The organism is Knoellia sp. 3-2P3, from assembly GCF_029223115.1.
GTDB lineage: Bacteria > Actinomycetota > Actinomycetes > Actinomycetales > Dermatophilaceae > Pedococcus_A.
In genome coordinates, this window is the sequence record NZ_JARGZE010000003.1 from 167,612 (window position 1) to 279,946 (window position 112,335).

Sequence of the window (112,335 nt, forward strand, 5' to 3'; positions counted from 1 at the left end):
GACCAGGACTCCGAGGTGGTCCTGCTCGTCGACGCGATGCACGACATCGGCACCAGCCAGGGCCTGGGCGGGCGCAGCAGCAGCCTCGACAACTCCGTCCGCGCGGCCGGCGCCATCGCCGAGCACTACCTGCGCACCGGAGACCGGGTCGGCCTGCGCGTGCTCGGTGCCCGCGGGGTGCCCGCGCTCGACTCGGCTGCCGGCAGGAGCCACCTGCGCCGGGTGCTCGACACGCTGGCGCGGACCACGGCTGGGCAGGGCACCGTCGCCGACGAGAAGCGGCTTCGCGGCCAGCTGCGGGCCCGGGTGCCCGCGGGCGCCCTGGTCGTCGTGCTGACCCCGGCCATCTCAGCCGACGTGCTCGGCCACGCGCTGGCCCTCTCGCGCCGCGGCATCTCCGTGATCGCCATCGACACCCTGCCCCCCGAGCTGGCCTCCGCCGACCTCGACCCGCACCTGCTCGAGACCCTCATGCTCGAGGCCGACAAGACGCCGGACGCCTCCCGGCTCGCCTGGCGGATCCGGCTGCTCGAGCGCGAGCACGAGATGCGCCGGGCTCGCGAGGCCGGCGTGCCGATCGTGCCCTGGGCTGGGCCGGGCACCCTCGACATCGTGCTGCGCGACCTCGGCCGCCGCTCGCGCGCCCCGCGGGTGGTGAGCCGGTGATGTCGACCTCCCACCGCGTGCTGCGCGTCGTCATGGCCCTGTCGTCGCTGGGGCTGGTCGCCCTCGTCTACGCCGCGGGCGGCGGCATCCACCTGCTCGCCCTGGCGCTCGCGGTGGCCACGCCGTATGCCGTGGCCCGCCCCGAGTCGGTCGCGGTCATCCTGCTGCTCGCAACCCACGCCGTGCACTGGGTGGGCTCGGCGCCGGTCCCGCGGGGCTGGGGATCCTGGCTGTGGCTCCTGCTCGGCGCGTGGCTCGCGCTGCTCGTGCACGTGAGCGCCGCGGCGGCGGTCACCTGGCCGTCGGTGGCAGCGGTCCCCCGGGCCGCGCTGCGTCGCTGGGGGCTGCGCACGGCCACGGTCGCCCTGGCCACCGTGCCGGTGTGGGCGGCGGCGGCGGCCACACGCGACCAGAGCCTGCGCGGCGAGGCGTCGATGACCTACGTGGCCCTGGCCGGGCTGACGCTGCTCGGCGCGGCGCTCTACCTCATCGCGCGCCAGTCACCCCTCGCCCGCCGCTGACCCCTCTGGGGCGAAGGCGCCGCGACACAGCGGTGCCGCGCGGCTGGGAGCCAGCCGCGCGGCATACCGGTGGGTGGGTCAGGCCGAGCGCTTGCGCGGCCGCTTGGCCGGCGCCTCGACCTCGTCGCGTCGCACGATGGTCGGCAGGACGTTCTCGAGCACGACCTCACGGGTGACGACCACCTTGGCGATGCCGTCGTCGCTGGGCACGTCGAACATCACGGGGAGCAGGACCTCCTCCATGATGGCGCGCAGGCCGCGGGCGCCGGTGCCCCGCTTGAGCGCCTGCTCGGCGACGGCCTCGATGGCCTCGTCGGTGAACTCGAGCTCGACGCCGTCGATCTCGAACATCTTCTTGTACTGCTTCACCAGCGCGTTGCGCGGCTCGGTGAGGATCTTGACCAGGGCGTCGCTGTCGAGCGGCGAGACCGTGGTGATGACCGGGAGGCGGCCGATGAACTCGGGGATCAGCCCGAACTTCATGAGGTCCTCGGGCATGACGTCGCCGTAGGACTCGGCGAGGTCCTTGGGCGTGTGCAGCTCGGAGCCGAAGCCGAGGCCCTTCTTGCCGTTGCGCGACTCGATGAGCTTCTCGAGCCCGGCGAACGCGCCGCCGACGATGAAGAGCACGTTCGTGGTGTCGATCTGGATGAACTCCTGGTGCGGGTGCTTGCGCCCGCCCTGCGGGGGCACCGACGCGGTGGTGCCCTCGAGGATCTTCAGCAGCGCCTGCTGCACGCCCTCGCCGGAGACGTCGCGGGTGATCGACGGGTTCTCGCTCTTGCGGGCGATCTTGTCGACCTCGTCGATGTAGATGATGCCCGTCTCGGCCTTCTTGACGTCGTAGTCGGCGGCCTGGATCAGCTTGAGCAGGATGTTCTCGACGTCCTCGCCGACGTAGCCGGCCTCGGTGAGCGCAGTGGCGTCGGCGATCGCGAAGGGCACGTTGAGCATGCGGGCCAGCGTCTGGGCGAGGTAGGTCTTGCCGCAGCCGGTGGGGCCGATGAGCAGGATGTTGGACTTGGCGATGTCGACCGACTCGGCGTCCTTCTTGCTGGTGGCCTCGCCGGCCTGGATGCGCTTGTAGTGGTTGTAGACGGCCACCGCGAGCGCCTTCTTGGCGACGTCCTGGCCGATCACGTAGCTCTGGAGGAACTCGAAGATCTCGCGCGGCTTGGGCAGCTCGTCGAGGCCGAGCTCGGAGGACTCGGCGAGCTCCTCCTCGATGATCTCGTTGCAGAGGTCGATGCACTCGTCACAGATGTAGACGCCCGGGCCGGCGATCAGCTTCTTGACCTGCTTCTGGCTCTTGCCGCAGAACGAGCACTTCAGCAGGTCGCCACCGTCTCCCATGCGTGCCACGTGACGGTCCTCCTCTAGTGGGTGTGCAACTGCAACGACGTCGGGCAGACGCTACCCGTCCACCCGGCCCGCAGGCTCCATTGAACGCCCCGAGTCGGCCCTGAGTCGCGTTTGTCCGCTGACAGCGGACAAGACCCGCGGTTGCCTTCCGGGCGGATTTTCGTATCCTTTTCAACGAGGGGAGTACTTCCCACGAGCCGCACCGGTCAGTACGAGCGTCCAGACGTCGCTCCCGGTGCGGCGCCGCGTTCGGCACTCCCGCCGACAGCGGTGAAGGAGACCTCAGCTCGTCACGACGACCTGAGGACCACCATGTCACCATCCCTCCTTGCCGCTGCCGCCGACCCCGGGGCCGCCGGCAGCTCGATCGGCACCCCCGCTCTCTGGGGCGTCAGCATCGCCGCCGTCCTGGCCCTCGTGGTGCTCGACTTCCTGCTCACCCGCAAGCCGCACGAGGTCTCCATGCGCGAGGCGATCGGCTGGTCGGCCTTCTACATCGCCCTGCCCGTGGCCTTCGGCGCCTGGATCTGGAGCCGGCACGGCAGCCAGATCGGGCTCGAGTTCTACACCGGCTACCTGGTCGAGAAGTCGCTCTCGGTCGACAACCTGTTCGTCTTCATGCTGCTGCTGGCCGCGTTCGCGGTGCCGAAGGAGCTGCAGCAGCGGGTGCTGCTCATCGGCGTCGTCGGCGCGCTCGCCCTGCGCGGCGTGTTCATCGCCCTCGGCGCGCAGATGCTGGCCCACTTCGACTGGACCTTCCTGCTCTTCGGCCTGGTCCTCCTCGTCACGGGCGTGAAGCTGCTGCGTGACGCGGTGCAGGGCGCCGACCACGAGATCGACATCTCGCGGATGCGCAGTGTGCGACTGCTCCGGCGGGTCATGCCGGTCAAGGACGACTACCACGGCACCCGCATGACCGTGCGTGACGGTGGCCGCCGGGCCCTCACCCCGCTGGCGCTGGTCACCGTGGCCATCCTCGCCACCGACATCGTCTTCGCCGTCGACTCCGTGCCCGCCGTCTACGGCATCACCGGCGACCCGTACCTCGTCTTCGCGACCAACGCGTTCGCCCTCCTCGGGCTGCGCGCCCTCTACTTCGTGCTGGAGGGCGCCCTGTCCAAGCTGGTCCACCTCGGCTACGGCCTGGCTGCGATCCTGGGCTTCATCGGCGTCAAGCTCGTGCTCCACTGGGCGCACGGCATCTGGCCGGCCACCCCGGAGGTGCCGACGCTCCTCTCGCTGGGCGTCATCGTGGGCATCCTCGCCATCGTCACCGTGACCAGCCTGCGAGCCAGCCGGCGTGCCGAGCTCGCGGCCGTGGAGGCGCGCACGCAGGGCGCCTCCGAACAGGAGCGCGAGCCGGAGCCGGAGCCGGAGCCGGAGGCGGAGCCCGCCGGCCGCCACTGACCGGCCGTCCCCCGCACCCGGACGAACGAGGTGCCGCCCGCCTCGGTGAGCGGGCGGCGCCTCGGTGGGCGGTTGACGGACCCCAGCCGCCACGGTGCGCCCGCACGGTGACCAGTCCCCTGCCCCACCCGGGTGGGTGGAAATGACACCGGGGGTGCCTAGACCCGTATGGCTCGGCGCGCGACCGTGGAAGGGCAGGGATTGCCACCGAACCGCTGAGGAGAGAGCCATGAACACGGTGTTCCGTGTCCTCGCCGCGACGGGTGCAGCCAGCGTTGTCCCCCTCGCCCTGGCCGGGCCCGCCCAGGCCACCACGCAGAACCACGACTCCGGCTACGGCTGGGTCAGGGTCTGCCAGAAGATCCACAACTTCGACCACGACCGCGACTACTGGGGCGACTACGGCATCCGCGACTCGTCCCACCGCCACAAGACCGTGACGCTGGGGGGCAGGCCCTGGGACTGCGAGACCACGCGGGTCAGGACGGGCTGGACCAAGGTCTACGTCATCGACTTCCCGAGCCACGCCTCCTTCGACCGGCACCAGGACGACAGCTACTGGTTCAAGGTGAAGAAGGGCGACACCTACACCGTGTGGTTCAGCTACCACGCCCGTGGCAACAGCAAGGACCCGCACGAGTGGCGCGCAGCCTGACTCCGCCCGGGCAAAAGGTATGCCGCCCGCTCGAGGTGAGCGGGCGGCATACGTCTGCCTGTGGCGGGGTCAGACCTCGAGGGAGGCCTTGCGCGAGGCGAGCACCTCGTCGATGAGGCCGTATTCCTTGGCCTCGCTCGCGCCGAGGATCTTGTCGCGCTCGATGTCCTCGTTGACCTGCTCCGGCGTGCGGCCGGTGTGGTGCGCGAGGGTCTCCTCGAGCCAGGTGCGCATGCGCAGCACCTCGTTGGCCTGGATCTCGATGTCGGACGCCTGCCCGTAGTCGCCGCCGGCGAGGGCCGGCTGGTGGATGAGGATGCGGGCGTTCGGCAGGGCGAAGCGCTTGCCCTGAGCGCCGGCGCCGAGGAGCACCGCCGCGGCGGAGGCGGCCTGGCCGACCACGAAGGTCTGCACGTCCGGGCGGATGTACTGCATCGTGTCGTAGATGGCCGTCATCGCGGTGAACGAGCCGCCGGGGCTGTTGATGTACATGAGGATGTCGCGGTCAGGGTCCTGCGACTCGAGCACGATCAGCTGGGCGATCACGTCGTCGGCCGAAGCGTCGTCGACCTGCACACCGAGGAAGATGATGCGGTCCTCGAACAGCTTGGTGTAGGGGTCGAGGCGCTTCATCCCGTAGGAGGTGCGCTCCTCGAACTGCGGCAGGATGTAACGGCTGCTGGGGCCCGGGACGTGCACGCCGCCGCCCATCTGCGGGAGGTGGAGGCCGCCGTTCTGGTTGTGCGTCATGGGATCTGCGTTCCTTCTCTGGCGGTCGGTCACTTGGTCCCGCCGGCACCCGGCGTCAGGGTGGCGTCGCTGAAGACGTGGTCGACGAAGCCGTACTCCTTGGCCTCCTCGGCGGTGAACCAGCGGTCGCGGTCGGAGTCCTTGGTGATCTGCTCGAGGCTCTGGCCGGTGTGCTCGGCGATGAGCTCGGCCATCTGCTTCTTGATGTGCAGCATCTGCTCGGCCTGGATCTTGATGTCCGACGCGGTGCCGCCGATGCCGCCCGAGGGCTGGTGCATCATCACGCGGGCGTGGGGCGTGGCGTAGCGCTTGCCCTTGGTGCCGGCGCTGAGCAGGAACTGCCCCATCGAGGCGGCCAGGCCCATCGCCACGGTGGCGACGTCGTTGGGCACCCACTTCATGGTGTCGTAGATGGCCATGCCCGCGGTGACCGAGCCACCCGGGGAGTTGATGTAGAGCCAGATGTCCTTGTCGGGGTCCTCGGCGGCGAGCAGCAGGAGCTGCGCGCAGATGGCGTTCGCGTTCTCGTCGCGCACGTCCGAGCCCAGGAAGATGATCCGCTCCTTGAGCAGGCGGTTGTAGATGTGGTCGTCCAGACCACCCTGCGGCCCGTTCTGGGCCACGATCTCAGTGCTGCTCACCATGTCTCCGTTCAGGCTGGTTGCGCTTGCTGGCTGGTTGCTCACGCTGACCCTAACGCCCGCGTCCGCGGCGGAAGTCCCCAGATGTGTCGATGTTCGCCGTCAGCGCACAAGCGGGTATGCCGCGTGGTCGCCGCCGCGTGCCCACTCGGGCCCGCACCCAGCGCGCCGGGAGGTCGGCTACTCGGCTGCGGCAACCGCTGCCTCGTCCTGCGCGCGGACGTGCTCGGGCTCGCGGACGGCGGGCAGCACCAGCAGCGCCACGACGAGCAGGGCGCCCACGGCCAGCAGGGCCCTGAGGATGCCGAAGTGGTCACCGAGTAGGCCCAGCAGCGGCGGCCCGGCGATGAAGGCGGTGTAGCCGATCGTCGCGACCACCGAGATCCGGGCGGCGGCCCGCTCGGGCTCGTCGGCCGCGGCGCTCATGCCGACCGGGAAGCCCAGCGAGACACCCACACCCCAGATGGCGGCGCCGAGGTAGGCGAGCGGCACCGTGCCGAAGACGACGAGCAGGCTCCCGATGCCGGCGACGACGAGCATCACCCTCAGCACCGCCACCCGTCCGAAGCGGTCGAGCAGGCCGGTGCCGGCGACGCGGCCCAGGGTCATGAAGGACAGGAAGGTGGCGAAGGCCAGCACGCCGGCCCAGGTGGGAAGGCCGTAACCCTCGACGAACGCGACGGAGACCCAGTCGTTGGCGGTGCCCTCGGTGAAGGCGGCGACCAGCGTGAGCACGCCGATCATCAGCGTGCGGCGCTCGGTCCAGGCCGACAGCACACCCAGGCGGGCACGGCCGCCGGAGACGGCCGGGTCCTCCGCGCCGGACGCGGCATCCGCGTCGCCCCCGGACTCGAGGGCGCGCGGCAGGAACGAACGGGCGGCCCACAGGCAGACGGCGACGATGACGACCACGGCGGCCAGCAGGTGAACCGTCAGGGGAACCTGCTGCCAGGCCATGAGGGCGCCGATGAGCGCGCTGACGACGGTGCCCCCGGAGAAGGCGGCGTGGAAGCGCGGCATGATGTTGCGCCCGAGCAGGCGCTCGACGCTGGCGCCCTCGAGGTTCATGCCGACGTCCCAGACCCCGACGCCGAGGCCGAGCAGGAACAGGCCGAGCGCGACCAGCCACCGCTCCCCCACGACGTCGACGCCGACGCCGATCACGGTGGCGCCGACCGCCGTCGAGCCGAGGCCGAGGGCCACCGAGCCGGCGGCGCCGATGCGGTGCGAGATCCACCCGGAGGCGGGGAGGCCCACGATCGACCCGGCCGAGAGGGCGAGCAGTGTGGTGCCGAGCTGTCCGGCGCTGAGGCCGAGGGTCTGCTTGACGTCGGGGATGCGCGACGCCCAGGTGGCGAAGGCCATGCCGTTCATCGCGAAGATGATGAAGACGGCGTTGCGGGCCGCCAGGAGGCGCTCGGTGCTGAGGGTGGGCTGCTGGGTCACGGGCACGGCTCGCTCGGAAGATCTGGTCGGTGGAAGTCGCGGTCGAATCGATTCGACCGAATCGATTCGATAGTGTGTCGCCCATGGCCGCCACCCGTCAAGCCCGCGCCACCCTGCGCGAGGTCGCCGACCGGGCCGGCGTCTCCACCTCCACGGCCTCGCTGGTGTTCAGCGGCAAGGGCCCGGTGGCGGACGAGACCGCCGAGCGGGTGCGCAGGGCCGCGACCGACCTCGGCTACACCGGGCCCAACCCGCTGGCCTCCTCGCTGCGCCACGGCCGGGCCGGCGTGGTCGGCGTCATCGTCGAGGGACGCCTGCTGCACGCCTTCCGCGACCCGTTCGCCGTCAGCGTGCTCGACGGCCTCGCCCAGCAGCTCGACGCCATCCCCGCCGGGATGCTGCTCATCGCCCAGCCCCAGGACGACCCCGGGCGCATCGTCCCCCAGCTCGCCGGCTACGCCCTCGACGCGGTCGTGTTCTCGCTGTGCGGGCCCATGCTCAACCCGGTGGTCGACCACCTCGCGGCGCGCGGCATCCCCATGGTCGGCAACGGCTCACCGGACGACCCGCGCGTGGCCCAGATCCGGCTCGACGAGCGCGGCGCGAGCGCCTCTGCCGCGCGCCACCTGCACGACCTCGGCCACCGCCGCGTCGGCCACGTCGCCATGCAGCTTCGTGCCGACAGCGCCACCGCGCCCTTCCTCTCCTCCGACCTCGCCTCCGCGGAGTACGCCGACGCCCGCGACCGCGCGCTCGGTTTCCTCGACGTCTTCGGCGACGGGGCGCCCATGGTCGAGACCGCGATCCCCGACGTCGACGAGGGCCGCCGCGCCGGCCGGCTGCTGCTCGATGTGCCACCGGAGCAGCGCCCCACCGCGGTCGTCGCGCAGTCGGACCTGCTGGCGCTCGGCGTCGTCCGGGCCGCCGAGGACCTCGGGCTCCGCGTGCCCGAAGACGTCAGCGTCACGGGCTTCGACGGCATCGACCTGCCCTGGTACGCCGGCACGCTGACGACGGTGCTGCAGCACGGCGAGGAGAAGGGACAGCAGCTCGGCGCCATGGTCCAGGCACTGCTGGCCGGGGACACCGTGGCCGACCTCGTGATGCCCACCGAGCTCCGTGTGGGCACCACGACGGCTCCCCCGGCGCCGACCCCCGGCGCCACCGCCTGAACGGCGGTCAGTTCCCCAGCGCCTGCGCGCCACCCTCGGCACCCGCGCCCTCGGCGTGCCGGAGCGCCACGACGTGGACCGTCAGGAAGTGCCGTCCGTCGGGAGAGGTCATGGCCCCCTCGAAGTCGGCGAGCTCCTCGGTCACGATGCCCGCGTGGGCCTCCCACGCAGAGCCGGCGCGCAGCACGTCCCAGACGTGCTCGAGGCGGTACGAGGCCTCCCACGCCGGGACCTCGGGTGCACAGCGGCACAGCGCGATGACGAGCTGGTCGGGGTCCGCGGTCGAACCGACCTCGACCTGGTCGAAGTAGCCACTCTCCTCGAGCTCGCCTCGAAGCCCGGACTCGAGCTCGAGCACTTCGAGGGAGCCCGCGGGAACGGCGTTCTCCTGCACCGCGGTGCGGAGTTTGTGGAACGAGGTGACGTCCATGGCGCGATGGTCTGGCGGGCAGCGGTCCGCGTCCAGAGCCCAGACCAGATCCGTCCGTTCAGCGGACCGCAAGTCGGACAGGTCCGACTTGACGTCACGCACAACGGCGTAGGCCGCGGCTGGACGGTGTCCAGCCACGGCCTACGTCGAACGTGGGAGAGCTCAGGCCTTGTCGGCTGCGCCCTCGGAGGCCTCGTCGGCAGCCTCGGGCTGCTCGCCCTCGGCCGGCTCGGCGAGGTCCTCGGCCACGTGCTCGAGGCCGGGACGCTCGTTGAGCTCGTTCAGGTCGACGGTGTTGCCGTCGGAGTCGACGATGGTGACCTTCTCCAGGACCGCGGCAAGGGCCTTGCGGCGGGCCACCTCGGCGACCATCGCGGGCACCTGGCCCTGCTGGTCGATGGCCTGGGCGAACTGGTTCGGGTCCATGCCGTACTGCTGCGCCGACATCACGAGGTACTCGATGAGCTCGGGCTGCTCGACGGACACCTCCTCGGCCTCGGCGATGGCGTCGAGCAGGAACTGGGTCTTGAGGGCCTTGCGGGTGTTCTCCTCGACCTCGGCGCGGTGCTCGTCGTCCTCGAGGCGGTCCTCGTTCTCGAGGTGGGCGCGCACCTCGGCCTCGACGATGGAGTCGGGCACGGGGATCTCGACGGTCTCGAGGAGGTGCTCGAGCACCTTGTCGCGGGCCTGGACGCCCTGCTCGAACTTCTTCGCACGCTCGGCCTGCTTGGTGACGTCGGCCTTGAGCTCGTCGAGGGTGTCGAACTCCGAGGCCAGCTGCGCGAAGTCGTCGTCGAGCTCGGGCAGCTCGCGGACCTTGACCGACTGCACGGTCACGGTGACGTCGGCGTCCTCGCCCTCGCGGTCGCCGCCGGCGAGCGGGGCGCGGAAGGACTTGGTCTCGCCGGCGGACATGCCGACGAGGGCCTCGTCCATGCCGTCGAGCATGTTGCCGGAGCCGACCTCGTAGGAGATGCCGGTGACGGCGTCGATCTCCTCGTCGCCGATCTTGGCGTCGAGGTCGATGGAGACGAAGTCGCCGGTCTCGACGGCGCGGTCGACACCCTTGAGGGTGCCGAAGCGCTCACGCAGCGAGGTGAGGCGCTCCTCGATGTCCTCGTCGGCGACCTCGACCTTGTCGACCTCGTGCTTCATGCTCGCGTAGTCGGGCAGGGTGATCTCGGGGCGGACGTCCACCTCGACGGTGAACTTCAGCTCCTGGCCGTCCTCGGCCGGCACCTCGGTGACGTCGACCTCGGGCTGCCCGATCGGCCGCACGCTGTTCTCCTCGACGGCCTGGCCGTAGAACTGCGGGAGCGCCTCGTTGACGGCCTCCTGCAGCACGGCGCCGCGGCCGACACGCTGGTCGATGATGCGGGCGGGGATCTTGCCCTTGCGGAAGCCGGGGACCTGGATCTGGGAGCCGATGGTCTTGTACGCCGCGTCGAGGCTCGGCTTGAGCTCCTCGAACGGGACCTCCACGGTCAGCTTGACCCGGGTCGGGTTGAGGGTCTCGACGGCACTCTTCACTGCGGGGTACTCCAGGATCGTGGGTGACAGGGGATGCCGGGGCCGACGCCGGGTGCGGCGTCCTGACCGGGCCAAAAGCACATCGTAGCCGTCCCGAGCCACAGCACCGAATGCGCCCTAGGGTGCTGACATGGACAGCAACGCCACACCCGCCCCACCAGCACCGATCGCCGCGCTGCGCACCCTGGCCGGCGCCCTCATGAGCGCCGTCGTCATGATCGGCGTGGTCGCGTTCATGGTCCTCGGAACGGCGGGGTACCCGCCGGTCTGGGTCGCCGCTGGCCTGGGAGTCCTGGCCGTGGGCGCGCACGCGGTGGTGGAGGTCGTCGGCTACCGGTGGCCCGCGCTGCGACCCGCCACCCCGGCCGAGGAGGCGGCGGCGGCCGGCGTCGCGGCATACCGGTCCCTCATGATGGTGCGCTTCGCCCTGTGCGAGGCGGTCGCGATCATCGCCCTCGCCGCGGCCTTCGTCGTGGAGCCGCAGACCGCCAAGACCTACCTGGTCGGGGGCACGCTCTCGCTGCTGCTCCTGCTGTGGCACGTCTGGCCGAGTGAGCGCATCACCCGGCGGCTCGAGCAGGCGCTCGACCGCGACGGGGGCCGCTCGGGACTGGCCGACGCGCTGCAGGGCCGGCAGCCGGGCAGCGCCCTGCTCTGAGTGGCCCTTCCGGGGGGTTACCGCACCGCCCCTGCGGGTCTACCGTCGGCAGATGAGGCTGTTCAAGCGGACGGCCACGACGGGGGTCGTGCCCGACCAGGAGGACCCCGTCGTGCGGCAGTACCGGTACCTGCTGCGTTCGGCGCCCACCGACGCCCTCGAGCACGTGCACCTCGAGGCGCTCGCCGAGGTGTCGTCCGACGACCGGGCCACGGTGCTCCGCACGGTGCAGGAGCAGCTGGTTGCCGGGCTGCGCCTGGAGCCCGACGACATCCCGCACCTCTCCCGCCTCGTGGTGCTCGGCGAACGGCGCTCCCCCGGCGCGCTGCTGCGGCACTGCCCTGCCGAACCGCTGCGGCGGCTGGCCGACGCGGCCCTGCTGTCCGAGGCGGCCTTCGGCCTCCTCACCGGGTATGCCGCGTGGGACGGGCTCGACCCGGCACCGGCACCGGAGGAGGAGTGGCAGGCGCGCCAGCATCGCAACTGGAGCGACCCGGCGGACCACCCCTACGCCTTCGGCAACAACAACGGTTACCTGGGCACAGGCGGAGGCGGCGACGGCGGCGGCTGAGCGGCTCGGCGGGCCGAGCCGTGCACGTCGCCTTATGTTCGGGGCATGGCTGACAACACGGTCCACCACACCTGGGACGTCATCGTCATCGGCGCCGGACCCGTCGGGGAGAACGCGGCCGACCGGGTCCGCAAGGCAGGCCTGACGGTCGCCGTCGTCGAGAAGCACCTCGTCGGTGGCGAGTGCAGCTTCTACGCCTGCTCCCCCAGCAAGGCGCTGCTGCGGCCGGTGCTGGTGACGCAGGCCTCCCAGCGCGTGCAGGGCTCGAAGGGTGCCGAGATCGACCGCGAGGGCGTTCTCGACCGCCGCGACACCTGGATCGACGGCCTGAGCGACAGGGGCGCAGTGGGCTGGCTGGAGAAGGTGGGCATCGACCTGGTGCGCGGTTCGGGACGCCTGGTGGGTGAGCGACGCGTGGAGGTGGACGGCCGGGTCCACGCGGCGCGGAACGCCGTCATCGTGGCCACCGGCACCGCACCGCTGGTGCCCGACCTGCCCGGCCTGCGCGACGCGAACCCCTGGACGAACCGGGAGGCCACCACCTCCCGTCGCGTCCCCGAGCGCCTCATCGTGCTCGGCGGCGGCCCGGTGGCCTGCGAGCTCGCGGTGGTCTACGCCGCCCTCGGGTCGGCGGTCACGATCATCGAGCAGCAGGACCGCCTGCTCGGCCGCATGGAGCCGTTCGCGTCCGAGGCCGTGGCCAAGGGGCTGCGCGACCGTGGGGTCGACGTGCGCACGGGCACGGCCGCGAGCAAGGTCTCCCGGCTCGGGCCCACCGGCGAGGTCACGGTCGACCTCGAGCAGGGCGGCAGCATCTCGGCCGACGAGATCCTGGTGGCGGTCGGGCGCGTGCCCAACACCGGCGACCTCGGGCTCGACACCGTCGGTGCGCTCACCGACGACCAGGGCTTCCTGCGGGTGAACGACCGCATGGAGGTCGAGGGCGCCGCCGGCGCACGGCCGTGGCTGTATGCCGTCGGCGACGTCAACGGGATCGCCCTCCTGACCCACATGGGCAAGTACCAGGGGCGCGCCTGCGGAGACCTCGTCGCGGCGCGCGCGACGGACCGGCCCGTGGACGAAGCGTCGATGACTCCCTGGGCCGAGGACCTCGGGACCGTGCAGGTCGTCTGGACCGACCCCGAGGTGGCCGCCAGCGGCCTGACCGAGGAGCAGGCCCGCGAGCGCGGCCTCCGGGTGCGGGTCGTCGACGTCCCGATGGACAAGGCCGCCGGCTCAGGGCTGCAGGCCGAGGGCTACCAGGGGCAGGCGCGCATGGTCGTCGACGAGGACGCCGGCACCATCGTCGGCGTGACCCTGGTCGGACAGGACGTCGCCGAGCTGATCCACCCGGCCACCGTCGCCATCGTGGCCAGGGTGCCGTTGACGACGCTGTGGCACGCCGTGCCGGCCTTCCCGTCGATGAGCGAGATCTGGCTGCGCCTGCTCGAGAAGTACGGGATCTGACCTGCGGAACCTGCGTCCGCTAAGCACCTGAAAGTCCCTTTCGCCCGGTAGCGTCCCGCGGAGGCTCCCACCGGGGCTCCGTACAGCGAAAGGTATTGACGATGCGAAGAACCTCTTCCCTGCGCCTGGCCGTCGTGGGGGCCGCGGCAGCGGCCGTCCTGGCCACCGGCGCCGCGTCCGGCGCAGTGAGCGCCGCGCCGACCGGCGGACCCTCTGCCGGCGCAGCAGCCTGCGAACCCGGCAGCACGCTGGGCACTGCTGCCCGCGTCGCCGACGGCGCCACCGCGGAGGAGCCGAAGCTCTACCCGGACAACGAGGCCAAGGCATACGGGGTCCTGCCCGACTCGGCCTACCTCGGCGACGGGACGGTCAACGTGGAGACGGTCTTCCACTCCATCTCGGACCACCCCCTGACCGCGGCCGAGACGCAGCGGATGACGACCATGATCAACGACCAGATGGACGTCCTCAACGCCGCGTTCTCTGGTCAGACCGCAGCGGCCGCCGCGGACACCCCGTTCCGGTTCTCGCTGGCCAAGATCAACTGGGTCGTGGACCCCAGCTGGTACACCGTGGTGCCCGGCAAGAACGAGCGTGACATGAAGGCGGCCCTCCACGAAGGCGACTCCCGAACGCTCAACGTCTACTCCGCCGACATCGGCGGCGGGCTGCTCGGCTGGGCCTACTTCCCCAAGGGCTACAACAACGGCCGCGACTACATCGACGGCGTGGTGCTCCTCGACGAGTCGATGCCCGGTGGCACGGCGGGCAAGTACGCCCTCGGCGACACCCTGACCCACGAGGTCGGCCACTGGCTGATGCTGGAGCACACCTTCGCCCACGGCTGCTCGGCCTCGGGCGACTACGTCGCCGACACCCCGAAGGAGGCCCAGCCGCAGTTCAACTGCCCGGTGGGAGCCGACACCTGCGCCGCGCCGGGCAACGACCCGATCCACAACTTCATGGACTACACGCAGGACTCCTGCATGGACATGTTCACGCGCGGCCAGGCCGAGCGGATGAGCGACGCGTGGGTCGCCTTCCGCGCCAGTGGGGCCGGAAGCAAGGGCTGAGAGCCTTCCCCGGTCGAGGTGGAGACGCCGAGGAAACCCGGCGTCTCCACCTCGAACCACGATGTGGTGGTCGGGGTAGCCGGATTTGAACCGGCGGCCTTCCGCTCCCAAAGCGGACGCGCTACCAACCTGCGCCATACCCCGTTCCCGGCGAGCCGATTTCAGCACTCGCGAGAGCGGGCATTAGGCTAGCGCCTCGGATCCTCGGCCCCCGGCCGGGGTCCACGCGGGTGTAGCTCAATGGTAGAGCCCCAGTCTTCCAAACTGGCTACGCGAGTTCGATTCTCGTCACCCGCTCCACCCACGAAGCCGCAGGTCAAGGCCCTCCCCCGACCTGCGGCTTCGTCGTGTTCCGCTAGGGACCTGCGGCCCTGCCGAGCGGCGGGTCGGGGGGCATCGTGAACGGGTGGACCAGCGACCGCCTGCTTCACGCGTGCCTCCCGAACTGTCGGACGGGTGCAGTGGCCGGGTGGTCGTGCTCTCGCACTGCCTGCTCAACCAGAACACCCGGTACCCCGGCGGTGCCGCGTGCCCGGGCGCGGTTACGGCGGCCCTGCGGCCGTACATGGACGCTGGGGTGGGGCTGGTGCAGATGCCGTGCCCGGAGCAGCGCTCATGGGGCGGGGTGCGCCGGCCGCCGATGTTGTGGGCGCTCGCCCACCGGAGGGTGACGGCTGTGGCTCCGCTGGTGCTGCCGGTGATCGAGCGGTACCTGCGGTGGCGGTACTCCCGCCCGGCCCGCACCGTGGTGCGCGATGTCGCCGACGCTGCCGGAGCGGGCGTGGACGTGGTGGCCGTGGTGGGGGTCGCAGGCTCGCCGAGCTGCGGTGTGAGGACCACGATGGATCTCGGTGTGGCCGCGCGTCGGGTCGGCCGGTCGAGCCACGACCTCACACGTGGCTGGTTGACCGACGAGGTGGTCGCAGCTGCGGAGCGACCCGGGTCAGGGACTGTTCACCACCGCGCTGCAGCGGCAGCTCGCCCGACGCCACCTGGACGTGCCGTTCACCGAGCACAGGCTCCCCGACCCAGGCGACCCGGGAACCCCGTAACTGCAGACGGAGGGCTCAGTCGCGGCGCAGCGCCCGGGCAATGGCGCCGGTGGCGTACAGCCCTTCCATGGCGGCGCCCGGGGAGACCAGCCCGGATACCGGCGACAGCACGACGTGCTCGAGCCCGGCCTCCTGGTACTCGCGCAGCCGGCGCACCGCCTGCTCGACGGTGCCCCACAGGAGCGGCCCCCGGGTGAGGAGCTCGGTCGGGACGGCTGCGATGGCGCGCTCGAGGTCGGCCCTGCCCTGCTGCTCGGGCAGGTACTGCCCGAGGCCGGTGAAGTCGTCCCCGAACGGGTGGGTGGCCCCGACGGCCCGCCACTGGGCAGCGGGCACGACGAGCGCGAGAGCCCGGATGGGGCCGGTGTCGAGCATGGCGCGGGCCCGGGCCTCGGTGCGGCCGATGACGGTGAACCGGTGCAGTGCCGCGGTGACGGAGGCGGGGTTGCGGCCGACCGCGCCGGCGGCGTCCCGAACCGTGGCCAGCTGGGTCGCGTACTGCTCGGGGCTGGTGACCATGGTCGGGTACCAGCCGTCGCCGTACCGGCCGACCAGCCTCAGGGTGCGGGGCCCGTGCGCGGCGACCCACACCCTCGGGTTCCGGCCCTTGGGGGCGCGCAGGTCCACGCGGGCGTCGTCGAGGCGGAAGTGCCGTCCGGTGAAGTTCAGCGGACCGGGCGCACCGGCGTCCAGACAGAGTCGGATGATCTGCAGCGCCTCCTCGAGCCGACTGGTGCGCCCGGCGTACTCGAGCCCGTAGGGCGTGATGTTGAGCAGCTCCCCGGACCCGATGCCGAGCACCGGGGCCCGGTCGGTCATGTGCGCGACGGTCATCAGGGACTGGGCGATAACGACGGGGTGACGTCGGATGGGGTCGGTGACGCCGACGCCGAGCTGCAGACGGCCGGCCCGGGAGGCGACCCAGCCCATGAGCGCCTGGTAGTCGAGGTGGTCGTGCGGGGTGGGCTTGCGCTTGGCCAGCCAGGTGAAGTCCTGGTCCCAGAGCACGCTGGGAAAGAGGTTCTGGAAGTGGTCGATGACCATGACCGAGTCCAGCCGCATCGCCCGAGCCGCCAGCAGGTAGGCCCGCGCTGCGCTCAGGGGCGGTTGGGTGCCCAGCTGCAACCCGACCCGCACCCGTCCGCTCAACGGGACCGCCCCCCGCTGAGGACGGCACCGAGCCGGGCGAACTCGGTGCGCACGTGGTCATCGAGGTCGGCGGCGAAGCGACTGGACAGGTAGAGCCCGAAGAGCGGATCGGCGACCCGGCCGGGCCCTGCCCACCCCGCCCGGACCGTGTGGCGCACCCGCACGGAGGGGACCTCGTCGCTGCAGGCAGGGGCGTCCTCGAGGTCGAGGCGCAGGCGCACCGGCAGCGGCACGCCCTGGTGCAGCTGCCACACGACCCGACGGTCCGCGACGACCTCGACGACCTTTCCGGCGAACCTCAGCCGCCGCCGTCCGACCCGCTCGTCCATCAGGACCCGGTCGCCCACGTGGTCGGGCCGGCGGCTGCGGAACGTGACGTGGAACCGGTCGTGCACCCCTGGCCACCACGACCGGTACGCCGAGTCTGTCGGCTCCAGCATGAACCGCAGCACCTCACCCGCGCGGGCCCCGGGCACCACGGCTGTCGAGACGAGCTCGAGCACGATGCCACCTCCCGTCACAGGGACGAGCCTCGAGCCGCACCCGCGTGCAGGCTCCGGCCCCCAACGTCGCCCGGCACAGCCGTCGTCGCCAGTGGCCAAGGTCCCGGGGCGGGACCCGGGGGGACTCAGCCCGTGCGCCGCCCGCCCGAGAGCCGCACGACGGCCCGCAGGTCGGTGACGGACCGTCCCGCGGCGAGGCCCTTGGCCTCGAACCCGTCGTGGGGCCGCCACGCCGGACGCGCGGCCGCGCCGACCGCGAACCCGCGGTGGGCCTCGAGCTCGTCGAGGGCGTGCGCGGCATAGCTCTGATGGTCGGTCGCGACGAGCAGCGCGCCGCCCGGCTCGAGCCGGTCGGCGATGAGGTCGAGGGTGTGCTCGCGGATGAAGCGCCGCTTGAGGTGCCGCGCCTTGGGCCACGGGTCGGGGAAGAACAGGTGCACCGCGTGCAGCGAGCGCGGGGCGATGCGCGTCTCGAGCAGCGCGACCGCGTCACCGATGTGGGCCCACAGGTTCCGCACTCCCCGCGCGTCGGCCGCCGCGAGCATGCGCGCAACCCCTGGTGGGTGGACGTCCACGGCGAGGACGTCGTGCCCGGGGTGCTCCACGGCATACGCGATGGCGGCCGCTCCGTGGCCGCAGCCGATGTCGAGCACGAGCGGGGCTCGGCGACCGAACGCCGCCTCGGGCTCGAGCGGTCCCTCCGGTATGCCGTGCCGCGGCCCGAGCTCCGCGAGCCGGCTCTGGGTGAGCGGGGACATCCGGCCGCGACGGGCGTTGTAGGTGCGCACGCGAGGCTGACTGGTCACGGGCGTCAAGGGTAGGTCACCGCAGGACCTGCCCTGAGCGGACCGGGGCCCGGCCGCACGTGCGGCCGGGCCCCGGCAGGGGGAAGCTCGTGGGCGTCAGGGAGTGACGGCCTCGAGGGCGTCGACCATGCCTGCCCCGTAGAACCCGGTGCCCTTCGCGCCGCCCTCGCAGGTGGCGTCGGCGACCCCGTCGTCGGTGTAGTCGTAGACCTCGGGGCAGGCCAGGGTGTCGGCCTCCTGCTGCAGCGTCTTCACCGCCTGCTGGTTGTTCAGGCTGGTGTCGGCGCCGCGCACCAGCGCCACGACGCCGGCGGCGTGTGGGCCGGCCATCGACGTGCCCTGCTTGTAGCCCCAGGTGCCGCCCTTGGTGCTCGAGAGGATCGCGTCGGCGGGGTTGGACTTCGGCGCGTTCCAGTTCAGCCAGGCGTCGCCGCCGGGGGCGGTGACGTCGATGACGTTGTAGCCGTAGTTGGAGTAGTAGGCCTTCTCGGCGGTCGGGCCCACGGAGGAGACGGTCACGACGTTGTCGAGCTCGGCCGGCATGTCGTAGCACTTGTGGTTCGTGTAGCGGACCTCGGGCTCCTCACCGACGGGGTGGTTGTTGGGGCTGCCCGAGTCCGCGATCGGCTTGGAGAGGTCCCAGCGCGAGTTGCCGGAGGAGGCGACGTTGACGACGTCCTTCTTCTCCGAGTACTTCAGCGCCCGCTCGACGGCGGTGATGACCGCCTTCTCGTCCTCGTTGGCCTTGCACCACAGGTAGTACGGGTCGATGAAGTAGGAGTTGTTGGTGACCTCCATGCCCTTCTCGGCGGCCCAGATGAAGCCGCAGATGGCGTACTCCGGGTAGATGTAGCCGTCGTCGTCGACCACCTTGACGGCGGCCAGCTTGACGTTGGGAGCGACACCGACGATGCCGACGCCGTTGCGCGCTGCGGCGATCGTGCCCGCCACGTGCGTCCCGTGGTCGGAGCCGCTGCGGCCCCACGCGCTCGGTGCGGTGTTGGGCACGCCCTTGTCGACGCAGCTCACCGACTGCGACGGGTCGACGTTGGCGGCGAGGTCGGGGTGGTCGGCCTCGATGCCGGAGTCGAGGACGCCGACGGTGATGTCGCGGTTGCCGTCGGTCTTCAGGTGCGCCTTGTCGGCCTTGATCATCCGCATGTCCCACTGCTTGTCGTTCAGCGGTTCCGCGGTGTCGTCACCACCGGACGTGCCGGGACCGAGCCCGCTCACGGTGCCGGTGGCGGGCGCGGTCGGCGGCTGGAAGGCGTGCAGGGCGCGAGTGGGGCCGGCCGCGACGATGCCCGACTCGCCACGGGCGATGTCGTCGAACTCGTCGTCGGAGGCCTCGGCGATCACGACGCCGATCTGCGGCCACTCCATGGTGACGGTGCCGCCCGCGGCCTTGGTGGCGGCGACAGCCTTGTCGGTGCCGGTGCCGCCCTGGACGACGACGAACGAGGTCGGCGCGCCGAGCGGCTCGGCGACGGCCGGCGAGGCGGCGATGACGCCGGCGGTGCCGCAGGCCGCGGTCAGGGACAGTGCGATGAGCTTGTGGCCCAGGCGTGATGTCGAAGGGGTCAAGACGGTGTCCTCCTGGTCGTGGGGTCGCGCGGGTGCGCACCCCCTGTGGACCCTGACAAGTCGGACAAACCGGGGTCAATGGTCCGCGGTTCAAGAAAGCGTCAAGATCCACGGGGGGTGCGGACCGGCTCGCCACCGTCCGCATCGCGAGAACCTGGACCGCGCATTCGATAACCAGTGGTTATGTCGGTGATAATGCGGCGTGCGCATCTCTCGTTTCCCCAGCATCGTCGACGACGTCAACGTCCGCCTCATCGCCGGTGGCGTCCTCGTCGTGTCCGCCCTGGCGCTGGCGATCGGCCAGTGGTGGCTGTATGCCGTCCTCGCTGCCGAGTTCGTCCTCCGCGCCGGATGGGGTCCGTCGGCCAGCCCGCTGGCCCGGGGCATCCAGCGCTTCGTCCGTCCGCGAGTGGCGGCCGCGCCGCGCTACACGGCGGGGCCGCCGAAGCGGTTCGCCGCGAGCATCGGGGCGGTCATGACCGGCGCCGCAGCCATCCTCGGGCTCGTGGCCACCCTGACCGGGTCCTCGGCGGCCGGCACCGCGGTGCTCGTGATCGGCGTGGTCATGGTGCTCTTCCCCGCCCTCGAGGCCTTCTTCGGCTTCTGCGTCGGGTGCGTGCTGTTCGGCCTGCTCATGCGCACCGGGCTCGTGCCCGAGGAGATCTGCCTCGACTGCGCCGACCTGACCCGGCGCTCCTCCAGCACTGGGGCTCAGGCAGGCGCGTCCGCCTGAGCAGCCTGCGCCGGACCGGTCGCTGCGCGTCCGGTCAGCGGCGCCACACGATGACCGCCGCGCGGTCGTCGGTCTCGCCCGCCCGGGCTGAGACGCACATCCGCTCGGCCATGCCCTCGAACCCGCGGGTGATCATCCGTTCGGCGGTGCCGAGCATGCGGTCGATGCCGTCGCGCAGGTCGCGGGTGCGGGTCTCGATCACGCCGTCGGTGTAGAGCAGCAGCGCGTCACCGCGCTGAAGCATGCCGGTGGTGCGCGGGAAGCCGACCCCCTCGCTGACTCCGAGGACCGGTCCCTCCACGGCCTCGAGCATCTCCCAGCGGCCCGACCCGGCCGAGAAGCGGGCGACCGGCGGGTGACCCGCGGAGCCGATGCTGAAGGCACCGGTCTCGAGGTCGATGAAGGCGTGCGCCGCGGTCGCGAAGCCCTCGTCCCAGTGCTGGCGCATCAGGTAGGCGTTGGCTGCGGGTAGGAACCGGTCGACCGGCATGGAGCCCAGCAGGCCGCCGAAGGCGCCCGACAGCAGCAGCGACCGCGTCCCGGCGGCGACACCCTTGCCGGAGACGTCTACCAGGGCGATCTCCAGGCATCCGTCGGTCTTGCTCGTGACGACGAAGTCGCCCGAGAAGGAGTCGCCGTAGGCCGACAGCACGCACAGCTCGGCGCCCCAGTCCCGCGGGAGGTCGGGCAGCTCGCCCTGGGTGAGCAGCCGGTCCCGCAGGTCGACGAGCATGGTCTCGCCGAGGCTCCCCTGCACGCCGAGCCGGGCCCGGGAGGTGGCCACCGAGAACATGATGACCATCACCAGAAGCAGCACCACGAAGGCGTTGAGGTAGACGAGCGGGTCGCCCTCGCTGCGCTCGATGGCCGCCCACGCGGCGCAGACCACCAGGACCCCGTCGACGACCGCCAGGTGGCGCGGCCGCAGCAACAGGCCCGCCAGCACCGCGAAGGGGATGAACCCGGAGAAGGGCACGACGGTGGGCCACTGGTGCATCGCGATGGCGGTGAGCAGCGCGCCGACGCTGAGCACGGTCGCCGTGGCGGGCTGCACCGCCCGCGTCCAGATGGCGCTCGGGTGCGCGCGCAGGTAGCGCTGAAGGCGGATGGCCCGCCGGCGGCGGGCCATCACCTCGCTATGGACTTCCACGTCGTACGGCACCTCGCAACGGCCGGACCGCATCCGGGCAGGGGGTCGATGCGGGCCGGCGCTCAGCCCGCCGGCACAGCCTAGTGACTGGGCCCTGCTCCGCCACCGTCAATCCACAGAACCCGGCAGGGGCGGCAGGGCACCGGACTGCTCGTAGGCAGTCAGCATGTCGATCCGCCGCTGGTGGCGGGCATCTCCGGAGTACTCGGTGCCCAGGAAGGTCCGCACCATGGCCTTGGCCTCGTCACTGCTGTTCATCCGGGCGCCGATCGACAGCACGAGCGCGTTGTTGTGCTCACGGGCCAGCCGCGCCAGCTCCTCGTTGTAGCAGAGGGCAGCCCGGATGCCGGCGACCTTGTTGGCGGCCATCTGCTCGCCGTTGCCCGAGCCGCCGAGCACGATGCCGAGCGAGCCGGGGTCGGCGGCCACGCCCTCGGCCGCCCGCAGGCAGAAGACCGGGTAGTCGTCCAGCGCGTCGTAGTCGTGCGGGCCGTGGTTGGTCACCTCGTGCCCCTCCTCCTCGAGGAAGGCGACGAGCTCGTTGAGCAGCTCGTATGCGGCGTGGTCGCCGCCGATGTGGACGCGCATGGACGTTCTCCTCGTCAGTTCGGGCCTAGTCGAAGATCGGGCCTACCGTGCGGCTCCGCTTGAGCTCGAAGAACCCTTGCGTACCGGCCACCAGGACACAACCGTCCCAGAGCCTTCCGGCGTCCTCGCCCTTGGGGGCCGGGCTGACCACCGGCCCGAAGAAGGCGACCCCGTTGACGGCCACGACCGGGGTGCCCACCTCGTCGCCGACCAGGTCGATGGCGCGCTGGTGGCTGGCCCGCAGGAGGTCGTCGACCTCGTCGCTGCCGGCGAACCGCGCGAGGCCGGGGTCGATGCCCACCTCGTCGAGCGCCTCGGCGATCACCGCGTCGAAGTCCTTGTTGTCCTGCACGTGGATCCGGGTGCCCATCGCGTCATACAGCGGCTTGACGACCTTGTCGCCGTACTCGCGCGCGGCGGCGGTGATCACGCGGACCGGACCCCAGCCGCGCTCCATCAGCGAGCGGTACTCCTCGGGCAGGTCGCGCCCCTCGTTGAGGACGGACAGGCTCATGACCGACCAGGTGACGTCCACCGGGCGCACCTGCTCGACCTCGGTCATCCACCGCGAGGTCATCCAGGCCCAGGGGCACAGCGGGTCGAACCAGAACTCTGCAGCCGAGCGGGTGTGGAGGTTCGTGGAGTCACTCATAGCGCAACATTCTGCCATTCGCGGCGAATCGGGCCTCAACGGGCAGAGGGCCTCATGCCCTGCCGGGGCCGCTGACCGGCGTGCCATCATGGCCGCCATCCACGCCCAGACCACCAGGAGACTTCCCGTGCCCGGCAAGAACCTGACTCGCGACGAGGCCATCGCCCGCGCCGCGATCGTGAGTGTCGACCACTATGACGTCGCGCTCGACCTGACCACCTCCGAGAAGACGTTCCGGACCACCACCACGGTGACGTTCTCCAGCCCCGAGCCGGGCGCCTCCACCTTCATCGACCTCATCGCCGAGTCGGTCGAGTCCATCACCCTCAACGGAACCTCCCTCGACCCGTCCGAGCACTTCGACGGCGTGCGTGTGCAGGTGCCCGGCCTGGCCGAGCGCAACGAGCTCACCATCGACGCAACCGGCGTCTACATGAACACCGGCGAGGGCCTGCACCGCTTCGTCGACCCGGTCGACAACGAGGTCTACCTCTACTCGCAGTTCGAGGTCGCCGACTGCCGCCGCATGTTCGCCGTGTTCGAGCAGCCCGACCTCAAGGCGACCTACGCCTTCACGGTCACGGCGCCGAGCCACTGGGAGGTCGTCTCCAACTCCCCCACCCCCGAGCCGACGCCGGTGCGCGACGGCGTGGCCACCTGGGCGTTCGAGGCGACCCCGCCGATGTCCTGCTACATCACGGCGCTGGTCGCCGGCCCGTATGCCGTCGTGCGCGACGAGGTGGAGACCCGCAAGGGCACCGTGCCGCTGGGCATCTTCTGCCGCAAGTCGATGCTGCAGCACCTCGACGCCGACAACATCTTCGACTGCACCAAGCGGGGCTTCGCGTTCTTCGAGAACGAGTTCGACAGCGAGTACCCGTTCGCCAAGTACGACCAGCTGTTCACGCCGGAGTACAACATGGGCGCGATGGAGAACGCCGGCGCGGTCACCATCAACGAGATCTACGTCTTCCGCGCCAAGGTCACCGAGGCCATCATCGAGCGCCGTGCGCTGACGATCCTCCACGAGCTGGCCCACATGTGGTTCGGCAACCTCGTGACGATGAAGTGGTGGAACGACCTGTGGCTCAACGAGTCGTTCGCCGAGTGGGCGTCGACCACCTGCCAGGCCGAGGCCACCCAGTGGGAGACCGCCTGGACCACCTTCGGCACCTCCGAGAAGGCGTGGGCCTACCGGCAGGACCAGCTCTCCTCGACCCACCCGATCGTCGCCCCGATCCGCGACCTCGAGGACGTCGAGGTCAACTTCGACGGCATCACCTACGCCAAGGGCGCCTCCGTGCTCAAGCAGCTCGTCGCCTACGTCGGCCGTGAGCCGTTCGTCGCCGGCCTGCGCGCCTACTTCGCCAAGCACTCCTGGGGCAACACCACCCTGGCCGACCTGCTCGACGAGCTGGCCGCCACCTCGGGCCGCGACCTTGACACGTGGAGCAAGCTCTGGCTCGAGACCGCCGGCGTCAACACGCTGCGCCCCGAGGTGGAGGTCGACGACCAGGGCGTGATCACCTCGGCCCGGATCGTGCAGACGTATGCCGAGGGCTTCGAGACGCTGCGCCCGCACCGCCTCGCGGTGGGCCTGTATGCCGTCGAGGGTGATGCCCTGGTGCGCACCGACCGCCTCGAGCTGGACGTCGAAGGCGAGAGCACCGACGTGCCCGAGCTCGTCGGCAAGACGCAGCCCGACCTGCTGCTCGTCAACGACGACGACCTGGCCTACGCCAAGATCCGTCTCGACGAGCGTTCGCTCGCCACCGCGCTCGCCCACCCCCGCGGGTTCCAGGACAGCCTGCCGCGCGCCCTCGTCCTCGGCGCCGCCTGGGACATGACCCGCGACGCGGAGATGCCGGGCCGTGCGTTCGTCGACCTCGTGCTCGCGTCGCTCCCGGGCGAGACCGACTCGACCCTGCTGCGCACCCTGCTGGGCCAGCTGCAGACCACCGTGCTCCTGTACCTGGCGCCGGAGCACCGGGCCGAGACCCTGGCCGCCACGGTCGCCGCCCTCAAGGAGCTGGCGCTGCGGGCCGAGCCCGGCAGCGACGCCCAGCTCCAGCTGGTCACCGCGTATGCCGGCATGCTCACCTCCGCCGAGGACGCCGGCTACGTCCGTGGCCTGCTCGAGGGCACCGAGGTGCTCGACGGCCTGGCCATCGACACCGAGATGCGGTGGACGCTGCTGACCTCGATGGCGGCCGCCGGCGCAGCCGACGAGGCGCAGGTGCGCGCCGAGCGCGAGCGCGACAACACCTCGACCGGTCGCGAGCGCGAGGCCCGCGCGCTGGCGGCCCGCCCCACACCCGAGGCCAAGGCAGCGGCCTGGGCGGCCGGCGTGGAGTCCGACCAGCTGCCCAACAGCGTGCTCGACGCGACGAGCCTCGGCTTCGGCCGTGCGGTCGACCCGACGCTGCTGCTTCCGTACGTCGAGAACTACCACGCGATGCTGCTCGAGGTCTGGGACAGGCGCACGCACGCGATCGCCGAGTCGATCGTCCAGCAGTTCTACCCGGCCGCCCTGGCGAACCAGGAGCTGCTCGACGCAACCCAGGCCTGGCTCGACGCCCACCGCGACGCCCCCGCCGCGCTCGTGCGCCTGGTCTCGGAGAACCGCGACAGCATCGCCCGCGCGCTGCGGGCGCAGGAGCGCGACGCCCGGGGCTGACGCCGCACCGACCTTGTATGCCGGGGGCTCGCCTCCCACGGTCACGGGCCGCCTCAGGCGCGCCCCCGGCATACGAGGTCGTTGGCTCGCTGCCTCGAGCGGGCCATCGCGCGCCCCAGAGCGTGAGTCGGTTCACAGTGCCGTGCGCAGCGGGCGTGCCCGTTTCGAATCGGGCTGCCCGTCATGGGAACAATGGCCCGCATGACGTTGAGCTTGGTGCTGGACCAGTTCGTGGAGACCATCTCCGCGGTGACACCCGAGAGCGCGTGGGAGTGGTTCTCCGGCTGGCCCCTGATGGTGCTGGTGACCCTGCTCGCGGCCGTGGTGCTGCGGTGGCTGTTGAACCGCTCGATCGACCGGGTCGTCAACGTCACGCTGGCCAAGGCCGATGCCCGGCGGGAGAAGCAGGGCGGCCGTGCCAGCCGGGTGCTCAGCAACGCCACGGGCATCGCGCACGAGCGTCACCGCCAGCGCACCCTGACCATGGGGTCGCTGCTGCGCAACATCGTCACCATCGCCATCGCGATCCTCACGACCCTGACGATCCTGTCGACGGTCGGTGTCGACCTCGCCCCACTGCTCGCCACCGCCGGTGTCGGTGGTGTGGCCCTCGGCTTCGGCGCGCAGAGCCTCGTGAAGGACTTCCTCTCCGGGATCTTCATGATCCTCGAGGACCAGTACGGCGTCGGTGACATCGTCGACACCGGCGAGGCCATCGGCACCGTGGAGGAGGTCTCGCTGCGGGTGACGCGGCTGCGCGACCCCAGCGGCGTCGTCTGGTACGTCCGCAACGGCGAGATCATCCGGATCGGCAACAAGAGCCAGGGCTGGTCGACCGCGCTCGTCGACATCCCGGTCTCCTACGCAGAGAACCTCGAGAAGGTCATCCCGCTCATCCGCGAGGTCGTGCACCGCCTGGACGAGGAGCCGGCCTGGAAGGACATGCTCCTCGAGGAGCCGCAGGTGCTCGGTGTCGAGTCCGTCAGCGGTACGGCCGTCACGATCCGCGTGCTGGCCAAGACCGCCCCCGAGCAGCAGTACGGCGTCTCCCGCGAGATCCGCGAGCGCGTCAAGGCCGCCTTCGACGCGGCCGGGGTGCAGGGGCCGCCACTGACGCCGTTCGGACCTGCTGGGCGGTGAGTGAGAGACTGTCCCGGTGATTCCAGCGGGGCAGCAGCAGAGCTTCTACGACCAGGTCGGCGGGCACGAGACCTTCCGCAAGCTCGTCCACGAGTTCTACCGCGGGGTGGCCGGCGACCCCGACCTGCGGGCGCTCTACCCCGAGGAGGACCTCGGGCCCGCCGAGGACCGCCTGCGGATGTTCCTCGAGCAGTACTGGGGTGGCCCGACGACCTACTCCGAGCAACGGGGCCACCCGCGGCTGCGGATGCGGCACGTGCCCTTCAAGGTCACGCCGGCCCAGCGCGACCGGTGGCTGCTGCACATGATGGCCGCCGTCGACACCCTCGACCTCGCCCCGGCCGACGACCTGCTGCTGCGCGACTACCTCGAGCGGGCCGCCCACTCGCTCGTCAACGCCTTCGAGGACTGAACGCAACGACGGTCACGACAGTGTGAAATTTCTTGCTCGATTCGCAAGACTTTGCGAAATGAAGTTCACTCCGCGCGGCAACTCGTGGATCATGGTGGCCCGTGACCGACGTTCTCGACTCCCCCGCCCGCACCGCTGAGCTGCTGCACGCGCCGGACTCCCCCGACGCCGCGTGGTGGCGCAGCGCCGTCATCTACCAGATCTACCCGCGGTCCTGGGCCGACGGTAACGGCGACGGCATCGGCGACCTGCCCGGCGTGACCGCGCGACTGCCGTACCTCAAGGCGCTCGGCGTCGACGCGGTGTGGTTCTCGCCGTTCTACCGCTCCCCGCAGGCCGACGCCGGCTACGACGTGGCCGACTACCGCGACATCGACCCGCTCTTCGGCACCCTCGAGGACGCCGACGCCATGCTGGCCGCCGCCCGCGAGCTGGGCCTGAAGGTGATCGTCGACCTCGTGCCCAACCACTCCTCCGACGAGCACGAGTGGTTCCAGGCCGCGCTGGCCGCCGGCCCGGGCAGCCCCGAGCGCGAGCGCTACATGTTCCGCGACGGCCAGGGCGACGACGGCAGCGAGCCGCCGAACGACTGGCACTCGGTCTTCGGCGGGTCGGCGTGGACCCGCGTCGAGGACGGCCAGTGGTACCTCCACCTGTTCGACTCCAAGCAGCCCGACTTCAACTGGGAGCACCCCGAGGTGCGCGCCGAGTTCGAGTCGATCCTGCGCTTCTGGCTCGACCGCGGCGTCGACGGCTTCCGCGTCGACGTGGCGCACGGCCTCATCAAGGAGCAGGGCCTGCCGCACTGGAGCGCCGACCTGCACCTGCTCGACGAGGGCCGCCACGGCGCCGACTCCCCCAAGCCCCCGATGTGGGACCAGGACGGCGTCCACGAGATCTACCGCCGGTGGCGCGAGATCCTCAACTCCTACGGCCATCCCGATCGCATCCTGTGCGCCGAGGCGTGGGTGGAGCCGCAGGAGCGCGCGGTGATGTACGTCCGCAGCGACGAGATGCACCAGGCGTTCAACTTCGACTTCCTCGGCACCGCCTGGCGTGCCGACGACCTGCGCGCAGTCATCGCGTCGTCGCTCCAGGCCGCGGACTCCGTGGGCGCGCCGAGCACCTGGGTGCTGTCGAACCACGACGTGGTGCGCCACGCCTCGCGCCTCGGCCTGCCGGTCGGCAGCAAGCGCCCCAACGGCATCAGTGCCGCCGACCCGCAGCCCGAGCGCGAGCTCGGCCTGAAGCGCGCCCGCGCTGCGACCACCCTGATGCTCGGCCTGCCCGGCGGCGCCTACCTCTACCAGGGCGAGGAGCTCGGCCTGCCGGACTCCACCGACATGCCGCACGAGTACCGGCAGGACCCGGCCTTCCACCGCACCGGCGGCGAGGAGATCGGCCGGGACGGGTGCCGGGTGCCGATGCCGTGGCAGGGCGACGCCCCGTCCTTCGGCTTCGGCCCCTCGGAGAGCACCTGGCTGCCCCAGCCCGCGGTCTACGGCGAGTACGCGGTCGACCAGCAGGAGGGCGTTGCCGGGTCCACGCTCGAGCTCTACCGCCAGCTGCTCGCCACCCGTCGGCAGCGCTCGCTCGGCACCGGTGGGCTGCGCTTCGTCGAGGGCCTCGGTGACGCCGTGGTGGCCCTCGAGAACACCGGCGCCGGTGACGGCTCCACCCTGGTGCTGGCCAACCTCGGCGACGCGGCGGTGGCGCTGCCCGGGGGTGCCCGCGTGCTGGTCGCCTCCGGCCCGCTGGACGCCGACGGCCGCGTGCCCGCCGACACGGCGGTGTGGGCGGAGCTCTGACCCGCCCGCGCCACGCGGCGCACCGGGACCGGTGAGAGAAGTCGGCGGCTCCACGGCAGACTGAAGCCGTGAGAGCCGCCGACTTCCCGTATCTGGACGCGAGCACCCCGATCGGCCTCGCCCACCGCGGCGGCGCCCTGCACGCCGACAACCTCGACCTCGAGAACACCCTGGCCGCGTTCCGCACCGCGGTCCGGCTCGGCTACCGCTACCTCGAGACCGACGTGCACGCCACCGCCGACGGCCACCTGCTGGCCTTCCACGACACCCACCTCGACCGGGTCACCGACGCCTCCGGCGCCGTCGCCGACCTGCCGTATGCCGCGGTGCGCGAGGCCCGCATCAACGGCACCGAGGAGATCCCCCTCCTCGCCCACCTGCTCGAGGAGTTCCCCGACGCCCGGGTCAACATCGACGTCAAGGCCCCCGGTGCGGTCGAGCCGCTCGTGCGCACCATCCGCGAGCACGACGCGTTCGACCGGGTGTGCGTCGGGTCGTTCTCCGAGCGCCGGCTGCGCGCCGTCCGCCGCGCCCTCGGGCCCCGGCTGGCCACGGCCGCCGGGCAGGTCGGGGTGGCGGCACTCCGCTTCGGTCCTGCCGTGCTCACGCGGTGGCTGCGCACGCCGTCCCCGGTGCTGCAGATCCCGCCGCAGCACACGGTGGCGGGCCGTCGGGTCACCCTCGTGACCCGGAGCCTGGTGGATCGGGTGCACCGCCACGGCAAGCACCTGCACGTGTGGACCATCGACGACCCCGACGAGATGCACCGCCTCCTCGACCTCGGCGTCGACGGCATCGTCTCCGACCGCATCGACGTCCTGGCCGGGGTGCTCACCGAGCGCGGCGGCACGCTGGCCGGGTGAAACCACGGTCACGTCGGGCAGCCACAGGCCAGCGGGACCAAAGACCGGACGTCAGGGGAATCTGCGAAAATCCCTGCGCGCCTCCGTGACATCACCGTAACCTCCATGTCATCGACGGCCCCTGACCCCGGCCGCATCCTTACTCGTGGCGCTGCTCTGGACCGCACGGTGGCCCTGCCTCTACCCGGTGATTCCCACGTGGAGCAGCGCATGATCAACACGACCACGACCCCTCTCACCGCCGACCTGACGGACCTGGCGAGCGCGTCGGTACGCGAGCTCCTCGGCATGCTGACGCACATCGAGGACCGCCTGCGCTCGACGCCGTTCCTCGTCTCGGACGGCGAGGCCATGGTGGTCAACCCCGAGGTGGCGCCGCTGCTGTCGCGGCAGCGGTCGGTCGTGGCCCAGCTGCGCACCCGGCGGGCGACGTGGCGCGGGGGTCCCGGCCCAGCCGCTCGGGCGGGCGGGGCGACCCTCGCCGCGTCCAGGTCGGCCTCGGCGTCGTGGCCGCGCCCGCCCTGGACGTAGGAGCACAGCCCGGGTTTCGGGCGCCTACGGACGCAGCCCCTCGGAGACCACCTGCTGGGCCACCGTGCGGAGGACGAGGTTGCGGTCGCGCGCGTAGCGCCGGATCCGGGCGAACGCCTCGTCGACGGTGATGCCCTCGGCGGCGGCCACCATGCCCTTGGCCTGCTCGATGACCACCCGGCTGTCCAACGCGGTCTGCAGCTGCTCGGCGAGCTGCTCCTGCTGGCGCAGCTTCGAGGCGTTGACGAGGTAGCCGGTCGCCATGTCGGCGAGGGCGGCGGCGGCGGCCACGTCCTCCTCGGGCCACTCCCGGGGCTCGCCGGCATACAGGCTCAGGGCGCCGACGCTCCACTCCCCCAGCCGCATGGGCACCGCGGCCACCGCGCGCAGGCCGAGCCGCTCCGCCGCCTCGGGTACGCCTTCCCAGCCGGGCACCTGCTCACGCAGGTCCGTCACCGTGACCGCCGTGCCGGTGCGGTGGGCGTCCCAGGTCGGACCGGCCTCCAGCTGCTCCTGCAGCCGCTCGAGGTCGGCCACCGCGTTGGGCAGCGCGCTCGCCAGGGTGAGGTGGCCGTCGACCGCGAGCGCCACCCCGCTGCCGGTGAGGCTGAGCACCGCGGTCACCCGGTCGGTGAGCTCCTCGAGCATCGTCTGCGTGTCGTAGGGCGTCAGCAGGGTGTGCGTGAAGGCGGAGAGCGTCTGGACGAACAGGGGGTGGTCGTACACCGCCTCGCCACCTCCTCACCCAGGTGCGGGGCCTCGCCCCGAGAGGAGCAGTATCGCGCAGGCGGCGAGCCCGTGCCGCCGGTTCGGGGCAACCCCGGGCGAGGTGGGGCTCAGCGCACGAGGACGTGCCCGCGCGGCGTGGACAGCCGCGTCCAGCGACCGTGCGCGAACACCGTGACCTCGGCGCCGGGCGGGGTGAACCCCAGCACGTATGCCGCGAAGGCACCGCCCGCAGGGAAGGGCGGCACGGTGGTGGTGCTGCGCTGCCAGACCCGCTGACGCAGCGCAGCCACCGCGTGGCCGCCAGCCTGCTGCGGGGTGCCCTGCGCCACCTCCTCGATCCCCTCGCGCGCGGCCTCGTTGACCACGTCGGCGGCGAGGCTGCCGACCCGCTCCCAGCCGCCGCGCGGTGGGGCCACCGCGGCCCACGGGGCTCGCACGCCCACCGGTGGCACGGCGAGCGCGGGCTGCCCGGGGTCGGTGTCGCGACGGGCCAGCCGGTCGGAGACCGCTGCCAGGGGCACGGTCACGTCGACGTCGGAGTCCTCGGCCAGCGGCATGGTGCGCAGGCCGATGACGGCGCCCTCCGCCAGCAGCCCGGTCCCGGGCAGCACCCCGACGTAGGCGGCGAGGGTGCGTCCGTGCGCCTGCAACCTGATGGCACCCTCGGGGTCCACGGACTTCGCCCGAGCCACCAGCGTGCCGAGGTCGGCGAGGGCCTCGGCGTCGGGGAACCGCAGGTCGGTCATCGACGACGCCAGCGGAACGGCACCGGCTCGCCCTCGTGCCGCTGCAGGGTGGCCTTCTCCGCCTCCGCCAGCCGCCGAGGCTTGCCGTCGGCGAAGCTGTACAGCACCAGGGTCGTCTCGGCCCGGGCGTAGAGCGCCTCGCCGACCCCCGCCGGGTCGCGGACCTCGTACGCGAGGTCGAAGGAGGCGCCGCCGATGCGGGTGGCCCACATGTCCACGGCGATCGGGGCGTGCCGGAACTTCAGGGGGGCGAGGTACTCGATCTCGTGGCGCGCGACGACGACGCCCTGGTCGAGCACCGAACGCTCGTCGCCGAACCACTCCTGGAACCCGATGACCCGCGCGTCCTCGAGCAGGCGCAGGAACTGCACGTTGTTGACGTGTCCGTAGGCGTCCATGTCGCTCCAGCGCAGCGGGACGTCGGCGCTGTATCGCTCTGCTCTCACGTTGGCCATGCGGGCCATCCTCCCATCCCGGCCTCGCCGCCCCGGGTCGAGGCTGTCCACAGGTCCGGGGGTGCGGGGCCCGCGCTGTCGGCCACGCGGCATACGGTGGTGCGCATGTCTGCCACCACCGCAAGCACTGACCTCACCGAGGAGGCGACCACCGTCCTGCGGCGCCTCGTCGGCCGCGAGGACGCCGCCTTCCGCGACGGCCAGCTCGAGGCCGTCGAGGCGCTCGTGGGGTCGCGCCAGCGGGTGCTGGTGGTGCAGCGCACCGGGTGGGGCAAGTCGGCGGTGTACTTCGTGTCCACCGCCCTGCGCCGGGCCCAGGGCGCCGGACCCACCGTGATCGTCTCGCCCCTGCTGGCGCTCATGCGCGACCAGATCGGGGCGGCGCAGCGCGCCGGCATCCGCGCGGTGTCGATGAACTCGGCCAACGCCGAGGATTGGGGCCGGGTCAGCGCGGCACTGGCCGCCGACGAGGTCGACGTGCTGCTGGTCAGCCCCGAGCGGCTCAACAACCCGCGCTTCCGCGACGAGCAGCTGCCCGACCTCGCGCGCCGGTGCGGCCTGCTGGTGGTCGACGAGGCCCACTGCGTCAGCGACTGGGGCCACGACTTCCGGCCCGACTACCGCCGCATCCGCGACCTGCTCACCACGCTGCCGGACCACACCCCGGTGCTGGCCACGACCGCCACCGCGAACGCCCGAGTCGTCACCGACGTCGTGGAGCAGCTGGGCACCGGCGGCCACGAGGTGCTCACGCTGCGCGGTGGGCTGGCGCGTGAGTCGCTCCGTCTCGGGGTGCTGCGCCAGACCTCGCCCGAGCAGCGGCTGGCCTGGCTGCTCGCCCACCTCGACGACCTGCCGGGCAGCGGCATCGTCTACTGCCTGACCGTCTCCGCGGCCGAGGACGTCGCGGCCGCCCTGCGGGAGGCGGGGCACGCCGTGCAGGCCTACACCGGCCGCACCGACCCGGCCGACCGCGAGCGCCTCGAGGCCGCGCTGCGCGACAACGAGGTGAAGGCCCTGGTCGCGACCAGCGCGCTGGGCATGGGCTTCGACAAGCCCGACCTCGGGTTCGTGCTGCACCTCGGCGCCCCCTCCTCCCCCGTCGCCTACTACCAGCAGGTGGGTCGCGCCGGTCGCGCCACCGAGCGGGCCGACGTGCTGCTGCTGCCGGGGCCGGAGGACAAGGAGATCTGGGCGTACTTCGCGTCGGCCTCCATGCCGCGGCAGGACCAGGCCGACGCGGTGCTCAAGGCGCTGGCGGAGTCGTCACGGCCGCTGTCGACCGTGGCGCTCGAGACCATCGTCGACGTGCGCCGCACCCGGCTCGAGCTGCTGCTGAAGGTGCTCGACGTCGACGGCGCCGTGCAGCGCGTCTCCGGCGGCTGGACGGCGACCGGGCAGTCCTGGGCCTACGACGCGGAGCGCTACGCGCGGGTCAGCGAGGCGCGCCGTCGCGAGCAGGGCCTCATGCTCGACTACGAACGCACCGCCCAGTGCCGCATGGCCTTCCTGCAGGAGTCGCTCGACGACGCCACCGCCGAGCCGTGCGGCCGCTGCGACGCCTGTGCCGGCCCGTGGTTCCCGACCGACATCCCCGAGACCGCGGTCGTCTCGGCGCGTGGACGGCTGGAGCGCGCCGAGGTCGAGCTCGAGCCGCGGTCACAGTGGCCGAGCGGCATGGACCGCCTCGGCGTGCCGCTGAAGGGGCGGATCCCCGCGACGGAGGCCATGGAGACCGGGCGAGCCCTGGCGCGACTGACCGACCTCGGATGGGGGCAGCGGCTGCGCGGCCTGCTGCGGGAGGACGCCCCGGTCGACGCCGAGCTGCTGCGGGCGTGCGTGCCGGTGCTGCGCGACTGGGGCTGGACGCAGCGGCCGGCAGCCGTCGTCGCGGTCCCCTCGCGCAGGCGGCCCCAGCTCGTGGTGTCCGCAGCCCGAGGCCTGGCCGAGATCGGCCGGCTGCCCTTCCTCGGCTCGCTCGACCTCGTGGCGGAGGGGCCGGTGGGCGAGGCCGGTGGCAACAGCGCCTTCCGGCTCGCCGGGGTGTGGGGCCGGCTCGCCGTGGGACCGGCGCTTGCCGAGGCGCTCTCGCAGGTTCCCGGGCCGGTGCTGCTCGTCGACGACGTCGCCTCCTCGCGCTGGACCCTCACGGTGGCGTCGCAGGCGCTGCGGCAGGCGGGCGCCGAGGGCGTGCTGCCCTTCGTGCTCGCCGTCGAGGGGTAGCGCCGAGGTCTGGCCCGCCGGCGGGTGCCGCGGGCGGGCGAGCACGAGCGGGCGCCCCGGGCGGGCGAGCACGGGCACCGGCTATCGTCGCCGGGTGACCACGAGCGACGAGAAGCCCCGCCTCGACCCCCTCGCCGACCTTCTCGACGTCCTCGACCTCGACGAGCTCGGCACCGCGCAGATCGCGGTACGGGGCCTGCCCGACGACGACGAGACCGACCTCGGCGAGTCGCAGGCCCAGGTGTTCGTGGGCCGCAGCCAGCCCCAGCCCCACGGCCGGGTGTTCGGCGGGCAGGTGCTGGCCCAGTCCGTCGTCGCGGCGGGTCGCACGATGGCCGACGTCGACGGGGGCCGGCGCTCCATCCACTCCCTGCACGCCTACTTCGTGCGCCCGGGTGACGACAGCCACCCGATCCGCTTCGCCGTGGAGCGGATGCGCGACGGCAACTCGTTCTCCACCCGGCGGGTGCACGCCATCCAGTACGGCAAGACGATCCTGTCGATGATCGCCTCGTTCCAGGCGCCGGCCGAGGGTCTGGACCACCAGGCCGAGATGCCGGCGGCGCCGGACCCCGAGATGCTGCCGTCGGTCGAGGAGACGCTCGGCACCATCGACCACCCCGCCGCGCAGTTCTTCGCCTACCAGCGACCGATCGACCTGCGGCACGTCGAGGGCCACCTCTACCTCAAGCCGGGAGCCCAGCGGGCGGCGCACCAGTCGGTCTGGCTCAAGGCGATCGGCTCGCTGCCCGACGACCCGTTGCTGCACGCGGCCGTCCTCGCCTACGCCTCGGACTACTCGCTGCTCGAGTCGGTGCTGCGCAAGCACGGACTCGCGTGGTCGGACCGTCGGCTCCGCCCGGCGAGCCTCGACCACGCCATGTGGTTCCACCGCCGGGGCCGCGCCGACGACTGGATCCTCTACACCCAGCACTCGCCGTCGGCCTCCAGCGGCCGAGGGCTGGGGGCCGGCCAGATGTTCGCCCCGGACGGCACGCTCCTGGCCACGGTGGCGCAGGAGGGCATGATCCGCGTGAAGGACTCGTGATGCCCGGGCGCGACCCCGGGCGCTGGGTCGTCGACGACCTGCGGCCGCAGGACCGTGAAGCCTGGTCACGCCTGCACCGGGGGTACCTCGAGTTCTACGAGTCGGCCCGTCCCGTCGAGGTCTCCACGATCGTGTGGTCCTGGCTGATGGACCCGGACCACGAGCTCGAGGCCGTCGTGGTGCGGCCGGCAGCCGACGCCGAGCCCGTGGGACTGGCGCACTACCGGCCGTTCCCCCGGCCGCTCCACGGCAGCACCGCCTGCTTCCTCGACGACCTGTTCGTCGCCCCCGAGCAGCGGGGCACCGGCGCGGTGGACGCGCTGCTGGCGGCCCTGCAGGAGCGCTGCAGCCAGCGCGGCTGGAGCCACGTCCGATGGGTCACCAGGGCGTCCAACACCACGGCGCAGTCGACCTACGACCGGCTGGCGGTGCGCACCGACCTCCTGACCTATGACCTCGACGCCGCTCCACGGCGGGTCGACACCGCGGGCTAGCCCGTCGACTCCGCTCCCTGACGGAGCCGCACCACCGCGACGCCGTGGCCGGGCAGGCGCAGCCCCTCGCCGTCGACCGCGGTGGCTGCGGGGTCCCAGGCGAGCAGCACCGAGCGGATGCCGGCCGGCACCGGAACCGTCTGCTCGGCATCGTTGAGGTTGGCAACCGTGCCGACACCGCCCCGACGCATGACCAGCCACTGGTTGTCGTCGTGGCAGGCGACCTCGACCCTGTCGAGCCGGCCGTCACCGAGGTCGGCCTCGCTGCGCCGCAGGGCGATCAGGTCGCGGTACCAGCCCAGCATCCGGGCGTGACCGTGCTCGCGCGCCTCGGCCCAGTCGAGCTGGCTGCCCCGGTAGGTCGCCTCGTCCTGCGGGTCCGGCACGTCGTCGAAAGCCCAGCCGTGCGACTCGAACTCGCTCCGGCGACCCTCGGAGACGGCCTCGCGGAGCTCGGCGTCGCCGAAGTCGGTGAAGAACTGGAACGGCGTGCTCGCCGCCCACTCCTCACCCATGAACAGCATCGGCGTGTAGGGCGCGGTGAGGTAGAGGGCCGCGCCGACGGCCTGCTGTCCCGGCGAGGTGATCGCGCTGATGCGGTCGCCCACGGCGCGGTTGCCCACCTGGTCATGGGTCTGCAGGTAGGCAAGGAAGCGGCGGCCGTCGACGGCCGCGCGGTCGACCGGGGCGCCCCACTCGCTCTCGCGGAAGCTCGAGTACCGGCCGTCGTGCAGGAACACCTGGGTGAGGGTCTTGGCAAGCACGGTGAGGGGACCACCGTCCGGCAGCGGCGGGCTGAAGCCCCCGAAGTCGGCGTAGTAGCCCTGGCGCTCCCCCGTCAGCGAGACGTGGAGGGCGTGGTGCACGTCGTCGTCCCACTGCGCGTCCATGCCCCGGCCGCCCTCGGAGGTCGGCGTGACCATGGCCGGGTCGTTGAGGTCGCTCTCGGCGATCAGCGTGAGCGGGCGCCCGAGCCTGTGCTCGAGGGCCTTGACCTCGTCGGCGAGCTGCGCCAGGACGTGCCGGTCGGAGTCGTCGCGCAGCTCGTGCACGGCGTCGAGCCGCAGCGCGTCGACGCGGAACTCCCCGAACCAGCGCAGCGCGTTGTCGATGATCCAGCGGCGGACCTCGTGGCTGCCCTCCTGGTCGAGGTTCAGCGCAGCACCCCACGGGGTGGCGTGCGCCTCGGTGAAGTACGGCCCGAAGGTGCCGAGGTAGTTCCCCGCGGGGCCGAGGTGGTTGTAGACCACGTCCAGGCACACCCCGAGCCCGCGCTGGTGGCAGGCGTCGACGAAGCGCTGCAGGGCCGCAGGCCCCCCGTAGTCCTCGTGCACGGCATACGGGGCGACGCCGTCGTAGCCCCAGTTCCACCGGCCGTCGAAGGCCGCCACCGGCATGAGCTCCACGACGTCGACCCCGAGGTCGACGAGGTGGTCGAGCCTGCCGACGGCGGAGTCCAGGGTGCCCTCGGGGGTGAACGTGCCCACGTGGAGCTCGTAGACGACGCCACCGAGTGTCCCGAGGCCCTGCTGCGGGCCCGCCCAGGTGCTGTCGGCCCACTCGTGGGCACCGGTGTCGAAGGTGCGGCTCGGGCCGTGCACGCCGTGGGGCTGCCAGGCGCTGCGCGGGTCCGGGCGGGGCTCACCGCCGTCGACGCTGAAGGCGTAGTCGAGCGGCCCGCTCGCGGCCGTGGTCCGCCAGGCCCACCAGCCACCCCCTGCTGCCGTCATGGACTGGACCGCCGGGTCCTCGTCCGGGGACCCGACGTGCACGGCCACGCGCTGGGCGTCGGGCACCCAGACCCTGAGCTCGTGGCTCCTCGATGCCTGGCCCGTGGGCCGGCCCCGGCCCGCCGTCGTCGTTCTGCTGCCGCGCTGTTCAGTACTCATCGCGGACAAGCAAAGCGACCGGCAGCCCGGCGAGCAACTCCGCCACCGGGATGCCCTCGCTGTCGTGGGTCGAGGTGGTGCGTCCCGTGAGCAGGTCGCGCCAGGGGCCCGGGGGCAGGGAGACCCGGTGGGCACCCCAGCCACCGGCCGCCTCGAGGCCCGCGGCCAGCCTGGTCACCACGGCGACCGCGTGCAGGCCGGACGCGTCGCCCCGACCGACGCCGAGGGCGTGCGGGGTGGTCGCCGCGAGGGGCTCGTAGACGGCGGCCGGGCCGGTGAACCACTCCGGGTGCTCGCGCCGCAGCCGCAGCGCCCGCGAGGTGACGAGCAGCTTGTCGTCGTCGAGGTCGGCGGGCGCCGCTCCCCCGTCGAGCGCCTCGAGCCGGCGTCGGCGCTCGGTGAAGTCGACCGGCCGCCTGTTGTCGGGGTCGACGAGCGAGAGGTCGACCAGCTCGGTGCCCTGGTAGACGTCGGGCACGCCCGGCATGACGAGCTGGAGCAGCTTCTGCCCCAGGATGGCCGCGCGGGTGTACTCCCCCGTCTCCTCGTGCCAGGCCTCGATGTGCCTGGCGAGGGCCGGATCGGAGACGAGCCCGTCGACGAAGCGGGCCACGGCCTCCTCGTAGCCCTCGTCGGGGTCGGTCCACGCCGTGTGTGCCTTGGCCTCGCGGACCGCCTTCGTGGCGTAGCCCTGGAGCCGCTCGCGGTCGATCGGCCAGGCACCCAAGGCCGTCTGCCACAGGAGGTACTCGGTCGCGGCGTCGAGCCGCTCATGCCGGTGGGGCTTCGCCAGCCGGCGCGCCTCGTCGAGCCACTGCCCCCACTCGTGGGGACGCTCGGAGATGACGCCGATGCGGGCCCGGACGTCCTCGGAACGCTTGGTGTCGTGGGTGGACAGCGTGGTCATGGCGGTCGGCCACGAGGCCAGCTGCCGCTCGGCGAAGTCGTGCAGTTCCCCCACTCCGGTGCCGAGGTGCGCCGGGTTGCCGCCGACCTCGTTGAGCGAGACCAGCCGGACGTAGCGGTAGAAGGCGGTGTCCTCGATGGCCTTGGCCATCACCGGCCCGCAGGTCTGCTGGAACCGCACCACGAGCTCGTCGGCCGCCGCCCGGTCGGCCGGCTCCGCGCCGGTGCCCAGGACCAGCTGGCGGATCCGGGAGAGCGTCCGGTCGTCCGAGTCGGCCAGCGTGGTCTCGGCCCGGTCGCACGCCTCCTCGACCACCGCGACCTGCTCGGAGCGCGCCCGCTCCCCCGGCCTGATGTAGGCGCGGTAGCGGTCCATGGCGACGAGCAACGCCTCGAGCGCGCGCCGCGACGCCGCAGGATCGAGGTCCGGGTCGGCCCGCGCCACCAGACGCAGCAAGCGGTTGACCTCGGCCGTCTGGATCCGTTCGACGACAAGGCGTTTCGCCTCGTCGATGATCTCATCGAGGGGGCGGTGGTCGCCGGTCAGCTCGCGTGCCAGCGCGGTCAGGTCGCCCTCGGACGACGAGTCGAGGAACACACCGCCGACCCGCAGGAGGGTGTCGTAGCCGGTCGTCCCGGCACAGCGCCAGTCGTCCGGCAGCTCCTCGTGGCCCTCCAGGATCTTCTCGGCCACGACCCACGAGTCCCCGGTGGCCTCAGCGAGCCGGTCGAGGTAGCCGCGCGGGTCGGCCAGGCCGTCGGGGTGGTCGATGCGCAGGCCGTCGAGCTCGCCCTTGCGCACCAGCTCGAGCAGCAGGGCGTGGGTGGCGTCGAAGACGTCCGGGTCCTCGACCCGCACCGCGGCGAGCGTCGTCACGTCGAAGAAGCGCCGGTAGTTCAGCTCGTCGCCGCCCTCACGCCAGTAGGCGAGCCGGTATGCCTGTGCCGCAAGGAGATCGGGGAGGTCAAGGCTCTCCGTGCCAGGACGGACGGGGAACTGGTGGTCGTAGTAGCGCACCACCGTCTCGTCGGCGTTCCGCCCGCCCGAGCCGTCCACGGCCAGCTCGCCGCCCGCCAGCACCTCCTCGAGCGTGGCGCCCAGCACCGGCATGAGCACCCGTCCGTCACCGGCCTCCCAGTCGACGTCGAACCAGTGCGCGAACTCGGAGTCCCTGCCCTCGCGCAGCAGCGACCACCACTGGCGGTTGAGGTATGCCGGCGACGGCACCGTCATGTGGTTCGGCACCACGTCCGCGACGGCGCGGACGCCGTGCTCGCGCAGCCGCGCAACCATCCGGTCGTAGGCGGCGCGACCGCCCGCCTCCTCGTTGAGCCGGCTGTGGTCGACGACGTCGTAGCCGTGCGTCGACCCCGGGGCGGGTTGCAGCACCGGAGACAGGTAGGCGTGCGAAACCCCCAGTGCCGCAAGGTAGTCCGCCTGAGCAGCGGCATCGTCGAAGGTGAAGGCGGGCTGGATCTGGAGCCGGTAGGTCGCCGACGGCACGGGCCGCCCGGGTCCCGGGCGGTGCGCAACGCGGCCGGACGGCATACCGCTCATCGGCGCCGCTCGGCGGCGCCTGCCGCAGACGTGGCCTGCCGCTCCAGAGGGCAGCGCAGCACCACGACGCTGCGTGCCTGCGCGGTCACCTGCGACCCGGGCGTGAAGACGAGCTCCGGGTCGATGTCCTGCGCGCCGGTGTCGATGTCGACCAGCCAGCCACCGCCGTAGTCCTCGTCGGGCAGGGTGAACCGCAGGGGCTCGTGGTGGCCGTTGAAGAGGACGAGGAAGTTGTCGTCGACGATGCGCTGGCCGCGGGTGTCGGGCTCGGGGATCGTCGAGCCGTTGAGGAAGACCGCCATCGACCTGGCGTAGCCGTTGGCCCAGCTCTCCTCGTCCATGTGCCCGCCACCGGGCTCGAACCACTCGATGTCGCCGACCTCCGACTCGCCGCCGTGGTCAGGACTGCCGGCGAAGAATCTGCGCCGGTGGAAGACAGGGTGCTCCCGGCGCAGCTCGATCAGGCGACGCGTGAAGTGGAGCAGGTCCAGCTGGTCCTCGTCGAGGTCCCAGTCGACCCACGAGATCTCGTTGTCCTGGCAGTAGCCGTTGTTGTTGCCGCCCTGGGTGCGACCGATCTCGTCGCCGTGCAGGAGCATCGGCACGCCCTGCGAGACCAGGAGCGTCGTGAGGAAGTTGCGTTGCTGGCGCAGGCGCAGGTCGGCCACCTCGGGGTCGTCGGTCGGCCCCTCGACACCGCAGTTCCACGAGCGGTTGTGGCTCTCGCCGTCGTTGCCTTCCTCACCGTTGGCGTCGTTGTGCTTCTCGTTGTAGGACACCAGGTCTCGCAAGGTGAACCCGTCGTGGGCCGTGACGAAGTTGATCGACGCGATGGGGTGCCGGCCGTCGCCCTGGTAGAGGTCGGAGGAGCCGGTGATGCGCGAGGCGAACTCCCCGAGCGTCGCGGCCTCGCCGCGCCAGAAGTCGCGCACCGTGTCGCGGTACTTGCCGTTCCACTCGGTCCACAGAGGCGGGAAGTTGCCCACCTGGTAACCGCCCTCGCCGACGTCCCAGGGCTCCGCGATGAGCTTGACCTGGCTGACGACCGGGTCCTGCTGGACGAGGTCGAAGAAGGCCGACAGCTTGTCGACCTCGTGGAACTGGCGGGCCAGGGTGGCTGCGAGGTCGAAGCGGAAGCCGTCGACGTGCATCTCGGTGACCCAGTAGCGCAGCGAGTCCATGATCAGCTGGAGCACGTGCGGGCTGCGCATGAGCAGGCTGTTGCCGGTGCCCGTCGTGTCGTAGTAGTGCGCCTTGTCCTCGTCGACGAGCCGGTAGTAGTTGGCGTTGTCGATGCCGCGGAAGGAGAGCGTCGGGCCCATGTGGTTGCCCTCGGCGGTGTGGTTGTAGACGACGTCGAGGATGACCTCGATGCCGGCCTCGTGGAGCGACTTGACCATGCCCTTGAACTCGGCGACCTGCTCGCCGCGCGTGCCGAAGGCGGCGTACTCGTTGTGGGGCGCGAGGAAGCCGATGGTGTTGTAGCCCCAGTAGTTCCGCAGACCCTTGTCGAGCAGGGTGAAGTCCTGCACGAACTGGTGCACCGGCATCAGCTCGATCGCGGTGATGCCGAGCTCCTGCAGGTGGGCGATGGTCACCGGGTGACCGATGCCGGCGTAGGTGCCGCGGATCTCCTCCGGGATGTCGGGGTGGTTCTGCGTGAGGCCCTTGACGTGGGCCTCGTAGATGACGCTCTCGTGGTACTGGTGCCTCGGCGAGCGGTCCTGGCCCCAGTCGAAGAAGGGGTTGACGACAACCGACAGCATCGTGTGGCCGAGGCTGTCGTGAGTGTTGAGCTCGTCCGCGTTGTCGGCCTCGCCGTCCTCGAAGTGGTAGGAGAACAGGGACTCGTCGCCGTCGGACATGCCGTCGAAGGCCTTGGCGTAGGGGTCGAGCAGCAGCTTCGAGGGGTTGCACCGGTGCCCGTGGGCCGGGTCGTAGGGACCGTGCACCCGGTAGCCGTAGCGCTGGCCGGGCTGGACGCCCGGGATGTAGCCGTGCCAGACGAAGCCGTCGACCTCCGGGAGGTCGATGCGGGTCTCCTCGCCGTCGTCCCCGATCAGGCACAGCTCGACGCGCTCGGCCGCCTCGGAGAAGAGGGCGAAGTTGACGCCGGTGCCGTCGTAGGTCGCGCCGAGGGGGTAGGCGTTGCCGGGCCAGATCTCCATGGGTCCCTTTCATAAGGGGTGTGGGGTGCGGCGAAGGCCGCAGGACGTCCGAGGACGTCAGCGGCCTCAATCCGCCATTGTGCTGTATGCCGGGCGGCAGCACGATTCCTCCGCGGCCCCTGGACCACCTGCGGTAAGCGGCCGCTCAGTAAACTCGGGCCACCTGCCGCAACCCGCACCTGGAGGACCCATGAGCACCCCGCGCGTCGCCATCGTCACCGGAGCCGCCCGCGGCATCGGAGCCGCCACCGCCCAGCGCCTGGCGAAGGACGGCCACGCCGTCGCGGTGCTCGACCTCGACGAGGCGGCCTGCGCCTCGACCGTCGAGGCCGTCACGGCTGCGGGCGGCCGCGCCATCGCCGTCGGGGTGGACGTGTCGAAGGCCGACCAGGTCGAGGCCGCGGTCGCGCGCGTGGCCGACGAGCTCGGTGCGCCGACGATCCTGGTGAACAACGCCGGCATCATCCGCGACAACCTGATCTTCAAGATGACCGAGGACGACTGGGACGCCGTCATGGCGGTGCACCTGCGCGGCGCCTTCCTCATGACCAGGGCCGTCCAGGCCCACATGACGCACGAGAGGTGGGGCCGGATCGTCAACCTGTCCTCCAGCTCGGCCCAGGGCAACCGCGGACAGGCCAACTACTCGGCAGCCAAGGCCGGCTTGCAGGGCTTCAGCAAGACGCTCGCCATCGAGCTCGGCAAGTTCGGGATCACCGCCAACGCCGTCGCCCCCGGCTTCATCCAGACCGAGATGACCAGGTCGACCGCCGAGCGCATGGGCGTCTCGTTCGAGGACTTCATCGCCCACTCGGCGTCCCAGATCCCCGTGCAGCGGGTCGGCCAGCCCGAGGACATCGCCGCGACGATCTCGTTCCTCTGCAGCGAGGACGCCGGCTTCGTCTCCGGCCAGGTCATCTACGTCGCGGGCGGCCCGCTCGACTGACCAGCCGACCCCGCCCGAAGCGGCCCGAGCCGCCTCCCACCTAGACTCCTCCCGCGCCGGCAGTCGGCGCGCGGGTGAGCAGCAGGGGGAACATGGAACAGCCACCGCAGGTGGCCTGGCCCACGCGGGCGCCGATCGAGGTCCGGTGCGACAAAGCCGTGACGTCAGCCCTGACGCGCGCTGCCGTGGGACGGACGCTGCTCGGCTGGACAGGCTTCGGACTCGCGATGGGCTCTGCCCTGAGCGGGGCGACGGTCGGCCTGCTGTTCCGCTCCCTCGTCATGGCGGCCGTCGTGGCGGCCGTGGTGATGGCGTTCCAGGTGGGGCTCGTCTTCCGGTACGCCCGCCGCAACATCCGCCTCATGGCTGCTCCGGGCCAGGTGCTCACCACCGCGTACGACGGCGAGGGGCGGCTCGTGCTGACCACCGCCCTCGGCACAGCCGTTCTCGACGCCGGGTCCGTGGACCGTGTCCGTCGCGGCCGCGCGACCGTGGCCTTCAGGTACCGGCCGAGCCGCGTCTGGGGGCTGCTCGCAGCCCAGCTGCTCACCGCCGACGACGCCGCGTTCCTGCTCGGCGACCCGGCCCACTCCCGGCACCGCCCCCTGACGGCACAGCACCTGCCCCTCATGCACGTCGTCACCCCGCAGAGCCAGCGGGGCATCCAGGCTGCGGTGACGACCCTGGCCTTGCGCAGCGCCGACGGTGTGATGAGCACCATCGGGCTCCTGCTCTTCCTCGCGTGGGCGGCCGTCGCTCCGGGGCTGGTGTCCCTGGCGCTGGCCGGTGCCGTGGTGCTGGCGTTCCTCGCCTTCCTCGCCGCGCCGGCCCTCGCCGTCCGACGCGCCCTGCCCGTGGGAGAGCTGGTCATGGCCGACGTCACGGAGCGCGGCATCGCCGTGCACCAGCACCTCGAGCGCGCGTTCCTGCCGTGGTCCACGTTCCGGTCCGTCAAGGTGACCCGTCACGCAGTCGTCCTGCGCGCCGGCACGGGTCACGTCGCCCTCCCCCGGGGCCTCTTCCCGGTGGGAGACCTCGGTCGCCTCCAGCACGGCGTCAGGAACGGCCAGACCAGCGCGGGTTGAGGGTCACACCCCAGCCGGGCACCACGGCATACCCGGCTTGTTGAACGGACGACGGGGGCGTTGACCGGGGGTTGACGCGACCCGCGGAGGCGCGCATAGTTTCCTTATTGGTTAATAAACCGAATGGTTAAGGAACATGTCGCCCGACCCGCTGAGCACCACCTTCGCCGCCCTGGCCGACCCGACCCGGCGCGCCATCCTCGAGCGCCTCGCCGAGGGGGACGCCACGGTCGGAGAGCTTGCCGAGCCGTTCGACATGACCCTTCCCGCCATCTCGAAGCACCTGGCCGTCCTCGAGCGGGCCGGCCTGATCGCCAAGAGCCGACACGGGCAGCAGCGCCTGTGCCGGATCACGGCCAACCCGCTGAAGAACGCGGACACCTGGCTGAACGAGTACCGCCGCCACTGGGAGGCCAACCTCGACAGCCTCGACGCCTACCTCACGAGGCTCCAGTCACAGGAGGAGAAGCCATGAGCAGCACCACCCACGAGCGCGCCACCGTCACCACCGAAGGCGCCGACATCGTCATCACCCGCCGCTTCCACGCCCCCGCCCAGCTCGTCTACGACGTCATGACCACGCCCGAGCACGTCCGCCAGTGGTGGGGCGCGGGGTACGGCACCATGACCGACTGCGAGATCGACCTGCGCGTCGGCGGTCGGTGGCACTTCGCCCAGCTCTCCCAGGGTCAGGAGGTCTCGTTCTCCGGCGAGTACCTCGAGCTCGACCCTCCCCACCGCATGGTGCACACGGAGAAGTTCGACAACCTGCCCGACAGCGAGCCGTCGACCATCGTCACGACGTTCACCGAGGAGGACGGCGTCACGACACTGCACGCGGTGTGCACGTACGACTCCCCGGAGACCGTCGAGCAGGTCGTGGCGACGGGCATGGAGGGCGGCCTCCAGTCGTCCTACGACGCGGTCGACGACCTGCTCGCCCGCCTCGGCTGACGCCGGGAGCCCGCACGGAGGAATGACGTATGCCGTGCCCACACGGCACACGACAGCGGGCGGTGGTGGCCGTCGCCACCACCGCCCGTTCGCGCAGGTCGACTCAGAGGCCGAGGTCGCGGCCGATGAGCTCCTTCATGATCTCGTTGGAGCCGGCCCAGATCTTCGACACGCGGGCGTCGCGCCAGGCGCGGGCCACGCGGTACTCGTTCATGAAGCCGTAGCCGCCGTAGAGCTGCACGCACTCGTCGAGCACGTCGTTCTGCACCTGGGCCGACCACCACTTGGCCTTCGCCGCGTCGACCGGGGTCAGCTTCTTCTCGGCGTGGGCGGCGATGCAGTCGTCGACGTACGCCTGGGTGACCTCGAGCTTGGTCTGCAGCTCGGCGATCTTGAACTTGTTGTGCTGGAACGAGCCCACCGGCTGGCCGAATGCCTTGCGCTCCTTCACGTACTCCAGCGTCTCGCGCAGGATCTGGAACGCATGCGCGGTGTTGGCCACCGCCGCACCGACCCGCTCCTGCGGAAGGCGCTGCATCATGGCGATGAAGCCCATGCCCTCGTCGCCGAGCCGGTTGGCGTCGGGCACCCGGACGTTCTCGAAGAACAGCTCGGAGGTGTCCGCCTCCTCCTGCCCCACCTTGTCGAGCTTGCGGCCACGGCTGAAGCCCTCCATGCCCGCCTCGACCATGAAAAGCGTGATGCCCTTGGCCCCCTTGGCGGGGTCGGTCCGAGCGGCGACGATGACGAGGTCGGCCTGGAAGCCGTTGGTGATGAAGGTCTTGGAGCCGTTCAGCACCCAGTCGCCCGAGCCGTCACCCGCGCGCACCGCCGTGGTCTTGAGCGCCGCGAGGTCGGAGCCGCCCGAGGGCTCGGTCATCGCGATGGCGCAGATCAGGTCGCCGTTGGCCATGCCCGGCAGCCAGCGCTCCTTCTGCTCCCGGGTGCCGAGGTCGACGATGTAGGGAGGGCAGACGTCGGAGTGGATGCCGAAGCATGACGAGACCGCGAAGTTGAACGCGGCGATCTCCTCGGCCACGACGGCGTTGAAGCGGTAGTCCTCGGCGCCCGCGCCCCCGAACTCCTCGGGGATGTCGAGCCCGAAGAGGCCCTGCTTCCCGGCCTCCTTCCAGATGTCGCGGTCGATCGACTTCACCTCGAGCATCTGCTCGGCACGCGGCTTGAGCGTGCGCTCGACGAACTCCCGGACGGAACTGCGGAAGGCCTCGTGGTCGGGGCCGTAGACGTTGCGGGGCATGGTGCCTACCTCCAAGTAACTAAGCGCTTGCTTAGTCTGTGACGGCTGCGGCATGCTGTCAACCATGTCGACCCCCGGGCGCTCCGTGGACGCTGCGACCGACGCCGCCCAGCGGCTCATGGAGGCGGCCGCCGACGCCTTCGCCGCCAAGGGCTTCCACGCCACGACCACCCGCGACATCGCCTCCCGCGCCGGCCTCTCCCCCGCCGGCGTCTACGTGCACTTCGCGTCCAAGGAGGACCTGCTCTTCCAGCTCAGCCGCGAGGGCCACGAGGCGGCCCGCGACCTGCTCGTCACCGCCGCCGGCACGGCTGCCACACCCACCGAGGCGCTGCGCGCGATCATGCGGGTCTTCTCGCAGTGGCACGCAGAGCACTTCCGGGTGGCGCGCATCGTCCAGTACGAGTTCCAGAACCTCACCCCCGAGCACCGGGAGTCCGTCCTCGGCCTGCGCAAGGAGATCGACGGCGTGGTCCGCGACGTGCTCACGAAGGGTGTGGCCAGCGGCGAGTTCAGCATGACCGACGTGGCCGACACGGCCCTCGCCCTGCTGTCCATGGCCGTCGACGTGGCCCGCTGGTACGACCCGGAGATCAAGCGCACCCCGGAGGCGATCGGGCGCACCTACGGCGAGCTCGGCCTGCGGCTCGTGACCTGAGGCCATACGCGCGGCGTCGACCGGCTGGCCGGTGGATGATGGGCCATGGGCTCCACCGGACCGACCGAGGTCACCGCCGAGGTCGAGCGCAAGTACGACGTCGAACCGGCGACGACCCTGCCCACCCTGGCCGGCGTCGACGGCATCGCCCGGGTCGGGCAACCGGTGGAGCACCTCCTGGAGGCCGTCTACTACGACACCGCGGGCCTCGACCTCGCCCGCAGCCGGATCACGCTGCGCCGCAGGACCGGCGGCGCAGACGCAGGCTGGCACCTCAAGCTGCCGGGGGGTGACGACCTCCGCACCGAGGTGCGGCTCCCCCTCGACGCCGCCGACGACCCCGCCGCAGTGCCCGATGCGCTTCTCGAACCGGTGCGCACCGTGGTGCGCGACCGGCCCCTCGCCCCCGTGGCCGTGCTCCGGTCGCGACGTCGCGAGCAGGACCTCCTCGACGACCGCGGCAGCGTGGTGGCGCACCTGTGCGACGACGAGGTGGAGGCCGAGTCCCCGGCCGGACGCGGCGGGATCGAGCGCTGGCGTGAGTGGGAGGTCGAGCTCACCGGCGACGACACCGGGCTGCTCGACACCGTCGAGGAGCGGCTCGTGGAGGCCGGGGCCGCCCCGGCCGGTCACAGCTCGAAGCTGCGCCGGGCCCTCGGCGACCGGTTGCCCCGGACGACGCCACCACCTGGGCCCGACAGTCGGGAGTGGTCGAGGGCGAGCACGGCTGACGTCCTTCGTGCCTACCTCGGGGAGCACCGTGCGGCCCTGCACCACCACGACCCCGGAGTCCGTCAGGGTGACCCGGAGTCCGTGCACAAGATGCGCGTCGCGGCCCGACGGCTCCGCTCGGCCCTGACCACCTACCGCCCGGTGCTCGGCAGGGACGTCGCCGACCCGCTGCGGGCCGAGCTGCGGTGGCTCGGCCTGGCCCTGAGCGGAGCGCGCGACACCCACGTGCTGCGCTCACGCCTGAGCGGTGTGCTGGATGCCGAGCCGCCCGAGCTCGTGGTCGGGCCGGTCGTGGCGCGCCTCGACAAGGAGCTCGCCTCCACCGAGCACGATGGCCAGCAGTCCGCTGTGCAGGCCTTGGGGAGCACCCGGTACTACCGGCTCCTGGACGCCCTCGACGCCGTCGTCGACGCGGACCCGGGCCACCCGGAGTCAGGCGGTCGCGCTGCCACCGAGGTGCCGGCACTGGTGCGGCGGGACTGGAGACGGCTGCGCCGAGCCGTCGAGGAGGTGGGGCTCGCGGAAGACGGCGACGCCCACGACCGCGCTCTCCACGAGGCGCGCAAGAAGGCCAAGCGGCTGCGCTACGCGGCAGAGTCCGCCGCGACGGTCCGTCCCCGGGAAGCCACCGCTCTGGCCACCGCGGCGGAGGCCGTGCAGGAGGCCCTCGGCGAGCACCACGACACGGTCGTGGCCCGCGCACACCTGCGCTCGGTCGCCATGACGGCCCACCTGAGCGGTGAGAACGCCTTCACCTTCGGGCGGCTGCACGCGTTGGAGCAGTGGCGGGCGGAGCGCGCCGAGCAGGCCTTCGACGCGGCGTGGCAGTCGCTCTCGAGGCGCCGCCTGCGGCGCTGGCTGCGCCCCTCGCACCACTGAGCGGGGTGGGCGCGCCACCCTCGGGACCATGGCCCCTGCCGGTGCCACCGCGCCCGGGCGACCGTGGACGGTGGAGGTGGTTGACGTGTCAGCACCGGAGGTGCCTTCCAGACACCACCCGAGCAGGTCTGCTGCCGGGCCCGAGGCCTCGGGCAGCGTTCGCCGGGCGGTGGGCTGCTTCTTCATCTTCACCGCGGGTGTGCACCTCGGCATGGTGGCCACCGACAGCGAGATCTACCGTCACTTCGCCGACGGTTCACCCCTGCCGCTGGTCCGGGACGCCTGGAGCGACGTCTTCATGGCCCGGGCCGCGATGTGGGGGCTGCTGGTGATGACCGGCGAGCTCGTGATGGCCCTGCTGCTCCTGCGCGGCGGCCTCGGCGCCAAGGTGGGGTGGGTCGGCGTCATCGCCTTCCACGCGGCCCTGCTGCTGTTCGGCTGGGGCTTCTGGCTCTGGAGCGTGCCCGCCCTCGTGTTCCTGGTCTGGGCCGCGCGCCGCGACTGGCCCGCGCTCTCCGGCGAGGGAGCCCTCAGGCCAGCACCCGCCGCATGACCGGTCGCGCCGGTGAGGTGCGTCCGACCTCCTCGAAGCCCGCGGCGACGAACGTCGACCGCGTCCCGTGGTACAGCTCGCTGGACGCCCGCCGCTCGCCGGGCGCGACCGCGACGGGGTAACCCTCGACGGCGCTGGCGCCCTGCGCTGCCGCGAACTCCACCGCTGCCTCCAAGAGGGCGGTCGCGACACCGCGGCGCCTGAAGCCGACCCGCACCACGAAGCAGGTGACGGACCAGACGGACGGGTCGGTCAGGGTGTCGGCGCCCACCACCGTCGCCAGGGCTCGGTGACGCCCCAGCCGGGAGTACCCGGCTCGTGGCGCCACGGCCACCCACCCCGCCGGCTCGCCGCCCGAGTAGGCGAGCAGCCCGGGCGCGGCGGCCCCCGCGTCGAGGACCTGTGCCTGCAGCGCGTCTCGGTTGGACGCGCGGGTCGACTCCCGCCAGTGCTGTCCGGCGAGGCGGAAGAACTGGCACCAGCACGACGCCGGGTCGCCCCGGGTGCCGAAGACGGCGACGGCGTCGTCCCATCGAGCCGGTGTCAGCGGCTCGACGCGGACGACGCCGTCGGTGCTCATGGCGCTCGTCGCGGCTGCGCTAGTCGCGCGTCAGCTTCCGGTACGTGACCCGGTGCGGGCGGGCCGCGTCGGCGCCGAGCCGCTCGACCTTGTTGGCCTCGTAGGACTCGAAGTTGCCCTCGAACCAGTACCACTTGCTCGGGTCCTGCTCGTCGCCCTCGTACGCGAGGATGTGCGTCGCCACGCGGTCCAGGAACCACCGGTCGTGGGAGATGACCACGGCGCAGCCGGGAAACTCGAGCAGCGCGTTCTCGAGGGAACCCAGCGTCTCCACGTCGAGGTCGTTGGTGGGCTCGTCGAGCAGCAGCAGGTTGCCGCCCTGCTTCAGGGTGAGCGCGAGGTTGAGGCGGTTGCGCTCACCACCGGAGAGCACCCCTGCCTTCTTCTGCTGGTCCGGGCCCTTGAAGCCGAACTGGGAGACGTAGGCACGGGACGGGATCTCGACGTTGCCGACCTTGATGTGGTCGAGCCCGTCGGAGACGACCTCCCAGATGTTCTTCTCGGGGTCGATGCCGCCGCGGTTCTGGTCGACGTAGGAGATCGAGACCGTCTCACCGACCTTGACGCTGCCGTCGTCGGGCTCCTCGAAGCCCACGATCGTCTTGAAGAGCGTGGTCTTGCCGACGCCGTTGGGGCCGATGACGCCGACGATGCCGTTGCGCGGCAGCGTGAACGACAGGTTGTCGATGAGGACGCGGTCGCCGAAGCCCTTCTTCAGGTCCTTGACCTCGATGACCGTGGATCCCAGGCGCGGGCCCGGCGGGATCTGGATCTCCTCGAAGTCGAGCTTGCGCGTGCGCTCGGCCTCCGCGGCCATCTCCTCGTAGCGCTGCAGGCGGGCCTTGGACTTCGCCTGGCGACCCTTGGCGTTCGAGCGCACCCACTCCAGCTCGTCCTTGAGGCGCTTCTGGAGCTTGGCGTCCTTCTTGCCCTGGACCTGCAGGCGCTCGGCCTTCTTCTCCAGGTAGGTCGAGTAGTTGCCCTCGTAGGGGTAGAGCCGGCCGCGGTCGACCTCGGCGATCCACTGCGCCACGTTGTCGAGGAAGTAGCGGTCGTGGGTGACGGCGATGACGGCGCCCGGGTAGGAGGCCAGGTGCTGCTCGAGCCACAGCACCGACTCGGCGTCGAGGTGGTTGGTGGGCTCGTCGAGGAGCAGCAGGTCGGGCTTGCTCAGCAGTAGCTTGCACAGCGCGACCCGGCGACGCTCACCACCGGAGAGCACCGTGACGTCGGCGTCCGGCGGCGGGCAGCGCAGGGCGTCCATCGCCTGCTCGAGCTGGGAGTCGAGGTCCCACGCGTCGGCATGGTCGATCTCCTCCTGGAGCTTGCCCATCTCGGCCATCAGCGCGTCGAAGTCGGCGTCCGGCTCGGCCATCTCCGCGGAGATCTCGTTGAACCGGTCGACCTTGCGCTTGATCTCGCCGAGGCCCTCCTCGACGTTGCCGAGGACGGTCTTCTCCTCGTTGAGCGGCGGCTCCTGCAGCAGGATGCCCACGGTCGCACCGGCGGCCAGGCGGGCCTCACCGTTCGACGGCTGGTCCAGCCCGGCCATGATCTTCAGGATCGTCGACTTGCCCGCGCCGTTGGGACCGACCATGCCGATCTTCGCGCCGGGGTAGAACGACATCGTGACGTCGTCGAGGATGACCTTCTCGTTGTGCGCCTTGCGGGCGCGGGTCATGACGTAGATGAACTCGGGCATGGGGGCAAGGCTATCTGTCCCGGCCCCCATGGCCCGAATCGCGTCAGGCGCTGGCCAGGGCCCCCGCGGCCGGCTCGAAGGTGCCGTCGTCCTCCACGACGTAGTCGTCGGTCTCGGCGTCGAAGCCGGGCTCGCCACTGGCCCGGGCGTGCGCGGCCTGGACCGCCTCGTCGGACATCCGGTCGCTGCGGTCGACCTGCGGCCGGGTGACCTTGGTGAAGCCCGTCGTGCCGTAGGAGAGGTCGTGCCCGACGCTGTAGGCGTCGATCTCCACCGTGGTGGCCGGGGTGTCGTCCTGGCGCATCCACTGGTTGACCCGCATCCGGCCGTGCACGACGACGGGGTCGCCCTTGTGGAGCGAGTTCGCGACGTTGGCCCCGAGGGACCGGAAGGCCGTCACGTTGACGAAGCTGGTCCCGGCGTCCTCGAACTCGCCCGTCTGTCGGTTGGCCCGCCGGGCGGTCGACGCGATGCGGAACGCCGCGAAGGGCACGCCGCCGGTCTTGGTGGTCCTGGCCTCCGGGTCGGCCACCAGCCGGCCGCACACGGTCACATAGATCTCGTTCACTGCTCTCACCTCATCTGGTCGGTGCTCCCCCGCGGGAGCGCGACCAGAGTCGCGGCACCTCTGCCCACCGCGACACCGCCCGACCGCGTCCTGTGGACGGTGGGGCCGACGGCCTGCGGCTGTGGACGCCGGCTCCCCGTGCGCGGACGCCGGACCTCAGGCGCGGACGCCGGACGGCAGGCGCGGACGCCAGATGTCAGGCGCGGGCGCGGTCCAGGTGCTCCCGAGTGGAGGCGTGCCGGCGCAGCACCTCCTGCACGGGGGCGATGATCCTCGCCCTCGCGACGCCGTCGACGGCCTCGCGCAGCCTGCCGCTGATCAGCTCGGCACGGCGCCGGGCACCCACCTTGGCGAAGGCACGGGCCGCCAGCGCCAGCAGCCACCCGAGCAGCAGGCCCCCGGCGAGGAGCAGGAAGGGCCACGGCAGGGGGCCCAGGCGCGGTGTGCCGATCTCCGGCAGCTGGAGCCAGCCGACGACGCCCAGCACCACGAGCCACACGAGTCCGACCACCGACGCCAGCGCCAGCACCGTCTGGACGTAGCCGAGGACGCTCCACCACAAGGGGTCGCGAGCCCGCAGCGGCGTGCGCATGACGGCCTGGTCGAGGGAGTCCGCGAGCTCCGGCCCGGGCGGCGTCGCCGCGTCGGCGACGGCGTCCGCCCAGGGCGCCGGCAGCCCCTCCGCGGCCCGGTCCCCCACCCGGCGGGTGGCCAGGTCCACGGAGGCGCGTGCCGCGGGCGTGGCAGGGGGCAGCGACGAGCGCCCGAGGGCGCTTCGCACGTCGGCGGCGGTGATGCCGGGCAGTGCCTTGGTGCCGTCCTTGGCGTCTCCCTTGTCGAGGCGCAGCCGCTTGAGCGGGTCCGGGCGCAGGGCCCGCACCCAGCGCGTGAAGGGCCAGCCGGTGCGCGACAGGGCCTCCTCGCGGTAGTCGCGCTCGACGGCGGACACGACAGTGGGTATGCCGGCGGCACGGGACAGCGCGTCGACCAGCTCGTTGTCGTCGGAGTCGCCGACGGTCTTCTCGGAGTCGGCGACCCCCTGGCGCAGGCGTCCCGAGACCGCGCGGATGTCGGCGGCGAGGCGGTGCCGAGCAGCGTTCTGCCCCGCCACCGCAGCGGCCAGGCGCAGCCGGAGGTCCTCGACCCCGTCGCCCGTCCGGGCGGAGGTGGCCAGCACCTGCAGGCCCCTCATCCCGTCGAGCTCGGCGAGGCGCACCAGATCGGCCCGCACCGCCGAGACCGCGTCCCGCTCGAGCCGGTCGGTCTGGTTGAGCACGACGACCGTCACGGTGTTGTGGGTCGTCAGCGCCCTCAGGTAGTCGTCGTGCAGCCGCGCGTCGGCGTACTTCTGCGGGTCGGTGACCCACACGAAGACGTCGACGAGGGCGAGGATGCGCTCGGCCTCCCGGCGGTGCTCCAGCACCCGCGAGTCGAAGTCGGGCAGGTCGAGGAGCACCAGTCCGTCGAGGCTGCCGGGCTGCACCGCGCCGGCCCCTGCGCTCCCGACGTGGTGGCGCTGCCCCACCGAGAGCCAGTCGAGCAGCTCGGTCGCGCTCTCCTCGCCCCACACCGCCGCAGTGGGGCGTGAGGTCGTGGGCCGGCGGGCCCCCACCGGTGCCACGTCGGCCCCCACGAGGACATTGAACAGGCTCGACTTCCCCGAGCCGGTCGCACCGGCCAGCGCGACCACGGTGTGCCCACCCCGCAGCGACGTGCGGGCCCGCACCTTCTCGATGACCTCGTGGCCGGCTGCGCGCTGCCCGGCGTCGAGCTGGCCGTTGCCGTCCTCGAGGGCCCGCGTCAGGGCCCGCGAGCGGCCGGCCAGCTCCTCGGCAGCGATCCCCTTGACCTGCTTGCTGCCCATCATCACCGGGCTCATCGAACCGCCTTCACCGCTGCTGCCGCGTCTGCCAGGCGTGCGGCCTGGTCACTGTCAACCTCCACGCCCGCGAGGACCTTCTCGAAGCGAGCCTGCTCACCGGCATACAGGTCGGTCACCCGCTCGAGGAGGCGCTGCCGGGCCTTGGCCGCCATCTCGCGCACCGCCTGGTCGCCGAAGATCGCCTCGAGCACCTTCTGGGCCAGGACGGCGGTGCCGCCGGCGATGCCGACCTCGGCGCCGACGAGGCCACCGGTGTGGGCGAACGCCACCAGCATGAGGATGACGCCGATGCCGTTGACCCCGTAGGCCGCGATGCGGGCGGTGGTCCGGCGGTCACGGCCCTCGGCTCGCACGAGGTCGAGCACCTCGCCCTGCCAGTCGCGCACCATCCGCTCGATGTCGTCGGCCAGGCGCGGCGACGCCTTGGCCAGGTCGGGGTGCTCGGCGAGCAGCACGGCGCCCCCCGGCAGCGAGCGCCAGGCCCGCGCCGACGCCGTGGCCGCGGACTGCGCCTGGGCCGACACGAGAGCGGCGACGCCGGTCTGCAGCGCTTCGCCCAGGTCGCCACTGGGCGGCGGAGCGCCCTTGAGGGCGGCGGTGATCCGGTCGCGCATCCGCGAGACCGCCGACTCCACCTGCCTGAAGAACTCGCCGGTGCCGACGAACTCCTGCCAGCGCGCGAGCACCTCGCCACGCAGGAGGGTGCCGTCGGTCATGCCGTGCTCGACCCCCTCGCGGGCGTCGGCATAGGCCTGCTCGTATGCCGCGCGCAGCGCCTTGGCCGCCTCACGCTGCCGGGTGCTGGCGTTGGCCAGCTCGACCGTGCGGCTGTCGAGCGAGTCGAGCGCGCCTCCCAGGGTCTGCTTGACGACGCTGGCCCGGGCACGCGCGTCGCTCGCCAGAGCGGACAGCCACGACTTCAGGCGGGTCACCGACCCCTCCGGCAGACGGCCCTCGGCGGTCAGCGCGCTCTCGGGGATGCCGAAGATCGGTGCGGTCGCCAGGCCCTGCTCGCGGAGCATGGAGGCCAGGTGCGCGCGGATCTCGGTCATGGCCTCGGGCGGCACGCGGTCGAGGACGATCGCCACCGCGGTGCCCCGGTCGGAGGCCTCGCGCAGCAGGGCCCACGGGACGGCGTCGGCATACCGCGCCGCCGTGGTGACGAAGAGCCAGAGGTCGGCGGCCGCGAGCAGCTGGGCCGCCAGGGCGCGGTTGGCCGAGACGACGGAGTCGATGTCCGGTGCGTCGAGCAGCGCCATGCCCGGCGGGAGGGACCGGGAGGGCACGAGGCGCACCGAGCCCGCCCCGTCGTCGCCGGACCCACCACCGGTCACCCGGCTCAGCCCCGGGAGGATGCGGTCGTCGATGAACCAGGTTTGGTCGTCGGGGTGGTGCACCAGGACGGGGGTGGTCGTCGTCGGCCGCAGGATGCCGGAGCGGCTCACCTCGGCGTCGACGATGGAGTTGACCAGGGTCGACTTGCCCGCGCCGGTGGAGCCGCCGATGACCGCCAGTAGCGGGGCGTCGAGCGAGGAGAGGCGGGGCAGCACGTAGTCGTCGAGCTGGTGCAGCAGCGCGTCGCGGTGCGCCTTCGCCGTCTGCGACTCCGGGATCTCGAGCGGGAGCGTGGAGCCAGCCACTTCGCCGCGGAGAGCCGTGACGGCATGCAGCAGAACGTTCTCCTCGGCCCCTGACGCACTCACACGCACAAGCCTAGCCAACCCGGGGCAAACCACCGGCACGGCAGGCCGGTGCAGCGAGCCCGGGACTAGCGCCGACGGAAGTAGTCGTCGTAGCCGTTGGTCGTGGCGCCGTCGGGCGCGATCCACTCGACGTGCTCGGTAGGTTCGGCGGGGGCGAGGGTCTCGACGGCCTCCGGGTCCGAGGCGGCCTCGCGGACGGGCGCGGCGTCGGTGGCGACCACGGGGGCCCCGTCCCCCAGGCGCAGCCACCACAGGACGAAGAGGGCCTGGAGCACCAGCGCCACGAGGGGCCACGCCAGGGCGGACGAGCGCTGGAGCGGCGTGTCGAAGTCCGAGACCCCCTCGGGCGCCATCGTCCACGCCCAGGCCGCGCCCGCGACGAGGTGGCAGAGGGTGAGGAGGACGGCCACGGCGCCCACAGCCGCGACCTCCCACCGCAGCACTGCGGCGCTGACCACCGGTCGCCGGTCAGCGAGCACGGCGGTCGCGCCCACGAGCAGGCCGCCGGCCACCATGAGCGACAGGGGCGCCCGGAACACCGAGTAGCCGACGGCCATGGCCAGCCGGCCCCAGCTGAAGGCGTCCGGCCGAGTCTGCATGGTGGTCGGGTCCGGCTCCTGCCCCGCCATGAGGTACGACTCGCGGACCTCGAACACGGCCAGCACGAGCAGCAGCACCGCCGCCACCTCGAGCAGCCGCACCGCCACCATCCGGAACTGCGCCTCGCTCATGGCGCCTGGTCGTCCCATGCACGTCCCCCCTCGTCGCCACCGCCTCGCGGCGCCGGCGCGCTCACAATAGGGCGCATGCGGATGTTCGTGGCGGTGGTTCCCCCGGACGAGGCCCTCGACGACCTCGCCGACTACCTCGAGCCGCGTCAGGAGGCCGGCGCCGAGCTGCGCTGGACCGACCCGAACCAGTGGCACGTCACGTTGTCCTTCATGGGCGAGGTGCCCGACCGCGTCGTCGAGCCGCTGGTCGAGCGCCTGGGGCGGCGAGCGAGCCGCTTCGCGCCCGAGACGGTGCGCATCGAGGGCGCGGGGGCGTTCCCCAACCCCTACCGGGCCAGGGTGCTGTGGGCGGGTGTGGCCGAGGACGTGGACGGCGGCCTGCGGTCGCTCGCCACCGGCATACGGCACGCGTGCAGCGCGGCCGGGGCCGCGCCGGAGGGCGGCCGGTTCCACCCCCACGTCACCCTGGCCCGGCTGCGCCGGCCGATGGAGGCCACGCGGTGGCTGCGGGTGCTGGAGGGGTATGCCGGGCCGGCCTGGACCGCGGGCGAGGTCAGCCTGATCGCGTCGCACCTCGGCGAGGGACGCGGCAACCGCCCGCGCTACGAGGAGGTCGCCACGTTCCCCCTCGGGCCCGGGCAGGGCGAGGCGGACTGAGCGCCCCCGGCAGGACTCGAACCTGCGACCTCGGGATTAGAAGGCCCTTGCTCTATCCAGCTGAGCTACGGGGGCAGACCGGGGCCGGGCCCCGCCGCGCGCACAGTGTATGCGGAAGCCGGTGACGCACCTGCCATGATCTCCCCGTGGCGGACATTGAGGTCGTGTGGCGCAAGGTCAGCGACGACCCCGCGCTGGCAGACCTGCTCGACGACCGCGAGCGCGAGCGCGCCGCCCGCCGGGGCAACCCTGCCCGCTACACGACGGCCCATGCCCTCCTGCGCACTGCGGTGGCCGAACGGGTCGGCGGCACTGCGCGCGCCGTCGCCTTCGACCGCACCTGCGCCACGTGCGGCAGCCACCGCCACGGCAAGCCCACCGTCGCCGGCCACCCCGACCTGTCGGTGAGCCTGTCGTATGCCGGCGAGCTGGCCGTCGTGGCGCTCTCGCGTGCCGGCGAGGTGGGGGTCGACGTGGAGGTCGTCGACGACAGCGACTTCGAGGGTTTCGACGTGGTGACCCTCGACCCGTCGGAGGCTCCCGCCCTCGAGGACCTGACGGGCGGCGAGTTGGCCCGGGCCCGGGCCCAGGTCTGGTCCCGCAAGGAGGCGGTGCTCAAGGCCTCCGGTCACGGGCTCGCCGTCGACCCCCGGCAGGTCGTGGTCTCCGGGCCCCGGGAACCCGCGGCCCTGGTGGCGTGGAGGGGCGAGCACCCCCTCGGCAGCCCGGCGCAGCTCGCCGACGTGGCGCTCGGCGACGCCGGCCACGTCGCGGCGGTGGCCCTGCTGGCCTCCGAGCCGGCGACCGTGCGGGTCGTCAGCGCCTGAGCCGGCGCAGGGCCAGCTCGGCGAGCAGGGCTGCCGCGTCGGGCAGCAACGCGTCGTCGAAGGCCGCCCTCGGGGAGTGGTTGTCCGGGGCGTGCTCCCAGTCGTCCGACGGGCAGACGCTGAGGTTGACGTAGGCGCTCGGGACCTCCTGGGCCACGAACGAGAAGTCCTCCGAGCCCATCTCGGGCTCGAGCATCGTCGCGTACCGCTCGTGGCCGAAGAGGTCGACGATCGTCTCGTGGGCGAACGCGTACTCGTCGGGGTCGTTGACCGTGACGGGGTAGCCGATGGTGAAGTCGACCTCGGCCTCGAGCCCGTGGGCAGCCGCGATGCCCCGGGCGAGCCGCTCGATGCGCTCCCGCACGGCCACCCGCGTGTCCTCGGACAGGGTGCGCAGCGTCGCCTCGAACACCGCGTCGTCGGGGATGATGTTGTCCTTCGTGCCACCGGCGATCCGCCCGACGGTGACGACCACGGGGTCGAAGACGTCGAAGCTCCGGGTGACCATCGACTGGAGCGCCACGACCATCTCGCAGGCCACGGGGATGGGGTCCTTGGTGCGGAACGGCGCCGACCCGTGTCCGCCCCGGCCGACCACCCGCACCCTCACCTCGTCCGCGGCCGCCATCAGCGGTCCCGGGCGGCCGAACCAGACGCCACGGGGGAACTCCGCCGAGTACACGTGGAGGGCGTAGGCGGCGTCCACCCGTCGGCCGGCTGCCTCGAGGACGCCCTCGCGGATCATCGGCTCGGCCCCGCCCGGCCCCTCCTCCCCCGGCTGGAACATGAGCACGACGTCACCGGCGAGGTCGTCGCGCAGGGCGTGCAGGACCCTGGCGGCGCCGACGAGGCCTGCCACGTGGAGGTCGTGGCCGCAGGCGTGCATCAACCCCTCGTGCGTGGAGGCGTGGTCGATGTCGAGGTCCTCGGTGACCGGCAGGCCGTCCATGTCGCCGCGCAGCAGCACCACCTGCCGCTCCCCGCCGTCGGCCGGCTCCGCCCCGCCGCGCAGCACCGCGACCACAGACGACAGCTCCTTGCCCACGCTGACCTCGAGGCCCAGCCCGTCGAGTGCGTCGAGCACGAGGGTCTGGGTGATCGGCAGCTCGTTCCCGAGCTCCGGGACCCGGTGGAGCCGGCGCCGGAGCGCCACGAGGTCGTCGGCGATGGACTGGGCGACGTGGAGGGTGCGCACCCGCGCAACGCTAGTACGCAGCCCCGGTGAACTCCCGGCGCCTCACGACGAGGGTGTTGAGCAGGCGCCGCTCAGACTCGAGGGCGTTCGCGTCGGCGGCGCTGTGGTACATGCGCTGCCGAAGCAGGGCCAGCTCGCTGGCGGCGTCCTGGTAGGCCCGCATCGAGGCTAGCGCGCCACGTCCTCCGGTCTGGCGCGCCCAGACCCGCGCCCCGCGCCGCAGCGACATGCGCGAGAGCATGTGGACCTCGCCGGGCGTCAGCCAGCCGGCATCGGCGTAGGGCATGAGGAACCGGCCGATGAGTCGGCCCTCGCGGGCCCGGGCCCAGACCACCAGGCCGATGAAGGACAGGAAGATCGGGATCTCGACGAGGAGGAAGACGGCCACCAGGCCCTGGCCGCCGCTGATGGCCGCCAGGTTCCAGATGCCGTGCAGCAGCACCGCGAGCGCGAAGCCCGCCAGCGGTGCTCCCAGCCGGACCCCCGAGCCCCGACTGGTGGCCGCCATGCCGACGCCGATGCCGAACACCACCGTGAAGATCGGGTGGGCGAACGGCGTGACGAGGCAGCGGGCGATGAAGACGCCGGTCAGCACCTGCTCGCCACCCTCGACGTAGGCCAACCCGAGGTACTGGATGTTCTCCGTGAAGGCGAAGCCGGCGGCGGCCACGCCGGCGTAGACCATCCCGTCGATCACGCCGTCGAACTCGCGGCGCCGCAGCCGCCACACGAGGAGGACGAACAGGCCCTTGGCCGCCTCCTCCACGACGGGGGCGACGAACACCGCGGTGGTCAGCCTCGCCTGCTCCGGGTCGGTCGCCGCCGAGAACACCACGTGAGCGCTCGTGTTCAGCAGGCCGGCCAGCACGGCGGCGATGAGCGCACCCCAGAGGAAGGCGGCGACGAGGTACTTGGTGGGCTCGGCCTCGAAGCGGTCGAGCCACAGGAAGGTCGGGATGACGATGGCCAGCGGGATGGCGGCCAGCAGGATCGCCAGGAAGGAGGTGAGGACGCCCAGGGTCATGCCGTAGTAGGCGGCGAGGACGAGGCCGGCGAGCGCGAACCCGACCACGGCGACCCCGGTGATGATCCAGCCGCGCAACATCCCCCGCGAGGTTCGCCTTCCCGACACCGGCGCGGGCTGGTGCCCGGAGGCGCTGGACGGTCCCCCGGCATACCCCTGCTGTTGGTGCGTCGGTCCCCACGTCATGGCGGCAGGCTAGTGCAGCCCTCTGGGCGCGGCCGGTGTCCGCCGGGGCCATAAGGTGTGCGCGTGGCACAGAACCCAACCGAGCGCTCCGTGAACGACCGGATCGTCTGGATCGACTGCGAGATGACCGGCCTGTCCCTCGAGCGCGACGCACTGATCGAGGTGGCGGCCCTGGTCACCGACTTCGAGCTCAACCAGCTCGGTGACGGCGTCGACCTCGTGATCGCCCCGCCGGCGGAGGCGCTCGCGCAGATGGACGACTTCGTGCGCGGGATGCACACCACCTCGGGTCTGCTCGACGACCTCGAGAAGGGCGTGACCCTCGAGGACGCGCAGGCGCAGGTGCTCGCCTACGTCCGCGAGTGGGTGCCCGAGCCGCGCAAGGCGCCGCTGGGAGGCAACACCGTCGGCACCGACCGCAACTTCCTCGCCCGCGACATGCCCGAGCTCGAGAGCCACCTGCACTACCGGATCATCGACGTCTCCTCGATCAAGGAGCTCGCCCGGCGCTGGTACCCCAGGGCCTACTTCAACGCGCCGGCGAAGTCCGGGGGCCACCGGGCCCTCGCCGACATCCGCGAGTCCATCGCCGAGCTGCGCTACTACCGCGAGGCGGTGTTCGTGCCGCAGCCGGGACCCGACAGCGACAGCGCCAAGGAGATGGCGGCCCGGCACGTCATCGACCCGTGAGGGCCCCTGGCAGCGGGCCCGGATGCCTCGTGGCCGAAGGGGTGGTCATGAGCACCCCTTCGGAGCAGGTAGCATAGGCGCCGCTGAATCCACGACCGGCGAAAATCCGGTCGTGTGGCTTGGTGGGTGTAGCTCAGCTGGTAGAGCGCTGCGTTGTGGTCGCAGATGTCGCGGGTTCAAGTCCCGTCACTCACCCCAAGAAGCTGTGGGCCCGGACCTTCCCTTGGGAGGGCACGGGCCCACAGCTGTTTCAGCTCGTGCCCCTTCGCGCCGTGGGCCGGGCGCGGTGTGTCGCAGGCCGTGGGCGAGGATGGGTCACGTGTTCATGGAGTCCGAGGGCAAGAAGCGACTGATCCGGATCTCGGTGTGGGTGGCGATCGCCTCGCTCCTGCTGGCCGTGCTGTCCTCCCTGGCCACGGCGCTCGCTGCCTCTGCCCACGCCGCGCTGCGCTCCATGACCCCGGCGGCCGGGTCGACGGTGACGACGCCGCCCACCGAGGTGGTGCTGACCTTCAACGAGGCCATCAGCACCAGCTTCGCCACCGTCACCGTGACCGACGACGACGGCCGCCCGGTCTCCCGAGGCAGGCCGGCGGTGTCAGGGAAGACCGTGACCCAGCCGCTGGCGGAGGTCGGGTCCGGCCGCTACACGGTGGCGTTCCGGGTCGTCAGCGAGGACGGACACCCGGTCTCGCAGAAGGCGAGCTTCACCGTCGCCCTGCCCTCCGTCACGAGCACGACGCCGGCCACCACCTCAGCGACCCAGTCGACCTCCGCCACCCCAGCATCGACGACCTCCAGCCCTGCGCCCGCCACAGCTCAGGGGGCTGGCGGCAACGACGAGGAGTCGGGATCGAACGCCCTCCTCTGGGGCCTCGGAGCTGGCGCCCTCGCGGTCGCCGGAGCCGGCGCTGCGCTCTGGGGATGGCGGCGCCAGAAGGGCGAATGACGTGCTGGGACCGCCGATTTCGTCCTGCGGTCCGGGTGGTGCTAACGTTCTCTCCCGTTGCGCCATTAGCTCAATTGGCAGAGCAGCTGACTCTTAATCAGCGGGTTCGGGGTTCGAGTCCCTGATGGCGCACCACCTCCGCAGGCCACAGGTCTGAGGAACGGGAACCCCCGGGCTCATCGAGTCCGGGGGTTTCCTTGTGCCGAGCCGTGCCGGCCTCCTCACGTACCCCCACCGACCGATGGCGCTGGTGGGGCCGAGGCGGTCGTGCCTCCGGCATCTCGCACGCGCTTCCAGATGACGTCGAAGACGATGGCGAGGAGCAGCAGCCCCAGAAGCGTGACCATCGTCTTCGGCTCCTCGACCAGGGTGTCCAGGGTGAAGGAGATGAGGGTGGTGACGGTCAGCAGCAGGGCCGCCAACAGGACCCACAGCTGCGCCCCGGTCTGACCGCGCACCCGCAGGTGGGAGATGGTCACCAGGGTGAAGAGCAGCAGGGCGACGACGCTGCCGATCGACGCGATGGCGGAGAGGTTGAGGAAGAGTGCCATGACCATGGTCGCGCCCACCATGACCACCAGGCCGACCGGCGCCCGACCCCAGCGCCGTCCCAGCACGGGCGGGAACTGCCCCTTCTCCGCCAGGTCCTTGGACAGCCCGGCCGCCGGGTAGAGCCCGGAGTTCGTCGCGCCGGCTGTCGCGAAGAGGGCGGTCACTGCCATCAGGGTGTATCCCAGGTCGCCCAGCGCCGGCTTCGCCGCCTCTGCGACAGCCGTGTCCCCGGCCGCGATCGCCTCGTCGACGGTCAAGGTGCCGTAGACACCGAGGGAGATGGCCACGTAGATGGCCATCGCGATCCCCAGGGCGATGTACATCGCCCGAGGGAGCTGCAGGGTGGGGTCAGGGAGGTCCCGGGCCGTGAAGGTGATCACGCCGAAGCCCAGGTAGGCGAAGAAGGTGAGGGCGACGCTGGAGAGGATCACCCGCAGGCTCGGGTAGCCCGAGATGGCCAGCAGCGACCAGTCCGCCGTCGCGAGCGTGACCACCGAGAACATCACCAGGATGCCGATCACCACCCGCACGATGAGACCCTGGGCCCTGGCGACGGCCTTGGAGCCGACCGTGTTGAGGACGCCCATCACCACCAGGAGCACGAGCGTGAACCCCTTCGCCCAGCCTGCGTCGCCGTCGGTGAACAGCGAGCTGGCGTAGCCACCGAAGGAGACAGCCACCATCGCGGTGATGATGAACTGGGACATGAACGCCAGCCATGCCGTGACCCCGGTGAAGTGGCCGTCGCCGAAACCGCGGGCCACGTACTCGAGCAGCCCGGAGCCGGAGGGGAACTTGGCCCCCATCTTCCCGAACGAGTAGCCCTGGAGGGTCGCGACGAGCCCGGCCAGCAGGAAGGAGATCCAGACGGCCGCCCCGGCAACGGCACCGGCGGGCCCCAGAAGGGCGAAGATCCCCGCTCCCACCATCGCACCCACGCCGATGAAGGCGGCCTGCCGGACCGTCATCGTCTTGGCCGCAGCCGTGCCCTGAGGCGTGCCTGGAGCCGTGTCAGCAGCCTTGTCTGCGCCGCTCATGTCCTCACCTCTGTTCGACAGGTGCGCCAACCTGCGGGGCCATGTGCGATCTACGCCTCCCGGCCGGCGAGCTTCTGCAGCAGGAGCGCCTGGGTGACCACCATGCGCTCGATCTCGTCGGGATCCACGCTCTCGTCCGACGAGTGGATCCTCGACTGCGCGACGTCCTCGGGCCCCCACAGGATGAACTCCGCCTCGGGCGCCGCCTGCTGGAGTGTGCGTAGCAGCGGGATGGAGCCGCCGCACCCGGCTTCGCCCGCCGGTTTGCCGAAGGCCTCCTCCAGGGCCCAGCGCGCGGCGTCATACCCGGGACCGGTCGTGTCGCAGTGGAACGGTGGCGCCTGCTTGGTGCGCTGCACCTCGACCTGCGCACCCCAAGGCGCATGCGTCTCGAGGTGGGTTACGAGGGCGTCGAGCTCCTTCTTGGGATCGGAGCCGGGGACGATCCGCATGGAGATCTTGGCCCGCGCCTCAGGGACCAGCACGTTGGACGAACCGGCGATGTCGGTCATGTCGATTCCGATTGCGTTGATCGAAGGACGCGCCCACAGCCGGTCACCGATCGGGCCGGTGCCGGTCAGCTCGACTCCCTCGAGCACGTCCGCGCTGGCGCGGAGGTCCTCGGGGCTGAGGTCCGCTCCCGCCCAGACGCCGGTGGAGACCCCGGCGACGGCCACGTTCCCGTGGTCGTCCTGAAGGGTCGCCAACAGGCGGGCCAGTGCCATCATGGCGTCCGGGGCGGGGCCGCCGAAGACGCCGGAGTGCAGGGGGTGCTCCAGGGTGCGCACCGTCACGATGCACGCGACGTCACCGCGCAGGGCCGTGGTCAGGACCGGTTCTCCGACGCGGAGGTTGCCCATGTCGCAGACGACGAACAGGTCGCAGGCGAACAGCTCCGGGTGCGCCTCGACGAAGGCCTCGAGGTTGCTCTCGGTCTCTTCCATCCCCTCGAGGATCAGCTTGACGGTGCACGGCGGCCTGCCGTCGAAGATCCGCAGGGTGCCCAGGTGGGCGACCAGGCCACTGATGTCGTCGGCAGAGCCGCGGCCGTACAGTCGCCCGTCCTTGCGGGTCAGAGTCCACGGGTCGCTCGTCCACCCCTGCTCGGGAGGGGCTGGCTGCACGTCGTAGTGGGCGTACAGCACGACCGTCGGGGACCCCTCCGGACCGGGGATCTCGCCGTAGATCGGCGGATAGCCGCTGGGCACCTCCATCAGCCTCGCGTTGGTGAAGCCGACATCACGGAACTTCTGGAGCGTCAGGTTCGCCATCTCCTCCACGGGTTCCGCGGGATAGCCGGGAAAGGCGATCGAGGGGATGGCTACGAGCTGCTCCAGGTCTGCGATGAGAGCGGGCATGAGGGCGGTGGCCTTCCCCGCGACGTCGGTGGTGTTCATGGATGCTCCGATTCGGCTCGGTGGAGGATCGACTGCTGTTGGCTCAGAAGAAGAGGCCGCCGATCACCGCACCCACGGCGATGGTGGTGACGGACAGCACGAGCATGGGGACGAAGAAGCTGTGGTCGATCAGCTTCGTGCCCAGCTTCGTGGTGCCTGAACGGTCGAAGTTGGCGGCGGCGATCTGGGTGCCGTTGGCAGGCAGGGTGTAGACGCCGCCCAGTGCGCCGGCCCACATACCGGTCACCACACCGGGAGCGAGTCCGGCAGCGAGGCCGATCGGCACGATGGTGCGCGTCGCGGTGGACTGGCTGGTCGTCAGCGCCGCCACGAGGAACACGGCGAGGGCGAAGATGAACTTCCAGTCGGTGACCCAGCCGCCGACGGTCTCCACGATGACCTCTTCGTGGGCGGTGATGAAGGTCGCCGTCAGCCACGCGATGCCGAAGAGGGCGATGGCCGAGATCATGCCGGCCTTGAAGACCGACTGGTCGGGAACGGTCTTCACGTCAGGGCGCCCGATGAAGAGGATCAGCACGCCGACGACAAACATCAGCATGACGATGGTGGTGGTCATGTCGATCGGAACCGCCTCACCGTCCTCGACCGGGAAGGACGGCCGCAGGTCGGGGAAGAGGCCGAAGAAGACGATGGCGAGCACACCGAACAAGAAGGCCAGCGCCGAGTTGCGGCCCTGCTTCGTGTAGCTGAGGGGTGCCGGGGCGCTCGCGCTGTCGACACCACCCGCGCCAGTGCCGCCGCCCGAGCCGGCACTGACCGTGGCGGGTGCCTCAGCGGTCCGGCTGGCGAGGACGCCCTCCGCGATCTTGGCCTGGACCTCGGGGTCGTCGTCGAGCTCCTTGCCCATCCGGTTGACCACCAGCGCAGTCACGACGATGCCGATGATGCAGGACGGGAGGGTGATGGCCAGGATCTGGGTGAGCCCGAGGTTGTAGGGCGCGACGTCGGTGAGGGTCAGCATGGCGGCCATGGCTGCCGACACCGGGGAGGCTGCGAGGGCTATACCCGACTGGACGACGGTGACCGTCAGCGGCCTCGAAGGACGGATGCCGTTCTTGTAGGAGACGTCGTAGATGACGGGGAGCAGGGGGTAGATGATGTTGCTCGTCCCGGCGCCGACCGAGAACGCGAACGCGGTGAGTGGCGCGATGATGGTGATCTGTTTGGGATGCCGCTGGATGACTCGGGCCGCCACGGCCACCATCCAGTCGATGCCGCCCGCCGCCTGCATCAGTGCCGCAGTGGTGACCACTGCCAGGATGATGGCCATGGCCGCTGCTGGTGGCTCACCTGGGGCCTCACCGAACAGGAAGACCAGCACGAAGGTACCGAGCCCGCCCCACAGGCCGACTGCGACGCCGCCGGCCCTGGTGCCCATGACGATGGCCCCGAGGACTACCAGGGCTTCGAGGAGAAATACCCAGTCCATCTCGCTACCTTCCTGTCCTTCTCAGCCCCCGTCGGGGCACTGCCTCGCGGCGCGTTCCTGCACCACGGCCCAGGCCTCGTTGAGGTTCTTCATGGCGTCCTCGATCAGGGGACGCGCAGTGTCGACGGCCTCGGTTCCCGCGGCCACCACGGCCTGGCGCACGGCGTCGACGTCGGCACGCAGCCGTGAGATGGCCTCGTCGAGGCGCCCCTCGGTGACCGCCTGGAACTGGTCGAGCTCGGCGCTCACCTTCGCTGCCGCTGCACGGAGCTCCTCGACGTTGCCGGCCACGGGGTCCTGCTCGCGCAGCTCCTGGGCGGCCGTCACGAGCTGGTCGTACTGCGTGCAGAAGTCCTGTTCGGCCGTGTCGGCGCACGCGACGAGCACCGGAAGGCACAGGGCGGCGGCGCCCACGGTGCGCGCCACCCGCGACCTCATGGACGTGCTCCGTCGACAGACGCCCCCGTGGCGATCGCCACGAGCACCTTGCAGGCAAGGATCATGTCGTCGATGGCGATGTGCTCACTGGTCGCGTGTTCATCGACCATCCCGGTGGGCAGGGCGACACAGGGAATCCCTTTGGCGTTGAAGTAGTTGCCGTCCGTGCCACCGCCCGACTTCCGCGGAGTCACCTTCAGCCCCAGCGACTCGATGGCTGCCGCCGCCTCCCTGTAGGGCCGTGCGTCCTCGGGGATCCTGTAGGTCTGGTAGATCTCCTCGGCCTGGAAGTCCACCGACGCACCGTGCCTTTCGGCGCTGGTCCGGCACGCTCGACGCATGGAGTCGAGCTGCCGGTCCAGCTTGTCCTGGTCATGGCTGCGCGCCATCCCCTCGAGCACCACAGTGGCGGGGATGACGTTGCGCGCTTCCCCGCCGGTGATGGTGCCGATGTTGGCAACCGTTTCGTCGTCGATCCGACCCAAGGTCATGTCCGCGATCGCCTCGGACGCCACCTGGATTGCGCTGATGCCCTTCTCGGGTTCGACGCCGGCATGGGCCTTCCGGCCATGGAAGGTGATGGTCAGGTACACCGACGTCGGGGACCAATAGGTGATGGCTCCCATCACCCCTGCGGTGTCCAGCACGAACCCATGAGTCGCGTTCAGCCGGCTCACGTCGAGGTGCCGGGACCCGAGCAGGCCGCTCTCCTCCCCCACGGTCATGACGAACTCGATGGTGGGATGGGGCCATTCGGGGTTGTCCCGCAGGAGGGTGAGGAGCTCGAGGCAGCCGGCGATGCCTGACTTGTCGTCCGCGCCGAGGATGGTCGACCCGTCGGTCCGGATCACGCCATCGGCGCCGATGATCGGCACGATTCCGCGGTCGGTGCCCGCGGTGTCCATATGGGTCGAGACCAGGATCGTGCCGTCCCGGTTTCCCGCCAGCACGGCCACGAGGTTGCCCATGTCGTCCCTGCGCACCTCGCAGCCCAGGTCGGTGAACCGTCCCTCGAGAACCTTGCCGACCTCGTCCTCGTGGCCGGTCGGGCTGTCGACGGCGACCAGCTCGAGGAACGTCTGCAGCAACCTGTCGCGGTCGACGGCATCTGCGTATCCCATCGTTCGCACCCCCGGATCAACCCCGAGGCCCGGTGAGCTCGGGTCTCATTCGCACCATGCGTCGAGTGACGCCCCCGCTGCCTCACCCGCAGCGGGTGAACCTCGAGTGTCAGGACCTCCGGTCAACCCATGACCCGACTGGGCTACACCAACGGGAGTGCCTGAAGATCACCCCTTTGGGGAAGGTTGCTTCAGGCTGCCATCCCTACCGTGGAGTCGGAATCAGTAGAAGCCGAGGTGGGCACAGAAGCGACAAGGCCCCCGAGGATGGCGGTCCGCGGTTCGGGACTGCCACCGTCGGCAGCCGTGTTCCACCTCGCCTGGAGGGGAGCGCACGATGACTGCATCGCCTGACGCCACCCGGCCAGGGCCCATCGCCCCGGCCGCCGCGCGGCTCCCGCACTCCGCTCCCCTCGCCGCCGGCCGAGTGTTCCCCGGCCCTGTCAGCGGCTCCTCCAGTGCTCCGGCCTCCCTGTGGGTGCTCGGTAGCGCCGGGACTGCTCGTGTTCTCACCGAAGGGAATTCGCCATGCGCCGGTTGATCGAGGTCGTGCTGAAGTTCCGGCTCCTCGTCGTAGCCCTTGCCGTCGGCCTCGTCGCCGTCGGTGCGACCCAGCTGAGAGACCTTTCGGTCGACGTGCATCCGGAGTTCTCCCCCACCCAGGTCGAGGTGCAGACCGAGGCGCTCGGGCTCTCGGCCGAGGAGGTGGAGCAGCTCATCACGGTGCCGCTCGAGCAGGACCTGCTCGTCGGTGTGCCCTTCCTCGACGAGATTGAGTCCGCCTCGCTCCCCGGCCTGTCCTCGGTGGTCATGACGTTCGAGCCCGGCACTCCCCTGCTCGACGCGCGGCAGGTGGTGCAGGAGCGCCTCACCCAGGCGGTGGGGATCGCCGGCCTGCCCGCGGTCGCCAAGCTGCCCCAGATGATCCAGCCGGTCTCCGCCAACCGGCGGGTGTCCATGATCGAGCTGTCCTCCGAGTCGCTCAGCCAGATGGACGTGTCGGTGCTCGCCCGCTGGGTGATCGGCCCGCGGCTCATGAGCGTTCCCGGCGTGGCCAACGTGTCGGTCTGGGGCTTCCGCGACCGGCAGCTGCAGGTGCTGGTGGACCCGGCCGAGCTGCAGCGGAACAAGACCACGCTCTCGCAGGTGATCTCGACGGCCGGCAACGCCCTCGAGGTCTCCCCGCTGTCCTTCCTCGAGGCCTCCTCACCTGGCACCGGCGGCTTCATCGACACGGTGAACCAGCGCCTCAACATCTTCCACGAGCAGACCATCACGACGGCTGAGGAGCTCGCCCAGGTGCCGCTGGAGTCGGCAGGCGAGGGTGCAGCCCCTGCCCCGGCCGGGCGCACCCTCGGCGACGTGGCCAAGGTGGTCGAGAGCTCGCAGCCCCTCATCGGCGACGCTGTGTGCCCCGGCGGCGAGAAGTGCCTGTTCCTGGTGGTCGAGAAGTTCCCGAACGCCAACACCCTCGAGGTCACGAACGGCGTCGAATCGGCCCTCGCGGCGATGAGGCCCGGCTTGGCCGACGTCGCCTTCGACACCTCGCTCTACCGCCCCGCCACCTTCATCGAGTCCTCCCTCGAGAACCTGGGCTGGGCCCTTCTGCTCGGCGGCGGGTTGCTCCTCCTGGTGCTCGGCCTGCTGCTGTGGGACTGGCGACGGCTCGTCATCAGCGTCGTGGCCATCGCAACCTCGCTGGGCGCTGCCGTCACGGTCCTGTACCTCACCGACACCACGGTCAACTTCATGGTGACCGCAGGTCTGGTGCTCGGCCTGACGGCCGTCGTCTACGACTCCGTGGTCGACCCCGACCGCCTGGCCAGGAGGCTGCGCGCCGGCCGACGCTCCGTCGACGGCACCGGCCCGGCACCCGACCAGCGCGCGACCGTCACCACCACCACAGCGGACACCCGCCGTACGCTCCTCTTCGCCACGCTCGTGGCGGCGAGCGCGACGATCCCGCTGTTCTTCGTGCAGCGCGAGGGCGAGGCGTTCTTCCCGCCGCTCATGCTCTCGTACCTGCTGGCCATCGCGGTCTCGATGGTGGTGGCCCTGACCATCACGCCGGTGCTGGGCTTCATGCTGCTCGGCCGAGGCGCCACCACCAGCCCGACGGCCCCGTGGCTGCGCCGGCTCTCCGGCGGGTACGAGCGCAGGGCCCCACGCCTGGTGGGCCGTACCGGTCTCGCCCTCATCACCGCCGGCGTGCTGGCCGTGGCCGGCCTCGCGGCACTGCCCTTCCTGGACGTGTCGCTGCGTCCGATGCTGAAGGAGCGCGACGTGCTCGTACAGCTCGAGGCCCCTCCCGGCACGTCGCTGCCGAAGATGAGTGAGCTCGCGCGGCAGGCCGTCGACGACCTGGGTGAGATCCCAGGGGTCACCAACGTGGGCGCGCAGGTCGGGCGCGCAGTGACGTCCGACCAGATCGTCAACGTCAACTCGGGTCAGGTGTGGGTCAAGGTCGGCCCGGACGCGGACTACGACGGCACGGTCGCCGCGATCGAGAGGACCGTCGGTTCGCTGCAGGGGGTCTCGACCGACGTCCTGACGTACTCGGAGGAGCGGGTCACCGACATCCTCGGGCAGTCGGACGATGACGTCACCGTCCGGGTCTACGGGGAGAACGAGCAGGTGCTCTCCGAGAAGGCCGACGAGATCCAGCGCGCGGTGGCCGGCGTCGACGGCGTCACCAAGGCAACCGTGGAGCGCGCCCTCGACGAGCCCACGGTCACGGTCAAGGTCGACCTGACGCGCGCCCAGGCCGCCGGTGTGAAGCCCGGCGACGTGCGGCGGGCAGCTGCCACCCTGCTCGGCGGGATGACCGTCGGCAACCTCTTCGAGCAGCAGAAGGTGTTCGACGTGGTGGTCTGGGGGGCACCCGAGATCCGACAGAGTGAGCAGCAGATCGAGGACCTCCTGGTGGACACGCCCGACGGCGGCCAGGTGCGCATCGGTGACGTGGCGACCGTCGCGGTGGAGCCGAACCCCACCGTCATCCGGCACGAGTCGGTGTCCACCTACCTCGACGTGTCGGCGAGCGTCTCCGGGCGCAGCATCGAAGCCGTGCTCGACGAGGTGGACGACCGCGTGAACAAGGTCACCTTCCCGCTCGAGCACCACGCGGAGCTGCTCGGCGACCACAACACGTTCACCTCTGAGCAGACCAGTCTCATCTGGGTCTCCATCGCCGTCCTCATCGGCATCTTCCTGCTCCTGCAGGCCGCGCTGCGCAGCTGGAGCCTGGCCTCGGTGGCGCTCGGCACGCTGCCGCTGGCCCTCGCGGGTGGCGCGGTCGCGGCCTGGGTGACCGGTGGCACCCTGACCATCGGGTCCATCGCCGGGCTGGTCGCCATCGTGGGGATCGCCAGCCGAGCAGTCCTGGTGCTGCTCCACGGCTACGAGGAGCTGCAGCGGTCCGAGGGCGTTCCCTTCGGTTCCGACCTCGTGGTGCGGGGCACCCGTGAGCACCTCTCCTCCACCCTGGTCGCCCTCCTGGGCACGGCGGCGCTGTACGCCCCGCTGGCTGTCGCCGGCGACGCCGCCGGCCTCGAGATCGTCCAGCCCATGGCAGTCGTCGTCCTGGGCGGCGTCGTGGCCACGGCTCTGGTCAACCTCCTCGTCGTGCCGGCCCTCTACCTCGCGCTGGGCCGCACCCCGGACGGGTCCCGGTGGACCGACGACCTGTCGGAGCCCGTCGTCCCCGCCCGGCGTGACGAGCCGGTGACCGAAGGGGTCATGCGCCGGATCCGGCCGGCCTTCCTCGCGGCGCCGCTCGCCCTCGGCCTGGCCGGGTGCGGCGGTGCCATCACCGACTCCTACGAGATCGAGCACGAGCCGGCCAGCGTGGAGACCGTCGCCGGGAGCGACCACCTCCGCGTGGTGCTGGAGGAAGAAGCCGCCAAACGCCTCTCCGTCGCCACCAGCACCGTCGTCAGGGACGGCGACCACCTGGTGGTGCCGTCAGCGGCAACCTTCATCGATCCCGAGGGCCACTGGTGGGTCTACACCAGCCCCGAACCCCTGGTGTACGAGCGCCACAGCATCACCGTGGCCACTGAGGCCGACGGCATGGCCTACCTCTCCGAGGGGCCGCCGGCCGGGACGAAGGTCGTGACGACCGGGGTCCCAGAGATCTACGGCGTCGAGGACGCGGTCGGCCACTGACGGCCGACCGAGGCAGAGAGGGCTCCAACCATGCGCTGGATCGTCGCGTCAAGCCTGAAGTTCCGCTACATCGTCGTCGCGCTCACCGCGTTCCTGATGTTCTTCGGGGTCCAGCAGGTGGGGAACACCGCCGTGGACGTCTTCCCCGAGTTCGCGCCGCCCAAGGTCGAGATCCACACCGTCGCGGTCGGGCTGGCACCGACCGAGGTGGAAGAGCTGATCACCATTCCCCTCGAGCAGTCCTTCAACGCGATCCCCGGCGTGGACACGATCCGGTCGCGCTCGGTCGAGCAGCTCTCACAGGTCGTGCTGTTCTTCGACAAGGGCACCGACCTGCTCGAGGCGAGACAGCTCGTCGCCGAGCGCATCGCCCAGGTCACCCCGACCCTGCCCACGTGGGCTGCACCACCGGTGATGCTGCAGCCGCTGTCCGCCACGAGCCGGGTGCTCAAGATCGGTCTGTCGTCGTCCGACCCCGAGATCGACATGATGGACCTGTCCATGACGGCCTACTGGAAGATCCGGTCTCGTCTCCTGCGGGTGCCCGGTGTCGCCAACGTGCCGATCTGGGGCGAGCGGCTCGACATGCTCCAGGTACGTGCCGACCCGAAACGTCTGGCCGAGCAGGACGTGACCCTCGAGCAGGTCATGACCACGACGTCGGACGCCCTCGACGCCGGGCTGCTGCGCTACTCCCCCGGACACTTCATCGGTCGGGGCGGGTTCGTCGACGGAGCCGAGCAGCGCCTCCAGGTGCGGCACATCCAGCCCATCGTGACCCACGAGCAGCTGGCCGGGCTGCCGATCGTCAACGGCGAGGGGCGCACGATCCGTCTCGACCAGGTGGCCGACCTCGTGCGCGACCACCAGCCACTCATCGGCGACGCGGTGATCAACGAGGGCGACGGGCTGATGCTCATCGTCGAGAAGCTGCCGTGGGCCAACACCCTCGACGTCACCAAGGGCGTCGAGGAGGCCCTCGACGAGCTCGAGCCGGCGCTCACCGGCATCGCCGTCGACTCGGCGATCTTCCGGCCTGCGACGTTCATCGAGGACGCCATCAACAACCTGACCCGCGCCCTGTGGCTGGGCGCGCTGCTGATGATCGGGATGCTGATCCTGTTCCTCTACTCCTGGCGCACAGCGCTGGTCAGCGTCGTGGCGATTCCGCTGTCGCTCATCAGCGCCATGCTGGTGCTGAACTGGAGCGGCGCGACGATCAACACGATGATCCTCGCCGGCTTCGTCATAGCCCTGGGCGACATCGTCGACGACGCCATCATCGACATCGAGAACGTCGTCAGACGCCTGAGGGAGCACCGCGCCACAGGCGGCACCAGGTCGACCGCCCGCGTCATCCTCGACGCCTCGCTGGAGGTCCGTGGCGCCATCGTCTACGCCACGGTGATCGAGGTGGTCGCGATCCTGCCGATCTTCATGCTGGCCGGGCTGTCCGGGTCGTTCTTCCAGCCCCTGGCGCTGGCCTACGCGCTCGCCCTGCTGGCCTCCATGGTCGTGGCGCTGACCGTCACCCCCGCCCTGAGCCTGATCCTCTTCCGCAGCGAGAAGTCGCTGGCCCACCGCGAGTCACCGCTCGTCCCCCCCATGAAGCGCGCCTACGAGAGGATGCTCGTGAAGGTGGTCCGGCGGCCTCGCGCGGCGTACGCCGCCGTCGCGGTGGTCACCGCCGCCGGGCTCGCGGTGCTGCCGGTGCTGGGGCAGTCGCTGCTGCCCAGCTTCAAGGAGCGCGACTTCCTCATGCACTGGCTGGCCAAGCCCGACACCTCGCTCACCGAGGAGGTGCGCACCACCAAGGCGGTCAACGCCGAGCTGCTGACCATTCCCGGTGTCCGCAACGCGGGCTCGCACATCGGCAACGCCCTGCTCGGTGACGAGCCCTACGGGGTCTACTTCGGGGAGAACTGGATCAGCGTCGACCGGTCGGTCGACTACGACAAGACCGTCGACAGCATCAAGGGCGTCGTCGACGGCTACCCGGGCATCTACCGCGACGTGCTCACCTACCTCAAGGAGCGCATCCGCGAGGTCCTCACCGGCAGCAGCGAGCCCATCACGATCCGGGTGTACGGCCAGGACCTCGACGAGCTCCGCAAGAAGGCCGAGGAGGTGGACGCCATCCTCGGCGAGGTGCCCGGCGTGGGCGACCACACGGTCGACTTCCAGGACAACATCCCCCAACTCAAGGTCGAGGTCGACCTCGCGAAGGCGAAGCAGTACGGCGTCAAACCCGGTGACGTCCGTCGCGCCGCTGCCTGGATGATGGCGGGCGAGGAGGTCGGAGACCTGTACATGGGCGGCAAGGCCTACGACGTGCAGGTCTGGACCGCCCCCGAGGTGCGCAGCAGCGTCACGGACCTGAAGAACCTGCCGATCGACACCCCGAGCGGCGAGCGGGTCAAGCTCTCGCAGGTCGCCGACATCAGCATCGAGCCGGTGCCGAACGTCGTGCGCCACGAGAACCTGTTCCGCGCCCTCGACGTCGAGGCCGGTCTCGACGGGACGCGTGACCTGGGGTCGGTGGTCAAGGACATCGAGAAGCGGATGGACCAGGTCGACTGGCCGCTGGAGTACCGGGCGGAGATGCTCGGTGAGTACACCGAGCGGCAGCAGGCCCAGCGGAGCCTGCTCATCGCCAGCGCCGTTGCAGCCTTGGTGATCTTCCTGCTCCTCCAGGTCTCCTACAACAACTGGCGTCTGGCGACGCTGTCCTTCCTCACCCTGCCGGTCGCACTCGTCGGCGGCCTGCTGGCTGCCTATCTCTTCGGCGGCAAGGTGATCTCGCTCGGGTCGTTGGTCGGCTTCCTCACGGTCTTCGGCATCGTGGCCCGCAACGGCATCATGCTCATCAGCCACTGCCAGCACCTCGAACGCGAGGAGGGCGAGCCCTTTGGCCCCAACCTGGTCATCCGGGCGGCCAAGGAGCGGCTCGTGCCGATCATGATGACCGTGCTGACGACCGGGCTGGCCCTGATCCCGCTGCTGGTCACCGGGTCGATCCCCGGCCAGGAGATCGAGCACCCCATGGCGGTCGTCATCATCGGCGGCCTCATCATGGCCACCCTGATCAACCTGTTCGTCGTGCCGTCGCTGTACCTGCGCTTCGCCAAGCGTCGGCCCCGTCCGTCCAAGGGCGCGCAGGAGGCCGCCCAGCCGGCCTGACCCCACCACCCCCCAGGTATGCCGCGGACTCACCCCCGCGGCATACCCGTGCCCCGTCCACGGGGCACCACCAGGCGCTGGCCACCCGCCTCGTCCGCCTGTCCTACGCCGGCATCGGACGAACGGGCAGGATGCTCGCGCGCCTGCGAGGGCAGGGCTGAGGTCTCGGTCACACTGGATACCGGCGACCGGAGATGCTCCGGCGCCGGCAGGCGGCAACGGCGCCGGCTGTGGAGGACGAGCAGGGAGTGCAGTCATGCCCAAACCCGCTGGGTGGTACCCCGATCCGCAGGTCGAGCGGCAGCGTCGGTACTGGGACGGCCAGAAGTGGACGGAGCGCCGGGCACCCGTGGTGATCCCCCGCTCGAGCCCCTACCTCGAGCAGGTGCAGGCCCGCAGCACCCAGCACTAGGGCACCGGCTCAGAGGTAGAGACCGGTCTGCCCGTCCTGGACGCGCTGGGCGGCCACTGCGTGGATGTCCCGCTCCCGCAGCAGCACGTAGTCGCGTGACTGCAGCTCGACCTCGGCGCGCTCCTCGGGGTCGAAGAGGACCCGGTCGTCCACCTTCACCTGGCGCACGCTCGCGCCCACGGCGACGACCCGCGCCCACGCCAGGCGCCTGCCGATGCTGGCCGTCGCCGGGATGACGATGCCGCCGCCGGAGCGCCGCTCCCCCTCGGTCTCCATGGACACGAGCACGCGGTCGTGCAGCATCCTGATGGGGAGCCGCTCGGCAGGGTCCTTCCTGTCGGCCACCGTTTCAGCCGCGGCGGCGGCGCCACACGCCCAGGCCGATCAGGGCCACGGCGGCGGCGGCGAGCGCGGCCACCCGCTCGGTGCGGAGCTGGCCGTCAGGCGTCTGGGTGGCGTCGACGAGCTTGGCCTTCAGGCCCTCCACCTGGCGCCGCGCGATCTCCTTGGGCGCCGTGCGGTGCTGCAGCTCGTCGACGGTGTCGGCGAGACGCACACGTGCCGCCACGATCTCTGCCTCGATCTGGTCCACCGACCTGTTCTGGGTGCTCTCACTCATGCCTGGCTCCTTTGCGACCTAGTTCAGTCGAGCCCGAGGTCACGGCGCAGCTTGGCGACGTGGCCGGTGGCCTTGACGTTGTACCACGCGTGCGTGACGGTGCCCTGCTCGTCGAGGACGACCGTGCTGCGGATGACGCCCTCGACCGTCTTGCCGTAGAGCTTCTTCTCGCCGAAGGCCCCCCACTTGCGCATGACCGCCCTGTCCGGGTCCGAGAGCAGCGTCAGGGTCAGCGCGTCGCGCTCCCGGAACTTCGCCAGCTTCTCCGGCTTGTCGGGCGAGACACCGATCACCTCGTAGCCGTCCTTGCGCAGCGACTCGAGGTTGTCGGTGAAGTCGCAGGCCTGCTTGGTGCAGCCGGGAGTCATCGCCGCCGGGTAGAAGTACACGATCACCTTGCGGCCGCGCAGGTCCGACAACGTCACCTCACCGCCCTGGTCGTCGGCCAGGGTGAAGTCGGGGGCGGCGTCCCCGGGGGTCAGGCGGTCGCTCACGGTGGCTCCTCGCGCACATTCGTTATTGCAAATGATTTGCAATAGACTCGTCTCCAGTTGGTTCCAACGTATCCCAGCCGCCCCAGAAGCACCTCAGGAGTCGCTCGTGCACGTGCCAGACGGATTCCTCGACGTCCCCACGTCGCTGGCGACGGCGGGACTGGCGGTCGTCGGCGTCGGGGTGGCACTCCGTGGCGCCCGGCGCGAGCTCGACGACCGCACGGCTCCCCTGGCCGGACTCGTGGCGGCATTCGTCTTCGCCGCCCAGATGCTCAAGTTCCCCGTCGGGGCAGGCACCTCGGGCCACCTGCTCGGCGGCGCCCTCGCTGCCGTGCTGGTCGGGCCGTGGACCGCCACGTTGAGCATGTCCGTGGTGCTCCTCGTGCAGAGCCTGTTCTTCGCCGACGGGGGGCTCACCGCGCTCGGCACCAACATCACCCTCCTGGGCATCGTCGGCGTGTGGACCGGCTGGCTGGTCTTCCGCGGCGCCCAGCGAGTGCTTCCCCAGCGTGCCTCCATGGTGGTGCCCGCGGCGGCGGTCGCCGCGCTCGTCTCGGTGCCGGCAGCGGCGCTCGCCTTCACGGGCCTGTATGCCGTGGGCGGCCAGGTGCCCATTCCCTTGGTCCCGCTCGCGATGACGATGGTGGGCTGGCACACGCTGATCGGCCTCGGCGAGGCAGCCATCACGGGCCTGGCGGTCTCCACCGTGGTGCTCGTGCGGCCCGACCTCGTGCACGGCGCCCGGCGGGTGCTCGCCCGACGGCAGCTGGTCGTGGTCAAGCCCGAGCAGGACTCGGTGGCCGCATGAGGCGCGTCAGCACCCGAGTCCTCGTGGTGACCGGCCTGCTCCTGGCGCTGTTCCTGGCCGGAGTCGCCTCGTTCTACGCCTCCAGACACCCCGACGGCCTGGAGTACGTCGCCGAGCAGGCCGGGTTCGCCGACACCGCGCGGGAGCACGCCACCGCCGGCTCGCCGCTGGCCGACTACGCCACGAGGGGCGTCTCCGACCGGCGGGTCTCCGGCGGTCTCGCCGGTGTCGCGGGCGTCGTCATCGTCGGCGCCCTCGGCGGCGGCCTGGCGAGGGTGCTCCGCCGTCGGCACAGCGACGACCGGTCCGCGACGGCCGAGCCGGGCGCGTCCGAGCGCGACCACCCGACCTCGGTGGGCAGGTAGCCGTGGGCGCCGGTCACGGACACCACCTGCACTTCCACGGGCACTCCCGGCTGCACCGGATGCCCGCCCACCTCAAGCTGGTCGCGATGCTGTCGTTCGTGGTGCTCGTGGTCGCGACACCACGTGAGGAGTACTGGGCCTTCGGTGTCTACGCCGTCCTGCTCCTGGGCGTCATCGCCGTCTCCGGCGTTCCCTTCGGCTACCTCGCCAGACGCATGGTCGTCGAGGTGCCGTTCGTGGTCTTCGCCGCGCTCATGCCCTTCGTGGCAACCGGGCCACGGGTCGAGGTCGGGCCGCTGACGCTCTCCGAGCAGGGCCTGCTCGCCGCCTGGGGCCTGCTCGCCAAGGGCACCCTCGGCGTGCTGGCGTCCCTCACCCTCGGGGCCACCACCGAGCCGCGCGACCTGCTCGCCGGGCTCGAGCGGTTGCGCCTGCCGCACCAGCTGGTGCAGATCATGGGCTTCATGATGCGCTACCTCGAGGTGGTCACCAGCGAGCTGAAGCGCATGCGCATCGCCCGCGAGTCGCGCGGTTTCGCGGCCACCTCCGTGCGCGCCTGGCCTGCCCTGGCCTCCACAGCGGGCGCCCTGTTCATCCGCTCCTACGAGCGGGGTGAGCGCATCCACCTCGCGATGCTCTCCCGCGGCTACAACGGCCGGCTCCCGCTGACCCACCAAGCCACGGCGACGCCCGCGCAGTGGGCCCAGGCCGGCATACTGCCCGGTCTCGCCCTGGCCACGGCGGTAGTGGCGGTGGCGCTGTGAGCACGCCCGTCCTGGACGTCCGCGGACTGGCCTACGCCTACCCGGACGGCCACCAGGCGCTGTACGGCGTGAACCTCCACGTGCACCGCGGCGAGCGGGTCGCGCTGCTGGGCCCGAACGGCGCCGGCAAGACGACGCTCGTGCTGCACCTCAACGGCATCCTGACCGCCGGCGCCGGTTCGGTGGAGGTCTCCGGGCTGCCGGTGGCCAAGGACAACCTGCTCGAGATCCGCCGGCGCGTCGGGGTGGTGTTCCAGGACCCCGACGACCAGCTGTTCATGCCGTCGGTGCGCGACGACGTGGCGTTCGGCCCGGCCAACCTCGGGCTGCGCGGGGCTGCGCTTGAGAAGCGGGTCGTCGACGCCCTCGACCGGGTCGGCATGGTCGACTTCATCGACCGCCCGCCGCACCACCTGTCGTTCGGGCAGCGGCGCCGCGTGGCGGTGGCCACCGTACTGGCGATGGAGCCGGAGGTCCTGGTGCTCGACGAGCCGTCGAGCAACCTCGACCCGGCGTCGCGGCGCGAGCTCGCCGACATCCTCAGGTCGCTCGACGTGACCGTGCTGATGGTGACCCACGACCTGCCCTACGCCTACGAGCTGTGCCCCCGGTCGGTGGTGCTCTCCGACGGCGTCGTGGTGGCCGACGGGTCGACCCGCGACGTGCTCACCGACGACGCGCTCATGGCTGCCCACCGCCTCGAGCTGCCGTTCGGCTTCGACCCCCGGGTGGTCCCGGCCCCCTGACCCTCCGGCCGCGGCACCTACGACTGTGCCCACTCGGGTCGGTCCGATCCCCACCGCCGGGCGGGCCACGCGAACTGGACGGGTCCGTCGCCGATCCGGAACGCCGGGCGCGCCTGCACGACGCGGCCGTAGTCGGTGTCCGCCGTGGTCAGCCACGGCGAGGGGTCACCGACCGGGTGCGCCGGCGCGTCGAGGGCGTCGGTGCGCAGCAGCCAGTGTGCGGTGCGGGCAAGGTGCGCCTGCACCCGCCAGGTGCCACCGACCTCGGCGCGCCTGCGCAGCGCCGCCATGACGCCCGCTGCGAGCAGGTAGCCGGTGGCGTGGTCGAGCGCCTGGGCGGGCAGCACCCCGGGACGCTCGCCATCGCCTGACTCGATCAGCGCGATGCCGGTGGCGGCCTGCACGATGCTGTCGAACCCTCGACGCGCCCCCCACGGACCGTCGGGGGTCCAGGCGCTCAGCGAGGCGACGACCAGCGACGGGTGGCGCGCCGCCAGCACCTCGCTCCCGAGGCCGAACGCGGGGAGTGCTCCCGGCCGGTAGCCCGTGACCAGCACATCGGCCCTCTCCAGCAGTCCGTGCAACCGGTCGCGGTCCTGGGCCCGGTGCAGGTCGAGCAACGTGGAGCGCTTGCCGCTGCCCGTGTCGACGTGCTGGGGCTCCAGCTCGGGCAGGGTCGGCGAGTCGACCCGCAGGACCTCGCAGCCGAGGAAGGCCAGCGTCCGCGTCGCGACGGGTCCGGCGATGACCCGGGTCAGGTCGAGCACACGGGGACGACGCGAGAGTGGCACCGTGGCGGCGGGGGCGACCGAGTCGACCGAGAGCACCGGGTGGGCCTGGACCGCCTGCGCCTGCTGACCCGCGAACCACTCGCGGTGGTCGCGCACCCGCACGGCGACGCCGCCACCGCGGGTGACCCGGTCCTCGACGTCCTGCGCCGCGAGCTCGCCCACGGCCGCCCCCAGGCCCTCCCGGGTGGCGTCGGCCGGCAGCTGCAGGGCGTGCAGCAGCCGCTCGCGGTGGTGGGGGTAGTTGGCGTGGGTGCGAACCCACCCGTCAGCGGCCCGGAAGAAGCCCGACAGCGGCGCGAACGACTCGCGCGACCGGCCGTCGACGCTCAGGGAGGAGTCGCTGCGGAAGGCCACCGACACCGCGAGCGGGTCCACGAGCACGCGGTCCCCGCCCACGGCGGCCAGGCCGGCCAGACCGGCCGCGGCCACCGCTCCGCAGGCAAGGGTGTTGACCGGCAGCCTCGACGGCAGGCCGTTGCCGCCGGCCACGGCCAGCCGGTCTGCGGCAAAGTCCTCGTCGAGGTCGAGTGCCGGAAGGACCTCGCGCAGCAGGTGGTTCACCCTCGTGATGCTAGGGCGTGGCCGGGCGAGGTCGTGGTCGAGCAGGCGGTCACCCTTTCGTGTGACCCCTTGGCGCCAGTGGTTACGTGGTTGGGCGTATTTCCCACCGCGAGCCTCTCGCTCCGCGCGGACGCGTGCCACCATGTCGACGTGCGGTGGCAACCGCGCATGCGTGGGGAGGACCAGATGGGGGCGACGGACATGCGCATGAGCTCACGGAAGTCACGGGTCGGGCTTGCCCTGGTGGGCAGCGTGGGTGCGCTCAGCCTGGCAGCGTCGCCGGCTGTGGCCGCCCCGACGACGGCGGCTCTCTGGCACATGGACGAACCGGCCGGGACGAGAACGATGGTCGACTACTCCGGCTGGCACAACGACGGCAGTGTTCCAGCGGGGGTCACTGCCGGCATCGCGGGAGCAGCCGGCAACGCCTACCACTTCGACGGCCGCTCGCTGGTGCGGGTGCCGCACGACTCCTCCCTCAACCCGGGCACGGCGCCGATCACGATCAGCGCGTGGATCCGGGTGCCGGCCAACCTGGTCAAGGGCGACTACAACGTCGTGCAGAAGGGCGTGGCGACCACGACGGGCGGCGCCTACAAGCTGGAGATTCACGCGAGCACCACGACGAAGTTCGGCTTCCCGGCCTGCGCCTTCAACGGCCCGACCACGGCCAAGAACCGCGTCTACGGACCGGTGCGGGTCAATGACGGGAAGTGGCACCGGGTCGAGTGCCACCTGACCGCCACGCAGGCGTATGCCGTGGTGGACGGCCAGAGCGGGCCGGTAGCCAAGCGCGCGGTCAGCTCGATCTCCAACACCACCGACGTGACGTTGGGCGGCAAGCCGACCAACAAGCACTACTTCGTCGGCGACCTCGACGAGGTGTCGATCCGGATCGGCTAGTCGCGCACCGGCGGGGGCGGGTCCTTCCTCTGTGTCGACAGCTGCTGCCGTCGCCAAGGATTCCGGTGCCTGAGTCTTCCGGGTGCGCAAGGCGGGACTTGAACCCGCACGCCCGAGGGCACAGGAACCTAAATCCTGCACGTCTGCCAATTCCGTCACTTGCGCGCGGCGCCCACTGTACTGGCCGGGGAACCCCTGTCCGTGGAACGGCCTAGGCTCGAGCCATGGCATCACCAGCACTCGGCGCCCACGTCGACCAGGCCGACCCGATCACTGCAGCCCAGGAGCGCGGCGCCACCATCGCGCAGTTCTTCCTCGGCGACCCGCAGGGCTACAAGGGCCCGGAGTGGGAGTACGCCGGTGGTCCCGAGGCGCTGCGGGCCGACGCCGAGGTGGCTGGCATCGAGCTGTACGTCCACGCGCCCTACCTGATCAACGTGGCGACGACCAACAACCGGATCCGGATCCCCAGCCGCAAGCTGCTGCAGCAGCACATGGACGCGGCCGCCTCGATCGGCGCCAAGGGGCTGATCGTCCACGGCGGCCACGTCAACAAGGCCGACGACCCCGAGAAGGGCTTCGACAACTGGCGCAAGGCGGTCGAGGCCACGGACCTCAAGGTCCCGCTCCTCATCGAGAACACCGCCGGTGGCGACAACGCGATGGCGCGCCACCTCGACCGGATCGGGCGGTTGTGGGAGGCCATCTCGAGCGCCGAGGGGTTCGAGATGGTCGGCTTCTGCCTCGACACCTGCCACGCGCACGCCGGCGGCAACGACCTGGCCACGGTCGTCGACGACGTCCGCGCCATCACCGGGCGCATCGACCTGGTGCACTGCAACGACAGCCGCGACGAGTTCGACTCCGGAGCCGACCGCCACACCAACCTGGGATCAGGCCTCATCCACCCCGACGAGCTCGCCGCCGTCCTGCGCTCCGCCCGGGCGCCGGTGGTCGTGGAGACACCGGGCGGCGTGGAAGGTCAGACCGCCGACCTGGAGTGGGTGCGCCAGCAGCTCGCCTAGCTGCACAGCAGCTCGCGCAGGTGCGGCACCATCGCCCGGAACGCCTTGCCGCGGTGGGAGATCGCGTTCTTCTCCTCCTTGGACAGCTCGGCGCAGTGACGCGTCTGCCCCTCCGGGACGAGGATCGGGTCGTAGCCGAAACCGTTGGTGCCCTTGGGTTCCCGGGCGACGGTGCCCGGCATACGGCCCTCGGCGGACCGCACGGTGCCGTCCGGCAGGGCGAGCACAGCGGCGCACACGAACGCCGCACCTCGGTGCTCGTCCTTGACGTCGGCGAGCTGGTCGAGCAGCAGCTCGAGGTTGGCGCGGTCGTTGCCGTGGCTGCCCGCCCAGCGGGCGCTGAAGATGCCGGGCGCGCCACCGAGAACGTCCACGGCCAGACCTGAGTCGTCGGCGATCGAGGGAAGGCCCGTCGCCCGGGCCACCGCGACCGCCTTGAGGCGGGCGTTCTCCTCGAAGGTCACGCCGTCCTCGACGACGTCGGGCACGTCGGGGAAGTCGGCAGCGCCGACGATCTCGAGCCCGAGCTCGTCGCAGACGTCAGCCAGGATGTGCTGCAGCTCGACGACCTTGTGCTGGTTGCGGGTGGCGAGCACCAGCTTCGTCATCGCACGCGCTCCCGAGGGGTCGCGGCGAGGGCGCCCTCCTGCAGGGCCGTCAGGTCGGCGCAGCCCTTGGCGGCGAGGTCGAGCAGGCCGTTGAGCAGGTCGCGGTCGAACGGCTGGCCCTCGGCCGTGCCCTGCACCTCGACGTACTCCCCCGAGCCGGTCATGACGACGTTCATGTCGGTGCCCGCGCCCACGTCCTCGGGGTAGTCGAGGTCGAGTACCGGCCCACCGTCGATGATCCCGACGGAGATGGCCGCCACCGACCCGGTCAGCGGCTTGGCACTCGCCGACAGCAGCCCCTTGGCCCGGGCGTCCTCGATCGCGTCGACCAGCGCCACGTAGGCGCCGGTGATGGCAGCGGTGCGGGTGCCACCGTCGGCCTGCAGCACGTCACAGTCGAGCACGATCGTGTTCTCGCCCAGCGCCTTGGTGTCGATGATCGCCCGCAGGCTGCGTCCGATGAGACGGGAGATCTCGTGGGTGCGTCCTCCGACGCGGCCCTTGCGGGACTCGCGGTCGCTGCGCGTGTTGGTCGAGCGGGGCAGCATCTCGTACTCCGCGGTGACCCAGCCGGTGCCCTGACCCTTGAGCCAGCGCGGGACGCCGGCGGTGAAGGAGGCGGCGCAAAGCACCCGGGTGCGGCCGAACTCCACGAGCACGCTTCCCTCGGCGTGGTCGAGCCAGTTGCGCGTGATGCGCACCTCTCGGAGCTGGTCGGGGGCGCGGCCGTCGTGACGAGTCATGGCCGCAAGGCTAGCGACCGGCCGCTGCAGGTCAGTCGTCGGCGTGCTCCGGCGGCCACACCACGGCGAACCGCTCGAAGACGCACTCCAGGTTGTCGTCGTAGTCCAGCCCCATCCGGGCGCACGACCGCTGCCAGTAGCCGCGGTGTGCGTCGAGCCACCACTCGCGGGTGCGCTCGCCCTCACCCTCGTCGTAGGCGAAGGCCTCGTCCACGCTGGCGACCGGCCCCACGCGGAGCTCGAGGGAGCGCATCACCAGGCGCGGCTGCCCGCGTCCGTCGCAGGCGATCCAGTGCGACCCGATGCGTGGGAGCTCCTCGTCGCCGTCGGCGAACTCGGCCACCAGCGCGGCGGTGGCGCGCTTGGGTCCGTTGATCACCGCCTCGAGCAGCTCGTCGGCCATCTCCGGGGAGTCGCCGAAGTACTCGGCCGGCGGCGACTCGGCGTCGTGGTGCCGGTCCGGGTGGGCCTTCGTGTACGCATCCCACATCCGCTCAGCGGCGGCCTCGTCGATGGTGATCACACCGCCACCCTAGGGCGACGTCACCTCACGCCGGGGCTAGATCGCGTAGGTGGCGTCGGGCCTGGCGAGCTCCACCTCACCCGGCCACACCGCGGCGGCCTGCGCACGGCATACGGCCGGGTCGTTCCACGACGGCAGGTGGGTGAGCATCAGCCGCGACACTCCCCCGGCATCCACCGCGGCCTGGGCGGCGCGGCTGCCGGAGAGGTGGATGTCGCGCGCGGCGTCGCGACCGTCGACGAACGCGGCGTCGGCGAGCACGAGGTCGGCACCGGTGAACAGCGGGGTGAGCGCGTCGCAGGTGTCGGTGTCACCGCTGTAGGCGAGGACCCGGCCGCCGGCCTCGACCCGGAACCCATAGGTCTCGACCGGGTGGTTGACGCGGAACGGCGTCACGGTGAACGGCCCCACGGTCACCGGCTGCTGGTCGGTGAGCCCGTGGAAGACGAACTCGTTGTTCATCCCCCCGTCGTCGAGCCCGTGGTAGGCCAGCTCGATCCGCTCGGCGGTGTCCTTGGGCCCGTAGACCGGGAGCGGGTCCGACAGCGGGCCCGACGGCTGGTACTTGCGCGTGACGTAGAGGCCGAGCAGGTCGACGCAGTGGTCGGGGTGCAGGTGGCTGACCATCACGGCGTCGAGGTCCGCCGGGTCGATGTGGCGCTGCAGCGCGCCGAGCGCCCCGCTGCCGAGGTCGAGCAGGAGGTTGACGTCGCGGCCGTCGTGCTCGGCGCGCAGCAGATAGCTCGACGCCGGCGAGTTGGGGCCGGCGAAAGAGCCCGAGCACCCCACGATGGTCAGCCTCATGCCGTCACCACCGAGGCGGGACGGGCGGCGACGGCCTCCGGTCCGAGGAACCGCCGGGCGAGCCGGGCGAACTCGTCGGGGTCGCCGGTGGTGAGGAACTCGTGCTCGGGCTCCGGCAGGTGGTCGGGCCGCAGCGCGTCGGCGTCGGCGAGCAGGCGGAAGACGTCCTTGGCGGTCTCCTCCGCACTGGAGACCAGGGTGACGCCGTCGCCCATCACGTAGGAGATGATGCCGGTCAGCAGGGGGTAGTGGGTGCAGCCGAGGATCAGCGTGTCGACGCCGCGGTCCTGCACCGCCGCGAGGTACTCGTGGGCGACGCCGAGCAGCTCCGGGCCGCTGGTGATGCCGGCCTCGACGAACTCGACGAACCGCGGGCACGGCTGCGAGGTGACCTCCACGTGGGGCGCCGCGGCGAAGGCGTCGACGTAGGCGCCGGACTGGTGGGTGCCGCGGGTGGAGATCACGCCCACCCGCTGGTTGCGGGTGGCCGCCGCAGCGCGTCGCACGGCCGGGCGGATCACCTCGACCACGGGCACGTCGTAGCGTTCGCGCGCGTCGTGCAGCACCGCCGCGCTGGCGGTGTTGCACGCGATGACGAGGGCCTTCACACCACGCTCGACCAGCCGGTCGAGGCACTCGAGGGCGAACTCGCGGGTCTGCGCGATCGGCCTGGGGCCGTAGGGCTGGCGCGCGGTGTCTGCGAGGTAGACCACGGGCTCGTGGGGCAGCTGGTCGAGGACCGACCGGGCGACGGTCAACCCGCCGTAGCCGGAGTCGAAGATCCCGATCGGTGCATCTGCCACCGGACAAATGTAGTTCGGGGCACCGTCAGAGCCCGCCTCGACGGCGCGTCGCGTCGGTCACAGTGTGCTCACGAGCGGGCCACGCACGTCGCCCGACACCGCGCCGGTCAGCCGCCGAGGGCGTGGGCCAAGGTCTCCTGGAGCCAGGTGAGGAAGTCGTAGACCGCGAGCGCGTAGACCGCGGGGTCGTCCTCGTCGAGCGAGGCCACCTCCGCCTCGAGCACGTCGAGGTCCTCGTCGGTGCGCAGTCCCAGCCGCTCGCCGAGGACGAGGCGCACGTCGGTGAGCGCCACCACCATGGCCACGGCCTGCGCCTGGTCGAGCTCGACGCGCTGATCCTCGACGGCGGCGAGGACCGCGATCGCGGTCGAGAGGTTGGCCACCTTGCGGGCGCGCAGTCCCTGCTCGGTGAAGCGGCGGAACTCGGCCGCGATCTGCTCGTCCTCACGGTGCGCTGCGGGCAGCAGGCGCTCGAGCGCGGGGTCACGCTGCTCCAGGTCACCGGGCGACGGCGGCGCGCCGGGGGCCTGGTCCTCCGGCGAGACCGAGACGCCCCAGCCCGAGCCCCCGAGACCGGCGACGATCTGGTCGAACGCGTCGCCCCCGGCGTCACCGGGGGTGTCGCCCTCGGGCTCCAGGATCTCGCGGACCTGCTCCATCAGCCCGACGACGAGGCCCCGCTCCACGGCGTCGAGCTTGGCGACGAAGACCTCACCCTTGCGCTTGAAACCCCGCGCCACTCAGCTGTCCTTCTGGAAGGTGGCCCACAGGCCGTAGCCCTGGAGGGCCTCGGTGTCGGCCTCCATCTTCTCGCGCGTGCCGGTCGACACCACCGCCCTGCCCTTGACGTGCACGTCCATCATGAGCTTCTCCGCCTTGGCCTTCGAGTAGCCGAAGTAGGTCTGGAACACGAAGGTCACGTAGGACATGAGGTTGACGGGGTCGTTCCACACCAGGGTGATCCAGGGGACGTCGAGCTCGGCGTCCTCGCTGGTGGAGACGCTCTCCTGCTCTACGGGGGCGATCGACACCACCCCACAATAGGCTGCCGTCGTGACTGCATCGGCACCGAGCACGGCTCTGCTCACCGACCACTACGAGCTCACCATGGTCGAGGCCGCCCTGCGCAGCGGCGCCGCCTCGAGGGACTGCGTCTTCGAGGTCTTCGCGCGCCGGCTGCCGGAGGGACGGCGCTACGGCGTCGTGGCCGGCACCGGGCGGCTGCTCGACGCCATCGAGCAGTTCCGCTTCTCCGACGAGGAGATCGAGCAGCTGCGGCGCACCAGGGTGGTCGACGACGCGACGCTGGAGTTCCTCGCCTCCTACCGGTTCCAGGGCGACATCTGGGGGTATGCCGAGGGCGAGTGCTACTTCCCCTACTCCCCCGTCCTCGTGGTGGAGTCCGACTTCGCGCACGGGGTGGTGCTCGAGACCCTCGTGCTCAGCATCCTCAACCACGACAGCGCTGTGGCCAGCGCCGCCTCGCGCATGACCTCCGCGGCCGGCGACCGGCCCTGCATCGAGATGGGTTCGCGGCGCACGCACGAGGAGGCGGCCGTGGCCGCCGCCCGCGCGGCATACATCGCCGGCTTCGCCACCACCTCCAACCTCGAGGCCGGGCGTCGCTATGGCGTGCCGACGGCCGGCACGGCCGCGCACGCGTTCACCCTCCTGCACGACGACGAGCGGGAGGCGTTCACCGCCCAGGTCGAGTCGCTCGGCAAGGGCACCACCCTGCTCGTCGACACCTATGACGTCGTCAGCGCCGTGCGGACCGCCGTCGAGATCGCCGGCCCCGAGCTCGGCGCGGTGCGGCTCGACTCCGGTGACCTGCTCAGCCAGGCGCGTGAGGTGCGCGCCCTGCTCAACGACCTCGGTGCCCAGGACACCAAGATCGTGGTGACCTCCGACCTCGACGAGTACGCCATCGCCGCCCTCGCGGCCGGACCGGTCGACCGCTACGGCGTCGGCACGTCCCTGGTGACCGGGTCGGGCCACCCCACGGCCGGCATGGTCTACAAGCTCGTGGCCCGCACCGACGACAGCGGCACCATGGTCAGCGTCGCGAAGAAGAGCAAGGACAAGCAGTCGGTCGGCGGGCGCAAGTACGCCCTGCGCCGCCTCAACGCCAAGGGGTGCGCCGAGGCCGAGGTGATCGGCCTCGGCGAGCACCCGGCCGACGACGGCGACGACCGCGCGCTGCTCGTACCCCTGGTGCGCGACGGCGAGGCCGTCGGCCGGGAGGCGTGCACCATCGAGGCCGCGCGGTCCCGGCACGAGGCCTCCCGCGCCGAGCTGCCCGCCGCGGCGCACCGGCTCCAGCGCGGCGAGCCGGCCATCCCCACCCTGTTCGAGGACAACCTGCCCTGACCGCACTAGCGTGGGCGGTATGGCAGGCAGCTCGCGCGCGCTGATCATCGTCGACGTCCAGAACGACTTCTGCGAGGGTGGGTCGCTCGCCGTCGCCGGCGGGGCAGAGACCGCGCGCCGCATCAGTGAGCACGTGGGCGCCCGTGGCGACGAGTATGCCGCGATCGTCGCCACGGCCGACTGGCACGACGACCCGGGCCTGCATTTCAGCGACCGTCCGGACTTCGTGGAGTCGTGGCCGGCCCACTGCCGCATCGGCACCGACGGCGCGCTGTTCCACCCCGACGTCGCCGGTGCCCTCGACTCCGTCCACGCGGTCTTCCGCAAGGGACACCGCAGCGCCGCCTACAGCGGGTTCGAGGGCTTCACCGTCGAGGCGGACGAGCAGGTCGGCCTCGCCGCCTGGCTGCGCGGGCGCCGCATCGAGGAGGTGCAGGTCGTCGGCATCGCCACCGACCACTGCGTGCGCGCCACCGCCCTCGACGCGGTGACGGTGGGCTTCGCCACCACGGTGCTGCTCGACCTGACGGCCGGCGTCGCCCAGGAGACCACCGAGCGCGCCCTGGCCCAGCTGCGCGGTGCCGGCGTCGCGGTCGACGCGTCGCGCCCCTGACCGACCCCACCCGGTCGCTCGCCTGACCGCTCCGGACAGGCGGCGAGGCCCCGGCTGACGTGCTGAGTCGGTCGGGGCCTCGTCAAGGTCGCCCGGTAGGACATTGCCGGGCTCACGCTGGCTGCTCCACCTTTCCCACCCTCGTCGGGGGCAGGTCCTCCGGCTTTCCCGGCAGGTGAGGGTCTCGCCGGCCAGCGAGGTCGCTCCCGGCGCCGGTTGCCGTCCCGCTGGCCGGCGGGACCGCTTCCTTTGCCAGTTGCGGCAGTACCTTTATCCCTCCGGTATCCGGTTGTGCGACAGGGACTTTGGTCCCGTAGGCCGCCATGAGACGGCGGGCGAGGGCACCACGCGACCCCGCCCGCAGGACCGCCCCGCCCACGACCGCCCAGCCCGCGACCTCACAGCCCGTCCGTCGCCGCTGTGCGCCCGGCGTTACGGACGTTTAACGGCAGGCGCGCTGCCGGGTAACACGCCGGCGACAAGGTGGACCGCGTTCCCTTCACGGCCACGCCGCCCACCGCAAGGAGCCACCGATGACCGCCAGCCCCCGGGCCGAGCTCTCCTCCCTCGAGTCCCCCGCCCACCTGGCCCCGCCGACGCCGGCCGTCCCCGTCCACCGCTCCGGCCGGTGGATCGACCACTGGGACCCCGAGGACGCGGTGTTCTGGCGCGGTGGAGGACGCTCGATCGCACGGCGCAACCTGGGCCTGTCGGTCTACGCCGAGTTCCTCGGCTTCTGCGTGTGGGCGCTGTGGAGCGTCGTCGTCCCGCAGCTGCCGGCAGCCGGGTTCAGCCTCACCCTCGACCAGCAGTTCTGGCTCATCGCGGTGCCGAGCCTCGTCGGGGCCACGATCCGGATCCCCTACACCTTCGCCGTGCCGGTCTTCGGCGGCCGCAACTGGACCGTCATCTCCTCGCTGCTCCTGCTCGTGCCCGCCCTGGCCCTGGCCTGGGCCGTCACCCGGCCCGAGACGTCCTTCGGGGTGCTGCTGGCCTGCGCCGCGCTGGCCGGGTTCGGCGGCGGCAACTTCGCCTCGTCGATGACCAACATCTCCTTTTTCTTCCCGGAGGCGGAGAAGGGACGGGCGCTGGGGCTCAACGCGGCCGGCGGCAACCTCGGCACCGGCGTGGTGCAGCTGGTCGTGCCGGCCGTGATCACCGTCGGGGCAGGCGTCCACCTGGAGCGGGCCGGGCTCGTCTTCGTGCCGCTGGCCCTGCTCGCTGCCGTGCTCGCCTGGCGCGGCATGGACAACCTCAGCGGCGCCAGGGCCGACTACCGCAGCTTCGCGGCCGCGACTCGCAGCCCCCACACGTGGGTGATCTCGTTCCTCTACATCGGCACCTTCGGCTCGTTCATCGGCTACTCCGGCGCCTTCCCCACCCTGTTGAAGACGCAGTTCCCCGAGGTGTCGACCTCGATCGCCTTCCTCGGCGCCCTCGTCGGGGCCCTCACCCGCCCGCTCGGCGGCATGGTGGCCGACCGCCTCGGCGGGGCACGGGTCACCATCGCCTCCTTCGCCGTCCTGGCCACCGGAGCCGTGGGCGCGGTCGCCGCGCTCGAACAGCACAGCTTCGCGCTCTTCTTCCTCTCGTTCATGGTGCTGTTCACCGGCGCCGGCATCGGCAACGGCGCGACCTACCGGATGATCCCGGCCGTCTTCCGGGCCGGTGTCACCAGCGCCGACCAGCTGGCGGTGGCCCGCAAGGCGGCCGCCGGCTGCATCGGCATCGCCGGCGCCGTCGGTGCCTACGGCGGCTTCCTCATCCCGCGGGGTTTCGCGATGGCCAAGGAGGCCTGCGGCTCCCTCGTCCCCGCCCTCTGGGTGTTCGTGGTCGCCTACCTGCTCATGGCCGCCCTGACGTATGCCGTGTACGCCCGCCGCGGTGCTGCGCTCGCCACCGAGAAGGTGTGAGGACGAGATGGCCACGCCCAGCGTCGAGACGCACTGCCCGTACTGCGCCCTGCAGTGCGCCCAGTCGCTGAGCCCGGCAGGGCAGTCGGTCGAGGTCTCCGGGCGCGACTTCCTCACCAACCGGGGAGGCCTGTGCCGCAAGGGCTGGACCGCCGCCGCGGTGCTCCGGGCCCCGGACCGCCTGACCACACCGCTGGTCCGCGACCCCGACGGGACCCTGCGGCCGAGCAGCTGGGACGAGGCGCTCGACCTGGTGGCGGAGCGGCTGCTCACCCTCCGCCGGCAGCACGGTGCCGACGCGGTGGCCGTCTTCGGCGGTGGCGGGCTGACCAACGAGAAGGCCTACCAGCTGGGCAAGTTCGCCCGTGTCGCCCTCGGCACCGCCAACGTCGACTACAACGGACGCTTCTGCATGTCGAGCGCCGCAGCGGCCGCGAACCGCTCCCTCGGCGTCGACCGCGGGCTGCCGTTCCCCCTCACCGACCTCGGCGGCGCGGGGGCGGTCCTGCTGCTCGGCAGCAACCTCGCCGAGACCATGCCACCCGCCGTCCAGCACCTGGCCGGAGCCCGCGACCGCGGCGGCCTGGTCGTGGTCGACCCGCGGCGCAGCGCGACCGCCCACCTCGTCGACGACGGTCGGGGCCTGCACCTGCAGCCGGTGCCCGGCACCGACCTGGTGGTGCTGCAGGCCCTGCTGCACGTCGTGCTGGCCGAGGGTCTGGCCGACGCGGCCTACCTCGCGCAGCGCACGACCGGGCTGCACGAGGTGCAGCGCTCGGTGGCCGCCTGGTGGCCCGAGCGCGCCGAGCGCGAGTGCGGGGTGCCCGCCGACCTGCTGCGCCGCACCGCCCGGCTCCTGGCCGCCGCGAGCCCGGTGCATGGTGGCCCGGGCGCCTACGTGCTCACGGGGCGCGGGGTCGAGCAGTCGTCGCAGGGCACCGCGACGGTGACGGCAGCCATCAACCTCGCGCTGGCCCTGGGCCTGCCCGGGCGGGCCGGGTCCGGTTACGGCGCCCTGACTGGCCAGGGCAACGGGCAGGGCGGGCGCGAGCACGGCCAGAAGGCCGACCAGCTGCCCGGGTACCGGATGATCGACGACCCGGCCGCCCGCGAGCACGTCGCCGGGGTCTGGGGCGTTCGGCCGGAGTCGCTGCCCGGCAAGGGCCTTCCCGCGGTCGAGCTGCTCAAGGCCCTCGGCGCCCCCGGCGGGCCCCGTGCCCTGCTCGTGCACGGCTCCAACCTCGCGGTGAGCGCGCCCCACGTCGGGGAGCTCCGCGAGCGCCTGCGCGGGCTGGACCTGCTCGTCGTGTGCGACTTCGTGCCCTCGGAGACGGCCGAGCTCGCCGACGTGGTGTTGCCGGTCACCCAGTGGGCCGAGGAGGAAGGGACGATGACCTCGCTGGAGGGCCGGGTGATCCGGCGGCGGCAGGCCCTGGCCCCGCCGGACGGTGTGCGGTCCGAGCTGTGGATCTGGTCGGAGCTGGCCCGACGGCTGGGCTCCCCCGGCGTCTTCGACACCGAGCCCTCGGTGGTGTTCGACGAGCTGGCGCGCGCGAGCGCCGGTGGCCGGGCCGACTACAGCGGCCTCAGCCACGCGCGGCTCGACACTGGTGAGGCCCTCCACTGGCCCTGCCCGGCCACCAGCGGCACGTCGCCCCACCCCGGCACGCCGCGACTGTTCACCGACTCCTTCCCCACCCCCGACGGCCGCGCCCGGCTGGTGCCCGTGGACCACCACGGCCCCCGCGACGACGTGCGACCCGACGCGCCCGTCTACCTCGTCACCGGCCGGGTGCTCCAGCACTACCAGTCGGGTGCGCAGACCCGCCGGGTCGCCGAGCTGGTGGCCGAGGTGCCCGAGCCCTGGGTCGAGCTGCACCCGCTGCTCGCGCAGCGCCTCGGGGTCGAAGAGGCCGCGCCCGTGCGGATCACCGGTCGGCGCGGCCAGGTGACCACCCGGGCCCGTCTCACCGACGCCATCCGCCCCGACACCGTCTTCATGCCGTTCCACTGGGGCGGCGCCGACAGCGTCAACCTGCTGACCAACGACGCCACCGACCCCGTCTCCGGCATGCCGGAGTTCAAGGTGTGCGCGGTCGACCTCGAGCGGGCGCCACAGGCACCGGCAGCCGAGCGGGTCCAGCGCGGCCCACGGAAGGAGTCGCTCGCATGACCCGCGTCGTCGTCGTCGGCAACGGCATGGTCGGATCCCGGTTCGTCGAGGACCTCCTCGCCGCGGACACCGTCGGCCGCTTCAGCGTGACCGTCCTGGGGGCCGAGGCCTGCGAGCCCTACAACCGGGTCCTCCTCAGCGAGGTCGTCGCCGGGCGCTACCCGCTGTCGGCCCTCACCCTGCCGACCCCGGCCGACCGACGCGTCGACGTCCGGCTCGGGACCGCGGCGGTGGCGGTCGACCGCGACGACCGGTGCGCCGTCGACGCCGACGGCGTCCGGCACCGCTACGACCACCTCGTGCTGGCGACGGGCTCGGCGGCGCGCATCCCGCCCCTGCGCGGCCTGACCTGCGACCCCGCCGGGTTGCCACGAGGCGTCCACCCGCTGCGCACTGTCGACGACGCCCGCGAGATCGTCGCGGCCACCCTCAACGCCCGTCGCGCGGTGGTGCTCGGCGCCGGGGTGCTCGGCCTCGAGGCGGCCTGCGGGCTCGCCGCGCGGGGCGTGCACGTCACCGTCGTGCACCCCGCGCCGGCGCTGATGGAGCGCCAGCTCGACGGCGACGCCAGCCGCGCCGTGGAGGCCGCCATGGTCTCGATGGGCATCGACCACCGGGTGGGAGTGGGCGCGGAAGAGGCCGTGCTCGATGACGGCACCCTGGTGGGGGTCCGCCTCGCCGACGGCGAGGTGCTCGTGGCCCAGCTGCTCGTACTCGCCACCGGCACGGTGCCGTCCACCGGTCTCGCGGCGGCGTGCGGCCTCACGACCGACCGCGGGGTCGTCGTCACCGAGTCCCTGGCGTCGCCCGACGACCGGCGCGTCTTCGCCATCGGCGACTGCGCCCAGCCCCCGGAGGGCGGCACCGGCCTGGTGGCCCAGGGGTGGGAACAGTCCCGCCGTCTGGCCCGGCAGCTGGCCGGCACCACGACCGCAGCGGCACCCGAGCCCGCCCCGGGCAGCGATGTGGTGCGCCTCAAGGCAACCGGGCTCGACGTGGTGGCCATGGGCGTGTGTGGCTCGCACCCCCCGGACAGCCCGGCGCACCGACGGGTCAGGCTGAGCGACACCGCGTCGGGGCGCCACGTCGAGGTCGTCGTCGCCGACGGCGTGCTCGTCGGCGCCACCTGCGTCGGCGCCCCCGACGTGGGCGCCGACCTCGTGGCGGCGTACACGCGACGCACCCCGGTGCCGGCCGACCCGGCATACCTGCTGCTGCCCGCCCTCCCCACGGCGGGCGCTTCCGCAGCCTCCCCGGCCGAACTGCCGGACGGCGCCACGGTGTGCCGCTGCAACAGCGTCACGAAGGGCGCCATCACCCAGCAGTGGGACCACGGCTGCCGCACCGTCGACGAGGTCGCCGACGCCACGCGCGCCACGACCGGCTGCGGCGGCTGCACCCAGGACGTCTGCGACCTCCTCGGCTGGCTGGGTGAGAGGAGCGGCGCCTCACAGCCCGGCGCCAGGGCCGGTGATCTGCGTTTTACGCCCGGGAAACACATGCTGCACAACGCAGAAACGGGGGCTTCCTAGCGTGCTCGCCATGGCCCAGACAGACATCGCGCCCCGCCACCTCGTCGTCGTTGGTGGCGGCATGGTGGCCCGGCGGCTCATCGACGCACTGCGTGCGCGGGACACCGACGGCCAGTGGGCCGTCACGCTCCTGTGCGAGGAGCGCCGAGCCCCCTACGACCGTGTCGCGCTCACGTCCTACTTCACCGGCCGCGACCCGGAGGACCTCGCCCTCGGGGGCCAGGAGATCTGGGACGACCCGCTCGTCACGATCCGCCGAGGCGTGGCGGCCACCGCTGTCGACCGCGACGCGCGGACGGTGGCCACCTCCGACGGGCGCACCCTCGCCTACGACTCGCTCGTCCTGGCCACGGGCTCGTATGCCGCGGTGCCCCCGGTGCCGGGCAACGACCTCCGCGGTGCCTTCGTCTACCGCACCATCGACGACGTCGCCGACCTGCGCACCTACGTCGAGACCCTCCGAGGCGAGCTCGACCGCCCGCTGCGCGGTGCCGTCGTCGGCGGCGGGCTGCTCGGCCTCGAGGCGGCCGGGGCACTGCGGGCGCTCGACGTCGACGCCACGGTGGTGGAGTTCGCGCCACGGCTGATGCCGCTGCAGGTCGACGAGGGCGGCGGCGAGGCGCTGCGCCGGCTCATCGAGGGCATGGGCGTCTCGGTGCGCACCGGCACGGCCACGGCCAAGATCACCGACCGGCTCGGCCGCGTGGCACGCATGCACTTCACCGAGGGTCCGGCCCTCGACGTCGACGTGGTGATCTTCGCCGTGGGTGTGCGCCCCCGTGACGAGCTCGCCCGCGCAGCCGGCCTCGACGTCGGCGAAAGAGGCGGCGTGGTGGTCGACGACGCCTGTCGCACCACGGATCCCGCGGTCTGGGCGATCGGGGAGGTCGCCTGCATCGGTGGTCGCTGCCTCGGCCTCGTCGCGCCCGGCTACGCGATGGCGGAGGTCGTCACCGACCGCCTGCTCGGCGGCGAGGGCACCTTCCCCAGCGCCGACCTCTCCACCAAGCTCAAGCTGCTCGGGGTCGACGTCGCCAGCTTCGGCGACGCCTTCGCCCAGGAGCCCGGCGGCCTCGAGGTCGTCGTCTCCGACCCCGTGGCCGGCGTCTACAAGAAGCTCGTGGTGTCCGACGACGCCAGGACCCTGCGCGGCGGCATCCTCGTCGGCGACGCGAGTGCGTATGCCGCGTTGCGGCCGATGGTCGGCCGTGAGCTCGGCGGCGACCCGGTGGCCCACCTGGTGCCCGAGGGCGGCACGCCCGCGCCGGCGGGCGACCTGCCCGACGACGCCGGCGTGTGCTCGTGCAACAACGTCACGGCCGGAGCCGTCCGCTGTGCCGTGACCGAGGGTGGCTGCACCGACCTCGCCGGGGTGAAGGCGTGCACCCGCGCGGGCACCTCCTGCGGGTCGTGCCTGCCGCTGGTCAAGAAGCTCGTCACCACCGAGCTCGAGAGGTCGGGCGTCACGGCCAGCAACGCGCTGTGCGAGCACTTCGACCTCTCCCGCGCCCAGCTCTTCGACGTGGCGCGGGTGCAGGGGCTGACGTCCTTCAGCGAGATCATCGCCCGGCACGGCCGTGGGCGTGGGTGTGACATCTGCAAGCCGGTCATCGGCTCCATCCTCGCCTCGCTCGGCACCGGCCACATCCTCGAGGGCGAGCGGGCGACGTTGCAGGACACCAACGACCACGTCATGGCCAACCTGCAGAAGGACGGCTCCTACTCCGTGGTGCCCCGGATCACGGGCGGCGAGATCACTCCCGAGGGACTGCTCGTGATCGGGCAGGTGGCCAAGGACTTCGGGCTCTACACCAAGATCACGGGCGGCCAGCGCATCGACCTCTTCGGCGCCCGCATCGACCAGCTGCCCGCAATCTGGAAACGTCTGGTGGACGCCGGTTTCGAGTCCGGCCACGCCTACGGCAAGTCGCTGCGCACCGTGAAGTCCTGCGTGGGCTCGACCTGGTGCCGCTACGGCGTGCAGGACGCGGTCGGCCTGGCCATCGACCTCGAGCTGCGCTACCGAGGCCTGCGCAGCCCGCACAAGCTCAAGCTCGGCGTCTCGGGCTGCGCACGTGAGTGCGCGGAGGCGCGCGGCAAGGACGTCGGCGTCATCGCCACCGACAACGGGTGGAACGTCTACGTCGGCGGAAACGGCGGCTTCACACCCCGGCACGCGAAGCTCTTGGCCGAGGACCTCGACACCGAGACCCTGGTGCGCACCGTCGACCGGTTCCTCATGCTCTACATCCGCACCGCCGACCGCCTGCAGCGCACCGCAGCCTGGGTGGAGGACCACGAGGGCGGCCTCGACGCGATCCGGGCCGTGGTGCTCGACGACTCGCTCGGCATCGCCGAGGACCTCGACGCCGCGATGGCCGCGCACGTCGGGTCCTACGAGGACGAGTGGGCCGCAACGCTCGCCGATCCCGAGAAGCTGCGCCGGTTCGCCTCGTTCGTCAACGCCCCCGACCAGCCCGACCCGTCCCTGGCCTACGTGGGCGAGCGGGGTCAGGCCCGTCCCGCCACCGACGAGGAGCGCACGAGCGGGGCCGTCCTCATCGCCGGAACCACCCTGGAGGTCCGCCCATGACGTCCACACCCACGACCACGCCTCCTGCGGCACAGGTCCCGGACGCCACGTGGGAGGAGGTCTGCCACCTCGACGACCTGCCGCGCGAGCGGGGCGTCGCCGCTCTCGTCGACGGCCTCCAGGTGGCGCTGTTCCGCACCCACGACGACGCCGTCCACGCCCTGCAGCAGTACGACCCGTACTGCGGGGCCCACGTGATCTCGCGCGGCATCGTCGGCTCGCGAGGGAGCGTTCCGACGGTGGCGTCCCCGATGTACAAGCAGGTGTTCGACCTGCGCACGGGTGCCTGCCTGGACCCGGTGGGACGCGAGCCGGTGCACCTGACGGCCTACCCCGTCGAGGTCCGTGACGGCGTCGTGCTGGTCGCGCGCGAGCCGCTGCCCGCCCCCGGTGCACCGTGACCACGCTCCTCGGCCTCGAGCTGGCCGGCCGCCCGGTGCTGGTCGTGGGCGGCGGACCGGTGGCAGCGCGCCGAGCCACGGTCCTGGCCGCGGACGGGGCGCTGGTCACGGTGGTCAGTCCCGTGCTCTGTGAGGACCTCGTCGACGCGTATGCCGCCGGCACGGTGGCCTGGGTGGACCGCGAGGTCCGGGAGACCGACGTCGACGGCGTGTGGCTGGTGCAGGCCGCGACCGGCGACCGGCGCGTCGACGCGCAGGTGTGCCGGTGGGCCACGGAGCGCCGGACGTGGAGCGTCAACGCCGGCGCGGCTGAGTCCGGCACCGCCCGCACCCCCGCCACCACCACGCACTCGGGCCTGGCGGTCGCGGTGGTGTCGACGGGAGCGGCCGACCCAGCCCGGGCGAGGAACGTCAGGGACGTCCTGGCTCGCACCCTCGAGTGCGAGCCGCTCGACCTGCGGCCCCGCCGTCGGACACCCGGCACCGGGCGGGTCGTGCTCGTCGGCGGTGGGCCGGGCGCTCCTGACCTGCTGACCGTCCGGGGGCGCCGGGCGCTCTCCGAGGCCGACGTCGTGGTCACCGACCGGCTGGGCCCCACCGCGCTGCTCGACGAGCTGCCCGCGTCGGTGGAGGTGGTCGACGTGGGCAAGACCCCCGGCCACCACGCGGTCACCCAGGACGAGATCAACCGCATCATCGTCGAGCACGCCGCCCGCGGGCGCACCGTGGTGCGGCTCAAGGGCGGCGACCCCTTCCTCTTCGGGCGCGGTGGCGAGGAGGTGCTCGCGTGCCGCCTCCACGGCATACCCGTCGAGGTCGTGCCCGGTGTCAGCAGCGCGCTCTCGGCCCCGGCCAGCGCCGGCATCCCCCTCACGCACCGTGGTGTCGCGGCCGGCGCGCACCTCACCCACGGGCACGGGACCCTGACCGCGGAGGCCGTCGCCTGCGTCGTCGACCGCACCGCCACCCTGGTCGTGCTGATGGGCATCGGGCTCCTCGCCCGCCACGTGGACCACCTCCTGGCGTCCGGTGCCGACCCCGCCACCCCCGTTGCCATCGTCGAGGACGGCACCCTGCGGACCCAGCGCACGACCCACGCGCCGTTGTCCGGCATCGTCGAGGCCGCGACCGCGGCCGCGGCCGGGGTGCGGGCTCCCGCCGTCATCGTCGTCGGCGACGTCGCCCAGCCGTCACTGCTGGAGGTGCCGTGAGCGGCAACCTGGGACAGGTCATGGCCGGCTGCGTGGTGCTCGTGACCGCCGACCGCCGCTCGGGCGAGCTCGCCGCCGCACTGACCCGCCGCGGGGCCACCGTCCGGCACGCGCCCGCGCTCAGCATCGTCCCCACCGAGCACGACGACCAGCTCCTCGCCGACACCAAGGCCGTCATCGCCGAGCCTCCGGACGTCGTCGTCGTCACGACGGGGATCGGCTTCCGCGGCTGGGTGGAGGCGGCGGACGCCGCGGGCCTGGCCGACGACCTGCTGGCGGTGCTGGGCGGTTCCCGCGTCATCGCTCGGGGGCCCAAGGCGCGCGGCGCGATCCAGGCCGCGGGGCTCCAGGCCGACTGGGTGGCCGAGTCGGAGACCTCGGCGGAGATCCTCGACACCCTCCTGCGCGAGGGCGTGGCCGGCCAGCGCATCGCCGTGCAGCACCACGGCGCTGGTGCGGACGGCCTCGACCTGGAGCTCGCTGCTGCCGGTGCCGACGTCGCGAGCCTCGTCGTCTACCGGTGGGGCCCACCGCCCGACGCCGAGGCGCTGCGGACCTCCGTGGAGGCCGCCGCCGCCGGGGAGATCGACGCCGTGGTCTTCACCTCGGCTCCCGGCGCCCACGCCTGGCTGGAGTCCGCCGACGCCTGCGGGGTCGGCGAGCTCGTCCTCGCGCGCCTCCAGCAGCGGTTGATGGTGGCAGCCGCCGTCGGTCCGGTGACGGCGAAACCGTTGCAGGACAGCGGTGTCGAGCCCATCGTGCCCGAACGCGGACGCCTCGGGGCACTGGTGCGGACCCTCGTGGCGCACTACGACGAGGCCGCCACCGCCGCGGTCACCACGGTCGCCGGGCCCCTGCAGGTGCGTCGCACCGTCGCCCTCCTGGACGGGCACGTGTTGCCGCTCTCCCCCACCAGTCTCGAGGTGCTGCGGCTGCTCGCCGGCGCCGCCGGGGAGGTGGTGACCCGCGGGCGGGTGCTCGCGACCCTGCCGGGCGAGTCACGCGACCCACACGCCGCCGAGGTCGCCGTCGCCCGGCTGCGCGACGCCCTGCCGGACCGGCGGGTGGTGCAGACCGTCGTCAAGCGCGGCTACCGGCTCGCCCTCGCCTGACCGAGCCAGCACCGCGCAGCCGGGACTCCCGAGCCTGCGCCTCGACGGGCGACGCGGGTCAGTGGCGACCGCCCTCCGAAGCGCCCTCGACCTTGATGGGGGTCCCGCCCGCCACCAGCCTCCAGTCGTAGACGGTGAAGGACGGCGGGTCGATGGTGCCCTGCGCCGTCACCCAGTCGATGATCGCCTGGCGGATCTCGAGCTGGGCGTTGTAGACGACCGGTGCCGCCTTCACCCCCGGGAAGTTGCCACCGCCCGACTGCCGGTAGTTGTTGATCGCGATGATGAACTCGCCGGTGAGGTCGATCGGCTCGCCCGCGTACTGCAGGTTCGTGATCCGGCTCCCGGGAGCCTGGGCGATGTCGATGTCGTAGGAGAGGGAGGCGTCGAGGCCGGCCATGACGTCGTAGTTGTAGTCGGGGGTCCCACCCGGCGCCATGGCGGTCTTGGCGTTGGTGACCTCGTCGGGCGCGTAGGACGCCTTGGTGCCGTCGACCTGCTGGAAGTAGCCCGCCGAGTACTCGAGGTAGTCCTTGACCTGCTGGCCGGTGAACTTGATGCCGAGCAGCGTGTTGTCGTAGATGTACAGGCCTGCCACGTCGCGCACCGTGACGTCACCGGCGGGGATGGCGGCGTCGCGGTTGAACGGCGCCGCGATCGACAGCACCGGCAGACTGGCCTCCGGGGTCCCGGCCAGCGCCTCCCGGACGACGAGCCCCTGCACGTGGTTGATGAAGTCGAGGGCGGCCGTGTCCTCGAAGCGGGCCGTCTGCGCCGACATCGCGGCCGTGCTGGTGCCGATCACCGAGTTCACGTAGGTGACGACGATGTCGTGGTCCTGCTGGAGCACAGCCGCGACCTCCTCGTCCTCGTCCACGGTGTTGGCGTTGAGCAGCGTCGCGCCCTTCTCGGCGACCTTCCACCCGTCGCGGTCCCTCACGAGGTCGAAGTCCATGACGGCCAGGCGCATGCCCCACTTGTGCGGCTCCGTGAGCAGGACCTGGGCACCGGTCCTCCTGTTCTCGACGAACCGCTGCGGGATCTCCACGTGGGCGTGGCCGACGAGCACCGCGTCGATGCCGGGGACCTCCTCGGCCAGCTGGGTGGAGGCGTTCTCGGGGAACGGCAGCGCGTCACCGTAGGACGAGCCGGGGGTCGAGCCCGAGTGGCACGAGACGATGACGACGTCGCACCCGGCCTCCTTCAGGCGGGGCACCCACACCTTGCCCTGCTCGACGATTCCGTCGAAGCGCACCCGGCCCTCGACGTTGGCCTTGTCCCAGATCGCGACACCGGGCGTCACGAGCCCGAGGATGCCGACCTTGAGCGGCCTGGACTGGCCCGGCACCTTGATGGTGCGGATGAGGTACGGCGGGAAGACCGGTGCGCCGGTGTTCCAGTCGAGGGAGTTCGCGCTGAGCAGGGGGAAGTCGCACTGCTCCTCGAAGACGCGGAGGGTCTCGAGCCCGTAGTTGTACTCGTGGTTGCCGAGGGCCGCGGCGTCGTAGCCCATGGTGTTCATGGCCGTGGCCATCGGGTGCTTGGACCCGCCGGTGATCGGGTCGACCTTGGCGTAGTAGTAGGACAGCGGGGTGCCCTGGATCGTGTCGCCGGCGTCGAGCAGCAGGCACGACTCGGCCCCGCGCTCGGCCCGCACCGCCTTGACCAGGGTGGCGACCTTGGCCAGGCCGATGTCGTTGGAGTCGCGGTCGGTGTACTCGGCGTCCTTGAAGTAGTCCCAGTTGAAGACGTTGCCGTGCGTGTCGGTCGTGCCCATGACGGTCAGCCGGTACCGGCGGGGGTCGACGTGGCTGCCCCTGTCCTGCGCCGCCTCGGCGCGCCCAGGGGCCGCGAAGAAGGCCGCGCTGGCGCCGCCGACGACGGCGAGCCCGAGCATCTCCCGCCGGGAGCGCTCGAGCGAGGCGAGGCTGGCGATGGCGGTGGGGGACTTCGGTGACACGGTTGCCTCCAGTGCGGGCGTGTGCCGGGGTGCCGGCGCGCGGGGCGGAGGGCAGGGTGCGCCCGCCGCGAGAGGCCACCCTAGGCCGGGCGCCGCCGCCGCGGAACCGACATGGGGGAAGATTTACCCGACTCGGACGATCAGCCCAGAGTCAGCCGATGTGGAGCCGTCGGATGATGAGCCTGCGAATCAGCCGATGGAGTAGTCGCCACCACCGCTGTCGGGTCCGCGGCCCTGCCCGGCAGACCACGACCACGCGTACTTCCCGTCGTCGACGGCAAGGCCGCCCTCGCCCAGCTCGAGCGGCCGGAAGGTGTCGACCATGACGGCCGTCTCGTCGAAGTACTCCACCCCGAGAGAGGCCTCGGTCGCGCCCGGCTGCGGGCCGTGGGCGTGGCCGCCGGGGTGCACCGAGATCGAGCCGCGCGCGATGCCGGAGCCCTTGCGCGCCTCGTAGTCGCCGTCGACGTAGAACATGATCTCGTCGCTGTCGACGTTGGAGTGGTAGTAGGGCACGGGCACGGCGAGCGGGTGGTAGTCGACCTTGCGCGGCACGAAGTTGCAGATGACGAAGTTCCAGCCCTCGAAGACCTGGTGCACGGGCGGGGGCTGGTGCACCCGGCCGGTGATGGGCTCGTAGTCCTTGATGTTGAAGGCGTAGGGGTAGAGGCAGCCGTCCCAGCCGACCACGTCGAGCGGGTGGAACGGCAGCGTGTGCACGGTGCCGACGATGCCGCCCGGGCCGTTGCCGCGGTGCTTGATGAACACCTCGGTCTCGTCGCTGGCGCTTGCCCCGACGTCCTCCGCGAGCAGCGGTCCCTGCGGCCCGCGCAGGTCGCGCTCGCAGTAGGGGGCGTGCTCGAGGAACTGGCCGTACTTGCTGAGGTAGCGCTTGGGCGGCGCGATGTGGCTGTTCGCCTCGATGCAGTAGGCGCGCAGCGGCTCCTCCCCGTCGGTGACGGGGATCCAGCGGTGGGTCGTCGCCCGCGGGATGACGAGGTAGTCGCCCTGCGCCACGTCGAAGGCCCCGAAGACCGTCTCCACCCGGGCCGCGCCACGCTCGACGTAGACGCACTCGTCGCCGACCCCGTTGCGGTACCACGGGCTGCCAGCCCCGGCCACGGCATACGAGATGCGCACGTCGCCGTTGCCCAGCACCAGGCGCCGGCCTGTGACGACGTCGGTGGCGGGCACCTCCTCGGCGGTGAACAGGTCGTGCAGCTTGAGGTGACGCGGCACCAGCGGGTGGTTGGGCGTGGTCGAGAGGTCGCCGACCTCCCATTCACGAGCGCCGGCGATGGTCGAGGGGATGTAGCGGTGGTAGAGCAGCGAGGAGTCCGAGGAGAAGCCCTCCTCGCCCATGAGCTCCTCGTAGTAGAGCTCCCCCTGCGCGCCGCCCTCGGCGGGCCGCCGGTGCTGGGTGTGCCGCTTGGGTGGGACGTTTCCCTGCTGCTGGTAGTGCGCCACTGGTCCACCTCACTGTGGTCAGGCTTGTGTGGTCATGGTGTCCACTGTCGGGTGGGCGGGTCCGCCCGAGCGCCACCCTAGTAGCCTGCCGCGCATGACACAGCCGTCGGATGCCGCAGCGCCCATGCGCGCGGAGCCGGCCCTTTTCGCGGGGCTCGTCGACGACGCCGCCGTCTTCCCACCGGGGCTCGCGCCGCTCCCCGACGCGGTGCGCGAGCACCGCGCCCACCGCGAGAGCTGGTATGCCGCGATGGTCGGCCCACTGCTCGTGCCGGCGTCCAGCGCGGCCGAGCTCGTGGAGCTGGTGCCACCCGGCGCGGAGCCGCTGCGGGTGGGCCTGATCGCACGACCGGGCACCCCGCTGCACGTCGTCACCGACGCCCTGCACCTGCTGCGCAACCACCCACAGGTCGAGGTCGCCGCGGTCGAGCTGGGCTGGACCCCCGAGTGGCGCGACATCGAGCTCGGTGACGTCACCCGGGTGCTCGAGGTGCCGCGCGGCGACGACCAGGCCCGCGCCCTCGACGACATCGCGACCGAGGCCAGTCGCGAGCCCGACAGCCGGCTGCTCGCGAAGTTCCGCACTGGGGCCACCCCCTCGTGGGACTGGCCCGACGAGCACGAGCTGGCCGCGTTCCTCCACTCCGCTGTCGTCCGCGACCTGCCGTTCAAGCTGACCGGCGGCCTGCACCACGTCGTCCGCGGCACCCACACGGTGCACGGCCACAGCGAGGAGCAGCACGGCCTGCTCAACGTGCTGCTGGCGGTGCACGTCGCGGCGCAGGGTGGCGGACCAGGCTCCCTCGCCGACCTGCTGGGGCAGCGCGACTCCGCTCCGTTGGCGCACTCCGTCGCGGAGCTCACCCCCACCGCGTGCACACGTGTACGCAGCCTGCTCACGGCATACGGCTGCTGCGGGGTCAGCGACCCGATCACCGAACTGTCCGCCCTCCACCTCGTCGAGGAGTCGTAAGTGACCACCTGGCTGGACCTGCCCGCTGACCACCCCTATGGGCTGGGCAACCTTCCCTACGGCGTCTTCTCAACGCCCGACCGCACCCCGCGCGTGGGCGTGCGCGTGGGCGACTGGGTGCTCGATGCGGGCGCCGCTGCGGAGCTGGCGGGCATGGAGTCAGGTGAGGTGTGGCTGCAGCCGAGCCTGAACGCCTTTCTCGCAGAGGGGCGCTCCGCGTGGACCAGCGCCCGCGCGTGGCTGGTGGAGCTGCTGACCAACGAGGCTCGCCGCGACTGCGTCGAGCCCCACCTCGTGCCGCTCGAGCAGGTCACCATGCACCTGCCCATCGAGGTGGCCGACTACGTCGACTTCTACGCCAGCGAGCACCACGCCACCAACGTCGGGCGCATCTTCCGCCCCGACGGCGAGCCGCTGACCCCCAACTGGAAGCACCTGCCGATCGGCTACCACGGCCGCTCCGGCACGGTCGTCGTCTCCGGCACCGACATCGTCCGCCCGCAGGGCCAGCGCAAGGCGCCTGCCGACCCGGTGCCCTCGTTCGGGCCGAGCATCCGGCTCGACATCGAGGCCGAGCTCGGCTTCGTCGTCGGCGGCGCGACCGCGGTCGGTGACCAGGTCGGCGTCTCGGAGGCGGCCGACCACCTCTTCGGCGTGACGCTGCTCAACGACTGGAGCGCCCGCGACATCCAGGCCTGGGAGTACGTGCCGCTCGGGCCGTTCCTCGGCAAGTCCTTCGCCACCAGCATCTCGCCCTGGGTGGTCACCCTCGACGCCCTCGAGGCGGCACGGGTGCCGCTGCCGGGCCAGGACCCGCAGCCGCTCCCCTACCTGCTGGGCGACGAGCGCAGCGTCTTCGGGCTCGACATCCACTTCGAGGTGCTCGTCAACGGCACCGTCGTGGCCAGGCCCGAGTACCGGGACATGTACTGGTCACCGACGCAGATGCTGGCCCACCTGACGGTGAACGGTGCCTCCCTGCGCAACGGCGACCTGTTCGCCTCCGGCACGATCTCCGGGCCGGAGAAGGACACCCGGGGCAGCCTGCTCGAGCTCTCCTGGAACGGGCAGGAGCCGATCACCCTCGACGAAGGCTCCACGCGGACCTTCCTCGAGGACGGCGACGTCGTGACGCTGCGGGCCTGGGCCCCGGGTCCAGGAGGCAGCCGGGTCGGCCTCGACGAGGTCACGGGGACCATTCGGCCCGCGCGTCAGCGCCCCTAGGGCCTGCCTCCTACACCTGGCGGGTGTCGACCACGTTGGTCTTGGCCATCAGGTCGTGGATGGCCTGCTTGCGCTCGTTGACCAGCGGGAGCAGTCCATCGGCGACCTGGAGCAGGCCGACGAGCTGGCTGAGCAGCGGCAGGCTCGAGACCAGGTTGCCGCCGATCGGGATCACCGTGCGCGTGAGCGCCGCCTGCACCGGCAGCGGGCCGGGCCGCTCACGCAGCCGCACCCGCAGGCCGAGCGCCTTCTTGCCGGGCGTGGCGCCGCTGCGCGTCGTGAAGAACACCTCGTAGGCGATCGCGACGAGGGTGAGGACGACCGAGTAGGCGACCAGCCACTTGATCATCTCGGGCGTCGCGGTGGGCGGCACCGCGCCGGTGTTCCCGGACTCCACCTCGCGCACGTAGTCCTCCATGGCCGGCCAGAGCTCGGCGAAGGCGCGGTAGAGGAAGTAGCCCGTCAGCGGCAGCGAGAGCACCCACACGATGATCCAGTCGATGAGTCGAGCTGCCAGCCGCTTCCACCAGCCGGCCAGCGGCTCGCCGTCCGGGGTGCGGGCGCGCGCGCCGTAGACGGTGGGAGCGGGCGGCATGTGCCAGCCGCCGGGGCCGGGCTGCGGGGGCGGCGGGTACTGCTGCTGGCCCTGCCACTGCTGGGGCTGCTGGCCGGGCCAGCCGGGCGGGGCCTGCTGCTGCTGCGAGGGCTGCTGGCCGGGCCAGCCCGGCTGGGCCTGCTGCTGCGGCGGTTGCCCCGTCCACTGGCCGGCCTCCGGGCCGCCCACGCCGGGCGCCGGGCGGGTGCTGCGCGGGGAGGTGTGCCGGGTCCACACGACACCGTCGAAGTACCGCAGCTGCTGCGGGTTCTCCGGGTCGTCGTACCAGCCCGGGGACTGCGGGTTCGCCATGGTGCCAGCCTCTCACGCGGCACCCGCCCGCCCGTTCACGGGATGACCCGTTGATGCAGGCGCCCCTGTCCCCACCTACCGTGGACGGAATGAGCAGTGACTCCATCTTGCGCACCAAACCCGTGGAGGACGTGCTGGCCCAGGGCAGCGACGCCGGACACGAGGGCCCGCACGGGCACCACCGGCTCACGCGCAGGCTCGGCGCCAAGGACCTCATGGGGTTCGGCATCGGCATCGTCATCGGCACCGGCATCTTCACGCTCACCGGCGTGGAGGCCAGGAACCACGCAGGTCCCGCCGTCGTCATCTCCTTCGGCATCGCCGGCCTCGTGAGCCTGCTGGCCGCCCTGTGCTACGCCGAGATGTCGGCAGCGGTGCCCACCGCCGGAAGCGCCTACACCTACGCCTACGCCACGATCGGCGAGATCTTCGCCTGGATCATCGGGTGGGACCTCATCCTCGAGTTCGCCCTCGGCGCGGCGGTGGTCGCCCGCGGCTGGTCCGGCTACCTCGCCACGCTCTTCGACCTGCCACCCGCGCTGTTCAAGGAGGAGGCCACGGTCAACGTCGGCGCCATCGGCATCGTGCTGGTCCTGGGCATCGTCGCCATGGTGGGCATCCGCGAGAGCGCCCGGGTGACCAACCTGCTCGTCGTGGTCAAGGTCGCGATCTGTGCGTTCGTCGTGGTCGCCGGCCTGTTCTTCATCGACCGCGACAACCTGACCCCGTTCGTCCCGCCGTCGGAGCCGGTCTCCGAGAGCGTCTCGGGACTGGCCCAGCCGCTGAGCCAGGCGCTGTTCGGCCTCGAGCAGACGGCCTTCGGGTTCGCCGGGGTGCTCACGGCCGCCGCCGTCGTGTTCTTCGCCTACACCGGGTTCGAGGCCGTCGCCAACCTCGGCGAGGAGACCCGCAACCCGCGCCGCGACCTGCCGCTCGGCCTCCTCGGCACGCTCGCGCTGTGCACCGTGCTCTACATGGGCGTCTCGTTCGTGATCACCGCCATGGTCGACTACCGCCAGATCGACGAGAGCGCACCGATCGCGAGCGCCTTCGACGCCGTCGGCGCCGGTTGGGCCTCGGCCCTGATCTCCATCGCGGCCGTCGCCGGCCTCACCTCGGTGATCCTCGTCGACATCGTCGCCATGGGCCGCATCGGCTTCTCGATGGGCCGCGACCGGCTCCTGCCCCCGGCCATCGCCAAGGTGCACCCCACGTGGGGCACGCCCTACCGGATCACCGCCGTCGTCATCGTCCTGGTCGCGGTGCTCGCCGGGTTCGTGCCGCTGGGCACGCTGGCCAACCTCGTCAGCATCGGCACCCTGTTCGCGTTCATCATCGTCTCGATCGCCGTGCCGATCCTGCGCCGCACCCGGCCGGACATGGAGCGCCCCTTCCGAGTGCCCCTCTCCCCCGTCATCCCCATCCTGTCGGCCCTCGCCTGCCTCTACCTGATGACCAACCTGTCGATCGAGACCTGGCTGCGCTTCGCCGCCTGGATGCTGCTGGGCGTCGTGCTCTACTTCGCCTACGGCCGCCGCAACGCCCGGCTCGCGCACCGTGAGGACGTCCCCGCCGCCTGACCTCACATCCACGCAACCTCACGCCACACACAAGGGCCGGTATGCCGGGTGGTGACCACCCGGCATACCGGCCCTTTGCGCTGTGGCGACTGGCGTAACAGCCAGCGGCTCAGAGGTTTCCGCGCTTCTCCTGCTCGCGCTCGATGGCCTCGAAGAGCGCCTTGAAGTTGCCCTTGCCGAAGCCGAGCGAGCCGTGGCGCTCGATGATCTCGAAGAAGACCGTGGGGCGGTCGCCGAGCGGCTTGGTGAAGATCTGCAGCAGGTAGCCGTCCTCGTCACGGTCGACGAGGATGCCGCGCTTCTTCAGCTCCTCGATCGGCACGCGCACCTCGCCGATGCGGGCGCGCAGCTCCGGGTCCTCGTAGTAGGAGTCCGGGGTGTCGAGGAACTCGATGCCGTTGGCGCGCAGCTCGTCGACGGTGCGGATGATGTCGCCGGTGGCGAGCGCGAGGTGCTGGGCACCGGGGCCGTTGTAGAACTCGAGGTACTCGTCGATCTGGCTCTTCCGCTTCGCGATCGCCGGCTCGTTGAGCGGGAACTTCACGCGGTGGTTGCCGTTGGCGACGACCTTGGACATCAGCGCCGAGTAGTCGGTGGCGATGTCGTCGCCGATGAACTCGGCCATGTTCACGAAGCCCATGACGCGGTTGTAGAAGGCGACCCACTCGTCCATCTTGCCGAGCTCGACGTTGCCGACGATGTGGTCGAGGGCCTGGAAGAGGCGCTTCGGCGCACCCTCGCGCTTGACGTAGGTCGAAGTCCTGGCGACGTAGCCGGGCAGGTACGGGCCGTTGTAGCGGGAGCGGTCGACGAGGGTGTGGACGGTCTCGCCGTAGGTGCCGATGGAGGCGATGCGCACGGTGCCGTGCTCGTCGGTGAGGTCCTCCGGCTCGCGCACGACGCGGGCGCCGGCACGCTTGGCCTGCTCGATGCACTTGTCGACGTCGGGCACCTCGAGCGAGATGTCGACGACGCCGTCGCCGTGCTTGGCGTGGTGCGCGATCAGCGGGCTGTCCGGCGACACGGCGCCGTTGATGACGAACCGGATGGAGCCGGACTTCAGCACGAAGGACTTGTGGTCACGCTGGCCGTTCTCCGGGCCGGAGTAGGCGACGAGCTCCATGCCCCAGGCCGACTGGTAGTAGTGCGCGGTCTGCGTCGCGTTGCCGACGACGAAGACGATGGCGTCCCACCCGGTCACCGGGAACGGGTCCTTGGTCTCGTCGTACTCGACGAGGCCGACGAGCTGCTTGAGCTGCTCGAGGTCGAGGTTGGCCTCGCGCTCCTGCGGGGTCAGGTCCAAGCTGGTGTCAGTCATGGGCGGCAGCGTGCCCTCGTGCCCGGCTCATGGGCAAGTGTGCGAGGTTCGGCTGGACAGAATGCGCACAGTGCTGGCTGCCACCCCGGTTCTCATGGACAATCTGCTCATGCCCTCGACCGTCCTGGACACGCTCGACGCCCGACTGCTGGCCCTCTTCGCCGCGAAGCCCCAGATCGGCGTGCTCGGCGCCTCCCGCGAGCTCGGCGTCGCCCGCGGCACCGTGCAGGCCCGGCTCGACAGGCTGGGCGAGCGCGGCGTGATCCGCTCGTGGGCTCCCCAGCTCGATCCTGCCGCCATGGGCTACCCGGTCTCGGCGTTCTGCACCCTGGAGATCCGCCAGGGCAGGGGCCACTCCCCCGTCGTCGAGCACCTGTCGGCGATCCCCGAGGTGCTCGAGGCCCACACCATCACCGGCTCCGGCGACCTGCTGGTGCGGGTGGTGGCGCGCGACAACCCCGACCTGCAGCGGGTGATCGACCAGGTGGTCGACGACCGGCACGTCATCCGGGCCTCGACCGTGATCTCCCTCGCGACGCGCATCGACCACCGCACGCTGCCGCTCGTGGCCGAGGCGGCCTCCGGCTCCTAGCAGGGCCCGGGCGGCCGCTGCGTCCGGACGCCCCCGGCCGCCACCTACCGCGACGCGCGGTCAGTCCTCGATGCGGAAGCCCAGCTTGACGGTCACCTGCCAGTGGGCGACGGCACCGTCGACGAGCTGCCCGCGGATGGCGCCGACCTCGAACCAGTCGAGGTGCCGCACCGTCTGCGCCGCCTTGTTGACGGCGTTGTTCACCGCGGCCTCGATGCCCTCAGGCGAGCTGCCGACGACCTCGGAGATCCCGTACACGTGGTTGGCCATGGCCCGTCCTCTCGTCTTCCCCGCGCCCGTCCGGACGCCACGACCACGCTAGCCGGGGTCGGCTCCGGCCGGGAGGGATGTGCGCAGGTGCGCCGAGGATCAGCGCCTGCCGACGAACCAGGCCCGGATCTTCTCGATGCGTGCGGCCACCTGCTCGGTCGTCGCCTCGTCGAGCGCCGGCCCCCCGCAGGCCCGCCGCAGGTCGGTGTGCACCACCGCGTGCGGGGCGCCGGACTTGCGCGCGTACGCCGCGACCAGCTTGTTGAGCTCCTTGCGCTGCGCGGCCAGCGCGCGGTGCGCAGCCACCGGTTCGGCCGCCTTCTTGGGCCGCCGGGTGTTCTGCGCCGCCTGCCGCTCGTGCAGCAGCAGCGCGACCTGGTCGGGCTCGAGCAGACCGGGCAGGCCGAGGTAATCCTGCTCGTCCTCGGAGCCGACCTCGGCATTGAGGCCGAACTGCTTGGCGTCGAAGAGCACGTGGTCGAAGTGCGCGTCGGACTCGAGGGCCTCGAAGCCGGGCGCGTCGATGTCCGCGGTCTTCAGCGTGCGGTTGGCGGCGGCGACGAGCGCGTCCTCCTCCGACCACATCGACCCCTCGTCGTCGGCCGTCTTGGGCCGGTCGAGGGCGTGGTCGCGCTCGTCCTCGAGCCGAGCCGCGTGCTCGAGGATCGTGGCCACGCTCGGCAGGAACACCGAGGCCGTCTCGCCGCGCTTGCGCGCCCGCACGAAGCGGCCGACGGCCTGGGCGAAGAACAGCGGGGTGGAGGTGGAGGTGGCGTAGACACCCACGCACAGGCGCGGCACGTCGACGCCTTCGGAGACCATGCGGACCGCGACCATCCAGCGGTCGTCGCTCGCCGAGAACTCCTCGATCCTCGCCGAGGCCCCGGCGTCGTCGGAGAGCACGACGGTGGGCTTCTTCCCGGTGATCCCCTCGAGGATCTTGGCGTAGGCCCGGGCCGCCGTCTGGTTGGAGGCGATGACCAGGGCGCCGGCGTCCGGCACGCCGCGCCGCACCTCGGTCAGCCGCTTGTCGGCGGCGGCGAGCACGGCGGGGATCCACTCGCCCTTGGGGTCGAGGGCGGTGCGCCAGGCGTGGGCCATGGCGTCCTTGGTGAGCGGCTCGCCGAGGCGGGCGGCGATCTCGTCACCGGCCTTCGTGCGCCAGCGCATGGCGCCGCCGTAAGCCATGAAGAGCACCGGCCGCACGACCCCGTCACGCAACGCCTCGGCATACCCGTAGGTGTAGTCGGAGGCCGAGCGGCGGATGCCGTCGCGGTCCTCCTCGTAGCGCACGAAGGGGATCGGGGAGGTGTCGGAACGGAACGGCGTGCCGGTCAGGGCGAGGCGGCGCACAGCGGGCTCGAAGGCCTCGCGGATGGCGTCGCCCCAGGAGAGGTTGTCACCGCCGTGGTGGATCTCGTCGAGGATCACCAGCGTGCGCTCGGCCTCGGTGCGGGCGCGGTGCAGCGAGGGCCGGCTGGCCACCTGGGCGTAGGTCAGCGCCACGCCGTCGTACTCGTGGCTGTGCCGGGCCGAGGAGTTGGAGAACCGCGGGTCGATGTGGATCCCGACCCGGGCCGCGGCGTCGGCCCACTGCGTCTTGAGGTGCTCGGTCGGGGCCACGATCGTGACCGCGCTGATGACGCCGCGGCCGAGCAGCTCGGTGGCCACCCGCAGCGCGTAGGTCGTCTTGCCGGCGCCGGGCGTCGCGACCGCGAGGAAGTCCTGCGGCCCCTGCTCGAGGTAGGTCGACAGGGCGTCCGCCTGCCAGGCACGCAGCTTCGACGCCGTCCCCCAGGCGGCCCGCTCCGGGAACGCTGGTGACAGGTTCGAGGCAGCCGCA

102 protein-coding genes and 6 tRNA genes (2 of these 108 only partly in view) are annotated in these 112,335 nt (G+C 71.8%); 55 read left to right on the forward strand and 53 right to left on the reverse strand.

Annotated features, from left to right (window positions below):
* Both P0Y31_RS10950 and P0Y31_RS10955 read left to right on the forward strand, forming a co-directional pair.
* Positions 1 to 666, forward strand: the end of a protein-coding gene (locus P0Y31_RS10950; RefSeq protein WP_275869282.1) for a DUF58 domain-containing protein. 723 nt of this gene lie to the left of the window's left edge; the window shows 666 of its 1,389 coding nt (coding positions 724-1,389); the start codon falls outside the window, past its left edge; it ends in the stop codon at positions 664 to 666.
* Positions 666 to 1,187 carry a hypothetical protein gene (locus P0Y31_RS10955; protein ID WP_275869284.1) on the forward strand — a complete coding sequence of 174 codons (522 nt, stop codon included), beginning with the start codon at positions 666 to 668 and terminating at the stop codon, positions 1,185 to 1,187. Before P0Y31_RS10950 ends, P0Y31_RS10955 begins: the two co-directional genes overlap by 1 nt.
* Before the next feature lie 78 nt (positions 1,188 to 1,265).
* Here the strand turns inward: P0Y31_RS10955 and clpX are convergent, their stop codons facing one another.
* Positions 1,266 to 2,549, reverse strand: a complete 1,284-nt coding sequence (gene clpX / locus P0Y31_RS10960; protein WP_275809048.1) for an ATP-dependent Clp protease ATP-binding subunit ClpX — start codon at positions 2,547 to 2,549, stop codon at positions 1,266 to 1,268.
* A gap of 312 nt (positions 2,550 to 2,861) precedes the next feature.
* On the opposite strand from clpX, the gene P0Y31_RS10965 reads away from it, so the two are divergent.
* Both P0Y31_RS10965 and P0Y31_RS10970 read left to right on the forward strand, forming a co-directional pair.
* Positions 2,862 to 3,956 carry a TerC family protein gene (locus tag P0Y31_RS10965; protein WP_275869286.1) on the forward strand — a complete coding sequence of 365 codons (1,095 nt, stop codon included), beginning with the start codon at positions 2,862 to 2,864 and terminating at the stop codon, positions 3,954 to 3,956.
* Positions 3,957 to 4,185: 229 nt separating this feature from the next.
* Positions 4,186 to 4,611 (forward strand): hypothetical protein, encoded by a 426-nt coding sequence (locus tag P0Y31_RS10970; protein ID WP_275869288.1) that lies wholly within the window; start codon positions 4,186 to 4,188, stop codon positions 4,609 to 4,611.
* Between the two features lie 69 nt (positions 4,612 to 4,680).
* Here the strand turns inward: P0Y31_RS10970 and P0Y31_RS10975 are convergent, their stop codons facing one another.
* From P0Y31_RS10975 to P0Y31_RS10985, 3 genes are all read right to left on the reverse strand, one after another.
* The gene (locus P0Y31_RS10975) at positions 4,681 to 5,322 is read right to left on the reverse strand and encodes an ATP-dependent Clp protease proteolytic subunit (protein ID WP_275869826.1); all 642 of its coding nucleotides are present in this window, start codon (positions 5,320 to 5,322) and stop codon (positions 4,681 to 4,683) included.
* Between the two features lie 68 nt (positions 5,323 to 5,390).
* Positions 5,391 to 6,005 carry an ATP-dependent Clp protease proteolytic subunit gene (locus tag P0Y31_RS10980; RefSeq protein WP_275809056.1) on the reverse strand — a complete coding sequence of 205 codons (615 nt, stop codon included), beginning with the start codon at positions 6,003 to 6,005 and terminating at the stop codon, positions 5,391 to 5,393.
* 177 nt (positions 6,006 to 6,182) lie between these two features.
* Entirely contained in the window at positions 6,183 to 7,514 is a 1,332-nt protein-coding gene (locus P0Y31_RS10985) for an MFS transporter (protein ID WP_345803637.1), read from the reverse strand.
* 17 nt (positions 7,515 to 7,531) lie between these two features.
* On the opposite strand from P0Y31_RS10985, the gene P0Y31_RS10990 reads away from it, so the two are divergent.
* Positions 7,532 to 8,620: a LacI family DNA-binding transcriptional regulator gene (locus P0Y31_RS10990; protein WP_275869292.1), complete on the forward strand. Its 1,089-nt coding sequence runs from the start codon at positions 7,532 to 7,534 to the stop codon at positions 8,618 to 8,620.
* Positions 8,621 to 8,627: 7 nt separating this feature from the next.
* Here the strand turns inward: P0Y31_RS10990 and P0Y31_RS10995 are convergent, their stop codons facing one another.
* Positions 8,628 to 9,050, reverse strand: coding sequence for a hypothetical protein (locus P0Y31_RS10995; RefSeq protein WP_275869294.1), 423 nt, complete (start codon positions 9,048 to 9,050; stop codon positions 8,628 to 8,630).
* Between the two features lie 162 nt (positions 9,051 to 9,212).
* Positions 9,213 to 10,580 (reverse strand): trigger factor, encoded by a 1,368-nt coding sequence (gene tig, locus P0Y31_RS11000; protein WP_275869296.1) that lies wholly within the window; start codon positions 10,578 to 10,580, stop codon positions 9,213 to 9,215.
* Positions 10,581 to 10,710: 130 nt separating this feature from the next.
* Here tig and P0Y31_RS11005 point away from each other — a divergent pair, with 130 nt between their 5' ends.
* From P0Y31_RS11005 to P0Y31_RS11020, 4 genes are all read left to right on the forward strand, one after another.
* Positions 10,711 to 11,238 carry a hypothetical protein gene (locus P0Y31_RS11005; protein ID WP_275869298.1) on the forward strand — a complete coding sequence of 176 codons (528 nt, stop codon included), beginning with the start codon at positions 10,711 to 10,713 and terminating at the stop codon, positions 11,236 to 11,238.
* 52 nt (positions 11,239 to 11,290) lie between these two features.
* Positions 11,291 to 11,809 (forward strand): hypothetical protein, encoded by a 519-nt coding sequence (locus P0Y31_RS11010; protein ID WP_275869300.1) that lies wholly within the window; start codon positions 11,291 to 11,293, stop codon positions 11,807 to 11,809.
* 45 nt (positions 11,810 to 11,854) lie between these two features.
* Positions 11,855 to 13,276 (forward strand): NAD(P)/FAD-dependent oxidoreductase, encoded by a 1,422-nt coding sequence (locus P0Y31_RS11015; protein ID WP_275869302.1) that lies wholly within the window; start codon positions 11,855 to 11,857, stop codon positions 13,274 to 13,276.
* Positions 13,277 to 13,377: 101 nt separating this feature from the next.
* Entirely contained in the window at positions 13,378 to 14,349 is a 972-nt protein-coding gene (locus P0Y31_RS11020) for a zinc metalloprotease (RefSeq protein WP_275869304.1), read from the forward strand.
* Positions 14,350 to 14,416: 67 nt separating this feature from the next.
* Here P0Y31_RS11020 and P0Y31_RS11025 read toward each other — a convergent pair.
* Positions 14,417 to 14,493: transfer RNA gene (locus P0Y31_RS11025), tRNA-Pro, on the reverse strand.
* An 82-nt stretch (positions 14,494 to 14,575) separates the two neighbouring features.
* On the opposite strand from P0Y31_RS11025, the gene P0Y31_RS11030 reads away from it, so the two are divergent.
* Positions 14,576 to 14,649: transfer RNA gene (locus P0Y31_RS11030), tRNA-Gly, on the forward strand.
* A gap of 767 nt (positions 14,650 to 15,416) precedes the next feature.
* Here the strand turns inward: P0Y31_RS11030 and P0Y31_RS11035 are convergent.
* From P0Y31_RS11035 to P0Y31_RS11050, 4 genes are all read right to left on the reverse strand, one after another.
* Complete coding sequence (locus tag P0Y31_RS11035) at positions 15,417 to 16,550, reverse strand: LLM class flavin-dependent oxidoreductase (protein WP_275869306.1); 1,134 nt, start codon at positions 16,548 to 16,550, stop codon at positions 15,417 to 15,419.
* Positions 16,547 to 17,071 (reverse strand): hypothetical protein, encoded by a 525-nt coding sequence (locus P0Y31_RS11040; RefSeq protein WP_275869308.1) that lies wholly within the window; start codon positions 17,069 to 17,071, stop codon positions 16,547 to 16,549. Before P0Y31_RS11040 ends, P0Y31_RS11035 begins: the two co-directional genes overlap by 4 nt.
* Positions 17,072 to 17,178: 107 nt before the next feature.
* Positions 17,179 to 17,859 (reverse strand): tRNA (guanosine(46)-N7)-methyltransferase TrmB, encoded by a 681-nt coding sequence (trmB, locus tag P0Y31_RS11045; protein ID WP_275869310.1) that lies wholly within the window; start codon positions 17,857 to 17,859, stop codon positions 17,179 to 17,181.
* 96 nt (positions 17,860 to 17,955) lie between these two features.
* The gene (locus tag P0Y31_RS11050; RefSeq protein WP_275869312.1) at positions 17,956 to 19,443 is read right to left on the reverse strand and encodes a S8 family serine peptidase; all 1,488 of its coding nucleotides are present in this window, start codon (positions 19,441 to 19,443) and stop codon (positions 17,956 to 17,958) included.
* Positions 19,444 to 19,645: 202 nt separating this feature from the next.
* On the opposite strand from P0Y31_RS11050, the gene P0Y31_RS11055 reads away from it, so the two are divergent.
* Positions 19,646 to 20,176 (forward strand): DUF4395 domain-containing protein, encoded by a 531-nt coding sequence (locus P0Y31_RS11055; protein ID WP_275869314.1) that lies wholly within the window; start codon positions 19,646 to 19,648, stop codon positions 20,174 to 20,176.
* Between the two features lie 34 nt (positions 20,177 to 20,210).
* Here P0Y31_RS11055 and P0Y31_RS11060 read toward each other — a convergent pair whose 3' ends face one another.
* The 3 genes from P0Y31_RS11060 to P0Y31_RS11070 all read right to left on the reverse strand — a co-directional run bounded on the left by P0Y31_RS11060 (position 20,211) and on the right by P0Y31_RS11070 (position 22,566).
* Positions 20,211 to 21,326, reverse strand: coding sequence for a PP2C family protein-serine/threonine phosphatase (locus tag P0Y31_RS11060; RefSeq protein WP_275869316.1), 1,116 nt, complete (start codon positions 21,324 to 21,326; stop codon positions 20,211 to 20,213).
* Positions 21,327 to 21,434: 108 nt separating this feature from the next.
* Positions 21,435 to 21,914: a ribose-5-phosphate isomerase gene (locus P0Y31_RS11065; protein WP_275869317.1), complete on the reverse strand. Its 480-nt coding sequence runs from the start codon at positions 21,912 to 21,914 to the stop codon at positions 21,435 to 21,437.
* Positions 21,915 to 21,939: 25 nt separating this feature from the next.
* A complete protein-coding gene (locus tag P0Y31_RS11070) occupies positions 21,940 to 22,566 on the reverse strand; it encodes a DsbA family protein (RefSeq protein WP_275869319.1) in 627 nt (208 codons plus the stop codon).
* A 127-nt stretch (positions 22,567 to 22,693) separates the two neighbouring features.
* On the opposite strand from P0Y31_RS11070, the gene pepN reads away from it, so the two are divergent.
* The 6 genes from pepN (at position 22,694) to P0Y31_RS11100 (ending at position 29,997) form a co-directional block, all read left to right on the forward strand.
* Positions 22,694 to 25,243 (forward strand): aminopeptidase N, encoded by a 2,550-nt coding sequence (gene pepN, locus P0Y31_RS11075; RefSeq protein WP_275869321.1) that lies wholly within the window; start codon positions 22,694 to 22,696, stop codon positions 25,241 to 25,243.
* 201 nt (positions 25,244 to 25,444) lie between these two features.
* On the forward strand, positions 25,445 to 26,383 hold the full coding sequence (locus P0Y31_RS11080) for a mechanosensitive ion channel family protein (protein WP_275809109.1): 939 nt from the start codon (positions 25,445 to 25,447) through the stop codon (positions 26,381 to 26,383).
* 16 nt (positions 26,384 to 26,399) lie between these two features.
* Positions 26,400 to 26,795 (forward strand): globin, encoded by a 396-nt coding sequence (locus P0Y31_RS11085; RefSeq protein WP_275869324.1) that lies wholly within the window; start codon positions 26,400 to 26,402, stop codon positions 26,793 to 26,795.
* A gap of 101 nt (positions 26,796 to 26,896) precedes the next feature.
* Complete coding sequence (locus P0Y31_RS11090; RefSeq protein ID WP_275869326.1) at positions 26,897 to 28,603, forward strand: glycoside hydrolase family 13 protein; 1,707 nt, start codon at positions 26,897 to 26,899, stop codon at positions 28,601 to 28,603.
* Positions 28,604 to 28,671: 68 nt separating this feature from the next.
* Positions 28,672 to 29,466, forward strand: coding sequence for a glycerophosphodiester phosphodiesterase (locus P0Y31_RS11095; RefSeq protein ID WP_275869329.1), 795 nt, complete (start codon positions 28,672 to 28,674; stop codon positions 29,464 to 29,466).
* Between the two features lie 210 nt (positions 29,467 to 29,676).
* On the forward strand, positions 29,677 to 29,997 hold the full coding sequence (locus P0Y31_RS11100; protein WP_275869331.1) for a hypothetical protein: 321 nt from the start codon (positions 29,677 to 29,679) through the stop codon (positions 29,995 to 29,997).
* Between the two features lie 24 nt (positions 29,998 to 30,021).
* Here P0Y31_RS11100 and P0Y31_RS11105 read toward each other — a convergent pair whose 3' ends face one another.
* The 3 genes from P0Y31_RS11105 to P0Y31_RS11115 all read right to left on the reverse strand — a co-directional run bounded on the left by P0Y31_RS11105 (position 30,022) and on the right by P0Y31_RS11115 (position 31,927).
* Entirely contained in the window at positions 30,022 to 30,723 is a 702-nt protein-coding gene (locus P0Y31_RS11105) for a GAF and ANTAR domain-containing protein (protein WP_275809123.1), read from the reverse strand.
* Between the two features lie 110 nt (positions 30,724 to 30,833).
* Positions 30,834 to 31,472 (reverse strand): hypothetical protein, encoded by a 639-nt coding sequence (locus tag P0Y31_RS11110; protein WP_275869333.1) that lies wholly within the window; start codon positions 31,470 to 31,472, stop codon positions 30,834 to 30,836.
* Positions 31,469 to 31,927, reverse strand: a complete 459-nt coding sequence (locus P0Y31_RS11115; RefSeq protein WP_275869335.1) for an acyl-CoA thioesterase — start codon at positions 31,925 to 31,927, stop codon at positions 31,469 to 31,471. Before P0Y31_RS11115 ends, P0Y31_RS11110 begins: the two co-directional genes overlap by 4 nt.
* 105 nt (positions 31,928 to 32,032) lie before the next feature.
* On the opposite strand from P0Y31_RS11115, the gene P0Y31_RS11120 reads away from it, so the two are divergent.
* From P0Y31_RS11120 to P0Y31_RS11130, 3 genes are all read left to right on the forward strand, one after another.
* Complete coding sequence (locus tag P0Y31_RS11120) at positions 32,033 to 34,150, forward strand: RecQ family ATP-dependent DNA helicase (RefSeq protein WP_275869337.1); 2,118 nt, start codon at positions 32,033 to 32,035, stop codon at positions 34,148 to 34,150.
* A 94-nt stretch (positions 34,151 to 34,244) separates the two neighbouring features.
* A complete protein-coding gene (locus tag P0Y31_RS11125; RefSeq protein WP_275869339.1) occupies positions 34,245 to 35,198 on the forward strand; it encodes an acyl-CoA thioesterase II in 954 nt (317 codons plus the stop codon).
* Entirely contained in the window at positions 35,198 to 35,692 is a 495-nt protein-coding gene (locus P0Y31_RS11130; RefSeq protein WP_275869341.1) for a GNAT family N-acetyltransferase, read from the forward strand. The genes P0Y31_RS11125 and P0Y31_RS11130 overlap by 1 nt, the downstream gene beginning before the upstream one ends.
* On the opposite strand, the gene treZ is transcribed toward P0Y31_RS11130, so the two are convergent.
* Genes treZ through glgX form a run of 3 tightly spaced genes read right to left on the reverse strand, consistent with a single transcriptional unit; the run spans position 35,689 to position 42,213 of the window.
* Entirely contained in the window at positions 35,689 to 37,581 is a 1,893-nt protein-coding gene (gene treZ, locus P0Y31_RS11135) for a malto-oligosyltrehalose trehalohydrolase (protein ID WP_275869343.1), read from the reverse strand. The two genes, P0Y31_RS11130 and treZ, sit on opposite strands and share 4 nt — an antisense overlap.
* The gene (gene treY, locus P0Y31_RS11140) at positions 37,571 to 39,991 is read right to left on the reverse strand and encodes a malto-oligosyltrehalose synthase (RefSeq protein ID WP_345803633.1); all 2,421 of its coding nucleotides are present in this window, start codon (positions 39,989 to 39,991) and stop codon (positions 37,571 to 37,573) included. Before treY ends, treZ begins: the two co-directional genes overlap by 11 nt.
* A gap of 50 nt (positions 39,992 to 40,041) precedes the next feature.
* A complete protein-coding gene (glgX, locus tag P0Y31_RS11145; protein ID WP_275869345.1) occupies positions 40,042 to 42,213 on the reverse strand; it encodes a glycogen debranching protein GlgX in 2,172 nt (723 codons plus the stop codon).
* Between the two features lie 190 nt (positions 42,214 to 42,403).
* Here glgX and fabG point away from each other — a divergent pair, with 190 nt between their 5' ends.
* The 4 genes from fabG (at position 42,404) to P0Y31_RS11165 (ending at position 45,198) form a co-directional block, all read left to right on the forward strand.
* Positions 42,404 to 43,159, forward strand: a complete 756-nt coding sequence (gene fabG / locus P0Y31_RS11150) for a 3-oxoacyl-ACP reductase FabG (protein WP_275869347.1) — start codon at positions 42,404 to 42,406, stop codon at positions 43,157 to 43,159.
* Between the two features lie 92 nt (positions 43,160 to 43,251).
* Positions 43,252 to 44,244, forward strand: a complete 993-nt coding sequence (locus P0Y31_RS11155; RefSeq protein WP_275869349.1) for a hypothetical protein — start codon at positions 43,252 to 43,254, stop codon at positions 44,242 to 44,244.
* 136 nt (positions 44,245 to 44,380) lie between these two features.
* Positions 44,381 to 44,719, forward strand: coding sequence for a metalloregulator ArsR/SmtB family transcription factor (locus tag P0Y31_RS11160; RefSeq protein ID WP_275869351.1), 339 nt, complete (start codon positions 44,381 to 44,383; stop codon positions 44,717 to 44,719).
* Positions 44,716 to 45,198 (forward strand): SRPBCC family protein, encoded by a 483-nt coding sequence (locus P0Y31_RS11165; RefSeq protein ID WP_275869352.1) that lies wholly within the window; start codon positions 44,716 to 44,718, stop codon positions 45,196 to 45,198. The genes P0Y31_RS11160 and P0Y31_RS11165 overlap by 4 nt, the downstream gene beginning before the upstream one ends.
* A 103-nt stretch (positions 45,199 to 45,301) precedes the next feature.
* Here the strand turns inward: P0Y31_RS11165 and P0Y31_RS11170 are convergent, their stop codons facing one another.
* The gene (locus tag P0Y31_RS11170; protein ID WP_275869354.1) at positions 45,302 to 46,456 is read right to left on the reverse strand and encodes an acyl-CoA dehydrogenase family protein; all 1,155 of its coding nucleotides are present in this window, start codon (positions 46,454 to 46,456) and stop codon (positions 45,302 to 45,304) included.
* Positions 46,457 to 46,520: 64 nt separating this feature from the next.
* Between P0Y31_RS11170 and P0Y31_RS11175 the strand changes: the two genes are divergently transcribed.
* From P0Y31_RS11175 to P0Y31_RS11185, 3 genes are all read left to right on the forward strand, one after another.
* Entirely contained in the window at positions 46,521 to 47,114 is a 594-nt protein-coding gene (locus P0Y31_RS11175) for a TetR/AcrR family transcriptional regulator (RefSeq protein ID WP_275869356.1), read from the forward strand.
* Positions 47,115 to 47,159: 45 nt separating this feature from the next.
* On the forward strand, positions 47,160 to 48,725 hold the full coding sequence (locus P0Y31_RS11180) for a CYTH and CHAD domain-containing protein (RefSeq protein ID WP_275869358.1): 1,566 nt from the start codon (positions 47,160 to 47,162) through the stop codon (positions 48,723 to 48,725).
* 85 nt (positions 48,726 to 48,810) lie between these two features.
* On the forward strand, positions 48,811 to 49,278 hold the full coding sequence (locus P0Y31_RS11185) for a hypothetical protein (RefSeq protein ID WP_275869360.1): 468 nt from the start codon (positions 48,811 to 48,813) through the stop codon (positions 49,276 to 49,278).
* On the opposite strand, the gene P0Y31_RS11190 is transcribed toward P0Y31_RS11185, so the two are convergent.
* The 6 genes from P0Y31_RS11190 to P0Y31_RS11215 form a co-directional block, all read right to left on the reverse strand.
* On the reverse strand, positions 49,256 to 49,858 hold the full coding sequence (locus P0Y31_RS11190) for a GNAT family N-acetyltransferase (protein WP_275869362.1): 603 nt from the start codon (positions 49,856 to 49,858) through the stop codon (positions 49,256 to 49,258). The genes P0Y31_RS11185 and P0Y31_RS11190 overlap by 23 nt on opposite strands.
* Positions 49,859 to 49,877: 19 nt before the next feature.
* On the reverse strand, positions 49,878 to 51,560 hold the full coding sequence (ettA, locus tag P0Y31_RS11195) for an energy-dependent translational throttle protein EttA (RefSeq protein WP_275869364.1): 1,683 nt from the start codon (positions 51,558 to 51,560) through the stop codon (positions 49,878 to 49,880).
* A 43-nt stretch (positions 51,561 to 51,603) separates the two neighbouring features.
* Positions 51,604 to 52,128, reverse strand: coding sequence for a single-stranded DNA-binding protein (ssb, locus tag P0Y31_RS11200; RefSeq protein ID WP_275869366.1), 525 nt, complete (start codon positions 52,126 to 52,128; stop codon positions 51,604 to 51,606).
* Positions 52,129 to 52,324: 196 nt separating this feature from the next.
* On the reverse strand, positions 52,325 to 54,007 hold the full coding sequence (locus tag P0Y31_RS11205) for a GTPase (protein ID WP_275869368.1): 1,683 nt from the start codon (positions 54,005 to 54,007) through the stop codon (positions 52,325 to 52,327).
* Complete coding sequence (locus P0Y31_RS11210) at positions 54,004 to 55,713, reverse strand: GTPase domain-containing protein (RefSeq protein ID WP_275869370.1); 1,710 nt, start codon at positions 55,711 to 55,713, stop codon at positions 54,004 to 54,006. Before P0Y31_RS11210 ends, P0Y31_RS11205 begins: the two co-directional genes overlap by 4 nt.
* A 65-nt stretch (positions 55,714 to 55,778) precedes the next feature.
* Positions 55,779 to 56,462: a hypothetical protein gene (locus P0Y31_RS11215; RefSeq protein ID WP_275869371.1), complete on the reverse strand. Its 684-nt coding sequence runs from the start codon at positions 56,460 to 56,462 to the stop codon at positions 55,779 to 55,781.
* Between the two features lie 57 nt (positions 56,463 to 56,519).
* Here P0Y31_RS11215 and thpR point away from each other — a divergent pair, with 57 nt between their 5' ends.
* A complete protein-coding gene (gene thpR / locus P0Y31_RS11220) occupies positions 56,520 to 57,101 on the forward strand; it encodes an RNA 2',3'-cyclic phosphodiesterase (protein ID WP_275869373.1) in 582 nt (193 codons plus the stop codon).
* Between the two features lies 1 nt (position 57,102).
* Here thpR and P0Y31_RS11225 read toward each other — a convergent pair.
* A tRNA-Arg gene (locus P0Y31_RS11225) sits at positions 57,103 to 57,176 on the reverse strand.
* Between the two features lie 71 nt (positions 57,177 to 57,247).
* On the opposite strand from P0Y31_RS11225, the gene P0Y31_RS11230 reads away from it, so the two are divergent.
* The gene (locus P0Y31_RS11230; RefSeq protein WP_275869375.1) at positions 57,248 to 57,928 is read left to right on the forward strand and encodes a 4'-phosphopantetheinyl transferase superfamily protein; all 681 of its coding nucleotides are present in this window, start codon (positions 57,248 to 57,250) and stop codon (positions 57,926 to 57,928) included.
* Here P0Y31_RS11230 and P0Y31_RS11235 read toward each other — a convergent pair.
* Both P0Y31_RS11235 and P0Y31_RS11240 read right to left on the reverse strand, forming a co-directional pair.
* Positions 57,918 to 59,123, reverse strand: coding sequence for a M20 family metallopeptidase (locus tag P0Y31_RS11235; RefSeq protein WP_275869376.1), 1,206 nt, complete (start codon positions 59,121 to 59,123; stop codon positions 57,918 to 57,920). The genes P0Y31_RS11230 and P0Y31_RS11235 overlap by 11 nt on opposite strands.
* Before the next feature lie 10 nt (positions 59,124 to 59,133).
* On the reverse strand, positions 59,134 to 60,333 hold the full coding sequence (locus tag P0Y31_RS11240) for a PrsW family intramembrane metalloprotease (protein WP_275869378.1): 1,200 nt from the start codon (positions 60,331 to 60,333) through the stop codon (positions 59,134 to 59,136).
* Between the two features lie 63 nt (positions 60,334 to 60,396).
* Between P0Y31_RS11240 and orn the strand changes: the two genes are divergently transcribed.
* The 4 genes from orn to P0Y31_RS11260 all read left to right on the forward strand — a co-directional run bounded on the left by orn (position 60,397) and on the right by P0Y31_RS11260 (position 62,107).
* A complete protein-coding gene (orn, locus tag P0Y31_RS11245; protein WP_275869380.1) occupies positions 60,397 to 61,023 on the forward strand; it encodes an oligoribonuclease in 627 nt (208 codons plus the stop codon).
* Between the two features lie 122 nt (positions 61,024 to 61,145).
* A tRNA-His gene (locus P0Y31_RS11250) sits at positions 61,146 to 61,221 on the forward strand.
* 127 nt (positions 61,222 to 61,348) lie between these two features.
* Entirely contained in the window at positions 61,349 to 61,972 is a 624-nt protein-coding gene (locus P0Y31_RS11255) for a copper resistance CopC family protein (RefSeq protein ID WP_275869830.1), read from the forward strand.
* Positions 61,973 to 62,031: 59 nt separating this feature from the next.
* Positions 62,032 to 62,107: transfer RNA gene (locus P0Y31_RS11260), tRNA-Lys, on the forward strand.
* Between the two features lie 86 nt (positions 62,108 to 62,193).
* Here P0Y31_RS11260 and P0Y31_RS11265 read toward each other — a convergent pair.
* The 5 genes from P0Y31_RS11265 to P0Y31_RS11285 are packed head-to-tail and all read right to left on the reverse strand — an operon-like array spanning position 62,194 to position 67,934.
* The gene (locus P0Y31_RS11265) at positions 62,194 to 63,561 is read right to left on the reverse strand and encodes an APC family permease (RefSeq protein ID WP_275869381.1); all 1,368 of its coding nucleotides are present in this window, start codon (positions 63,559 to 63,561) and stop codon (positions 62,194 to 62,196) included.
* Between the two features lie 50 nt (positions 63,562 to 63,611).
* A complete protein-coding gene (locus P0Y31_RS11270; protein WP_275869383.1) occupies positions 63,612 to 64,958 on the reverse strand; it encodes a dipeptidase in 1,347 nt (448 codons plus the stop codon).
* Positions 64,959 to 65,001: 43 nt separating this feature from the next.
* Positions 65,002 to 66,408, reverse strand: a complete 1,407-nt coding sequence (locus P0Y31_RS11275) for an anaerobic C4-dicarboxylate transporter family protein (RefSeq protein WP_275869385.1) — start codon at positions 66,406 to 66,408, stop codon at positions 65,002 to 65,004.
* A 21-nt stretch (positions 66,409 to 66,429) separates the two neighbouring features.
* Positions 66,430 to 66,834, reverse strand: a complete 405-nt coding sequence (locus P0Y31_RS11280; RefSeq protein WP_275869387.1) for a hypothetical protein — start codon at positions 66,832 to 66,834, stop codon at positions 66,430 to 66,432.
* Positions 66,835 to 66,842: 8 nt separating this feature from the next.
* On the reverse strand, positions 66,843 to 67,934 hold the full coding sequence (locus P0Y31_RS11285; protein WP_275869390.1) for a M20/M25/M40 family metallo-hydrolase: 1,092 nt from the start codon (positions 67,932 to 67,934) through the stop codon (positions 66,843 to 66,845).
* A gap of 561 nt (positions 67,935 to 68,495) precedes the next feature.
* On the opposite strand from P0Y31_RS11285, the gene P0Y31_RS11290 reads away from it, so the two are divergent.
* The 3 genes from P0Y31_RS11290 (at position 68,496) to P0Y31_RS11300 (ending at position 75,726) form a co-directional block, all read left to right on the forward strand.
* On the forward strand, positions 68,496 to 72,134 hold the full coding sequence (locus tag P0Y31_RS11290) for an efflux RND transporter permease subunit (protein ID WP_275869392.1): 3,639 nt from the start codon (positions 68,496 to 68,498) through the stop codon (positions 72,132 to 72,134).
* Positions 72,135 to 72,164: 30 nt separating this feature from the next.
* Positions 72,165 to 75,314, forward strand: coding sequence for an efflux RND transporter permease subunit (locus P0Y31_RS11295; RefSeq protein WP_275869394.1), 3,150 nt, complete (start codon positions 72,165 to 72,167; stop codon positions 75,312 to 75,314).
* Between the two features lie 256 nt (positions 75,315 to 75,570).
* Positions 75,571 to 75,726: a DUF2510 domain-containing protein gene (locus P0Y31_RS11300; protein WP_275809209.1), complete on the forward strand. Its 156-nt coding sequence runs from the start codon at positions 75,571 to 75,573 to the stop codon at positions 75,724 to 75,726.
* Between the two features lie 9 nt (positions 75,727 to 75,735).
* On the opposite strand, the gene P0Y31_RS11305 is transcribed toward P0Y31_RS11300, so the two are convergent.
* The 3 genes from P0Y31_RS11305 to bcp are packed head-to-tail and all read right to left on the reverse strand — an operon-like array spanning position 75,736 to position 76,839.
* Positions 75,736 to 76,029: a co-chaperone GroES gene (locus P0Y31_RS11305; RefSeq protein ID WP_275869846.1), complete on the reverse strand. Its 294-nt coding sequence runs from the start codon at positions 76,027 to 76,029 to the stop codon at positions 75,736 to 75,738.
* Positions 76,030 to 76,075: 46 nt separating this feature from the next.
* Positions 76,076 to 76,345 (reverse strand): DUF3618 domain-containing protein, encoded by a 270-nt coding sequence (locus P0Y31_RS11310; protein WP_275869396.1) that lies wholly within the window; start codon positions 76,343 to 76,345, stop codon positions 76,076 to 76,078.
* A 23-nt stretch (positions 76,346 to 76,368) separates the two neighbouring features.
* Entirely contained in the window at positions 76,369 to 76,839 is a 471-nt protein-coding gene (gene bcp, locus P0Y31_RS11315; protein ID WP_275869399.1) for a thioredoxin-dependent thiol peroxidase, read from the reverse strand.
* A 106-nt stretch (positions 76,840 to 76,945) separates the two neighbouring features.
* Between bcp and P0Y31_RS11320 the strand changes: the two genes are divergently transcribed.
* From P0Y31_RS11320 to P0Y31_RS11335, 4 genes are read left to right on the forward strand one after another with little or no spacing between them, the layout of a single operon-like run.
* On the forward strand, positions 76,946 to 77,647 hold the full coding sequence (locus P0Y31_RS11320) for an energy-coupling factor ABC transporter permease (RefSeq protein ID WP_275869401.1): 702 nt from the start codon (positions 76,946 to 76,948) through the stop codon (positions 77,645 to 77,647).
* Entirely contained in the window at positions 77,644 to 78,012 is a 369-nt protein-coding gene (locus P0Y31_RS11325) for a PDGLE domain-containing protein (protein ID WP_275869403.1), read from the forward strand. Before P0Y31_RS11320 ends, P0Y31_RS11325 begins: the two co-directional genes overlap by 4 nt.
* A gap of 2 nt (positions 78,013 to 78,014) precedes the next feature.
* A complete protein-coding gene (gene cbiQ, locus P0Y31_RS11330) occupies positions 78,015 to 78,776 on the forward strand; it encodes a cobalt ECF transporter T component CbiQ (RefSeq protein ID WP_275869405.1) in 762 nt (253 codons plus the stop codon).
* Positions 78,773 to 79,522 carry an ABC transporter ATP-binding protein gene (locus P0Y31_RS11335; RefSeq protein WP_275869407.1) on the forward strand — a complete coding sequence of 250 codons (750 nt, stop codon included), beginning with the start codon at positions 78,773 to 78,775 and terminating at the stop codon, positions 79,520 to 79,522. Before cbiQ ends, P0Y31_RS11335 begins: the two co-directional genes overlap by 4 nt.
* 17 nt (positions 79,523 to 79,539) lie before the next feature.
* Here the strand turns inward: P0Y31_RS11335 and P0Y31_RS11340 are convergent, their stop codons facing one another.
* Positions 79,540 to 80,874, reverse strand: a complete 1,335-nt coding sequence (locus P0Y31_RS11340; RefSeq protein WP_275869410.1) for a CoA transferase — start codon at positions 80,872 to 80,874, stop codon at positions 79,540 to 79,542.
* Between the two features lie 207 nt (positions 80,875 to 81,081).
* Between P0Y31_RS11340 and P0Y31_RS11345 the strand changes: the two genes are divergently transcribed.
* Positions 81,082 to 81,777: a LamG-like jellyroll fold domain-containing protein gene (locus P0Y31_RS11345; RefSeq protein ID WP_275869413.1), complete on the forward strand. Its 696-nt coding sequence runs from the start codon at positions 81,082 to 81,084 to the stop codon at positions 81,775 to 81,777.
* An 83-nt stretch (positions 81,778 to 81,860) separates the two neighbouring features.
* Here P0Y31_RS11345 and P0Y31_RS11350 read toward each other — a convergent pair.
* Positions 81,861 to 81,942 (reverse strand) — tRNA-Leu (locus P0Y31_RS11350).
* Positions 81,943 to 82,001: 59 nt separating this feature from the next.
* On the opposite strand from P0Y31_RS11350, the gene P0Y31_RS11355 reads away from it, so the two are divergent.
* Positions 82,002 to 82,802 (forward strand): deoxyribonuclease IV, encoded by an 801-nt coding sequence (locus P0Y31_RS11355; RefSeq protein ID WP_275869416.1) that lies wholly within the window; start codon positions 82,002 to 82,004, stop codon positions 82,800 to 82,802.
* On the opposite strand, the gene rdgB is transcribed toward P0Y31_RS11355, so the two are convergent.
* The 7 genes from rdgB to clpS all read right to left on the reverse strand — a co-directional run bounded on the left by rdgB (position 82,799) and on the right by clpS (position 87,314).
* Positions 82,799 to 83,410 carry an RdgB/HAM1 family non-canonical purine NTP pyrophosphatase gene (rdgB, locus tag P0Y31_RS11360; RefSeq protein WP_275869419.1) on the reverse strand — a complete coding sequence of 204 codons (612 nt, stop codon included), beginning with the start codon at positions 83,408 to 83,410 and terminating at the stop codon, positions 82,799 to 82,801. The two genes, P0Y31_RS11355 and rdgB, sit on opposite strands and share 4 nt — an antisense overlap.
* The gene (gene rph, locus P0Y31_RS11365; RefSeq protein ID WP_275869421.1) at positions 83,407 to 84,153 is read right to left on the reverse strand and encodes a ribonuclease PH; all 747 of its coding nucleotides are present in this window, start codon (positions 84,151 to 84,153) and stop codon (positions 83,407 to 83,409) included. Before rph ends, rdgB begins: the two co-directional genes overlap by 4 nt.
* A gap of 31 nt (positions 84,154 to 84,184) precedes the next feature.
* On the reverse strand, positions 84,185 to 84,676 hold the full coding sequence (locus P0Y31_RS11370) for an ASCH domain-containing protein (protein WP_275809250.1): 492 nt from the start codon (positions 84,674 to 84,676) through the stop codon (positions 84,185 to 84,187).
* Positions 84,677 to 84,712: 36 nt separating this feature from the next.
* The gene (locus P0Y31_RS11375; protein WP_275869424.1) at positions 84,713 to 85,480 is read right to left on the reverse strand and encodes an MBL fold metallo-hydrolase; all 768 of its coding nucleotides are present in this window, start codon (positions 85,478 to 85,480) and stop codon (positions 84,713 to 84,715) included.
* Positions 85,477 to 86,283: a glutamate racemase gene (gene murI / locus P0Y31_RS11380; RefSeq protein ID WP_275869426.1), complete on the reverse strand. Its 807-nt coding sequence runs from the start codon at positions 86,281 to 86,283 to the stop codon at positions 85,477 to 85,479. Before murI ends, P0Y31_RS11375 begins: the two co-directional genes overlap by 4 nt.
* 107 nt (positions 86,284 to 86,390) lie before the next feature.
* Complete coding sequence (locus tag P0Y31_RS11385; RefSeq protein WP_275869429.1) at positions 86,391 to 87,023, reverse strand: DUF2017 domain-containing protein; 633 nt, start codon at positions 87,021 to 87,023, stop codon at positions 86,391 to 86,393.
* Complete coding sequence (gene clpS, locus P0Y31_RS11390; protein ID WP_275809258.1) at positions 87,024 to 87,314, reverse strand: ATP-dependent Clp protease adapter ClpS; 291 nt, start codon at positions 87,312 to 87,314, stop codon at positions 87,024 to 87,026.
* Between the two features lie 22 nt (positions 87,315 to 87,336).
* On the opposite strand from clpS, the gene P0Y31_RS11395 reads away from it, so the two are divergent.
* The 9 genes from P0Y31_RS11395 (at position 87,337) to P0Y31_RS11435 (ending at position 100,201) form a co-directional block, all read left to right on the forward strand.
* Positions 87,337 to 88,653, forward strand: a complete 1,317-nt coding sequence (locus P0Y31_RS11395) for a nicotinate phosphoribosyltransferase (protein WP_275869432.1) — start codon at positions 87,337 to 87,339, stop codon at positions 88,651 to 88,653.
* A gap of 19 nt (positions 88,654 to 88,672) precedes the next feature.
* The gene (locus P0Y31_RS11400) at positions 88,673 to 89,266 is read left to right on the forward strand and encodes an isochorismatase family protein (RefSeq protein WP_275869435.1); all 594 of its coding nucleotides are present in this window, start codon (positions 88,673 to 88,675) and stop codon (positions 89,264 to 89,266) included.
* Between the two features lie 533 nt (positions 89,267 to 89,799).
* The gene (locus P0Y31_RS11405; RefSeq protein WP_275869438.1) at positions 89,800 to 91,179 is read left to right on the forward strand and encodes an MFS transporter; all 1,380 of its coding nucleotides are present in this window, start codon (positions 89,800 to 89,802) and stop codon (positions 91,177 to 91,179) included.
* A 7-nt stretch (positions 91,180 to 91,186) separates the two neighbouring features.
* Positions 91,187 to 93,352, forward strand: a complete 2,166-nt coding sequence (locus P0Y31_RS11410) for a molybdopterin oxidoreductase family protein (RefSeq protein WP_275869440.1) — start codon at positions 91,187 to 91,189, stop codon at positions 93,350 to 93,352.
* Positions 93,349 to 94,884, forward strand: a complete 1,536-nt coding sequence (locus tag P0Y31_RS11415; RefSeq protein ID WP_275869443.1) for an FAD-dependent oxidoreductase — start codon at positions 93,349 to 93,351, stop codon at positions 94,882 to 94,884. The genes P0Y31_RS11410 and P0Y31_RS11415 overlap by 4 nt, the downstream gene beginning before the upstream one ends.
* Positions 94,885 to 94,894: 10 nt before the next feature.
* Complete coding sequence (gene nirB / locus P0Y31_RS11420) at positions 94,895 to 97,477, forward strand: nitrite reductase large subunit NirB (protein ID WP_275869446.1); 2,583 nt, start codon at positions 94,895 to 94,897, stop codon at positions 97,475 to 97,477.
* Positions 97,474 to 97,878: a nitrite reductase small subunit NirD gene (gene nirD / locus P0Y31_RS11425; protein WP_275869449.1), complete on the forward strand. Its 405-nt coding sequence runs from the start codon at positions 97,474 to 97,476 to the stop codon at positions 97,876 to 97,878. Before nirB ends, nirD begins: the two co-directional genes overlap by 4 nt.
* Complete coding sequence (gene cobA / locus P0Y31_RS11430; RefSeq protein WP_275869450.1) at positions 97,875 to 99,089, forward strand: uroporphyrinogen-III C-methyltransferase; 1,215 nt, start codon at positions 97,875 to 97,877, stop codon at positions 99,087 to 99,089. Before nirD ends, cobA begins: the two co-directional genes overlap by 4 nt.
* A gap of 20 nt (positions 99,090 to 99,109) precedes the next feature.
* Positions 99,110 to 100,201: a uroporphyrinogen-III synthase gene (locus P0Y31_RS11435; protein WP_275869848.1), complete on the forward strand. Its 1,092-nt coding sequence runs from the start codon at positions 99,110 to 99,112 to the stop codon at positions 100,199 to 100,201.
* A 58-nt stretch (positions 100,202 to 100,259) separates the two neighbouring features.
* On the opposite strand, the gene P0Y31_RS11440 is transcribed toward P0Y31_RS11435, so the two are convergent.
* A complete protein-coding gene (locus P0Y31_RS11440; RefSeq protein WP_275869451.1) occupies positions 100,260 to 102,161 on the reverse strand; it encodes a 5'-nucleotidase C-terminal domain-containing protein in 1,902 nt (633 codons plus the stop codon).
* 189 nt (positions 102,162 to 102,350) lie between these two features.
* The gene (locus P0Y31_RS11445; protein ID WP_275869452.1) at positions 102,351 to 103,628 is read right to left on the reverse strand and encodes a homogentisate 1,2-dioxygenase domain-containing protein; all 1,278 of its coding nucleotides are present in this window, start codon (positions 103,626 to 103,628) and stop codon (positions 102,351 to 102,353) included.
* Positions 103,629 to 103,722: 94 nt separating this feature from the next.
* Between P0Y31_RS11445 and P0Y31_RS11450 the strand changes: the two genes are divergently transcribed.
* Entirely contained in the window at positions 103,723 to 104,601 is an 879-nt protein-coding gene (locus P0Y31_RS11450; RefSeq protein ID WP_275869453.1) for a hypothetical protein, read from the forward strand.
* Complete coding sequence (gene fahA / locus P0Y31_RS11455) at positions 104,602 to 105,825, forward strand: fumarylacetoacetase (RefSeq protein ID WP_275869454.1); 1,224 nt, start codon at positions 104,602 to 104,604, stop codon at positions 105,823 to 105,825.
* Between the two features lie 10 nt (positions 105,826 to 105,835).
* Here the strand turns inward: fahA and P0Y31_RS11460 are convergent, their stop codons facing one another.
* Positions 105,836 to 106,732, reverse strand: a complete 897-nt coding sequence (locus P0Y31_RS11460; protein ID WP_275869455.1) for an RDD family protein — start codon at positions 106,730 to 106,732, stop codon at positions 105,836 to 105,838.
* 89 nt (positions 106,733 to 106,821) lie between these two features.
* Here P0Y31_RS11460 and P0Y31_RS11465 point away from each other — a divergent pair, with 89 nt between their 5' ends.
* Positions 106,822 to 108,312, forward strand: a complete 1,491-nt coding sequence (locus P0Y31_RS11465) for an amino acid permease (protein ID WP_275869456.1) — start codon at positions 106,822 to 106,824, stop codon at positions 108,310 to 108,312.
* Positions 108,313 to 108,421: 109 nt separating this feature from the next.
* Here the strand turns inward: P0Y31_RS11465 and hppD are convergent, their stop codons facing one another.
* Complete coding sequence (hppD, locus tag P0Y31_RS11470; protein ID WP_275869457.1) at positions 108,422 to 109,630, reverse strand: 4-hydroxyphenylpyruvate dioxygenase; 1,209 nt, start codon at positions 109,628 to 109,630, stop codon at positions 108,422 to 108,424.
* 109 nt (positions 109,631 to 109,739) lie between these two features.
* Here hppD and P0Y31_RS11475 point away from each other — a divergent pair, with 109 nt between their 5' ends.
* Positions 109,740 to 110,222, forward strand: a complete 483-nt coding sequence (locus P0Y31_RS11475) for an Lrp/AsnC family transcriptional regulator (protein ID WP_275869458.1) — start codon at positions 109,740 to 109,742, stop codon at positions 110,220 to 110,222.
* Positions 110,223 to 110,282: 60 nt separating this feature from the next.
* Here P0Y31_RS11475 and P0Y31_RS11480 read toward each other — a convergent pair whose 3' ends face one another.
* A complete protein-coding gene (locus tag P0Y31_RS11480; RefSeq protein ID WP_275809307.1) occupies positions 110,283 to 110,492 on the reverse strand; it encodes a dodecin in 210 nt (69 codons plus the stop codon).
* A gap of 99 nt (positions 110,493 to 110,591) precedes the next feature.
* Positions 110,592 to 112,335: the 3' portion of a DEAD/DEAH box helicase gene (locus P0Y31_RS11485; protein ID WP_275869459.1), read on the reverse strand. Its footprint extends 8 nt past the window's final position; only the last 1,744 of its 1,752 coding nucleotides appear in the window; its start codon lies off the right edge, out of view — the gene reads right to left on this strand; it ends in the stop codon at positions 110,592 to 110,594.

What these genes read in the sequence shown, in the direction of transcription:
- P0Y31_RS11215 (WP_275869371.1), bottom strand. Translation starts at nt 56,462, where the DNA reads ATGGGACGACCAGGCGCCATGAGCGAGGCGCAGTTCCGGATGGTGGCG.
- glgX (WP_275869345.1), bottom strand. Translation starts at nt 42,213, where the DNA reads ATGGAGATCTGGCCCGGCAACGCCTACCCCCTCGGCGCGACCTACGAC.
- P0Y31_RS11120 (WP_275869337.1), top strand. Translation starts at nt 32,033, where the DNA reads ATGTCTGCCACCACCGCAAGCACTGACCTCACCGAGGAGGCGACCACC.
- P0Y31_RS11345 (WP_275869413.1), top strand. Translation starts at nt 81,082, where the DNA reads ATGAGCTCACGGAAGTCACGGGTCGGGCTTGCCCTGGTGGGCAGCGTG.
- P0Y31_RS11305 (WP_275869846.1), bottom strand. Translation starts at nt 76,029, where the DNA reads ATGCTGCACGACCGCGTGCTCGTGTCCATGGAGACCGAGGGGGAGCGG.
- P0Y31_RS11100 (WP_275869331.1), top strand. Translation starts at nt 29,677, where the DNA reads ATGATCAACACGACCACGACCCCTCTCACCGCCGACCTGACGGACCTG.
- P0Y31_RS11255 (WP_275869830.1), top strand. Translation starts at nt 61,349, where the DNA reads ATGGAGTCCGAGGGCAAGAAGCGACTGATCCGGATCTCGGTGTGGGTG.
- P0Y31_RS11355 (WP_275869416.1), top strand. Translation starts at nt 82,002, where the DNA reads ATGGCATCACCAGCACTCGGCGCCCACGTCGACCAGGCCGACCCGATC.
- P0Y31_RS11070 (WP_275869319.1), bottom strand. Translation starts at nt 22,566, where the DNA reads ATGAGTGACTCCACGAACCTCCACACCCGCTCGGCTGCAGAGTTCTGG.
- P0Y31_RS11310 (WP_275869396.1), bottom strand. Translation starts at nt 76,345, where the DNA reads ATGAGTGAGAGCACCCAGAACAGGTCGGTGGACCAGATCGAGGCAGAG.
- fabG (WP_275869347.1), top strand. Translation starts at nt 42,404, where the DNA reads ATGAGCACCCCGCGCGTCGCCATCGTCACCGGAGCCGCCCGCGGCATC.
- treZ (WP_275869343.1), bottom strand. Translation starts at nt 37,581, where the DNA reads ATGAGTACTGAACAGCGCGGCAGCAGAACGACGACGGCGGGCCGGGGC.
- P0Y31_RS11175 (WP_275869356.1), top strand. Translation starts at nt 46,521, where the DNA reads ATGTCGACCCCCGGGCGCTCCGTGGACGCTGCGACCGACGCCGCCCAG.
- P0Y31_RS11410 (WP_275869440.1), top strand. Translation starts at nt 91,187, where the DNA reads ATGGCCACGCCCAGCGTCGAGACGCACTGCCCGTACTGCGCCCTGCAG.
- P0Y31_RS11160 (WP_275869351.1), top strand. Translation starts at nt 44,381, where the DNA reads ATGTCGCCCGACCCGCTGAGCACCACCTTCGCCGCCCTGGCCGACCCG.
- nirD (WP_275869449.1), top strand. Translation starts at nt 97,474, where the DNA reads ATGACGTCCACACCCACGACCACGCCTCCTGCGGCACAGGTCCCGGAC.
- P0Y31_RS11450 (WP_275869453.1), top strand. Translation starts at nt 103,723, where the DNA reads ATGACACAGCCGTCGGATGCCGCAGCGCCCATGCGCGCGGAGCCGGCC.
- P0Y31_RS11110 (WP_275869333.1), bottom strand. Translation starts at nt 31,472, where the DNA reads ATGACCGACCTGCGGTTCCCCGACGCCGAGGCCCTCGCCGACCTCGGC.
- P0Y31_RS11265 (WP_275869381.1), bottom strand. Translation starts at nt 63,561, where the DNA reads ATGAGCGGCGCAGACAAGGCTGCTGACACGGCTCCAGGCACGCCTCAG.
- P0Y31_RS11270 (WP_275869383.1), bottom strand. Translation starts at nt 64,958, where the DNA reads ATGAACACCACCGACGTCGCGGGGAAGGCCACCGCCCTCATGCCCGCT.
- P0Y31_RS11400 (WP_275869435.1), top strand. Translation starts at nt 88,673, where the DNA reads ATGGCAGGCAGCTCGCGCGCGCTGATCATCGTCGACGTCCAGAACGAC.
- P0Y31_RS11065 (WP_275869317.1), bottom strand. Translation starts at nt 21,914, where the DNA reads ATGCGCGTCCACATCGGCGGCGACCACGCCGCATACGAGCTGCTCAAC.
- P0Y31_RS11415 (WP_275869443.1), top strand. Translation starts at nt 93,349, where the DNA reads ATGACCCGCGTCGTCGTCGTCGGCAACGGCATGGTCGGATCCCGGTTC.
- P0Y31_RS10955 (WP_275869284.1), top strand. Translation starts at nt 666, where the DNA reads ATGTCGACCTCCCACCGCGTGCTGCGCGTCGTCATGGCCCTGTCGTCG.
- thpR (WP_275869373.1), top strand. Translation starts at nt 56,520, where the DNA reads ATGCGGATGTTCGTGGCGGTGGTTCCCCCGGACGAGGCCCTCGACGAC.
- P0Y31_RS11480 (WP_275809307.1), bottom strand. Translation starts at nt 110,492, where the DNA reads ATGGCCAACCACGTGTACGGGATCTCCGAGGTCGTCGGCAGCTCGCCT.
- P0Y31_RS10970 (WP_275869288.1), top strand. Translation starts at nt 4,186, where the DNA reads ATGAACACGGTGTTCCGTGTCCTCGCCGCGACGGGTGCAGCCAGCGTT.
- P0Y31_RS11375 (WP_275869424.1), bottom strand. Translation starts at nt 85,480, where the DNA reads ATGAGGCTGACCATCGTGGGGTGCTCGGGCTCTTTCGCCGGCCCCAAC.
- P0Y31_RS11275 (WP_275869385.1), bottom strand. Translation starts at nt 66,408, where the DNA reads ATGGACTGGGTATTTCTCCTCGAAGCCCTGGTAGTCCTCGGGGCCATC.
- P0Y31_RS11130 (WP_275869341.1), top strand. Translation starts at nt 35,198, where the DNA reads ATGCCCGGGCGCGACCCCGGGCGCTGGGTCGTCGACGACCTGCGGCCG.
- P0Y31_RS11005 (WP_275869298.1), top strand. Translation starts at nt 10,711, where the DNA reads ATGGACAGCAACGCCACACCCGCCCCACCAGCACCGATCGCCGCGCTG.
- P0Y31_RS11165 (WP_275869352.1), top strand. Translation starts at nt 44,716, where the DNA reads ATGAGCAGCACCACCCACGAGCGCGCCACCGTCACCACCGAAGGCGCC.
- P0Y31_RS11295 (WP_275869394.1), top strand. Translation starts at nt 72,165, where the DNA reads ATGCGCTGGATCGTCGCGTCAAGCCTGAAGTTCCGCTACATCGTCGTC.
- P0Y31_RS11155 (WP_275869349.1), top strand. Translation starts at nt 43,252, where the DNA reads ATGGAACAGCCACCGCAGGTGGCCTGGCCCACGCGGGCGCCGATCGAG.
- rdgB (WP_275869419.1), bottom strand. Translation starts at nt 83,410, where the DNA reads ATGACGAAGCTGGTGCTCGCCACCCGCAACCAGCACAAGGTCGTCGAG.
- P0Y31_RS11475 (WP_275869458.1), top strand. Translation starts at nt 109,740, where the DNA reads ATGCCCTCGACCGTCCTGGACACGCTCGACGCCCGACTGCTGGCCCTC.
- P0Y31_RS11115 (WP_275869335.1), bottom strand. Translation starts at nt 31,927, where the DNA reads ATGGCCAACGTGAGAGCAGAGCGATACAGCGCCGACGTCCCGCTGCGC.
- P0Y31_RS10980 (WP_275809056.1), bottom strand. Translation starts at nt 6,005, where the DNA reads ATGGTGAGCAGCACTGAGATCGTGGCCCAGAACGGGCCGCAGGGTGGT.
- P0Y31_RS11240 (WP_275869378.1), bottom strand. Translation starts at nt 60,333, where the DNA reads ATGACGTGGGGACCGACGCACCAACAGCAGGGGTATGCCGGGGGACCG.
- P0Y31_RS11080 (WP_275809109.1), top strand. Translation starts at nt 25,445, where the DNA reads ATGACGTTGAGCTTGGTGCTGGACCAGTTCGTGGAGACCATCTCCGCG.
- hppD (WP_275869457.1), bottom strand. Translation starts at nt 109,630, where the DNA reads ATGACTGACACCAGCTTGGACCTGACCCCGCAGGAGCGCGAGGCCAAC.
- P0Y31_RS11015 (WP_275869302.1), top strand. Translation starts at nt 11,855, where the DNA reads ATGGCTGACAACACGGTCCACCACACCTGGGACGTCATCGTCATCGGC.
- P0Y31_RS11190 (WP_275869362.1), bottom strand. Translation starts at nt 49,858, where the DNA reads ATGAGCACCGACGGCGTCGTCCGCGTCGAGCCGCTGACACCGGCTCGA.
- P0Y31_RS11010 (WP_275869300.1), top strand. Translation starts at nt 11,291, where the DNA reads ATGAGGCTGTTCAAGCGGACGGCCACGACGGGGGTCGTGCCCGACCAG.
- P0Y31_RS10965 (WP_275869286.1), top strand. Translation starts at nt 2,862, where the DNA reads ATGTCACCATCCCTCCTTGCCGCTGCCGCCGACCCCGGGGCCGCCGGC.
- P0Y31_RS11435 (WP_275869848.1), top strand. Translation starts at nt 99,110, where the DNA reads ATGGCCGGCTGCGTGGTGCTCGTGACCGCCGACCGCCGCTCGGGCGAG.
- P0Y31_RS11205 (WP_275869368.1), bottom strand. Translation starts at nt 54,007, where the DNA reads ATGAGCCCGGTGATGATGGGCAGCAAGCAGGTCAAGGGGATCGCTGCC.
- P0Y31_RS11180 (WP_275869358.1), top strand. Translation starts at nt 47,160, where the DNA reads ATGGGCTCCACCGGACCGACCGAGGTCACCGCCGAGGTCGAGCGCAAG.
- nirB (WP_275869446.1), top strand. Translation starts at nt 94,895, where the DNA reads ATGGCCCAGACAGACATCGCGCCCCGCCACCTCGTCGTCGTTGGTGGC.
- P0Y31_RS11460 (WP_275869455.1), bottom strand. Translation starts at nt 106,732, where the DNA reads ATGGCGAACCCGCAGTCCCCGGGCTGGTACGACGACCCGGAGAACCCG.
- P0Y31_RS11020 (WP_275869304.1), top strand. Translation starts at nt 13,378, where the DNA reads ATGCGAAGAACCTCTTCCCTGCGCCTGGCCGTCGTGGGGGCCGCGGCA.
- P0Y31_RS11290 (WP_275869392.1), top strand. Translation starts at nt 68,496, where the DNA reads ATGCGCCGGTTGATCGAGGTCGTGCTGAAGTTCCGGCTCCTCGTCGTA.
- P0Y31_RS10995 (WP_275869294.1), bottom strand. Translation starts at nt 9,050, where the DNA reads ATGGACGTCACCTCGTTCCACAAACTCCGCACCGCGGTGCAGGAGAAC.
- ettA (WP_275869364.1), bottom strand. Translation starts at nt 51,560, where the DNA reads ATGCCCGAGTTCATCTACGTCATGACCCGCGCCCGCAAGGCGCACAAC.
- P0Y31_RS11325 (WP_275869403.1), top strand. Translation starts at nt 77,644, where the DNA reads ATGAGGCGCGTCAGCACCCGAGTCCTCGTGGTGACCGGCCTGCTCCTG.
- P0Y31_RS11465 (WP_275869456.1), top strand. Translation starts at nt 106,822, where the DNA reads ATGAGCAGTGACTCCATCTTGCGCACCAAACCCGTGGAGGACGTGCTG.
- P0Y31_RS11405 (WP_275869438.1), top strand. Translation starts at nt 89,800, where the DNA reads ATGACCGCCAGCCCCCGGGCCGAGCTCTCCTCCCTCGAGTCCCCCGCC.
- P0Y31_RS11300 (WP_275809209.1), top strand. Translation starts at nt 75,571, where the DNA reads ATGCCCAAACCCGCTGGGTGGTACCCCGATCCGCAGGTCGAGCGGCAG.
- P0Y31_RS10990 (WP_275869292.1), top strand. Translation starts at nt 7,532, where the DNA reads ATGGCCGCCACCCGTCAAGCCCGCGCCACCCTGCGCGAGGTCGCCGAC.
- rph (WP_275869421.1), bottom strand. Translation starts at nt 84,153, where the DNA reads ATGACTCGTCACGACGGCCGCGCCCCCGACCAGCTCCGAGAGGTGCGC.
- P0Y31_RS11170 (WP_275869354.1), bottom strand. Translation starts at nt 46,456, where the DNA reads ATGCCCCGCAACGTCTACGGCCCCGACCACGAGGCCTTCCGCAGTTCC.
- P0Y31_RS10975 (WP_275869826.1), bottom strand. Translation starts at nt 5,322, where the DNA reads ATGGGCGGCGGCGTGCACGTCCCGGGCCCCAGCAGCCGTTACATCCTG.